Origin of the sequence: Pseudomonas saudiphocaensis, from assembly GCF_000756775.1 — a bacterium.
GTDB lineage: Bacteria > Pseudomonadota > Gammaproteobacteria > Pseudomonadales > Pseudomonadaceae > Stutzerimonas > Stutzerimonas saudiphocaensis.
This window is the reverse complement of sequence record NZ_CCSF01000001.1, coordinates 1077839-1193181: the sequence shown is the minus strand read 5'-3', so window position 1 is coordinate 1193181 and position 115343 is coordinate 1077839. Positions and strand designations below refer to the sequence as shown.

Annotated in this window: 95 protein-coding genes, 1 tRNA gene, 1 other RNA gene and 2 pseudogenes (2 of these 99 running past the window's edge); 56 read left to right on the top strand and 43 right to left on the bottom strand. The window is 61.3% G+C overall.

Annotated features, from left to right (window positions below; translation table 11 throughout):
• Nucleotides 1-2117: the 5' portion of a sensor domain-containing protein gene (locus BN1079_RS05595; RefSeq protein ID WP_081950810.1), read on the bottom strand. The gene continues 772 nt to the left of window position 1, outside the view; 2117 of the gene's 2889 nt are visible here — the first part of the coding sequence; the start codon lies at nt 2115-2117; its stop codon lies off the left edge, out of view.
• Nucleotides 2118-2178: 61 nt separating this feature from the next.
• On the bottom strand, nt 2179-3096 hold the full coding sequence (locus tag BN1079_RS05590; RefSeq protein ID WP_037022937.1) for a LysR family transcriptional regulator: 918 nt from the start codon (nt 3094-3096) through the stop codon (nt 2179-2181).
• A gap of 222 nt (nt 3097-3318) precedes the next feature.
• Here BN1079_RS05590 and leuC point away from each other — a divergent pair, with 222 nt between their 5' ends.
• From leuC to BN1079_RS05525, 13 genes are all read left to right on the top strand, one after another.
• Entirely contained in the window at nt 3319-4746 is a 1428-nt protein-coding gene (gene leuC / locus BN1079_RS05585; protein WP_037022936.1) for a 3-isopropylmalate dehydratase large subunit, read from the top strand.
• Between the two features lie 11 nt (nt 4747-4757).
• On the top strand, nt 4758-5405 hold the full coding sequence (leuD, locus tag BN1079_RS05580; RefSeq protein ID WP_037022935.1) for a 3-isopropylmalate dehydratase small subunit: 648 nt from the start codon (nt 4758-4760) through the stop codon (nt 5403-5405).
• A gap of 95 nt (nt 5406-5500) precedes the next feature.
• Entirely contained in the window at nt 5501-6583 is a 1083-nt protein-coding gene (gene leuB, locus BN1079_RS05575; protein WP_037022934.1) for a 3-isopropylmalate dehydrogenase, read from the top strand.
• A 52-nt stretch (nt 6584-6635) separates the two neighbouring features.
• Nucleotides 6636-7748 carry an aspartate-semialdehyde dehydrogenase gene (asd, locus tag BN1079_RS05570; RefSeq protein WP_037022933.1) on the top strand — a complete coding sequence of 371 codons (1113 nt, stop codon included), beginning with the start codon at nt 6636-6638 and terminating at the stop codon, nt 7746-7748.
• A 369-nt stretch (nt 7749-8117) separates the two neighbouring features.
• Entirely contained in the window at nt 8118-10868 is a 2751-nt protein-coding gene (locus BN1079_RS05565; protein WP_037022932.1) for a motility hub landmark protein FimV, read from the top strand.
• A gap of 2 nt (nt 10869-10870) precedes the next feature.
• The gene (truA, locus tag BN1079_RS05560) at nt 10871-11743 is read left to right on the top strand and encodes a tRNA pseudouridine(38-40) synthase TruA (protein ID WP_037022930.1); all 873 of its coding nucleotides are present in this window, start codon (nt 10871-10873) and stop codon (nt 11741-11743) included.
• Between the two features lie 63 nt (nt 11744-11806).
• A complete protein-coding gene (locus tag BN1079_RS05555) occupies nt 11807-12430 on the top strand; it encodes a phosphoribosylanthranilate isomerase (protein ID WP_037022928.1) in 624 nt (207 codons plus the stop codon).
• A 224-nt stretch (nt 12431-12654) separates the two neighbouring features.
• Nucleotides 12655-13548 (top strand): acetyl-CoA carboxylase, carboxyltransferase subunit beta, encoded by an 894-nt coding sequence (gene accD, locus BN1079_RS05550; protein ID WP_037022927.1) that lies wholly within the window; start codon nt 12655-12657, stop codon nt 13546-13548.
• Nucleotides 13545-14834, top strand: coding sequence for a bifunctional tetrahydrofolate synthase/dihydrofolate synthase (folC, locus tag BN1079_RS05545; protein ID WP_037022926.1), 1290 nt, complete (start codon nt 13545-13547; stop codon nt 14832-14834). Before accD ends, folC begins: the two co-directional genes overlap by 4 nt.
• A gap of 4 nt (nt 14835-14838) precedes the next feature.
• Nucleotides 14839-15465 (top strand): SPOR domain-containing protein, encoded by a 627-nt coding sequence (locus BN1079_RS05540; protein WP_037022925.1) that lies wholly within the window; start codon nt 14839-14841, stop codon nt 15463-15465.
• A 291-nt stretch (nt 15466-15756) separates the two neighbouring features.
• A complete protein-coding gene (locus BN1079_RS05535; RefSeq protein ID WP_037022923.1) occupies nt 15757-16269 on the top strand; it encodes a CvpA family protein in 513 nt (170 codons plus the stop codon).
• Between the two features lie 85 nt (nt 16270-16354).
• Complete coding sequence (purF, locus tag BN1079_RS05530) at nt 16355-17860, top strand: amidophosphoribosyltransferase (RefSeq protein WP_037022922.1); 1506 nt, start codon at nt 16355-16357, stop codon at nt 17858-17860.
• Between the two features lie 46 nt (nt 17861-17906).
• Entirely contained in the window at nt 17907-19118 is a 1212-nt protein-coding gene (locus BN1079_RS05525) for an O-succinylhomoserine sulfhydrylase (protein WP_037026635.1), read from the top strand.
• 150 nt (nt 19119-19268) lie between these two features.
• Here the strand turns inward: BN1079_RS05525 and gspD are convergent, their stop codons facing one another.
• Nucleotides 19269-21524 (bottom strand): type II secretion system secretin GspD, encoded by a 2256-nt coding sequence (gspD, locus tag BN1079_RS05520; RefSeq protein WP_037022920.1) that lies wholly within the window; start codon nt 21522-21524, stop codon nt 19269-19271.
• The gene (locus BN1079_RS05515; RefSeq protein ID WP_037022919.1) at nt 21524-22147 is read right to left on the bottom strand and encodes a type II secretion system protein N; all 624 of its coding nucleotides are present in this window, start codon (nt 22145-22147) and stop codon (nt 21524-21526) included. The genes gspD and BN1079_RS05515 overlap by 1 nt, the downstream gene beginning before the upstream one ends.
• Nucleotides 22148-22474: 327 nt before the next feature.
• On the opposite strand from BN1079_RS05515, the gene BN1079_RS05510 reads away from it, so the two are divergent.
• The 5 genes from BN1079_RS05510 (at nt 22475) to BN1079_RS05490 (ending at nt 26344) form a co-directional block, all read left to right on the top strand.
• Nucleotides 22475-22551 (top strand) — tRNA-Asp (locus tag BN1079_RS05510).
• A 149-nt stretch (nt 22552-22700) separates the two neighbouring features.
• Entirely contained in the window at nt 22701-23441 is a 741-nt protein-coding gene (locus BN1079_RS05505; protein ID WP_037022918.1) for an SIR2 family NAD-dependent protein deacylase, read from the top strand.
• Nucleotides 23442-23721: 280 nt separating this feature from the next.
• Entirely contained in the window at nt 23722-25161 is a 1440-nt protein-coding gene (locus BN1079_RS05500) for a cytochrome ubiquinol oxidase subunit I (protein WP_037022916.1), read from the top strand.
• 2 nt (nt 25162-25163) lie between these two features.
• The gene (cydB, locus tag BN1079_RS05495; protein WP_037022915.1) at nt 25164-26171 is read left to right on the top strand and encodes a cytochrome d ubiquinol oxidase subunit II; all 1008 of its coding nucleotides are present in this window, start codon (nt 25164-25166) and stop codon (nt 26169-26171) included.
• 23 nt (nt 26172-26194) lie between these two features.
• Nucleotides 26195-26344 carry a DUF2474 domain-containing protein gene (locus BN1079_RS05490; RefSeq protein WP_037022914.1) on the top strand — a complete coding sequence of 50 codons (150 nt, stop codon included), beginning with the start codon at nt 26195-26197 and terminating at the stop codon, nt 26342-26344.
• A 301-nt stretch (nt 26345-26645) separates the two neighbouring features.
• On the opposite strand, the gene BN1079_RS05485 is transcribed toward BN1079_RS05490, so the two are convergent.
• Both BN1079_RS05485 and BN1079_RS05480 read right to left on the bottom strand, forming a co-directional pair.
• Nucleotides 26646-27686, bottom strand: coding sequence for an AraC family transcriptional regulator (locus tag BN1079_RS05485; protein ID WP_037022911.1), 1041 nt, complete (start codon nt 27684-27686; stop codon nt 26646-26648).
• Complete coding sequence (locus BN1079_RS05480; protein WP_037022908.1) at nt 27683-28687, bottom strand: carbon-nitrogen hydrolase family protein; 1005 nt, start codon at nt 28685-28687, stop codon at nt 27683-27685. The genes BN1079_RS05485 and BN1079_RS05480 overlap by 4 nt, the downstream gene beginning before the upstream one ends.
• Before the next feature lie 187 nt (nt 28688-28874).
• Between BN1079_RS05480 and BN1079_RS05475 the strand changes: the two genes are divergently transcribed.
• The 4 genes from BN1079_RS05475 (at nt 28875) to BN1079_RS05460 (ending at nt 34622) form a co-directional block, all read left to right on the top strand.
• The gene (locus tag BN1079_RS05475; protein WP_037022906.1) at nt 28875-30905 is read left to right on the top strand and encodes an NADPH-dependent 2,4-dienoyl-CoA reductase; all 2031 of its coding nucleotides are present in this window, start codon (nt 28875-28877) and stop codon (nt 30903-30905) included.
• Between the two features lie 271 nt (nt 30906-31176).
• Nucleotides 31177-32529, top strand: a complete 1353-nt coding sequence (locus tag BN1079_RS05470; RefSeq protein WP_037022905.1) for a chromosome partitioning protein ParA — start codon at nt 31177-31179, stop codon at nt 32527-32529.
• A 12-nt stretch (nt 32530-32541) separates the two neighbouring features.
• Nucleotides 32542-33489 carry a 1-aminocyclopropane-1-carboxylate deaminase/D-cysteine desulfhydrase gene (locus BN1079_RS05465; RefSeq protein ID WP_037026633.1) on the top strand — a complete coding sequence of 316 codons (948 nt, stop codon included), beginning with the start codon at nt 32542-32544 and terminating at the stop codon, nt 33487-33489.
• A 23-nt stretch (nt 33490-33512) separates the two neighbouring features.
• Entirely contained in the window at nt 33513-34622 is a 1110-nt protein-coding gene (locus tag BN1079_RS05460; RefSeq protein ID WP_037022904.1) for a cyclic nucleotide-binding domain-containing protein, read from the top strand.
• A 34-nt stretch (nt 34623-34656) separates the two neighbouring features.
• On the opposite strand, the gene chrA is transcribed toward BN1079_RS05460, so the two are convergent.
• Together chrA and BN1079_RS05450 are read right to left on the bottom strand one after the other, a co-directional pair.
• A complete protein-coding gene (chrA, locus tag BN1079_RS05455; RefSeq protein ID WP_037022903.1) occupies nt 34657-35868 on the bottom strand; it encodes a chromate efflux transporter in 1212 nt (403 codons plus the stop codon).
• Nucleotides 35869-35984: 116 nt separating this feature from the next.
• On the bottom strand, nt 35985-36938 hold the full coding sequence (locus BN1079_RS05450) for a DUF1853 family protein (RefSeq protein ID WP_037022901.1): 954 nt from the start codon (nt 36936-36938) through the stop codon (nt 35985-35987).
• A gap of 245 nt (nt 36939-37183) precedes the next feature.
• On the opposite strand from BN1079_RS05450, the gene BN1079_RS05445 reads away from it, so the two are divergent.
• The 8 genes from BN1079_RS05445 to BN1079_RS05410 all read left to right on the top strand — a co-directional run bounded on the left by BN1079_RS05445 (nt 37184) and on the right by BN1079_RS05410 (nt 47588).
• Nucleotides 37184-38071, top strand: a complete 888-nt coding sequence (locus tag BN1079_RS05445; protein WP_037022900.1) for an NAD(+) kinase — start codon at nt 37184-37186, stop codon at nt 38069-38071.
• A complete protein-coding gene (locus tag BN1079_RS05440) occupies nt 38071-39030 on the top strand; it encodes a metallophosphoesterase (protein WP_037022899.1) in 960 nt (319 codons plus the stop codon). Before BN1079_RS05445 ends, BN1079_RS05440 begins: the two co-directional genes overlap by 1 nt.
• Nucleotides 39031-39888 (top strand): rhomboid family intramembrane serine protease, encoded by an 858-nt coding sequence (locus BN1079_RS05435; protein WP_037022898.1) that lies wholly within the window; start codon nt 39031-39033, stop codon nt 39886-39888.
• A 185-nt stretch (nt 39889-40073) separates the two neighbouring features.
• Nucleotides 40074-40349 carry a YeaC family protein gene (locus BN1079_RS05430; protein ID WP_037022897.1) on the top strand — a complete coding sequence of 92 codons (276 nt, stop codon included), beginning with the start codon at nt 40074-40076 and terminating at the stop codon, nt 40347-40349.
• On the top strand, nt 40349-41182 hold the full coding sequence (locus BN1079_RS05425; protein ID WP_037022895.1) for a DUF2797 domain-containing protein: 834 nt from the start codon (nt 40349-40351) through the stop codon (nt 41180-41182). Before BN1079_RS05430 ends, BN1079_RS05425 begins: the two co-directional genes overlap by 1 nt.
• A 72-nt stretch (nt 41183-41254) precedes the next feature.
• The gene (pepN, locus tag BN1079_RS05420) at nt 41255-43912 is read left to right on the top strand and encodes an aminopeptidase N (protein WP_037022893.1); all 2658 of its coding nucleotides are present in this window, start codon (nt 41255-41257) and stop codon (nt 43910-43912) included.
• A gap of 260 nt (nt 43913-44172) precedes the next feature.
• Nucleotides 44173-45228: a WD40/YVTN/BNR-like repeat-containing protein gene (locus BN1079_RS05415; RefSeq protein WP_074436824.1), complete on the top strand. Its 1056-nt coding sequence runs from the start codon at nt 44173-44175 to the stop codon at nt 45226-45228.
• Complete coding sequence (locus tag BN1079_RS05410) at nt 45225-47588, top strand: efflux RND transporter permease subunit (RefSeq protein ID WP_037022890.1); 2364 nt, start codon at nt 45225-45227, stop codon at nt 47586-47588. The genes BN1079_RS05415 and BN1079_RS05410 overlap by 4 nt, the downstream gene beginning before the upstream one ends.
• 260 nt (nt 47589-47848) lie before the next feature.
• Here BN1079_RS05410 and nuoN read toward each other — a convergent pair whose 3' ends face one another.
• From nuoN to BN1079_RS05345, 14 genes are all read right to left on the bottom strand, one after another.
• Nucleotides 47849-49318 (bottom strand): NADH-quinone oxidoreductase subunit NuoN, encoded by a 1470-nt coding sequence (nuoN, locus tag BN1079_RS05405; RefSeq protein WP_037022889.1) that lies wholly within the window; start codon nt 49316-49318, stop codon nt 47849-47851.
• A 7-nt stretch (nt 49319-49325) separates the two neighbouring features.
• Nucleotides 49326-50855, bottom strand: a complete 1530-nt coding sequence (nuoM, locus tag BN1079_RS05400) for an NADH-quinone oxidoreductase subunit M (RefSeq protein ID WP_037022888.1) — start codon at nt 50853-50855, stop codon at nt 49326-49328.
• Between the two features lie 20 nt (nt 50856-50875).
• On the bottom strand, nt 50876-52720 hold the full coding sequence (gene nuoL / locus BN1079_RS05395; RefSeq protein ID WP_037022887.1) for an NADH-quinone oxidoreductase subunit L: 1845 nt from the start codon (nt 52718-52720) through the stop codon (nt 50876-50878).
• Nucleotides 52717-53025 (bottom strand): NADH-quinone oxidoreductase subunit NuoK, encoded by a 309-nt coding sequence (gene nuoK / locus BN1079_RS05390; protein ID WP_037022885.1) that lies wholly within the window; start codon nt 53023-53025, stop codon nt 52717-52719. Before nuoK ends, nuoL begins: the two co-directional genes overlap by 4 nt.
• A gap of 3 nt (nt 53026-53028) precedes the next feature.
• On the bottom strand, nt 53029-53529 hold the full coding sequence (nuoJ, locus tag BN1079_RS05385; protein WP_037022884.1) for an NADH-quinone oxidoreductase subunit J: 501 nt from the start codon (nt 53527-53529) through the stop codon (nt 53029-53031).
• Nucleotides 53529-53681 (bottom strand): hypothetical protein, encoded by a 153-nt coding sequence (locus tag BN1079_RS17700; protein WP_171819287.1) that lies wholly within the window; start codon nt 53679-53681, stop codon nt 53529-53531. Before BN1079_RS17700 ends, nuoJ begins: the two co-directional genes overlap by 1 nt.
• A complete protein-coding gene (gene nuoI / locus BN1079_RS05380) occupies nt 53678-54226 on the bottom strand; it encodes an NADH-quinone oxidoreductase subunit NuoI (protein WP_037022882.1) in 549 nt (182 codons plus the stop codon). The genes BN1079_RS17700 and nuoI overlap by 4 nt, the downstream gene beginning before the upstream one ends.
• 12 nt (nt 54227-54238) lie before the next feature.
• On the bottom strand, nt 54239-55234 hold the full coding sequence (gene nuoH / locus BN1079_RS05375; RefSeq protein WP_037022881.1) for an NADH-quinone oxidoreductase subunit NuoH: 996 nt from the start codon (nt 55232-55234) through the stop codon (nt 54239-54241).
• Nucleotides 55231-57954: an NADH-quinone oxidoreductase subunit NuoG gene (gene nuoG, locus BN1079_RS05370; protein ID WP_037022880.1), complete on the bottom strand. Its 2724-nt coding sequence runs from the start codon at nt 57952-57954 to the stop codon at nt 55231-55233. Before nuoG ends, nuoH begins: the two co-directional genes overlap by 4 nt.
• 130 nt (nt 57955-58084) lie before the next feature.
• Nucleotides 58085-59422, bottom strand: coding sequence for an NADH-quinone oxidoreductase subunit NuoF (gene nuoF / locus BN1079_RS05365; RefSeq protein ID WP_037026631.1), 1338 nt, complete (start codon nt 59420-59422; stop codon nt 58085-58087).
• A gap of 5 nt (nt 59423-59427) precedes the next feature.
• Nucleotides 59428-59922 (bottom strand): NADH-quinone oxidoreductase subunit NuoE, encoded by a 495-nt coding sequence (gene nuoE / locus BN1079_RS05360; RefSeq protein WP_037022879.1) that lies wholly within the window; start codon nt 59920-59922, stop codon nt 59428-59430.
• Between the two features lies 1 nt (nt 59923).
• On the bottom strand, nt 59924-61705 hold the full coding sequence (nuoC, locus tag BN1079_RS05355; RefSeq protein ID WP_037022878.1) for an NADH-quinone oxidoreductase subunit C/D: 1782 nt from the start codon (nt 61703-61705) through the stop codon (nt 59924-59926).
• Between the two features lie 63 nt (nt 61706-61768).
• Complete coding sequence (locus tag BN1079_RS05350; RefSeq protein WP_037022876.1) at nt 61769-62443, bottom strand: NuoB/complex I 20 kDa subunit family protein; 675 nt, start codon at nt 62441-62443, stop codon at nt 61769-61771.
• A 10-nt stretch (nt 62444-62453) separates the two neighbouring features.
• Nucleotides 62454-62861 carry an NADH-quinone oxidoreductase subunit A gene (locus BN1079_RS05345; RefSeq protein ID WP_037022874.1) on the bottom strand — a complete coding sequence of 136 codons (408 nt, stop codon included), beginning with the start codon at nt 62859-62861 and terminating at the stop codon, nt 62454-62456.
• A 331-nt stretch (nt 62862-63192) separates the two neighbouring features.
• Here BN1079_RS05345 and BN1079_RS05340 point away from each other — a divergent pair, with 331 nt between their 5' ends.
• Entirely contained in the window at nt 63193-63501 is a 309-nt protein-coding gene (locus BN1079_RS05340; protein ID WP_037022873.1) for a hypothetical protein, read from the top strand.
• A gap of 29 nt (nt 63502-63530) precedes the next feature.
• Here BN1079_RS05340 and BN1079_RS05335 read toward each other — a convergent pair whose 3' ends face one another.
• The 6 genes and pseudogenes from BN1079_RS05335 to BN1079_RS05310 all read right to left on the bottom strand — a co-directional run bounded on the left by BN1079_RS05335 (nt 63531) and on the right by BN1079_RS05310 (nt 70342).
• The gene (locus BN1079_RS05335) at nt 63531-65153 is read right to left on the bottom strand and encodes a BatD family protein (protein ID WP_037022872.1); all 1623 of its coding nucleotides are present in this window, start codon (nt 65151-65153) and stop codon (nt 63531-63533) included.
• Nucleotides 65154-65168: 15 nt separating this feature from the next.
• Nucleotides 65169-66878 carry a VWA domain-containing protein gene (locus BN1079_RS05330; protein ID WP_037022871.1) on the bottom strand — a complete coding sequence of 570 codons (1710 nt, stop codon included), beginning with the start codon at nt 66876-66878 and terminating at the stop codon, nt 65169-65171.
• On the bottom strand, nt 66875-67885 hold the full coding sequence (locus BN1079_RS05325; RefSeq protein WP_037022869.1) for a VWA domain-containing protein: 1011 nt from the start codon (nt 67883-67885) through the stop codon (nt 66875-66877). Before BN1079_RS05325 ends, BN1079_RS05330 begins: the two co-directional genes overlap by 4 nt.
• A complete protein-coding gene (locus BN1079_RS05320; protein WP_037022868.1) occupies nt 67878-68369 on the bottom strand; it encodes a DUF4381 domain-containing protein in 492 nt (163 codons plus the stop codon). The genes BN1079_RS05325 and BN1079_RS05320 overlap by 8 nt, the downstream gene beginning before the upstream one ends.
• Nucleotides 68366-69337, bottom strand: coding sequence for a DUF58 domain-containing protein (locus BN1079_RS05315; RefSeq protein ID WP_037022867.1), 972 nt, complete (start codon nt 69335-69337; stop codon nt 68366-68368). Before BN1079_RS05315 ends, BN1079_RS05320 begins: the two co-directional genes overlap by 4 nt.
• A pseudogene (locus BN1079_RS05310) lies at nt 69337-70342 on the bottom strand (AAA family ATPase). The gene BN1079_RS05315 and the pseudogene BN1079_RS05310 overlap by 1 nt, the downstream one beginning before the upstream one ends.
• Before the next feature lie 168 nt (nt 70343-70510).
• Here BN1079_RS05310 and BN1079_RS05305 point away from each other — a divergent pair.
• Nucleotides 70511-75355, top strand: a complete 4845-nt coding sequence (locus BN1079_RS05305; RefSeq protein WP_037022864.1) for an NAD-glutamate dehydrogenase — start codon at nt 70511-70513, stop codon at nt 75353-75355.
• Nucleotides 75356-75469: 114 nt separating this feature from the next.
• Here BN1079_RS05305 and BN1079_RS05300 read toward each other — a convergent pair whose 3' ends face one another.
• Nucleotides 75470-76390, bottom strand: a complete 921-nt coding sequence (locus tag BN1079_RS05300; protein ID WP_037022863.1) for a DUF6685 family protein — start codon at nt 76388-76390, stop codon at nt 75470-75472.
• A gap of 169 nt (nt 76391-76559) precedes the next feature.
• Here BN1079_RS05300 and BN1079_RS17250 point away from each other — a divergent pair, with 169 nt between their 5' ends.
• Both BN1079_RS17250 and BN1079_RS05295 read left to right on the top strand, forming a co-directional pair.
• Nucleotides 76560-76799 (top strand): DUF2835 domain-containing protein, encoded by a 240-nt coding sequence (locus tag BN1079_RS17250; RefSeq protein ID WP_074436823.1) that lies wholly within the window; start codon nt 76560-76562, stop codon nt 76797-76799.
• Nucleotides 76800-76873: 74 nt separating this feature from the next.
• Complete coding sequence (locus BN1079_RS05295) at nt 76874-77914, top strand: quinone-dependent dihydroorotate dehydrogenase (protein WP_037022862.1); 1041 nt, start codon at nt 76874-76876, stop codon at nt 77912-77914.
• Between the two features lie 160 nt (nt 77915-78074).
• On the opposite strand, the gene rmf is transcribed toward BN1079_RS05295, so the two are convergent.
• Nucleotides 78075-78290: a ribosome modulation factor gene (gene rmf, locus BN1079_RS05290; RefSeq protein WP_037022861.1), complete on the bottom strand. Its 216-nt coding sequence runs from the start codon at nt 78288-78290 to the stop codon at nt 78075-78077.
• Nucleotides 78291-78647: 357 nt separating this feature from the next.
• Between rmf and rlmKL the strand changes: the two genes are divergently transcribed.
• Nucleotides 78648-80837, top strand: a complete 2190-nt coding sequence (rlmKL, locus tag BN1079_RS05285) for a bifunctional 23S rRNA (guanine(2069)-N(7))-methyltransferase RlmK/23S rRNA (guanine(2445)-N(2))-methyltransferase RlmL (protein ID WP_037022860.1) — start codon at nt 78648-78650, stop codon at nt 80835-80837.
• 180 nt (nt 80838-81017) lie between these two features.
• Nucleotides 81018-81947, top strand: coding sequence for a ZIP family metal transporter (locus BN1079_RS05280; RefSeq protein WP_037022858.1), 930 nt, complete (start codon nt 81018-81020; stop codon nt 81945-81947).
• Between the two features lie 69 nt (nt 81948-82016).
• On the opposite strand, the gene BN1079_RS05275 is transcribed toward BN1079_RS05280, so the two are convergent.
• Entirely contained in the window at nt 82017-83003 is a 987-nt protein-coding gene (locus tag BN1079_RS05275; RefSeq protein WP_037022857.1) for an NAD(P)/FAD-dependent oxidoreductase, read from the bottom strand.
• On the opposite strand from BN1079_RS05275, the gene BN1079_RS17695 reads away from it, so the two are divergent.
• The 7 genes from BN1079_RS17695 to BN1079_RS05250 all read left to right on the top strand — a co-directional run bounded on the left by BN1079_RS17695 (nt 83002) and on the right by BN1079_RS05250 (nt 87675).
• Nucleotides 83002-83160, top strand: coding sequence for a hypothetical protein (locus BN1079_RS17695; RefSeq protein ID WP_171819286.1), 159 nt, complete (start codon nt 83002-83004; stop codon nt 83158-83160). The genes BN1079_RS05275 and BN1079_RS17695 overlap by 2 nt on opposite strands.
• 235 nt (nt 83161-83395) lie before the next feature.
• Nucleotides 83396-83492, top strand: an RNA gene (gene ffs, locus BN1079_RS17245) — signal recognition particle sRNA small type.
• A 181-nt stretch (nt 83493-83673) separates the two neighbouring features.
• Nucleotides 83674-84825, top strand: a complete 1152-nt coding sequence (earP, locus tag BN1079_RS05270) for an elongation factor P maturation arginine rhamnosyltransferase EarP (RefSeq protein ID WP_037022856.1) — start codon at nt 83674-83676, stop codon at nt 84823-84825.
• Nucleotides 84826-84909: 84 nt separating this feature from the next.
• Nucleotides 84910-85476: an elongation factor P gene (efp, locus tag BN1079_RS05265; protein WP_037022854.1), complete on the top strand. Its 567-nt coding sequence runs from the start codon at nt 84910-84912 to the stop codon at nt 85474-85476.
• A 149-nt stretch (nt 85477-85625) separates the two neighbouring features.
• Complete coding sequence (locus BN1079_RS05260) at nt 85626-86297, top strand: DNA-3-methyladenine glycosylase I (RefSeq protein WP_037026630.1); 672 nt, start codon at nt 85626-85628, stop codon at nt 86295-86297.
• A 117-nt stretch (nt 86298-86414) separates the two neighbouring features.
• Nucleotides 86415-87071: a C40 family peptidase gene (locus tag BN1079_RS05255; RefSeq protein WP_037022853.1), complete on the top strand. Its 657-nt coding sequence runs from the start codon at nt 86415-86417 to the stop codon at nt 87069-87071.
• A 76-nt stretch (nt 87072-87147) separates the two neighbouring features.
• Nucleotides 87148-87675, top strand: a complete 528-nt coding sequence (locus tag BN1079_RS05250) for a C40 family peptidase (protein ID WP_037022852.1) — start codon at nt 87148-87150, stop codon at nt 87673-87675.
• Between the two features lie 15 nt (nt 87676-87690).
• On the opposite strand, the gene BN1079_RS05245 is transcribed toward BN1079_RS05250, so the two are convergent.
• Nucleotides 87691-88494, bottom strand: coding sequence for a metallophosphoesterase family protein (locus BN1079_RS05245; RefSeq protein ID WP_037022850.1), 804 nt, complete (start codon nt 88492-88494; stop codon nt 87691-87693).
• Between the two features lie 288 nt (nt 88495-88782).
• Between BN1079_RS05245 and bluB the strand changes: the two genes are divergently transcribed.
• From bluB to BN1079_RS05230, 3 genes are all read left to right on the top strand, one after another.
• Entirely contained in the window at nt 88783-89433 is a 651-nt protein-coding gene (bluB, locus tag BN1079_RS05240; RefSeq protein ID WP_037022849.1) for a 5,6-dimethylbenzimidazole synthase, read from the top strand.
• Nucleotides 89434-89486: 53 nt separating this feature from the next.
• Nucleotides 89487-90008, top strand: a complete 522-nt coding sequence (gene cobU, locus BN1079_RS05235; RefSeq protein ID WP_037022848.1) for a bifunctional adenosylcobinamide kinase/adenosylcobinamide-phosphate guanylyltransferase — start codon at nt 89487-89489, stop codon at nt 90006-90008.
• 86 nt (nt 90009-90094) lie between these two features.
• Nucleotides 90095-90640, top strand: coding sequence for a glutathione peroxidase (locus BN1079_RS05230; protein WP_037022846.1), 546 nt, complete (start codon nt 90095-90097; stop codon nt 90638-90640).
• A gap of 31 nt (nt 90641-90671) precedes the next feature.
• On the opposite strand, the gene BN1079_RS05225 is transcribed toward BN1079_RS05230, so the two are convergent.
• Nucleotides 90672-91991, bottom strand: coding sequence for an OmpP1/FadL family transporter (locus BN1079_RS05225; RefSeq protein ID WP_037022843.1), 1320 nt, complete (start codon nt 91989-91991; stop codon nt 90672-90674).
• Between the two features lie 250 nt (nt 91992-92241).
• Complete coding sequence (locus BN1079_RS05220) at nt 92242-92709, bottom strand: RNA methyltransferase (protein ID WP_037022841.1); 468 nt, start codon at nt 92707-92709, stop codon at nt 92242-92244.
• 268 nt (nt 92710-92977) lie between these two features.
• Here BN1079_RS05220 and BN1079_RS05215 point away from each other — a divergent pair, with 268 nt between their 5' ends.
• The gene (locus BN1079_RS05215) at nt 92978-93424 is read left to right on the top strand and encodes an SRPBCC family protein (RefSeq protein WP_037022839.1); all 447 of its coding nucleotides are present in this window, start codon (nt 92978-92980) and stop codon (nt 93422-93424) included.
• A gap of 12 nt (nt 93425-93436) precedes the next feature.
• Here the strand turns inward: BN1079_RS05215 and BN1079_RS05210 are convergent, their stop codons facing one another.
• A complete protein-coding gene (locus tag BN1079_RS05210) occupies nt 93437-94330 on the bottom strand; it encodes a LysR family transcriptional regulator (protein WP_037026629.1) in 894 nt (297 codons plus the stop codon).
• Between the two features lie 85 nt (nt 94331-94415).
• Here BN1079_RS05210 and BN1079_RS05205 point away from each other — a divergent pair.
• Together BN1079_RS05205 and BN1079_RS05200 are read left to right on the top strand one after the other, a co-directional pair.
• A pseudogene (locus BN1079_RS05205) lies at nt 94416-95185 on the top strand (NAD(P)H-dependent oxidoreductase).
• A 148-nt stretch (nt 95186-95333) separates the two neighbouring features.
• On the top strand, nt 95334-96077 hold the full coding sequence (locus BN1079_RS05200) for a class I SAM-dependent DNA methyltransferase (protein ID WP_037022836.1): 744 nt from the start codon (nt 95334-95336) through the stop codon (nt 96075-96077).
• Nucleotides 96078-96132: 55 nt separating this feature from the next.
• Here the strand turns inward: BN1079_RS05200 and BN1079_RS05195 are convergent, their stop codons facing one another.
• The gene (locus BN1079_RS05195; RefSeq protein WP_037022835.1) at nt 96133-96825 is read right to left on the bottom strand and encodes a GNAT family N-acetyltransferase; all 693 of its coding nucleotides are present in this window, start codon (nt 96823-96825) and stop codon (nt 96133-96135) included.
• A 170-nt stretch (nt 96826-96995) separates the two neighbouring features.
• Nucleotides 96996-97721 carry an FMN-dependent NADH-azoreductase gene (locus BN1079_RS05190; protein WP_037022833.1) on the bottom strand — a complete coding sequence of 242 codons (726 nt, stop codon included), beginning with the start codon at nt 97719-97721 and terminating at the stop codon, nt 96996-96998.
• 117 nt (nt 97722-97838) lie between these two features.
• Here BN1079_RS05190 and gcvA point away from each other — a divergent pair, with 117 nt between their 5' ends.
• On the top strand, nt 97839-98744 hold the full coding sequence (gene gcvA / locus BN1079_RS05185; protein ID WP_037022831.1) for a transcriptional regulator GcvA: 906 nt from the start codon (nt 97839-97841) through the stop codon (nt 98742-98744).
• 161 nt (nt 98745-98905) lie between these two features.
• Here gcvA and BN1079_RS05180 read toward each other — a convergent pair whose 3' ends face one another.
• Together BN1079_RS05180 and BN1079_RS05175 are read right to left on the bottom strand one after the other, a co-directional pair.
• Nucleotides 98906-100162 (bottom strand): ribonucleotide-diphosphate reductase subunit beta, encoded by a 1257-nt coding sequence (locus BN1079_RS05180; RefSeq protein ID WP_037022830.1) that lies wholly within the window; start codon nt 100160-100162, stop codon nt 98906-98908.
• Nucleotides 100163-100688: 526 nt separating this feature from the next.
• Complete coding sequence (locus BN1079_RS05175; RefSeq protein WP_037022828.1) at nt 100689-103586, bottom strand: ribonucleoside-diphosphate reductase subunit alpha; 2898 nt, start codon at nt 103584-103586, stop codon at nt 100689-100691.
• A 731-nt stretch (nt 103587-104317) separates the two neighbouring features.
• Here BN1079_RS05175 and BN1079_RS05170 point away from each other — a divergent pair.
• Nucleotides 104318-105037 (top strand): response regulator, encoded by a 720-nt coding sequence (locus BN1079_RS05170; RefSeq protein ID WP_037022827.1) that lies wholly within the window; start codon nt 104318-104320, stop codon nt 105035-105037.
• Nucleotides 105034-106647 (top strand): ATP-binding protein, encoded by a 1614-nt coding sequence (locus BN1079_RS05165; protein WP_037022826.1) that lies wholly within the window; start codon nt 105034-105036, stop codon nt 106645-106647. Before BN1079_RS05170 ends, BN1079_RS05165 begins: the two co-directional genes overlap by 4 nt.
• Here the strand turns inward: BN1079_RS05165 and BN1079_RS05160 are convergent.
• The 3 genes from BN1079_RS05160 to BN1079_RS05150 form a co-directional block, all read right to left on the bottom strand.
• Nucleotides 106628-106939, bottom strand: a complete 312-nt coding sequence (locus tag BN1079_RS05160) for a hypothetical protein (protein ID WP_037022824.1) — start codon at nt 106937-106939, stop codon at nt 106628-106630. The genes BN1079_RS05165 and BN1079_RS05160 overlap by 20 nt on opposite strands.
• A gap of 137 nt (nt 106940-107076) precedes the next feature.
• Entirely contained in the window at nt 107077-107799 is a 723-nt protein-coding gene (locus tag BN1079_RS05155; RefSeq protein WP_037022822.1) for a 4'-phosphopantetheinyl transferase family protein, read from the bottom strand.
• Nucleotides 107796-108716 carry an HTH-type transcriptional regulator ArgP gene (locus BN1079_RS05150; protein WP_037022821.1) on the bottom strand — a complete coding sequence of 307 codons (921 nt, stop codon included), beginning with the start codon at nt 108714-108716 and terminating at the stop codon, nt 107796-107798. Before BN1079_RS05150 ends, BN1079_RS05155 begins: the two co-directional genes overlap by 4 nt.
• 122 nt (nt 108717-108838) lie before the next feature.
• Here BN1079_RS05150 and BN1079_RS05145 point away from each other — a divergent pair, with 122 nt between their 5' ends.
• Both BN1079_RS05145 and BN1079_RS05140 read left to right on the top strand, forming a co-directional pair.
• Nucleotides 108839-109465, top strand: a complete 627-nt coding sequence (locus tag BN1079_RS05145; protein ID WP_037022820.1) for a trimeric intracellular cation channel family protein — start codon at nt 108839-108841, stop codon at nt 109463-109465.
• A 103-nt stretch (nt 109466-109568) separates the two neighbouring features.
• Entirely contained in the window at nt 109569-112337 is a 2769-nt protein-coding gene (locus tag BN1079_RS05140; RefSeq protein WP_037022818.1) for an ATP-binding protein, read from the top strand.
• 42 nt (nt 112338-112379) lie between these two features.
• On the opposite strand, the gene BN1079_RS05135 is transcribed toward BN1079_RS05140, so the two are convergent.
• A complete protein-coding gene (locus BN1079_RS05135; protein ID WP_037022816.1) occupies nt 112380-114176 on the bottom strand; it encodes a gamma-glutamyltransferase family protein in 1797 nt (598 codons plus the stop codon).
• A 177-nt stretch (nt 114177-114353) separates the two neighbouring features.
• On the opposite strand from BN1079_RS05135, the gene cysM reads away from it, so the two are divergent.
• Nucleotides 114354-115256, top strand: coding sequence for a cysteine synthase CysM (cysM, locus tag BN1079_RS05130; RefSeq protein ID WP_037022814.1), 903 nt, complete (start codon nt 114354-114356; stop codon nt 115254-115256).
• A 31-nt stretch (nt 115257-115287) separates the two neighbouring features.
• Nucleotides 115288-115343: the 5' end (the start) of a 23S rRNA (uracil(1939)-C(5))-methyltransferase RlmD gene (gene rlmD / locus BN1079_RS05125; RefSeq protein WP_037022813.1), read on the top strand. Its footprint extends 1297 nt past the window's final position; the window shows 56 of its 1353 coding nt (coding positions 1-56); the start codon lies at nt 115288-115290; its stop codon lies beyond the right edge, outside the window.

Below are 115343 nucleotides of genomic sequence, written 5' to 3'. Positions count from 1 at the left end.
GCGCTGGCAGCTTCCTGCATGGTGTTCTGAAATAGCTGGATGGCGTTGCGACCAGCGTCCTTGGCCCGATACAGCGCGATATCGGCTCGTTTCAGCAGATCAGCGGGCGTCTCGCCGTGATCGGGAATCAGGGCGATACCGATGCTGGGTGTTACCTGCAGTCGGTTGCCGTCGCAGACCATGGGCTCGGCCAGCATCTTGCGCAGCTTCTCGGCGACATCACGCACGTGGCGGATGATGTCGGCGCGCTTGCCGCTGAGGCCGGTCAGTAGAATCACGAATTCGTCGCCGCCCAGGCGGGCAACGGTATCTTCCTGGCGGATATTGGTTTGAAGTCGTGTGGTTACCGTTCTCAAAACGGCATCTCCGACCGGATGGCCGAGCGAGTCGTTAATGTGTTTGAAGTGGTCAAGGTCCATGAACAGCAATGCGGCGCGCAGATTATGGCGCTTGTGCAGGGCGATCTGTTGCACCAGGCGGTTCATGAGCAGGGTGCGGTTGGGCAGGTTGGTCAGCGGATCATGGTAGGCCAGGTGCTGGATCTGTGCGTGGGCGGCCTTGAGCTGGCTTATGTCACGCGCGGTCAGCAGGATGCAGTCGGTGCCATTGAGCTTGATGATTTCTACCGACACCTCGGTGTGCTTCAGCTGACCATGACGGTCTTGGGCCAGGATCTCCTGATTGCACACGCGCCCGTCTCGTTCAAGCGCTTCGAGGATCTTTCGACGCTGTTCGCCAGGCCATATGGCCAGTTCCATGGAGGTACGGCCGATGACTTCGTGCGGCCGGTAGCCGGTCAGGCGATGAAAGCCTTCGTTGACTTCGATAAAGCGCCCGCTGCTGAGTTCGGTGATGGTGATGGCATCGGGGCTGGAGTGAAACGCCTTGGCGAACTTCTCCTCGCTGGCCCTCAGCGCGGCCTCGGCCATCTGCCGGGCAGTGATATCGCGGAAGGTAGTGATGATGCAGAGGCGTCGCTCGATTCGGATGAAGCGGCTGGAGACCACGCAGGTCAGGGCTTTGCCGTCACGGGTGAGGAACTTCGCTTCGACGTTGTCCAGCGACTGGTCGCGCGTGAGCTGCTGATAAAGAATTTCACGCTGCTGTTCGTCCTGCCAGAAGCGGATCTGCGTGGCGTCGCGGTCGACGATCTCGCTGGCCTGCCAGCCGAAGGTTTGGGTGAAGCCGGGGTTGATCTCAAGGAACTTGCCGTCGCGGATGTTCGACACGCTGATGGCGTCCGGGCTGCCTTGGAACAGGGTGGCGAACTTGGCTTCGGATGCTTCGGCTTGTTGTTCACGCGAGACGCGTTCACTGATGTCTTTGATGATCCCCGCCATGCGTAGAGGCGCGCCACGCTCGTCACGGTAGAGCTTGGCAGTGCTTTCCAGGTAGCGAATGTTGCCGTCGTGCAGGCGTGTCTGATAAACGGCCTGATAGTCCTGGCGACGCCCGTCGAGAAGGTCGCGGTAGGTTTGCTGCATCACTGCGCGGTCTTCAGGGCGGACATAGGAGAAGAATTCCTGAAATGGCCCCTGGAACGGTCTATAGAAGGTTCCTTGCAGCTCTGCGGCGCGGATCGAGGTGGATAGCGTGTCGCTGGGAATGTGCCAGTCCCAGGTCCCTAGTTCGAGTGAGCTGAGCGCCAGGGCGAGCCGGTCCTGGGCGTCCTGCAGCTCCTGCTTTAGTAGAACTTCGTCGCTGATGTCGCGGATTATGCCGATCAGAATTGGCTGGCCTGTTGCGTTGCTTTGCCACTGTCCGCGCAGCTCCAGCCAGCGTTGGGAAGCGTCGGGCCAGTCGATACGATGGCGGATGGTGAAGAGTGCCTCTTGCTCGCGCAGTATCGTGCGAAAACGCTCACGGACCATCGAGCGATCATTCTCTGCAACCAGGTCCGGGTATTCAGTGCCGGCAGGGATCGACTGCTCGCTGTCGAAGCCGAAGAGCCTTTGGCAGCCTTCGGACCAGAGTACCGAGCCTGTGTTCGGGTCCCATGACCAGACACCGAGATTGGCGCCACTGAGTAAGCCGGTCAGCTGGGCAGCGTCCTGCAAGGCTTCGCTTGATCCGGTTGTGCACAGATAAGCACGGGGCGAGACGTTGTCGAAGGACATGGCACTATTCCGCGATGTGTCACGCCGATGCGTCAGTGGCTACGGCGTGGCCATACGTTAATTATTCTGCTTCGGCGACGTTATCCGTAGCTGATGGCAATATGCAAGCACCCTGTTCGGAGTCGAGCAATGTCATGAATGCTCTGGCGGCGTTGGACAGGGTTCGTTCGGTATGAACTATGTAGCCGAGCTGGCGCTCAAGCGACACGCCCGGTACCGGCAGACGTACCACCTGATCATCGAGCATGGTGCGTGGCAGCACACTCCAGGCGATACCGATGGAAACCATCATCTTGATCGTTTCCAGGTAGTTGGTGCTCATGCTGATATTCGGTTTCAGTTCTTCGCGCTCGAACAGGCGCTGGGCGATATGGTGGGTAAAGGTGTTGTCGCCGGGAAAAACCGCTGGATAGGCGGCTATGTCGGACAGTGTGACTTCTGCCATCTGCGCCAGGGGATGTTCGGGTGCTACGACGAAATCCAGCGGGTCGTCCCAGACCCGGATGGCTCTCACGGGTGGAGCGGTGTGGGGGGCAAGGGTGATGACTGCCAGCTCGGCACGGCCATGGAGCACATCTTCGTAAGCGACCTCCGAGTCGAGAAAGCGGATATCCAGCGTCACTTCAGGATGCGTGCGGGTAAAGGTGCGCAGCAGGGGAGGCAGGCGGTGCAGGCCGATGTGATGGCTGGTGGCCAGGCACAGGCGACCGCTGACGTCGCCGTTGAGGTTGGTCAAGGCGCGCCGGGTATCGTCCAATACGCTGAGAATCTGGTAGGCACGAGGTAGAAGGGCGCGTCCGGCCTCGGTCAGCCCGATTTCGCGGCCCAGGCGATCAAACAGGCGCACGCCCAGCTGTAGTTCCAAGGCCGCGAGGCGCTTGCTAACAGCTGGTTGGGTCAGGTGCAGGCGCTCGCCTGCCAGGGAAAAGCTGCCGGTTTCGGCGATGGCGATAAAAGCGTTGAGGTTGGCCAGGTCCATGCTATTCCTTGGGCTTCTTTGAAAGCCTTTGCGGCACCGCAATCGCGGCAGGCTTCTGTTGGATTGGTCGGCAATTGATCTGATCGACAGCTTATCTGGATTCCTGAAGGGAATGCATTGGATAAAAAATATGAATTTGAGTAATTGGACGCAAAGCCATAGCATCACCCTATAAGCGGAAGGGCTATTTGCCCCGCATAGAAAGCAGATGAGGAAAGTCCGATGGCCGGCAAAACGCTCTACGACAAGCTCTGGGAAATGCACGAAGTGAAGCGGCGCGATGATGGTTCGTCGCTGATTTATATCGACCGACACATTCTCCACGAAGTGACTTCGCCGCAGGCGTTCGAAGGGCTGCGCCTGGCCAATCGCAAGCCGTGGCGCATCGACGCCAACATTGCCACTCCAGATCACAACGTGCCGACCACCAAGGGTGAGCGCCAGGGTGGGGTGGAAGCCATCGCCGATGAAGTCTCGCGCATACAAGTGCAGACGCTGGACGAGAACTGCAACGAATTCGGCATCGTCGAATTCAAGATGAACGATGTCCGTCAGGGCATCGTCCACGTCATCGGCCCGGAGCAGGGCGCAACGCTGCCCGGCATGACCGTGGTCTGTGGTGACTCGCATACCTCCACCCACGGTGCCTTCGGCGCCCTGGCTCACGGTATCGGCACCTCCGAGGTGGAGCATGTGCTCGCCACTCAGTGCCTGGTCGCCAAGAAGATGAAGAACATGCAGGTGCGCGTCGAAGGCAAGCTGCCGTTCGGCGTCACCGCCAAGGACATCGTGCTCGCCGTGATCGGCAAGATCGGCACTGCTGGTGGTAACGGCCACGCCCTGGAGTTCGCCGGCAGCGCCATTCGCGATCTGTCGATGGAAGGCCGCATGACCATCTGCAACATGTCCATCGAGGCCGGTGCCCGTGTGGGTATGGTAGCGGTAGACGAAAAGACCATCGCTTATGTGGAAGGTCGTCCTTATGCGCCCAAGGGGGCGGACTGGGAACGTGCGGTCGAAGCCTGGAAAGATCTGGTTTCCGATGACGATGCGGTATTCGATACCGTGGTTGAGCTGAAGGCCGAGGACATCAAGCCGCAGGTCAGCTGGGGTACTTCGCCTGAAATGGTTCTGGCTGTCGATCAGCTGGTGCCGGATCCGGCTGTCGAGGCCGATCCGGTCAAGCGCGACTCCATTGAGCGTGCGCTGAAGTACATGGGCCTGCGCGCCAGCCAACCGATCACTGATATCCGTCTGGATCGCGTGTTTATCGGTTCCTGCACCAACTCGCGCATCGAGGATTTGCGCGCTGCAGCCGAAGTGGCCAAGGGCCGCAAGGTTGCTGCGACCGTCAAGCAGGCGCTGGTGGTGCCGGGGTCGGGCCTGGTCAAGCAGCAGGCCGAAGCTGAGGGGCTGGACAAGATCTTTATCGAAGCCGGATTCGAGTGGCGTGAGCCGGGCTGCTCCATGTGTCTGGCGATGAACCCGGACAAGCTGGGCAGCGGCGAACATTGTGCGTCCACCTCCAACCGTAACTTCGAAGGCCGGCAGGGTGCCGGTGGGCGTACCCATCTGGTCAGTCCGGCCATGGCTGCGGCTGCAGCAGTGACCGGTCACTTCATTGATGTTCGCGAACTGATCCAGGCCTGAGGAGCAACAGCATGAGAGCATTTACCCAACACACCGGCCTGGTCTGTCCGCTGGATCGCGCCAATGTCGATACCGATCAGATCATTCCAAAGCAGTTTCTGAAGTCCATCAAGCGCACCGGCTTTGGTCCGAACCTGTTCGATGAGTGGCGTTACCTGGATGTCGGTCAGCCGAATCAGGACTGCTCCAATCGCCCGCTTAACAAGGATTTCGTGCTGAACTTCCCGCGTTACCAGGGTGCCAGCGTGCTGCTGGCTCGTGAGAACTTCGGTTGTGGTTCGTCCCGTGAGCATGCGCCATGGGCACTGGATGAATACGGCTTCCGCACGATCATCGCGCCAAGCTTCGCCGACATCTTTTACAACAACAGCTTCAAGAACGGCCTGCTGCCGATCATCCTCACCGAAGCCGAGGTGGATGAGCTGTTTGAGCAGGCAGAAGCGACCGAGGGCTATCAGCTCACCGTTGACCTTGAGGCCCAGACCGTGACCCGTCCGGATGGCAAGCAGTACGCTTTTGAGGTCGATGCCTTCCGCAAGCATTGCCTGCTCAACGGTCTGGACGATATCGGTCTGACCCTGCAGGACGCCGACGAGATTCGAGCGTTTGAAGAAAAGCACCGTCAGAGCCAGCCCTGGCTGTTCGGCGCCATCAAGTGAGATAGGGCGAGGGTGGATGACACGTCATCCATCCCCCAGCAGATTTAGGTGGATGACGGAAATCCTCTTCCACCCCACAGAAATTGAGGAATGCAATGAGCAAGCAGATTCTGGTTCTCCCTGGCGACGGTATCGGCCCGGAAATCGTGGCCGAAGCGGTCAAGGTGCTGCAGCTGGCTAACGAGAAGTACTCGCTGGGCTTCGAGCTGGCCCACGACGAGCTGGGCGGGGCGGCCATCGACAAGTACGGTGTACCGCTGGCCGACGAGACTCTGGAGCGCGCCCGCAATGCCGATGCCATTCTGCTTGGCGCCGTGGGCGGCCCGAAGTGGGACGCCATCGATCCAGCGATCCGCCCCGAGCGCGGCCTGCTGAAGATTCGTTCGCAGCTGGGCCTGTTCGGCAACCTGCGTCCGGCACTGCTGTATCCGCAGCTGGCCGAGGCGTCCAGCCTGAAGCCGGAAATCGTCGCCGGTCTGGATATCCTTATCGTGCGTGAGCTGACCGGCGGCATCTACTTTGGCCAGCCACGCGAGAGCAAGGTATTGGAAAATGGCGAGCGCATGGCTTACGACACGCTGCCGTACAGCGAGAGCGAGATTCGTCGGATCGCCAAGGTCGGCTTCGACATGGCTATGGTGCGCAACAAGAAGCTGTGTTCGGTGGACAAGGCCAACGTGTTGGCGTCCAGTCAATTGTGGCGCGCGGTGGTTGAGGAGGTGGCCAAGGATTACCCGGAAGTCGAGCTTTCTCACATGTACGTGGACAACGCTGCCATGCAGCTGGTCCGCGCGCCCAAGCAGTTCGACGTGATGGTCACCGACAACATGTTTGGCGACATTCTCTCCGACGAAGCTTCTATGCTGACCGGCTCCATTGGCATGCTGCCATCTGCGTCGCTGGATGCTACCAACAAGGGTATGTATGAGCCCTGCCACGGCTCCGCGCCGGATATCGCTGGCCAGGGCATAGCCAACCCGCTGGCGACCATTCTTTCGGTGTCCATGATGTTGCGTTACAGCTTCGGTCAGGCGGCAGCGGCGGATGCCATCGAACAGGCGGTCAGCAATGTCCTGGATCAGGGCTTGCGCACCGGTGATATCTGGTCGGAAGGTTGCACTAAGGTCGGTACACAGGCGATGGGCGATGCAGTAGTCGCGGCGCTCGCGAAGTTGTAATCTCTTGGCCCGCTTTCATACGGGCGGGTCAATTTATATAGGTGTAGTTGCGATGAAACGTGTAGGTCTGATCGGTTGGCGCGGTATGGTCGGTTCCGTGCTCATGCAGCGGATGCTGGAAGAGCGGGACTTCGACTTGATCGAGCCCGTGTTCTTCACCACCTCCAATGTTGGTGGCCAGGGGCCCGCCATTGGCAAGGACATTGCGCCGCTGAAGGACGCCTACAACATCGATGAGCTGAAAGGCCTTGATGTGATTCTGACCTGTCAGGGTGGCGACTACACCAATGAGGTCTTCCCCAAGCTGCGGGAAGCCGGCTGGAAAGGCTACTGGATCGATGCTGCTTCGGCCCTGCGCATGCAGGACGATGCGGTAATCGTGCTTGATCCGGTGAATCGTCGCGTGATTGACCAACAACTCGACGCCGGCACGCTCAACTATGTCGGCGGAAACTGCACTGTCAGTCTGATGCTGATGGGGCTGGGCGGCCTGTTCGAGAACGGTCTGGTCGAGTGGATGAGCGCCATGACCTATCAGGCGGCGTCTGGTGCTGGTGCGCAGAACATGCGTGAGCTGATCAGGCAGATGGGCAGCATCAACGCGGCGGTGGCCGACGAGCTGGCCGATCCGGCCAGCGCTATTCTGGAAATCGATCGCAAGGTTGCCGAATGCCAGCGTTCGGAAGCTTTCCCCGTGGATCACTTCGGTGTGCCGCTGGCCGGCAGCCTGATTCCCTATATCGACAAGGAGCTGCCCAACGGGCAGAGCCGCGAAGAGTGGAAGGCGCAGGCTGAGACCAACAAGATCCTCGGGCGTTTCAAGAACCCGATTCCGGTCGATGGTATCTGCGTGCGCGTTGGCGCCATGCGCTGCCACAGCCAGGCGTTGACCATCAAACTGAACAAGGATGTGCCGATCTCGGATATCGAGGGCATGATCAGTCAGCACAACCCCTGGGTGAAACTGGTTTCCAACCATCGTGATGCGAGCATGCAGGAGCTGAGTCCGACTGCTGTGACCGGTACTCTGAGCGTACCGGTAGGGCGGCTGCGCAAGCTCAACATGGGCTCGCATTATCTGGGGGCGTTCACCGTCGGTGATCAGTTGCTCTGGGGTGCGGCCGAACCGCTGCGCCGCATGCTGCGCATTCTGCTGGAGCGATAAGATCCTGCGGAAAACAAAAAAGCGCCATGGCTTTGCCATGGCGCTTTTTTTATATGTGAAGTCGTTCGACAGTTTCTCGGCGTCTTTGGGCAGAATGCCATCTCGTATAGGGGCGATGCCTTTGGTGTTGGCAACGGTGTTAATCCAATTTGTGGATTGTGTCTGATAACGCGGCAAAAGGCGCAGGGGCAACCCTAAGCAGTCCGGGCAGTTATTGATAAAACACTATCTGTAAAAGATACTTGCTGAAAATTCGAAGAAATTTTCTAGCTGTCGACATTGTTCAGGCTTGTTGCTGTTGGGGACTGTCCTCGCAGTGTTTACAAGACCCTCTCGAAAGTCCGAGAAAGCAAAACAAGGGATTACATAATGGTTCGGGTTCGCAATCTGGTGCTGGCAATCGCGGCTGCTACTGCTCTGACATCCGAAATGGTTTATGCGCTGGGAGTGGGAGAGGTCACGCTGAAGTCGGCGCTGAATCAACCCTTGGTCGCTGAAATCGAACTGCTCGATGCGAAAACCCTGGCTCCAGGGGAAGTGGTTCCGGGGCTGGCATCTGCCGAGGACTTCAACCGGGCGGGTATTGATCGTCCGTACTTTCTGACCGACCTGACTTTTACCCCTGTTTTGCGCCCGGACGGCAAAAACATTATCCGGGTTTCGTCGACCAAGCCGGTTCGCGAGCCCTACCTGAATTTTCTCGTCGAGGTCCTTTGGCCAAGTGGCCGCTTGCTGCGTGAGTACACGCTGCTGCTGGATCCGCCACTCTATTCTCCAGAGACCGCAGCGGCCGTCGCGCCTCAGCTGCCAACTGCCGCTCCTGTTGTTCGGCCGACCGGAGCACCACGCGCAACCTCACAGGCGGCGCCGGCTCGTTCGTCTACTGGCGCTTCCTCAGCAGGTAATGAATACAAGGTCGCTTCGAACGACACACTCTGGGAAATCGCCGAGCGCACACGGCAGGGCGGTACGGTCCATCAGGCAATGCTGGCCATTCAGGACCTGAACCCGGATGCCTTCATCGGCGGCAACATCAATCGGATGAAAAACGGCCAAGTGCTGCGCCTGCCCAGTGCGGAGCAGATCGCCAGTCGCTCCCAGACCGAAGCTATCGAGCAGGTCGCTCAGCAGAATGCCAGCTGGCGCCAGGGGCGTGCTCAGCCTGTCAGTGAGCGCCAGCTCGATGCCCGCCAGCGTAGCGCAGCGGGTGCGGCGCCATCGCGTAGCGAGACGGGTGACAGCCTGCGATTGGTAGCACCGGAAACCGGCAGGTCCACAGCAGGCAGCGACACCGGCACCGCTGCCGACGCCAAAGCGCTGCGCGACCGGCTGGCAACTGCCGAAGAGAGTCTCGACTCCAGTCGTCGTGAGAACCTTGATCTGAATGACCGCTTGAAAGATCTCGAAGGTCAGCTGGAGAAGCTGCAGCGGCTGATGCAGCTCAAGGATGACCAGCTTGCCAAACTGCAGGCCCAACTGGGTGCCGAGCCCGTTGGTGAAACTGCTGCGCCAGAAGAGGCTGTGGTTGCTAGTGGGTCTGCAGAGGCCGAAGCGCCGGGCGCAGATATTGCCACCGAACCTGAAGCCGCTGAACCCGAAACAGAGGTTACTCCAGTCGCGCAAGAGCCCGAGTCTGCTGCAAAGCCTGCGCCTGCCGCTGCGCCAGCACCGGCTACTCCCGCGGCGCCTCCGGCAGAACCAGTAGCCGATAGCTACCTCCAGCAATTGATGGCTAACCCATTGCTGCTCGCCGCGCTGGGCGGAAGTGCTCTGTTGCTGCTGCTGGTCGCGCTGATGGCCGTGTCTCGCCGTAACGCCATGAAGGAAGCCGAGTTGCAGGAAAGCCTGCTGGCCGATAGCGAGCCGGACAACCTCTATGTCGAGAAGCCGGCTCTTGCGGTTGCCGACCTTGAGGTCACCGATAACCAAGTGGTCGCTCCGGCTTCTGACGATGCGCTGGATTCCATTGCTGGCATGGCCAATGACCCGATTGCCGAAGCCGATATCTACATTGCCTATGGCCGCTTCAATCAGGCCGCCGACCTGCTACAGAACGCTCTGAACGACGAGCCCCAGCGAACTGATCTGCGCCTGAAGCTGATGGAAGTCTATGCCGAGCTTGGCGACCGCGATGGATTCGCTCGGCAGGAAGCCGAATTGCGAGACATCGGCGGCTCTTCGGCAAGCATCGATCAACTTAAGTCCCGCTATCCGGCAATGGGCTTCGGGGCTGTGGCCGGCGTTGCCGCTGCGGGTACAGCCGCAAGCGATTTCGACAGCTTCAATCTGGATGATTTTGAGTCAGATCAGCCTGCGCCTGCTGCAGCTCTGGACCCGGACGATGCTTTTGATCTGAGTCTGGATGACCTGCAGCTGGATGATGATTTTTCGGCGACAGCTGCACCAGTCGCTGAACCTGCTAAGCAGCAGCCGGATGCACTGGATGAGCTGAATTTCGATGATCTGAACCTCGAGACCGAAGCAGACACGCAGCCTGCTGACGATTTCTCCTTTGAGCTGGACGAGCTTTCCAGCCCTGTAGCTGACGCCTCCCTGGCAGACGAGTTGGAGAGCTTCTCCCTGGAGCTGGATGAAGAGCTGCCAGCTGCAACGGAGAGTGAATTCAGCCTGGACGAGGTGCTCACTGAGCCTGCTGCTGGTGTGGAGCAGCCTGCGGACTCCTTCGATTTCGATCTGCCTGAGCTTGAGACCGAGCAGTCTGCGAGTATGCCCGACGAATTTGATCTTTCCCTGGATGATGAGCTGAGCGAAAATGCGCAGCCGGAAACCTTTGCCGCGGAACTCGATGAGATAGAAGCCGAGCTAGGCGATATTTCACGGGATCTGGAAGAGCCGCTCGACGTGCCGCAAGTCGGTGACGAACCGGCTCCGACAAATCTGGCGGCCGCGCCTATTGGCGAATCGTCCGATGACATGGGCGATGATGACTTCGACTTCTTCGCTGAAACCGATGAAACCACCACCAAGCTGGATCTGGCTCGCGCTTATATCGACATGGGAGATGCCGAAGGTGCGCGCGATATTCTCGACGAAGTGATGGTAGAAGGCAGCGACACACAGCAACAGGAGGCGCGCGAGATGCTCGCCAAACTCGCCTGAATATGATTGAAGCAGTACCTGAAGCGGCAGCCACATCGGCTGCCGCTGGCATTTCTAGGATCGCCCTTGGCGTCGAATACAAAGGCTCGCGCTATCGTGGCTTTCAACGCCAACGTGATGGCGTGCCCTCCATCCAGCTTTCCTTGGAAAAAGCACTTAGCAGGGTCGCTGGCGGTCACTCCGTCACCTTGAGCTGCGCCGGACGCACCGATGCACTGGTTCATGCCTGCGCTCAGGTGGTGCATTTCGACACTCCGGTTACGCGCTCGATGCACGCATGGGTGATGGGTGCGAACATGAACCTGCCGGGAGATATCAGCGTGACCTGGGCCAAGGAAATGCCCATGCATTTCGATGCGCGATTCAGTGCAATGGCCCGTCGCTATCGCTATGTCATTTACAACGACCAGATCAGGCCGGCACACCTTGCAGAAGAGGTGACCTGGAATCATCGCCCGCTTGATATCGAGCGTATGCGCGAAGCGTCCAGGGTATTCGTCGGTACCCACGATTTCAGTGCATTCCGTGCGCGCCAATGCCAGGCGAAATCGCCGATCAAGACCGTTCATCATCTTGAGTTGCTCCAGTACGGTCGGCTCATCGTTCTCGATATTCGGGCCAATGCGTTTCTGCATCACATGGTGCGCAACTTTGCCGGCGTGCTGATGACCATCGGAGCGGGCGAGCGTCCGGTGGAATGGGCGCGGGAAGTGTTGGAAACACGCGTCAGGCGTACTGGCGGGGTGACCGCGCATCCCTATGGGCTGTATCTGGTCCAGGTGGATTATCCCGAAGAGTTCGAGCTGCCCGAGCGCTATCTCGGGCCGCATTTTCTTTCAGGTTTACCTGATGTGCGGGTTGAACCGGCACGATGATGCTACTTGCAGCAGGCGGCGCTTTTGTTACCATCCGGAGTCTTTTCTCGCGGGTACCTGCCGTTGCCTATCGTCCGTAGCAAGATATGTGGGATCACCAATGTCGCAGACGCGCTTGTGGCTGCTGAGGCCGGAGCGGACGCTATCGGCCTGGTCTTCTACAGCAAAAGCCCGCGTGCTGTGAATGTCGTCCAGGCGCGTGAAATCATCGCTGCGCTGCCTCCCTTTGTGACTACCGTCGGATTGTTCGTCAACGCATCCCGTTGTGAAATCAACGAAACCCTCGATGCGGTCGCTCTGGATATGCTGCAGTTTCACGGAGATGAAACTCCGGCCGATTGCGAAGGCTTTCACCGGCCCTGGTACAAAGCGCTGCGGGTACGGGCTGGCGAAGATATCTGTGCTGAAGTGGCGCGCTATGCCGGGGCAAGCGCGGTTTTGCTTGATACCTTTGTAGAAGGGGTGCCGGGTGGGACGGGCGAGATATTCGACTGGTCGCTGGTGCCGGCCAATTTGCCCAAGCCGTTGATTCTGGCCGGTGGGCTGACACCGCAGAATGTGCAGCAGGCGATTGAGCGCGTGCGCCCGTTCGCGGTGGATGTCAGCGGTGGCGTTGAATTGCGCAAGGGAGTCAAGGATGCCGCCCGTGTGCGTGAATTTGTTAGGCAGGTTCGCGCCAGTATGTGACGAGCGGGGAGTCCCTGCCGTCCAGTTACCATTCGCAGGTTGGCGGATCCTTCTGTTTGATGGATGCCCGTCGACTATGACGAGGCTGAGTTTTAGCGACGGCGCCGTGTGGTGCATCGCCCAGGCGACGCAGTGAACTCCGATTGGAGGCTGGTCGCGATGATGAATCCGCCTGATGCGTGCAGTGCTACGCGCGGGACTGACAAGCTGTGGAGAATAAAAGCATGAGCAACTGGCTGGTAGACAAGCTGATCCCTTCGATCATGCGTTCGGAGTCGAAGAAAAGCACGGTACCTGAAGGGTTGTGGCACAAGTGCCCCTCCTGCGAGGCGGTCCTGTATCGCCCTGAACTGGAGAAAACCCTGGATGTCTGCCCCAAGTGCAATCATCACATGCGTATCGATGCGCGCTCGCGCCTGGATATCTTCCTCGACAAGGAAGGGCGTGAAGAGATCGCCGCTGATCTGGAGCCGGTCGATCGACTGAAGTTCCGCGACAGCAAGAAGTATAAGGATCGCCTGAGCGCAGCCCAGAAGCAGACCGGTGAAAAGGATGCGCTGATCGCCATGCGCGGCACCCTGATGAATAATCCGGTGGTGGCTTGTGCCTTCGAGTTTTCCTTCATGGGTGGCTCCATGGGAGCCATCGTCGGTGAGCGCTTTGTACAAGCGGCCAACGTGGCCCTTGAGCAGCGCTGTCCGCTGGTCTGTTTCTCGGCTTCCGGCGGTGCGCGGATGCAGGAAGCACTGATTTCCCTGATGCAGATGGCCAAGACCTCGGCAGTGCTGGCCCGCATGCGTGAGGAAGGCCTGCCGTTCATTTCGGTTCTCACCGATCCGGTTTACGGTGGTGTGTCGGCCAGCCTGGCAATGCTTGGTGATGTGATCGTAGCCGAACCCAAAGCGCTGATCGGCTTCGCCGGCCCCCGCGTGATCGAGCAGACCGTACGCGAGAAGCTCCCGGAAGGCTTCCAGCGAAGCGAATTCCTGCTCGACCATGGCGCCATTGACCTGATCATTCCGCGTGCCGAGCTGCGCACTCGTCTGGCTCGCCTTCTTGCTCAGCTGCAGCGCCTGCCGTCCGTTGGCGAGCCCGCTCTGGTAACGGCTGGCGCATGACCCCGCGACATCTGCAGGACTGGCTCGAGTATCTTGAGCGACTGCATCCCACGGCCATAGACATGGGCCTTGATCGCTGCCGGGCGGTGGCGACAAGGCTTGGGTTGACGAGGCCGGCTCCGCTGGTCGTGACCGTTACCGGTACCAACGGTAAAGGCTCGACCTGCGCTTTTATCGCGCAGATGCTGGCAGGGCAGGGCAAGAGCGTGGGTGTTTACAGCTCGCCGCACCTGCTGCGCTACAACGAGCGCGTGCGTATTAATGGCGTGGAAGCCTCCGACCAGGCGCTGTGCGACGCCTTCGCCGCGTTGGAGGCAGCGCGCGGCGAAACCTCCCTTACCTATTTTGAGATGGGCACGCTGGCGGCTTTCTGGCTGTTCGAGCGCGCGGCGCTGGATGCCGTGGTCCTGGAAGTAGGGCTCGGTGGTCGTCTCGATGCGGTGAACCTGGTCGATGCAGATGTAGCGGTCGTGACCAACATTGGTCTGGATCATGCCGATTGGCTGGGCGACAGTCGCGAAAGCGTCGGCTTCGAGAAGGCAGGGATCTTGCGCGCCGCGAAGCCTGCCGTATGCGGTGATCTAGAACCGCCTTCGTCGCTGGTCGAGGCTGCAGCCGCGCTGAAAGCGCCCTTGCTGTTACGCGGTTGCGGGTTCGATCTGCAGGTCGAGCAGGACTGCTGGCATTGGCAGGGCCGTGATGGTTCTGGTCAGGCGCTGGAACTATGTGATCTGCCATTGCTAGACCTGCCTCTGGAGAACGCGGCGCTGGCATTGCAGGCTTTCGCTTTGCTCAACCTGCCCTGGCAGCCGGAATCGCTGGTTGCAGCATTGCTGGCCACGCGCGTAGTTGGCAGGCTTGACCGTCGGCTGATCCAGTACAAGGGCCGCGAACTGCCGATCCTGCTGGATGTCGGGCACAACCCTCACGCCGCAAGCTATCTGGCGCGGACGCTGCAACGGTTGCCACTGGCCGGGCGGCGGCTGGCAGTATTCGGTCTGCTGGCGGACAAGGATCTGCCCGGTGTGATCGAGCCTTTGCTGCCTGCGGTTGCCGACTGGGCCGTTGCGCCCCTGGCCATCCCGCGTACACGTTCTGCAGCACAATTGAACGAGGCGTTGAAGGAACGCGGAGCGTCGGTCACTATCTATTCCTCTGTATGCGAGGCGCTCGACGCGCAGTGTGACCAGGCGGTTGCCGGGGACGAAATACTGCTGTTCGGGTCTTTTTATTGCGTGGCCGAGGCGCTGGAATGGCTCGAACGGCGTACGTCAGGTCGAGGATAGGGCATTGGTAGATAAGGGACTGTTGCAACGAGTCGTTGGGGCACTGGTGCTGCTGGCACTGGCAGTGATCTTCGTGCCGATGCTGCTCAATCGGGAAGATGAAGGCCCCCAGGTGAGCATGGACGCACCGGCGATGCCTGAGACTCCCGCAGCGCCGGTTATCGAGCCGCAGCCGGTCGAAGTGCCGACTCCTGAGAGCGAGCCGTTCCCGGAAGACTACGAAATCATCGAAGAGGCGCCGGTAACGCCTGTCGAGACTCCGACAACCCCGATCGAGCCCGCTCCGGCCCTTGCCGAGCCACCGGTTGCACCTGCAGTACCTCAAGCGTCACCGGCCCCTAGCGCCCCGCCAGCTGCCGCAGCTCCGGAACAGCGGCTGGATGCAGCCAATCTGCCGGTCAGTTGGTCGGTGCAACTGGCCAGCTTGTCCAGCCGCGAAAATGCCGAAAGCCTGCAGAAGACCCTGCGCTCCCAGGGCTATAACGCCTACATACGCACCGCGGGCGGAATGAATCGGGTGTTCGTAGGGCCGTTGATCGAACGAGCGGAAGCCAACCGCTTGCGCGACGTGCTGCAGCGTCAGCACAAGCTCGATGGGTTCGTTGTTCGCTTCGAGCCAGAGAAGCGTTAAGCCCGCTAGTTCCAGTGAGCGCTACGTATCTCTTAGCGGCACGATCAGGCTGGATGTGATTCCTTTGTAAGAGTGGACCACGCCCGCGAGCGGAGCCCAGGTTTCGATGCGGTTCGCTTCACGGGCATAGCCCGCTCCCGCGGAAAGTGGCAGATCGTACTGCAAGCCTTATCGGGCCGTACTTCATGCCTCAAGCAGGATGCAATTGCGGTACAGCTTTTTCAACGAGCTGTTACTCCTCGGCAATCGCTCTGCTAAAATGCGCTGCTTTTCCCCCTGACAGGAAACCCCGTGACGTTCACCTGGGTCGATTGGGCGATTGTCGCCGTTGTAGTCATCTCCAGCCTGATCAGTTTGAAGCGCGGTTTCGTCAAGGAAGCGCTTTCGCTGTTCACCTGGATCGTCGCTGGTGTGGTTGCCTGGATGTTTGGTGGTGCGTTGTCCCACCATCTGGCCGAATACATCAGCACGCCTTCGTTTCAGGTCATCGCGGCTTGCGCAATCCTGTTTGTCGTTACGCTGCTGGTGGGTGCTCTGATCAACTTTTTGATTGGCGAGCTGGTTCGAGTGACCGGGCTATCGGGTACCGATCGTTTTCTTGGAATGGTTTTTGGTGCGGCGCGTGGCGGGCTGCTGGTCGTGGTGCTGGTTGGCCTGCTGAGTCTGGCCCCGGTCCATCAGGATCCCTGGTGGCGCGAGTCGGCATTGCTGCCGCATTTTCTGTTGATTGCCGACTGGTCGAAGAACCTGATCATCGGGTTCGGTAGCCAGTGGATGACCGGTTCGCTCGACACCCCCGGTTGAGACGAACTTTTTTACTACGGTCCGCCGTCAGGTTTGCGCCTGGCGTCCTGATTGGATCAGCCTGTAATAACTGAGAGGTTCCTGCATGTGTGGCATTGTCGGCATTGTCGGTAAGTCGAACGTCAACCAGGCGTTGTACGACGCACTCACCGTACTGCAACACCGCGGGCAGGATGCCGCCGGCATCGTGACCAGTGACGGCGACAAGCTGTTTCTGCGTAAGGACAATGGTCTGGTTCGCGATGTCTTCCATCAGCGCCACATGCAGCGCCTGATAGGCAACATGGGCATCGGCCACGTCCGCTATCCCACCGCGGGCAGCTCTACCTCCGCGGAGGCGCAACCTTTCTATGTCAACTCGCCCTACGGCATCACCCTGGCGCACAACGGCAACCTGACCAACGTTGATCAGCTGACCAAGGAAATCTACGAGTCGGATCTGCGTCATGTGAACACCAATTCCGATTCGGAAGTGCTGCTCAACGTCTTTGCCCATGAGCTAGCAGTGCGCGGCAAGCTGCAGCCCACCGAGGAAGACGTCTTCGCTGCGGTGACCAAGGTGCACGACCGTTGCGTTGGTGGTTATGCGGTGGTGGCGATGATTACCGGTTACGGTATTGTCGGCTTCCGCGATCCCAATGCGATCCGCCCGATTGTCTTCGGCCAGCGCCACACCGAGGATGGCGTCGAATACATGATTGCCTCCGAAAGCGTGTCGCTGGATGTGCTGGGCTTTACCCTGATCCGCGATCTGGCTCCCGGCGAGGCCGTTTATATTACCGTCGACGGCCAGCTGCACACGCGCCAGTGCGCACTCAATCCGCAGTACGCCCCATGCATCTTCGAGCACGTCTACCTGGCGCGTCCGGACTCGCTGATGGACGGCGTTTCGGTTTACAAGGCGCGGCTGCGCATGGGCGAGAAACTCGCCGAGAAGATTCTGCGCGAGCGGCCCGAGCACGATATCGATGTGGTGATTCCGATTCCCGACACCAGCCGCACGGCAGCGCTGGAGCTGGCCAACCGCCTGGGCGTCAAGTTCCGCGAAGGCTTCGTCAAGAATCGCTACATCGGTCGGACCTTCATCATGCCCGGCCAGGCTGCACGCAAGAAGTCGGTGCGGCAGAAGCTCAATGCCATCGATCTGGAGTTCCGCGGCAAGAATGTGATGCTGGTGGACGATTCCATTGTGCGCGGCACGACCTGCAAGCAGATCATCCAAATGGCCCGTGAGGCTGGAGCGAAGAACGTTTATTTCTGCTCCGCCGCACCTGCTGTCCGCTATCCGAACGTCTATGGTATCGACATGCCTAGCGCCCACGAGCTGATTGCTCACGAGCGCACCACCGAAGAGGTTGCCGAACTGATCGGTGCCGACTGGCTGGTCTATCAGGATCTGGAAGACCTGGTGGAGGCGGTAGGCGGCGGCAAGGTGAAGATCGAACGCTTCGATTGCGCGGTCTTCGACGGCAAGTACGTCACAGGTGATATCGACGCAGACTATCTGCATCGGATCGAGCAGGCGCGCAACGACCTGAGCAAGAGCCAGGCCGCAGTCAGCAGCGCCATCATCGATCTGTACAACAACTAATGTGAATGAGCGCCAGATGGCGCTCGTTCCCCAGTGGGATGAAATCATGACTGATGAATGGGACGCCGGCCGGCTGAATAGTGATCTTTCCGGCGTTGGCCTGGACACGCTGGCTGTGCGCGCCGGCCAGCACCGCACGCCAGAGGGTGAGCACGGCGAGCCGCTGTTTTTTACCTCCAGCTATGTGTTTCGCAGTGCCGCCGATGCGGCGGCGCGCTTTGCCGGTGAAGTGCCGGGTAATGTCTATTCCCGTTACACCAACCCCACCGTACGTGCCTTTGAAGAGCGCATTGCCGCTCTGGAAGGGGCCGAGCAGGCGGTGGCAACTGCTTCGGGCATGGCCGCAATTCTCGCCACGGTGATGAGCCTGTGTTCGGCCGGCGATCATGTGCTGGTGTCGCGCAGCGTCTTTGGGGCCACCGTGTCGCTGTTCGAGAAGTACCTGAAACGCTTCGGGCTCGAAGTCGATTACGTACCGTTGGTCGATGTCGCTGCCTGGGAGCCTGCCTTCAAGGCCAATACCCGTCTGGTATTCGTCGAATCGCCGTCCAATCCGCTGGCCGAGCTGGTGGATATCGAGGCGCTGTCGCAGCTGTGTCACGCCAAGGGTGCGATGCTGGCGGTGGACAACTGCTTCTGTACGCCGGTCCTGCAGCAGCCGCTGGCTCTGGGTGCCGATATTGTGATTCATTCGGCGACCAAATATATCGACGGCCAGGGTCGCTGCCTGGGTGGTGTGGTCGCCGGGCGTGCCGAACAGATGAAGGAAGTGGTGGGTTTCCTGCGCACTGCAGGCCCAACTCTGAGCCCGTTCAACGCTTGGGTTTTTCTCAAGGGTCTGGAAACCCTGCGTCTGCGCATGCAGGCCCATTGCGCCAACGCTCTGGCACTGGCCGAGTGGTTGGAGCAGCAGCCGGGTATCGAGAAGGTTTACTACGCAGGCCTTGCCAGTCATCCACAGCACGAACTGGCCAAGCGGCAGCAGAAAGGCTTTGGCGCCGTGTTGAGTTTCGATGTGGCGGGGGGCAAGGAAGCTGCCTGGCGATTCATCGATGCGACCCGACTGGTTTCCATCACGGCAAACCTGGGTGACAGCAAGACGACTATTACCCATCCGGGTTCCACTACCCATGGCCGCCTCTCGGCAGAAGAGCGCGCTACGGCGGGAATTCGTGACAGCCTGATCCGCGTCGCCGTGGGGCTGGAAGACCTCGAAGATCTCAAGGCAGACTTGGCCCGGGGGCTGGCCGCGCTCTGACAGAAAGCGGGCCTGTCGGGCCCGCAGCTGTTTTGCGGGATGGGACTTGTCCGAGTTTTTGCCGGCTGGACGTCAGGTAAAGCTCGGGGACAAGTTCGCTACCCTTCGTAACTTTCAGGGCTCAGTATTGCTCCGAGTACCGAGCGCCTTTCAACGCCCTCTCAGTTGTACGACAAAGCCATCCAGCCTCTGCTCTTCGGATAGCTGAGCCCGCAAGCGATTGGCTTCGCTGCGTTCGCTGACCGGGCCGGCGAATACGCGATGCAGGCCGGAGCTGCTCTGCACATATGCATCGAAGCCTTCGGCGATCAGCCGGTCGCGCAGCGCTGCCGCATTTTCGGCATTTCTCATGCTGGCCAGCTGCACTGCCCAGCCCGTTCTCGCAGGCGCAGACTCCGTTGTACGAGGCGCAGCAGGGGTAAAGGCTGGCGCACTCGGCTGGGCGGCAGAGCCGCTACTGCGCCCTGCAGACTCGGGACGCAAGTCGATGGCAGGCGCCGGCTGGCCTTGGCCATCGAACAACCTTTCGGGTGTTGAGGGTAGGATGCTTGGGCTGCCGGATCCGGTCTCGATGACTCTGATGTCGCTGTATTTCTTCCCGGCCAAGGCGGCCTGTCCGGCGCGGTCGCGGACCACCGTGGGACGCAGGAACACCATCAGGTTGCGCTTGATATGGGTTTCCTGGGTCGAGCGAAACAGTGCGCCCAAAAACGGAATATCACCCAACAGCGGCACCTTGGAGTCGGTGCGGGTCACGTCATCCTGAATCAGTCCACCGAGCACGATCACCTGACCATCCTCGGCAAGGATGGTGGTCTTGATCGAGCGCTTGTTGGTGACCAGGTCGACCGCCTGTGCGGTCAGGCTGGCGCTGGGCGCGATGGAGGAGATTTCCTGCTCTATCTGCAGGCGCAGCGTAGCGCCCTCATTGATGTGTGGCGTAACCCTGAGCGTGACACCAATATCTTGCCGCTCGATGGTGGTGAAGGGATTGTTCGCCCCTGAGGCATCGGTGGTATAGCTGCCGGTCTGAAAAGGTACGTTCTGACCGACGAGGATTTCCGCCTCCTGGTTATCCAGTGTCAGCAGGCTGGGCGTCGACAGCAGGTTGCTCTTGCTGTTGGCCGACAGCGCGGTGATCAGCGCGCCGAAGCTGCGCGTGCCTATACCGATGATGGCGCCGTCGGGCAGGTTGCTGGGAATTTCGTTGTCGTTGATCGCGTTCAGCACGCGACCGATGGAGAGCCCGGTATTACCGAAGCTCACACCGCCGGCACCGCCCGCACTGCCGCGGCCATCGATTGCCCACTGTACGCCCAGTGCATCGGTGATATCGCCGGAGACCTCGACGATGGCCGCTTCGACCATAACCTGCGCGCGCGGGATATCGAGTTGGCGAACGATGGATTCGAGCATGCCGAGCAGCTCCGGCTCGGCCAGCATCACCAGTGCGTTGAGGCTTTCATCAGCGCGAATGAGGGTGTTTTGTGTGCGCCCGTTGATCATCTCGCCGTCGGCCGGCATGGCCAATGTTTCCGAGAAGTCGCCAAGGGTTTCGGCCAGGGATTTGGCATCGTTGTGACGCAGACGAATCACCCGGGTGTTGGCTGAGCGGGTGCTCGGGGTGTCCAGGGTTTTCGCCAGGCTGGCGAGCTTGCGCCGGGCCTGCTCTGGCCCGGTAAAGATCAGCCGGTTGGTGCGTGAGTCGGCGATGATCTGAGAGCCAGCGGTATCCTGGGCTTCGCCGCGGGCAAGGGTATTGCGCAGGACTTCCGCGATGTCCGTAGCCCAGCCGTATTGCAGATCGACGATGCTGTGATCACCGGTCTGGGCACGATCCAGCTCGCGGATCAGCTGCTCCAGGCGAGCAATATTGGCGCTGCGGTCGCTGATAATCAGCGCGTTGGCCGAGCTGACAGCTGCCAGATGGCCATATTGCGGAATCAGTGGACGTATTTGCTCGATCAGCTCGCTGACCGGGGTGTGCTGCACCTGGATGAGCCGTGTTTCCAGCAGGGCGCCGCCGCGTGGTCCGCCGCCGGCTTCGGTCTTGGCCTCGTCATTCGGCACGATGCGCGCCACGTTGCCCTGAGTCAGGACGCTGTAGCCGTGGGTGGCCATCACGGAGAGGAAGAGCTGGTAAACCTCGGCCAGCGACAGGGTGGTCGATGAAACTACGCTGACCTGGCCTCGAACACGGGGGTCGACGATGAAGGTCTGTCCGGTGAGCTGGCTGATATGGTCCACGAACGCGCGGATATCGGCGTCCTTGAGGTTGATCGTCCAGCCATCCTGCTGCGCTTCGGCTGGAGCGCTGACAGGTTCGGCGGCTAATGCCGGCAGGGGTGCGCAAAGTAGCCCAGCGGCAACTAGGGCGATGAGCGAGCGAGAGGAATAAGGCGGCATCAGTCATCTTCCGTGGCGGGTTGATCAGCGGGCGCGTCCTCGGTCGGCGCGGTATCGCCCCCCGTCTGCTGATGGAGGGCGTCGAGCTGTTGTTGCAGCATCTCTACTTGCGGGTCGGGCTGCTCCGCTGGTGTGGCTTGTTCACTGTAGTCCGTCTGAGCCGGGGCGGAGCGCGTGCTGGGGAAAAGCAGCGTCTCGATCTGGCCGTCGCGCAGCACATCGACCCTGTCGGGATAAACGCTGTGAAGGCTCAGGCCGGGTTCGAGCTCTTCGCCAATCCGGTAGAGCTGAGGTGGGTGGCCTGCTCGCTGAACGATGGCAGTGGAGCGAATGGGGTCGGCGTGCACGAAGCTGCCATGCAGGGTCAGTTCAGAGCCTGATGAGGTCTGCTGGGTTTGGGCGCGCTCGGGTGGAGCGCCAAACAGGCTTTCCATACGCTGAATGTCCAGCGCCATATCGGCGGACTGGCTGGTGCCGGAGGTCGCAGTGGGCGGAGTGTGCTCAAGCTGCAGCCACTCATTGATACGGCCGGCGAGATAAAGGCCGAACAGCAAAAGGATGACCGCGCTCACGATCAGCGGCGCATGCCGGTTTGCCTTGTGCAGTGCCGTGGGGAAAGCCAAGCGGGTGCTCCGTAACCGGGTTCTAACAACCCGTGCCAGCAGCAGGGCGCTGGCGGGGCGTGCGGGCATCGCTGGCGGTAGCGTGAACAGAATCTAGATCACTGCGTGAACACCAGGGCATGCCAGTGCAACTGACTGTTTTTCCGGAAAAAGGTGCCCGATTGAGGTTGAATTCCGGTTGTGATCGCAAAAGGCCGTTGTTTCCAATAAAAAAGCGTCCGGGCTGTTGACTTGATCCGAGGGGATGCGTAAATTGCGCGCCTCACGGGGTGATAGCCAAATGCAACGCAGGGCAGCCTTGTGATCGGACGCAAGTCCGGCCGACGCGCAGTGGTAGTTCAGTCGGTTAGAATACCGGCCTGTCACGCCGGGGGTCGCGGGTTCGAGTCCCGTCCACTGCGCCATATCAAAAGCCCTTGAGCGAAAGCTCAAGGGCTTTTTCGTTTCTGCTCGGTTGGCAACGCGCTTCAGGCGGTTGCCAATCCAGGCGCCTACCGTATCGAGCCGGCAGTGCGGCATCATCTGCAGTACACCCTGAACTGCGGAGGACACTATGACGACTCTGGCACTAGCCGCTGAGGCGCTGAAGGCGGCGGATCGGATCGTAGTGCTGACTGGCGCCGGTGTTTCAGCGGAAAGCGGCGTCCCGACCTTTCGTGATCCACTGACCGGGCTCTGGCGCCGATTCGACCCCATGGAGCTGGCCAGCGCTCAGGCCTTTAGCCGCAATCCGGCCATGGTGTGGGGGTGGTACGAGTGGCGGCGAATGAAAGTCATGCAGGCCCAGCCGAACCCGGCTCACCGGGCGCTTGCTCGATTGGCCGAGCGTAAGCCGGAAATGATCTTGATCACCCAGAATGTTGACGACTTGCATGAGCGCGCGGGGAGCGACAGGGTCATTCACCTGCATGGCTCGCTGCAGCAGCCGCGCTGCTTTGCCTGTGCCCGGCAGCCCGCAACAGCGCTAGCGACGCCCAATGAACCAGAGGAGGGTCGCGCAGTGGAGCCGCCGCGCTGCCAGCATTGCGGCGGCCTATTGCGTCCGGGTGTTGTCTGGTTTGGCGAATCGCTTCCGCAATCAGCCTTGGCAAGCGCATTCAAAGCAGCGCAGGAGGCTGAGTTGCTGATGGTGGTGGGCACCTCGGGCGTGGTCTATCCGGCGGCTGAATTGCCGGCCATAGCCCGCCGGGCAGGGGCAAAGATTCTGCACATCAATCCACAGCTGGAGCTGGAGGCGGGCGATTGGGGCATCGAAGGCTTGGCTGGTGAGGTACTGCCTCAATTGATCGGCTGAACCTCGGTGGCTTAGCCGATAGCTGTTCATGCTGGCCCGGTCGCAGCAGTCTGTATAAGCGCGCGTCGCCAGGTTCCGGTGTGGGCGGCGGCGTGGTGCCCTTTGCTTGGATTTAGCAAAGATGTTCTGGCCGGTTCTGGCTTTACGTATTCGCTGTTATTCCCGCGCTTGTCTTCCCAGGGCAGCAAAGGGATATCCGGTAGATCCGCATTTGCGCTGCACCCTCGCGGTTTTCCGCTGTCAGTAATGCCTAGACGGTTCACTGACGAGGGAGATGGCAATGTTTGGTTTGGAAGCGCTTGAGCTTGCGCGTATCCAGTTCGCTTTCACCATTTCCTTTCACATTATTTTCCCGGCGATCACCATTGGTCTGGCGAGCTACCTGGCAGTGCTGGAGGGGCTGTGGCTCAAGACCAGGCGCGAGGTGTACCGCGACCTCTATCATTTCTGGCTGAAGATATTTGCCGTCAATTTCGGCATGGGTGTGGTTTCCGGCATCGTCATGGCGTATCAGTTCGGAACCAACTGGAGCGCCTTTTCCGAGTTTGCCGGCAGTGTCACCGGCCCCTTGCTGACCTACGAAGTGCTCACGGCATTCTTTCTGGAGGCCGGCTTCCTCGGCGTGATGCTGTTTGGCTGGAATCGGGTTGGGGCGGGGCTGCACTTCTTCTCCACTGTCATGGTGGCGATCGGCACGCTGATTTCGACCTTCTGGATCCTGGCGTCCAACAGTTGGATGCATACCCCGCAGGGCCACGAAATCATTGACGGCATCGTGGTGCCGGTGGACTGGTTTGCGATCATCTTCAACCCTTCGTTCCCGTACCGCCTGGCGCATATGGCAATCGCGGCGTTTCTGGCGACTGCGTTTATGGTGGGTGCCTCGGCTGCCTGGCACCTGCTGCGCGGCAAAAACAACTCGGCCATCCGCAAGATGCTTTCCATGGCCATGTGGATGGCGCTGATCGTGGCGCCGATCCAGGCGCTGGTGGGTGACTTTCACGGCCTCAATACCTTGGAGCATCAGCCGGCGAAGATCGCCGCCATGGAAGGGCATTGGGACAACTCCGAAGGCGGGCCGACGCCGCTGATATTGTTCGGCTGGCCGGACATGGAGCGCGAGGAGACCCGCTTCAAGGTGGAAATTCCTTATCTGGGCAGCCTGATCCTCCAGCACAGCCTTACCGAGCCGGTGCCGGCGCTAAAAGATTTCCCGCCGGAAGATCGTCCCAACTCGACCATCGTGTTCTGGACCTTCCGCATCATGGTGGCGCTGGGGCTGCTGATGATCGCTACCGGCGTGTGGAGCCTGTTGCTGCGTCGTGGCGGCAGGCTGTTCGAGTCGCGACCGTTCCTGTGGTTGGCGCTGTTTATGGGGCCGTCCGGGCTGATCGCGATTCTGGCCGGTTGGTTCACCACGGAGATCGGTCGGCAGCCGTGGATCATCTACGGGTTGATGCGCACATCCGAGGGTGTTTCCAGCCACAGTGCCGAGCAGTTGGGGCTGACGCTGGCCCTGTTCGTGCTGATCTATTTCGCGGTATTTGGCATCGGCATCATCTATGTGCTGCGGTTGATCGCCAAGGGGCCGGTGCCGCACGAAGGCAAGAGCAAGGGCGTCGGTGGTCCCGGCGAGCAGCGCACGCCGGCGCGGCCTATCTCGGCAGCGGATGAAGCGATTTCGCACGAGCAGGGCGACGATCTGGGGGAGAGGAACTGAATATGGGCATCGACCTTTCGCTGATCTGGGCCGTGATTATCATCTTCGGGATCATGATGTACGTGGTGATGGACGGCTTCGACCTGGGTATTGGCATTCTCTTCCCGTTCCTTGCCGACACCTCCGAGCGCGACGTGGCCATGAATACTGTAGCGCCCGTCTGGGACGGCAACGAAACCTGGCTCGTACTTGGAGGTGCCGGACTGTTTGCCGCTTTTCCGCTGGCCTATTCGGTCGTGTTGTCGGCGCTCTACCTGCCGATCATCTTTATGCTCATGGGGCTGATCTTTCGCGGCGTGGCCTTCGAGTTTCGTTTCAAGGCCAATGCCGATCGACAGCACATCTGGGACAAGGCCTTTATCGGCGGCTCGCTGGTGGCAACCTTTTTTCAAGGTGTGGCACTGGGCGCGTTCATTCACGGTTTTCCGGTGGAAGGCCGCGCCTACGCCGGCGGGGCGCTGGACTGGCTGACGCCGTTTTCGGTGTTCTGCGGTGTCGCGCTTATCGTGGCCTATGCCTTGCTGGGCTGCACCTGGTTGATCATGAAGACCACCGGCGATCTGCAAAGGCGCATGCATGACATCGGCATTCCGTTGGTCTGGGCCCTGCTGGCGGTAACGGGCATCGTCAGCATCTGGACGCCACTGACTCACCCGGACATTGCCGAGCGCTGGTTCAGCATGCCGAACCTGGTGTTCTTTATGCCGGTGCCAATCCTGGTACTCCTGTGCACTTTCGGGCTGCTTCGGGCGATCGCGCGATACGCTCACTATTCGCCGTTCCTGCTGACCCTGGCTCTGATCTTTCTGGGCTATAGCGGGTTGGGCATCAGCCTTTGGCCAAACATCATCCCGCCTTCCGTGACCATCTGGGAGGCTGCCGCGCCGGCCGAGAGCCAAGGTTTCACCTTGGTCGGCGCGTTGCTCATCATTCCGATCATTCTGGTTTACACCGCCTGGAGCTACTACGTGTTTCGCGGCAAGGTCAGCCCTGATGACGGCTATCACTGATTTGCACCGCCATGGAGCAACGCATGCCTGAAAAACACTCTGGTGGTGCAAGGCCGCTTTGGCAGCGGCTGGCCTGGCTGGTGACGCTCTGGTGCGCCAGCGTGCTGGCGTTAGGCGGGCTGGCGTGGGTGCTGCGTCAGTTCATGGCCGCCGCCGGGCTGACCACGCCTTGAGCGAAATCATGGATCTGTCATCAAGACTGGTCACAATGGCACGGACCTTGTAGTACCCAGGGTGAAGAACTAAAACCCCTTATGAGGATTCCGCTATGGATGACTATTTGGACGAGCTACTGGAATTGCGCGCCGCCGAGCAGGACGTGCTGGAGCCGGCCGAGGATGCCTTCGAGCTTTGAAGGGCCCAGCCCGGTTGGAGCGGACTTGTAAGGTAATAGAAGAGCTCGTGGACAAGTCCAGTTTTACAAAGTGAGCTTCCTCAGAAACACAGAGCAATCTGAACCGCACCTGCGTTCATTCAGGTATCGGCACGCCGCTGCCTGCGTCGAAATTCACCGGGCGTCTGCCCGCTCCAGCGTTTGAACGCGCGCTGAAAGGCTTCCGCTGAGGAAAAGCCGAGCAGCCAGGCGATTTCACCGAAGGCCAGCTCGGTGTCGCGGATGTACGACATGGCCAGGTCGCGACGGGTGTCGTTGAGGATGGTTCGATAGCTGCTGCCTTCCTCGGTCAGTCGTCGGCGTAGCGTCCAGGCCGGCAGTTGCAGCCGCTGAGCAATCTGTTGCAGGTCCGGCTCCTGGCCCTTGAGCATCTGCGCCAGCATCTGTGCGACGCGCTCGCTCAGGCTTGTGGTCCGGGTGAGTTGCTCAAGGGCCGTTTCACTCAACTCCAACAATTGCTGCCAGGCGCCCGGGCAGTGTTCAGGGTTGCGCAGTGCGAGGCTGGCCTTATCGAGTCGCAGTTGATTGTGTTCGCAACCGAACGCCACCTGCATTCCAAAAAACGCATCATGCCGGGCAGCGTAATCGGGACGATCGAATTCGATCATTACCGAACTGGCTTGTAACGGCTGCGCGGCGACGGCACACAGCTGCGTGATCCAGCTGGCCAGTACGGTATCCACGACGAAGCGGTTGTACTGGTTGTACGGGCTGATGGAATAGAAGCGCAGCCAGGCGCCCTCGGCATCCTCAAGAAACTCCGATGTGCCGCGGTAGTTGGAAGCGTATAAACGCTCGAAGCGGATCAGTGTCCGTGCGGCTTCACGTACGGTTGGCGCCTGGGTCGCAGCGATGCCCACGAGGCCAAGGTGGCCGGCCTTGCGCAATCGGCCCATATCCAGCCCCAGCGCAGGCTCGCCAGTCAGCTGGATGGCTGCATGGCCAAGGCGCATATAGCGGGGGATGGACAGCCGCGCATGGGGATCGGCCAGTCGCGCGCTATCCAGGCCGTAGGCGTGCAGCAGCGGCTGCGGATCTATATGTCGCTCGCGCAGGGCACTTTCCAGGCTATAGACGAAACCCACGGAAAGATCACCCAGGCGTATGCGCTGCGGCTTCATGGCCGCTCCGTCAGCCATAGGTTGCGTATCTGTACGGGCTCGTTATGAGTTCGGCGTGCAGGCTTTCGTGGCGAGCCGAGAAGGTTCCAGGGCAGGCCAAGGGTGCGTACGGCCATACGCGGAATGTCCGGGTTCTGCACTTGGGCTGCGCAATCGTCGGGGTCTTCAACTGCGCCCGGTACGGCCAGTAGCTCGGTTTGCGGCGGCATGCCGCGGGTGTGGGCATCGCAGCCGAGCAGAACCGTAAGGCGTCCAGCCGGGGTGTCTAGCACGGCACTCTGTTCGCTGACGGGGGCTTCGCTGTAGCGGCGCTCATAGCGGCTTAGGGACGTCTTGTAGTGCAGCGGGCTCATGGATTCGCCTTGAGGGCTGAAAACCAGACTGACCTGGCGCAGCGGCCCAATGTCGGTCGTCAGGCGGCCTGCTTGCAGGCGCGGTTCGGGCAGCACGATTGAGCCAGCCACCAGCGTCACGCCGTAGGTTCTGGCCAGGTCGGCAAAGATGTTCTGGTAGTCGTCGGCCATCTGCGCAGCCTTGATCCGCAGTACCGCTTCGGTGCGGCGATCTTCGCCGGTGTTGTCGAACTGGGCGCGCAGATAGTCCCAGGGATTACTCAGTGCCATCCATTGCATGGCATCACGCAGGGTGCGAGCCTGCTGAACCTCGGGCTTTTCACCCAATGCGAATAGCCCGGTGCCGACATGTTCGGGAAGCACGACGATGGTCCTTGGGCCGATCATTCCGGCGTCGCGTGCTTGATCGAGGTAGGTGGCGAACTTCAGTCGCAGACGGTCGCGGCTCTGGTAGTCGGCTGGTTGCAGGTACACCTCGATGCCGAGCAGGTTGCCCGCTGTCGATGGCTGTCCTTGGCTTTCGATCGGAAGCGTGCGCAAGTCGGACAACAGCGGGCCGCTTCGGCGGTCAGTGGTCCAGTTCAGGTAAACCACCAGAGCCACGAGGCCAAGCAGGGTCAGTAGAAGCGGTTTGATGGGGAGACGCATGCGTGTGGGTTTTGCTGGTTTGATAGGGCGAGACTAGCGGCTAGGGTACTTTATTACCAAGCCTCATGCGCAATAGGGTTAGGCAGTTGTCAGTTTCGATCATTGAGCGTGCCTGGCGCTGTGGTTATTGTCACTGCATACCGACCGCGCCCCAGAGAGCCGCGGCAATTGCCATTGAGGAATGAACATGACCGCCTACCCAAACCTGTTGGCTCCATTGGATCTGGGTTTTATCACGTTGCGCAATCGGGTTCTGATGGGCTCGATGCACACCGGGCTCGAGGAGTTGCCTAACGGCTTCGAGCGCATGGCTGCATTTTTTGCCGAGCGCGCTCGTGGCGGGGTCGGCCTGATGGTTACCGGTGGGGTGGGTCCGAACGAGGAAGGCGCGGTGTATGCCGGCGCTGCCAAGTTGAGCACCCCCGAGGAAGCCGAAAAGCACAAGATCGTTACCCAGGCGGTGCATGAGGCAGGCGGCAGGATCTGCATGCAGATACTCCACGCAGGACGCTATGCGTATAGCCCCAAGCAGGTTGCGCCGAGTGCCATCCAGGCGCCGATCAATCCCTTCAAACCGCACGAGCTGGATGAAGAAGGCATCGAGAAGCAGATCAGCGACTTCGTGAACTGCGCTCGCCTTGCCCAGCAGGCCGAGTACGACGGCGTGGAAATCATGGGTTCGGAAGGCTACTTCATCAACCAGTTCCTGGTCACCCATACCAATCAGCGTACCGATCGTTGGGGCGGCAGCTACGAGAACCGCATGCGTCTGCCGCTGGAGATTGTCCGCCGCGTGCGCGAGGCGGTCGGCCCCAACTTCATCATCATCTATCGTTTGTCGATGCTCGACCTGGTGGAGGGCGGCAGCACCTGGGACGAGATCGTCACCCTGGCCAAGGCCATTGAGGCGGCGGGCGCCAGCATCATCAACACCGGCATCGGCTGGCACGAAGCGCGTATTCCGACCATCGCCACCAAGGTGCCGCGCGCAGCTTTCACCAAGGTCACCGCCAAGCTCAAGGGCGAGGTGACGATTCCGCTGGTCACCACAAATCGCATCAATACTCCGGAAGTCGCCGAGCAGGTGCTGGCTGAGGGCGACGCCGATATGGTGTCCATGGCGCGCCCGTTCCTGGCTGACCCGGAATTCGTCAATAAGGCCGCAGCAGGCCGTGCCGACGAAATCAATACCTGTATCGGCTGCAACCAGGCCTGTCTGGATCACACCTTTAGCGGCAAGCTCACCAGCTGCCTGGTCAACCCGCGGGCCTGTCATGAAACCGAACTGAATTACATCCCCGTGGTGGCGGCGAAGAAAATCGCTGTGGTTGGCGCAGGACCGGCTGGTCTGTCTGCTGCCAGTGTCGCTGCCGAGCGTGGTCATCAGGTGACTCTGTTCGAATCGGCCGGCGAGATCGGCGGGCAGTTCAATGTCGCCAAGCGCGTGCCGGGCAAGGAGGAGTTCCATGAGACCCTGCGGTACTTCGCCGGCAAGCTCGAGCGCAGTGGTGTCGAACTGCGCCTGAATACCCGCGTCAGTGCCAGTGATCTGCTAGCTGCCGATTATGACGAGGTCATCCTTGCTACAGGCATCGTGCCGCGCACGCCGGAGATTCCGGGCATCGAACATACGAAGGTCATCGGTTATCTGGATGCGATCCTGCAGCGCAAGCCGGTGGGTCAGCGGGTGGCGGTTATCGGTGCTGGTGGTATCGGTTTTGATGTCAGTGAATTCATCACCCATGACGGGCAGTCCACCAGCCTGGATCGCGAGGCGTTCTGGAAGGAATGGGGCATCGATCTGGGCCTGCAGGCTCGCGGCGGCGTAGCAGGCGTGGCGCCGGTTCCGCATGCTCCGGCGCGGCAGGTGTACCTGTTGCAACGCAAGAAATCCAAGGTCGGCAGCGGCCTGGGCAAGACCACCGGCTGGATTCATCGTACCGGCTTGAAAAACAAGCAGGTGCAGATGCTGAACTCCGTGGAGTACCTGAAGATCGACGATGACGGCCTGCATATTAGCGTTGCTGGCGGTGAGCCACAGGTGTTGCCGGTGGATACCGTCATCATCTGCGCCGGACAGGACCCGCTTCGCGAACTGCAAGCCGAGCTTGAGCAGGGTGGCCTCAAGGTGCATTTGATTGGTGGGGCGGATGTCGCTACGGAGCTGGACGCCAAGCGCGCCATCGATCAGGGCTCGCGTCTGGCTGCAGCCTTGTAAGTTACGGCGAAGATCGGGCAACGGTAACGCTTGCCGGACACATCCCTGTCAGCCTCTTCGAGGCGCTGTTCGCTCTAGCCAGCGCTTTTTGAGAGTGATGGCTTATTGGCATCTGGACTTGATCACACTTTGCGGGTGACGTTTGGCTGACGCAGGCTGCTACCCGGTGGCCTGCCAACCCAGTCACATTGCCGATCAGGCTTTTTCACCTAAACTCTTGGCTCGTGAAATGGCCGCACCTACAGGCCATCCAGCTTTGAGGACGCCGAGCATGCAGATCAAACCGCAGACGGTTGAAGCCGTTCTGTTTTTCAACGATGCCGGTATCTGCAAGGAAATGCTCTACCCAGAATTTGAAGCCTTGCTTGATGGCATGGTGAGCATGCCGGAATTCGCCGACCAGCAGATGCGGGTCGCCTATGTGCTCGTCAGCTCACGCCTGCAGATACGGGCGGCGGTTTTTTTCTATCTGGATTTCAATGAAGACGGCTCGGCGGACGACGGTTGGAACATCCCGCTGCGCAGTTTGGCCGAACGCACCGGTCGCGGACCGGATCTGGGAGCAGGGCCGATTCGCCTGGCCTGCCGTAGCCAGTGCCCGGTGTCCTGGCACCAGATGCATCTGTGGGATCCGGAGCTGTCCCCTGAGCGAAATCATCTGTTCATGTTGCGTGACCGCATCCGCCGCAACCAGCTGGGCCTGTTGGTCGAGGAGGATCTGCCTCCTGTGGTTTCACCCGAACACCTTCAGGTGGTGGCCGAGGAAACCTGGTATGCCAAGGATGCTGCCAAGGCACGGCGGGACGAAAAACTTGAACAGGAGCAGCGCTTCAAGGCTGCTCAGCTGATCAAGCAACAGCGTCTGCGCATCACCAATCTCGAGCGCCAGCGGGAAATTGAGCTGAGCAAGTTGCGCGAGATTGCTGCCAGGCAACAGGCGAGGTTAGAGGAGGAAAACGCCCAGCTGCGTCGCGAGCTGCTTGAGCAGGAACAGACCATCACACGCCTGCGCGCCGAGCTGGCCGCTCAGGTTGAAGACTTCCAGAGCAAGCGCGAGGAAATGAGCCGGCAGCTACGCGAGTTGGAGCACAACAGTCGTGTGGAGGCTGAAGCCGCGCTGGCGCAATTTGACCGCGAGACGAAGATTCAGGTGGCGGCTGCAGTGGCTGAGTATCAGGAGCAGATCTCCATTCGTGATGTGGAGCTGGCCTACCGCAACGACCTCGACCATCAGTTGCAGGAAGAAATCGAAGAACTGCGTAAACAGTGCCAGACGCTTACTGAAAACAGCGGCGAGCGAGTCCTGCGGCGCCTGGCCGAACTTGGCGTACAGTTCGTGGCTTATCATCCCGGCGCCGGCCACCTGACCGTTGCCCCTCAGGATCTGGCCCGCTACCAGCAGGACCCACAGGGTTATGCCGCTGCCAAATGTGGCGTCTCCGATGAGCAGTATCGCCAGTGGGTACAGCACTATCAGCAGCCGAGCTGTGTGGTTGCCTTACCGAGCGGTGAGCGCTGCGACATGCCGCTGGACAAAGTCGATTCTCCCAACCGCTTTGTCATCGGAGTATCCAACTGCTGCGCAAGGCACCGTTCGCAGGATCGCTTGCGCACCGGTAGCTGAACCTTGCCTCACATCCCCTCGCTAGGGCCGGATTTCCCCGACGCACCGCTGCAGCTCGTGGATTTGCCCTGGCTTCACGAAGCAGGCGTTGAACTGGCCATCCTGCGTCTGGACCTGATCGACCCCGAGCTCTCTGGCAACAAGTGGTTCAAGCTGGCTTGTCACTTGGAAGCCGCGCGAGATGCCGGTGCAAAAGGCCTGATCAGCCTTGGCGGGCCACACTCCAATCATCTGCATGCCCTTGCAGCCGCTGGCAGGCGTCTTGGTATGGCTACCGTGGGCCTGCTACGGGGTGCGGAACAAACGACACCGACCATCGAGGATCTACAGGCCTTCGGCATGCAGCTGCATTGGCTGGGTTATGGCGGCTATCGCGCGCGCCATCGGGCTGACTTTTTCGATGACTGGCTGCAGCGTTATGGCGGATATTACTGCGTACCTGAGGGCGGGGGCGGCTTGCCGGGTGCTCTGGGCTGCGTGCCATTGGTGGATCACGTGCGCAGGCAATTGTCGGCTGTAGGTTGGGACGATTATGACGCTTGGTGGCTGGCGGCCGGTACCGGCACGACTCTGGCCGGGCTGGTGATTGGCGAGCAACGGCAGGGCCGACAGCGGCGTGTCTACGGCTCGCTGGCAGGGCCGCCGTCCCATGGCGTGGCTGAGAACGTTGGCAAATTGCTGAGAGAGGCCGAGCTGGTCGACGAAGGCTATCGGCTGGTCGATGGCAGCCGGGGCGGGTTCGGGCGCTTCGACGCGCCACTTGCGCAGTTTATCTGTGATGTCGAGCACATTACCGGGCTGCCATTGGAGCCGGTTTACACAGCAAAGGCCATGATGGCATTGCGCCTTCTTGTGCGGGATGGTTACTTTGCCAGAGGGGCGCGAATCATCTTCGTGCACACCGGAGGTCTGCAGGGCCGGCGGGCCGCCCAGGCGGCGCTGGACAAACTCCTGCATTAGCCAACGCATTGTGGAATCCATGGATGAACACGCCAGTGCAACCGGATCAGCTAGAGCATCTGATCCCTCTCAATACCCTGTCACCGCGACAACTGCTACAGCTGAGCGGTCAGTCCGAGTCACGTCTGCTACTGCCCGGCGAGGTGCTGTTTGACAGCGCCGCAAGCGAAGCCGACACGACCTGCTTTCTACTTTCCGGCGCACTAGAAATGCAGGGGGCTGGAGGTGATCGTTGGGTGATGAGCGCTGGTTCGCCGGAGAACTGCCGGGGCTTTTCGCCCGGAGTTCGAGTCATCCGTGTCGAAGCGATTCAGCCCAGTACGGTGCTGATTGTCGATAGTGCCGAGCTGGAACGCCTGGTGTCACGTAGTCAGGTTTATGCGGACCTGCTGCTGGAATTGGCATTGGCTGGCGATCTGACCGACTGGCTCGAAGTGCTTCTGGAAAATCCGCTGTTCGTCAGGGTACCGGTGATAAACCTGCGGCATATGCTCGACAGGCTCGAGTCCCTGCAACTGCCCGCCGGCCACGTACTGCTACGCGAAGGGGACGTGGGTGATTGCTGCTACTTTCTCAAGCAGGGCCGTATCGAGGTGGTAGCAGGACTGGGTAGCGACCGTCAGGTGGTGGCGGAACTGGAGGAGGGCGCCTGTTTCGGCGAGGAAGCCCTGCTGACCGAGCGGCCGCGTAATGCCACCTTGACGGTGATCGAGGATGCCTGCGTATTACGGCTGGCTCGTGAAGATTTTGTTGCTCTGCTCAAGGCACCGGTGGTAGCGGAACTGGGCCTGCCGGAAGCACAGCAGCTGATTGAAAAAGGCGGGCAGTGGCTGGATGTGCGATTGCTCGATGACTATCAGCGGGGGCATGCGCCTCAGGCGTTGAACATGCCTTTACACTTGTTGCGGCTCAAGGCGCGCCTGTTGAAAAAGGACAGGGTTTATCTGTGCTATTGCGGCAGCGGCAAGCGCAGTGCCAATGCGGTCTTTGTCCTGACGCAGCTGGGTTTCTGCGTGCATGCCTTACGCGGTGGGCTGGAAGCTCTTACTGCAGCGGAGCATGCAGCCCTACTCTGCGAGCATGGCAGTGGTTATCTGGCCCGTTCCGATGGGCGCATCGAGCGTAGTGGCTAAAGCTTGGAGAAAGGGTCGCCAATGAGCTGCTGAGCTAGTTCAACCCCCAGCCGACGAACCCGCCGGCCAGTACCACCAGCCAGGGTGGCAGTTTCCAGACCATCAACGCTGTCAGGGCAACCAGGGCCAGGGCCAAATCCTTGAGATCGTGGATGGCGCTGGTCCATACCGGATCGTAGAGTGCCGCCAACAGCAGGCCGACTACGGCGGCATTCACCCCGGCCAGTGCCGCCTGCATATGCCGGCTGCTGCGTAATCGACCCCAGAACGGCATGACACCAAAGACCAGCAGGAACGATGGCAGGAATATCGCTATCAGGCAGAGGGCGGCGTTCAACAGCGGACCGTAGCCGCCGCTCATGGATCCTCCGAGAAAGGCTGAGAAAGTGAACAGTGGCCCCGGTACGGCCTGGGCTGCGCCATAACCGGCGAGGAACACATCCTTGTCGACCCAGCCGCTGGGTACTACTTCTGCTTGTAACAGCGGCAATATCACGTGGCCGCCACCGAACACCAATGCCCCGGTGCGGTAGAAGGCATCCAGCACGGCCAGCGCCTGGTTATTGGAGGCGGCAGCCAGTAACGGCAGGCCTGCCAGCAGAGCAAAGAACAGCGCCAGAGTGATGATTCCCGGCAGGGGCCGATGCTTTTCCAGCAGGCTCGTGGCCGATGCGGGAGCGCTTGACCGAAACAGCAGCAGCCCGAGAATACCGGCCAGAAAAATGACTCCCAATTGCGCGAGGCTCCCGGGCAGGATGAGCACCATCAAGGCCGCGCCTAGCGCCAGCACAATACGAGACGCGTCTGTGCACAGGCTGCGTGCCATGCCCCATACCGCCTGGGCTACCACCGCCACTGCAACGATCTTCAGCCCGTGCAGTATTCCCTGCGGAAGGTTGCCGCCCCAGCTGGCAATGCCCAGCGCGAACAACAGCAGAATCAGTGCCGAGGGCAGGGTAAAACCGACCCAGGCGGCGATGGAGCCAAGATGACCGCCACGTTGCAAGCCAATGGCAAGCCCTACCTGGCTGCTGGAAGGACCAGGCAGAAACTGGCAGAGCGCGACCAGGTCGGCATAGTGGCGCTCGTCGAGCCACTGGCGGCGGTGGACGAACTCCTCGCGAAAGTAGCCAAGGTGCGCCACCGGGCCGCCGAAGGAGGTCAGGCCCAGGCGCAGAAAGATCAGGAAGATGCTCCAGGCGCTTGATGACTGGGAGCTTTCAGAGGTGCTTGGGGCTTGAGGCATCTGGGGTCCGTGCAGTGACAGGTGCTTGCCAGACGCTCGGAAACTTGCTTTTCGACCGTCTGCTTCTCGCGCGCAATTATGCAGCAGGTACATGGCAGTCGGATGAACGAATCTGGTCAATCAGTTGCAGCAGGCCACTCATCCGGTACCAGAAACACCCGCTCCCGCTCTGACCAGTACCCTTCGGCATCTGGCTCCAGGCGCACCAGCAGCCATGGCTGGGGGCGGGCAGGAGCGCTGCCGACCCAGTTGTCGAAATCCGAAATTTGCCAGACGGCGGCAGTTGGTAGGCGTGCCGGTGCCAGCCAGGCCGAGCGGGCCAGCGGCTGCCAGCGCGCTGGCGCATGGTTCGGCGATGGCTGGCTGTTGTAGGCAGACCAGTCCTGTCTGCGAAGCCAGTGGCCACGCAGATGTTTGGGGTTGGCTCCCGCCGGCGATGCCCCACCATCGCGCCAGGGCTGGAAAAGGTAACCGCCGAGCCAGAAGGCACTGTAAATTTCAGCGCTGGTGAGTTCGCTGAGGATACTCCGGGCAAAAGGGCTGGAGCTCAGTTGCAATTGATGCCCGCAGGTGCGTTGCAGCTTGATGTCCAGTCGGTCATGGCCGCCGGGGCCGAGCCAGTGATCGTGCCGGCTGCGGTCGCCATGCTCCAGGCCAAGGTAAAACTTCACCGCCAGTTCAAGATGATGGACGCCAGCGGCGTCGCGGAAGATCAAATCGAGTTCGCCAAGGGTCTGGCCGTCCTGGCGGATCGGCAGGTTGGCTTTCAACAGGTCTATATCCGGTGCCTGGCTCAGCGCGAACTGCCAGAGGCGTTCGTAATACAGCCCCAGCCGACGATTGCTGCGTTGTTCCAGCCAGGTATCAAGGACTGCCGGTTTGATGTCCAGCAGGCGCAACCAGTCGGCCAGCTCGTCGGGATTGCTGGCCCAGCGACTCGCCGTCAGCGGGTGCCGTTGCGGCGCAGGCGCATCGCTTAGCAGCGGCTGCGATAGCAATGCCCAGGCGAGATCCCGCACCGGCGGATGCTGGAGCTGGGTCAGCAGTAAGTCGAGGCAGGGCAGGTTCATGCAGCAAGCATAGCCCAGGGGGCTGTTTAGGTTTCAGAGTAAGCCGCGTTGTTGCGATAAAGCCCGTAGACCAGACGGAGGAAAGACGCTAACGGGTTGGGCCCGACGGGTCCTCCGACACCCTGTGCGCACTTTCAGCAGACTCCAAGGTCCGTTTGCCGCCCCCTCGGCCTTTCACCCATAATCATCCGCCTGCAGTGCGGCGCAAGCAGCCCGCCATTACCGTTACGTCTCAGGGAACCTCAATGGACCAGTTCCGCAATATCGGCATCATCGGCCGCCTGGGCAGCTCCCAGGTGCTGGATACCATTCGCCGCCTGAAGAGATTTCTCGTGGAGCGCCACCTGCACGTGATTCTCGAAGAGAACATTGCCGAGGTGCTGCCTGGGCACGGCATGCAGGTCGCCTCACGTCACCGCCTGGGCGAATGCTGCGATCTGGTGATCGTGGTAGGTGGCGATGGCAGCCTGCTCGGTGCAGCACGGGCCATGGCCAAACACCGTGTGCCGGTACTGGGCATCAACCGGGGCAGCCTGGGCTTTCTCACCGATATCCGCCCTGACGAGCTGGAAGAGAAAGTGGCGGAAGTGCTCAGCGGACAGTACACGCTGGAGAATCGCTTTCTGCTCGAGGCCCAGGTACGGCGCTTAGAGGAGTCCATTGGCGAGGGTGACGCGCTCAACGACGTAGTGCTGCATCCGGGCAAGTCCACACGGATGATCGAGTTCGAGCTATACATCGATGGCCAGTTCGTCTGTTCGCAGAAGGCCGACGGCCTGATCGTGGCCACGCCCACTGGCTCCACGGCCTACGCGCTGTCCGCTGGCGGGCCGATCATGCATCCGCGCCTGGACGCCATCGTCATCGTGCCGATGTACCCGCATACGCTGTCCAGCCGGCCCATCGTGGTGGATGGCAACAGCGAACTGAAGATCGTGGTATCGCCGAACATGCAGATCTACCCGCAGGTTTCGTGCGATGGCCAGAATCATTTCACTTGTGCCCCCGGCGACACCGTTACGGTACGCAAGAAGCCGCAGAAGCTGCATCTGATCCATCCGTTGGGTCACAACTACTACGAGGTCTGCCGCACCAAGCTGGGCTGGGGCAGTCGCCTCGGTGGAGGCGAATAGTGATTGTCGATCCGGACCGTAGCTACGACCTTATCGGGGACGTACACGGTTGCGCCCGTACCCTGGCCCGTCTGCTTGATCAGCTGGGCTATCGGCAACAGGGCGGCGTCTGGCGGCACAAGCGCCGGCAGGTAATCTTTCTCGGCGACATCATCGACCGCGGGCCGCGCATCCGCGAGGCGCTGCATATGGTGCATGACATGGTCGATGCAGGGCAGGCCCACTGCATCATGGGCAACCATGAATTCAATGCGCTGGGCTGGTATGCCGAAGCACCGCCGGAAAGCGGCAAAACCTATGTGCGCGAGCACACACCGCGCTACGCCACGCTGTTGCAGGAGACTTTCCGCCAATTTGAGCGCTATCCGGAGGAATGGCGGGCGTTTCGCGAGTGGTTCATGGAGTTGCCGCTGTACCTGCACAATGAGCGCTTTCGCGTAGTGCATGCCTGCTGGGACAGCGCAGTGATCGAGCAACTGAACCAGCGTCTGCCGGACGGTCGCTTGGATGCCCGGTTCCTGCGCGAAGCAGCATTTCCCCAAGGGTTCGCCGCCAAGGCACTGGACCGCCTGCTGCGTGGCACCGACATGCCGCTTCCGGATGGCCTGACGTTGGTCAGCGAAGAGGGCTTTACACGCAATTTCTTCCGTACCAAATTCTGGGAAGAGAACCCCAGGACCTACGGCGATATCGTCTTCCAGCCCGACGCTCTGCCGGAGCAGGCGGCCTGTCTGCCGCTTAGCGAGAGTCAGAAGAGTCGCCTGTTCCTTTATGGCCCCGATGAGCCGCTGTTGTTCGTCGGTCACTATTGGCGCAGCGGACGCCCGGCGCCGATCCGTCATAACCTGGCTTGCCTGGACTACAGCGCGGTGAAGAACGACAAGCTGGTGGCTTATCGGCTCGACCAGGAAACCCTGCTGGATCCGGCGAAATTTTTCTGGGTAGATGTGGAGCGCTAGATGATCGTGGTCGAGGCCTTGCGCCTGCCGTTGTCGGTTGATTTGAGCGGTTTTGTTGCCTTGCTGCAGCGATTGCAGGTGCCTTGCCGGGTCAGTGAAGAAGCGGGCGAGCAGGTCTTGCGGGTACCGGAGCAGGCAGCCGAGCAGGTGCGCGAGCTCTACCAGCGCTATCCCCAGGGCGACCAGTCAGTGGTGCTGGAGCAAGCGCCAAGTTCCCGCACAGGCTTTATGGCGACGCTCAAACGCAGCCCGCTGACCGCCACGATGCTGCTGCTCACGCTGGTGATGGCAGCTGTCACGCTACTGGGTGACAACTTCGCCGCCATCCGCTGGCTCAATTTCAGCGATTTTCACATCGAGGGCGAATACGCCTATTTCGCCACGCTGGAACAGACCCTGGCGAGCAATCAGTGGTGGCGGCTGATCACGCCGATTTTCGTTCACTTCGGCTTTCTGCATCTGGCGATGAACTCCATGTGGTACTGGGAGCTGGGACGGCGCATCGAGGCGCGCCAGGGTGCGCTGATGCTGCTCGGGTTGACACTGGTCTTCGCGCTGGTGTCCAACGCCAGCCAATATGTCTTTGGTGGCCCCGGCATTTTTGGTGGCTTGTCCGGTGTGCTTTACGGGCTGTTGGGGCACTGCTGGTTGTTCCAGAAACTGGCCCCGAATGAGGCCTATCGCCTGCCATCAGGAGTGGTGGTGCTGATGCTAATCTGGCTGGTGGTGTGCCTGACTGGTGCCATCGAAGTGCTTAGCTTCGGTACCCTGGCCATCGCCAATGCGGCCCACGTTGGCGGGCTGGTGGTGGGATGCGTCACTGGTGTGGCGGGTGGATTGCTGGCGCGCAAGCGCTAGCAGGTCGTTGAAAACCACCTGCACTGGCAATGCGTGGTTAACAGTCTCAAAAGTCGCTTGCGGCTAACGCGTTTTTCAGCGCGGCCCGAAGCTTGCCAGGGCGGTGTTGGCATCTCGTGTACGGCGGGCTTCCAGCTTCCATTGCCCAGTTCCGCTAGAATGGGCATTTTTCACGGGAGCAGGCCATGTCGTCCTTTATCGAAGCCATCGAAAACATCACCCCCGAAATCTACGAAAACCTCAAGCAGGCCGTAGAGCTCGGCAAGTGGGGCGATGGTCGCAAGCTGACCGTCGAGCAGAAAGAAACTTGCCTGGCGGCGATGATCGCCTGGGAAATGCAGAACCTCCCCGAGGAGCAGCGTACCGGCTACTTGGGTGGCCAGGAGTGCGGCTCCAAAAGCAAGAACTCGGCGCCCATTGATACCAGCCTGTTCGCTCCCGCTTCCGGGACCCGTCACTGATGCTGGAATTAGGACGCGGTGCGCTGAGCAAGATGTCCGTGCAGCTCGGTGAGCCGGCGCAGTACTCCTTTCGCCTGAATGAGGAGCAGGTCCCGGTCAATCCACTGATCGGCAAGACCCTGCGGCTCGAATATCTGGGCGCGATCAACTGCACCCATTGCGGGCGCAAGACCAACAAGAGCTTCAGCCAGGGTTATTGCTACCCGTGCTTCAAGAAGCTGCCGCAGTGCGACATTTGCATCATGAGCCCGGAGAAGTGCCACCACGATTCCGGCACCTGCCGCGATCCTCAGTGGGGCACTGAGTTCTGCATGACCGACCATGTGGTCTACTTGGCTAACTCCTCCGGCATCAAAGTGGGCATCACCCGCGCTACGCAGTTGCCGACGCGCTGGCTTGATCAGGGCGCCAGTCAGGCCTTGCCTATCATGCGTGTCGCCACGCGCCAGCAGTCAGGCCTGGTGGAAGACCTGCTGCGCAGCCAGGTGACCGACCGTACCAACTGGCGCGCGCTGCTCAAGGGCGATGCCGAGGCGATGGACCTGGTCCAGACCCGCGAACAGATTTTCGATGCCTGCGCCGAAGGCCTGCAGGCCTTGCAGCAGCGCTTCGGTCTGCAGGCAGTACAGCCGATTGCGGATGCCGAAGTGCTGGAGATTCGTTATCCGGTGGAGGCTTATCCGACCAAGATCGTCAGCCTCGATCTGGAAAAGACCCCCGTAGTAGAGGGCACACTGAAGGGCATCAAGGGTCAATATCTGATCCTCGATACGGGGGTGATCAATATTCGCAAGTTCACTGCGTATCAACTCTCCATCAGTTGCATGCCCTAAGCTTCAAGCCGACGTCATTCTTCCCGCAGCTGAAGCCCGTCGCTTGCAGCTGCCACAAAGAGGCCAGTTCCCATGCGTACCGAACAACCGAAAGTCATTCATCTCAAGGATTATCAGGTGCCGGCGTACCTGATCGATGAAACCCACCTGACCTTCGAACTGTACGAAGACCGCACTTTGGTTCACGCCCAGTTGGTGATGCGCCGCAACCCTGAAGCCGGCGCCGGCCTGCCGCCGCTGGAATTGCATGGGCAGGATCTGGAGCTGGTGTCGCTGGCGCTCAATGACCGTCAGCTGGCCGCCGGCGACTACCAGCTCGGCGAAGAGTCCCTGACGCTGCAACCCGACAGCGAGCGCTTCACTCTGGACAGCAGCGTGGTCATCCACCCGGAAACCAACACCGCTCTGGAAGGCCTCTACAAGTCCGGCAAGATGTTCTGCACCCAGTGCGAGGCCGAGGGCTTTCGCAAGATCACCTGGTACCTCGACCGTCCGGATGTGATGAGCACCTTCACCACCACGGTCAGCGCCGAGAAGCAGCGCTATCCGATCCTGTTGTCCAACGGCAACCCGATTGCCAGCGGCAGCGAAGACGATGGGCGGCATTGGGTGACCTGGGAAGACCCGTTCCGCAAGCCTGCCTATCTCTTTGCGCTGGTGGCCGGCGACCTATGGTGCGTCGAGGACAGCTTCACCACCATGAGTGGCCGTGAAGTCGCGCTGCGGATCTACGTCGAGCCGGAAAATCTCGACAAGTGTCAGCACGCCATGGATAGCCTGAAACGGTCGATGAAGTGGGACGAAGAGGCCTATGGCCGCGAGTACGATCTGGATATCTTCATGATCGTCGCAGTCAATGACTTCAACATGGGCGCGATGGAGAACAAAGGTCTCAATATCTTCAACTCCAGCGCCGTATTGGCCCATGCTGAAACCGCCACCGATGCCGCTCATCAGCGCGTTGAGGCCATTGTTGCCCACGAGTATTTCCACAACTGGTCGGGTAACCGCGTGACCTGTCGCGACTGGTTCCAGCTGTCGCTCAAGGAGGGCTTCACCGTCCTGCGCGACGCACAGTTCAGCGCCGATATGAACTCGGCGACCGTCAAGCGCATCGAGGACGTGGCTTATCTGCGCACCCACCAGTTCGCTGAAGATGCCGGCCCCATGGCCCACTCGGTGCGCCCCGAGTCCTACATGGAAATCTCCAACTTCTACACCCTGACCGTCTACGAGAAGGGCGCCGAAGTGGTGCGGATGATTCAGACGCTGTTGGGCAAGGAGGGCTTCCGCAAGGGCAGCGATCTGTACTTCGAACGTCATGATGGCCAGGCCGTCACGGTGGATGACTTCGTCAAGGCCATGGAAGACGCCAACGACGCTGATCTTGGCCAGTTCAAACGTTGGTACAGCCAGGCCGGTACACCACGGCTGGCGGTCAGTGAGCGTTATGACGAGGCCGCGCGCACCTACACCCTGACGTTCCGCCAGAGCTGCCCGCCGACACCCGGCCAGAACAGCAAGGAGCCCTTCGTCATTCCGGTGGAGCTGGGTCTACTGGCTGCGGACGGCCGCGAGCTGCCGCTGCGCCTGCACGGCGAGGCTGCGCCGGTTGGCACCAGCCGCGTGTTGGCAGTGACCGAGGCCGAGCAGAGCTTTACTTTCGTCGAGCTCGACGAGCGTCCGTTGCCTTCGCTGCTGCGCGGCTTCTCCGCACCGGTGAAGCTCGAGTTCCCGTACAGCCGCGATCAGCTGATGTTTCTCATGCAGCATGACTCCGATGGCTTCAATCGCTGGGAGGCCGGCCAACAGCTCTCCGTGCAGGTGTTGCTGGAGCTGATCGGTCAGCAACAGCGTGGCGAGCCGCTGGCAATGGATGAGCGCCTGACCATGGCGCTGCGCAGCCTGCTGCAGGACGAAACCCTCGACCCGGCGATGGTCGCTGAAATGCTCTCGCTGCCCAGTGAGTTGTACCTGACCGAAATCAGCGAAGTAGCCGATGTCGATGCCATTCATGCCGCCCGTGAGTTCGCCCGGCGTGAGCTGGCCAGCCGTCTATTCGAGCCGCTTTACCAGCGCTACATGACCCATCGTGAAGTGTCCCGGCAGACCCCTTATGTGGCATCGGCAGAGCATTTCGCCCGTCGCGCGCTGCAGAACATTGCGCTTGCCTATCTGATGCTCAGCGAGCGTTCGGACATCCTGGCGCTGTGTCTGGATCAGTTCGATACCGCTGACAACATGACCGAACGCCTGTCGGCACTGGCCTCGCTGATCAATTCACCGTTCGAGGACAAGCGTGCACTGGCGCTGCAGTCGTTCGCCGAGCAGTTCAGCGACAATCCGCTGGTGATGGACCAGTGGTTCAGCGTACAGGCGGCCAGCCCGCTGTCCGGCGGCCTGGAGCGAGTGCAGACGCTGATGCAGCATCCGGCCTTCACTCTGAAGAACCCCAACAAGGTACGCGCGCTGATTGGGGCCTTCGCCGGCCAGAATCTGGTCAACTTCCACCGCGCAGACGGCGCCGGCTATCGCTTCCTGGCCGATCAGGTCATCGCACTCAACGCCATGAACCCGCAGATCGCCTCTCGGCTGCTGGGACCGTTGACCCGCTGGCGCAAGTACGACAGCGGCCGCCAGGCGCTGATGAAGGCCGAGCTGGAGCGCATCCTGGCCTCCGGTGAGTTGTCCAGCGATGTTTATGAAGTGGTAAGCAAGAGCCTCGCCTGAGTCTCTAACGGGCGTCCCGGAGCTGCCTGGTCTCCGGGTCCAGGTGTTCGATCCAGTGTGGTAATCAAGGCTGATCACAGGACTGTGATCAGCCTTCTGGAGTTAACAAAACATAACGTCCCTCGGATTGTAAGTGCTTTCCAAAGCTGGCTAGGATGGCCGCGCCCGTCATCATATTCGGGCCCTTGCTAATAAGAACAAAGGGGATAGTTATGAGTGAGCCCGTCCTCCGGCGCGGCCAAACCGGGCCTGTGCCCGTCATGTCCTGGAGACCGAAGCGCAACCGCGTCTCGCCTTTTATCCGTGTGCTGTCCCTGTTTAGTCTGCTCGCCGTGCTACAAGGCGGTGTTGCGCTCCAGGCGCAGGCTAACGATCCCCAGATTCGCTATTCCATCGAGTCCCGCAAAGCGGCTTCCAGTCTGCTTCTCGACATAACTCATGCAGGGTCACGCCTGGTAGCGGCGGGAGATCGAGGCCACATTCTCTACTCCGATGACGAGGGCGCCAGCTGGGTTCAAGCGAAGGTGCCGACCCGGCAGCTGCTGACCGCCGTCTACTTCACTGATTCCAAGCATGGCTGGGCTGTCGGCCACGATGCGCTGATTCTCGCGACCACCGATGGTGGAGAAACCTGGGTGCGCCAGTACGAGGATCGCGAATTGGAAGTGCCTCTGCTGGATGTCTGGTTCGAGAATGCCGAGCATGGGCTTGCGGTTGGTGCTTACGGGTTGCTGCTGGAAACCCATGACGGCGGCCAAAGCTGGGATGACATCGCGGACCGGCTGGACAATGAAGATACCTATCACCTGAACGCAATCACCGCGATCAAAGACTCCGGCCTGTTCATCGTCGGGGAAATGGGAGGCATGTTCCGCTCTGCAGACATGGGGCAGAGCTGGGAGCGAGTCGAGTCGCCTTATCAGGGTTCGCTGTTCGGTGTAATCAGCGGCAATGAGGCGGGGCTTGTCGTTGCCTTCGGACTGCGCGGGCATCTGTTCCGTTCGACCGACTTCGGCGACAGCTGGGAAACGATTGTGCTGGGAAGCAGCGATAACCCGCTGGAAGCCGGACTGGCCGACGGTAATCTGCTCGATGATGGCCGCATGGTGATTGTCGGCCACGGCGGCGTGGTGTTGAGCAGCGAGAATCATGGGCGCTCCTTCCAAATCTACAGCCGCCCTGATCGTCGCTCTCTGTCTGGAGTGGTAGCCAACGCGCACGGCAATCTGCTCCTGGTGGGGCAGAGTGGCGTGGTCACTGCTTCGTCCTCGGGCGCAAATCTGTCCAATGAAAATAATAAGCCGGAGCAGCCATGACCCAGCACCAACAGAAGCCGGCGTCCGTATTGGAGCGTCTGGTATTCAACAATCGGCCGGCGGTGATCCTGATCTGCCTGTTGATCAGCGTATTTCTGTTTTACCAGGCTGCCCAGGTACGGCCTTCGACCAGCTTCGAGAAGATGATTCCGCTGGGGCATTCTTATATTCAGAACATGCTCGCGCACCGCGATGACCTCGCCAACCTCGGGAATACGGTGCGGATATCCGTTGCCGCCAAGGACGGCGATATCTTCTCGCAGGAGTATATGGAAACGCTTCGCCAGATCCATGACGAAGTGTTTTACATCCAGGGTGTCGACCGCTCGAACATGAAGTCACTGTGGAGCCCCAGCGTTCGCTGGACCGAGGTGACAGAACAGGGCTTCGCCGGGGGTGAGGTAATCCCCCAGACCTATGACGGATCGGGCGAGAGCCTCGAGGAGCTGCGTAACAACGTGCTCAAGTCGGGGCAAGTCGGTCGGCTGGTGGCCAACAACTTCAAGTCGAGCATCATTGATGTACCGTTGATGGAGTCCTACTCGGACCCCGAGGATCGCAGCAAGCAGATCACGCTCGACTATCAGAAGTTCTCCCACGAGCTGGAAGAGAAAATCCGCGACAAGTACGAAGCGCAGAATCCCAACGTGGAAATCCACATCATCGGCTTCGCCAAGAAGGTGGGCGATCTGATTGATGGGCTGGTGGGCGTCGCGCTGTTCTTCTTCGTCGCGATCGGCATCACGCTGGTGCTGTTGCTGTGGTTCACCCGTTGCCTGAAGAGTACCGTGGCGGTGGTGGTAACGACGCTGATCGCCGTTGCATGGCAGCTTGGCCTGCTGCATACCCTGGGTTTCGGCCTGGACCCCTATTCGATGCTGGTGCCGTTCCTGGTCTTTGCCATCGGCATTTCCCACGGCGTGCAGAAAATCAACGGTATCGCCATGGCATCGGGCGAAACCGATGACCCCCTGATCGCGGCGCGCCTGGCGTTCCGCCAATTGTTCGTACCCGGCATGGTGGCACTGGCTTCCGATGCCGTGGGTTTCGTGACGTTGCTGCTGATCGATATCGGTGTGATCCGCGAGCTGGCTATCGGCGCCTCTCTGGGCGTGGCAGTGATCATCCTGACCAACCTGATTCTGCTTCCGGTGGCAATTTCCTATCTGGGCATCAGCCAGCGCTCGGTCAAGCACGCGCGCGAGGAAGCTTCCCGCGAGCATCCGTTCTGGCGCCTGCTCTCCCATTTCGCGAACCCGGTGGTCGCGCCGATCTCCATCGTGATCGCATTGATTGCGGTGGGTGGTGGGCTCTGGTACGGCCAGAATCTGAAAATTGGTGACCTCGATCAGGGTGCTCCTGAACTGCGTCCCGATTCGCGCTATAACCAGGACAACGATTTCGTCATCAACAACTATTCGACCAGCTCCGATGTGCTGGTGATCATGGTCAAGACCGCCCCCGAAGGCTGTGCCCATTACGACACTCTCGCAGCCATGGACGAGCTGATGTGGAAGATGGAGAACACCGCAGGTGTGCAGTCGGCGGTATCGATGGTGACTGTCGCCCGCCAGAGCATCAAAGGCATGAACGAAGGCAGCCTGAAATGGGAGACGCTGTCGCGCAACCAGTTCGTGCTCAACAACTCCATCGCGCGTGCCGAAGGCATGTACAACAGCGATTGCTCGCTGGCGCCGGTGCTGGTGTTCCTCAACGACCATAAAGCAGAAACTCTGGAACACGTGGTCGCAGCTGCCAGCGAATTTGCCGAGGCGAATAACCGCGAAGGGCTGGAATTCGTCCTGGCTGCCGGCAACGCCGGTATCGAGGCGGCCACCAACGAGGTCATCGCGTCATCGGAAACCACGATGCTGATTGCCGTTTATGCGGCGGTGAGCTTCATGTGCCTGCTGACCTTCCGGTCGGTTGCGGCCACACTCTGCATCATCCTGCCGTTGGTGCTGACATCCATTCTGGGCAATGCGTTGATGGCCTATATGGGGATTGGGGTGAAGGTGGCGACTTTGCCGGTGATCGCGCTGGGTGTAGGGATTGGCGTGGACTACGGCATCTATATCTACAGCCGCCTCGAAACCTATCTGCGTCAGGGCATGACGTTGCAGGAAGCCTATTACCAGACACTGAAATCGACCGGCAAGGCTGTCATGTTCACGGGCGTGTGCCTGGCGATCGGCGTCTTCACCTGGGTCTTCTCGGCGATCAAGTTCCAGGCTGACATGGGCCTGATGCTGACGTTCATGTTCCTTTGGAACATGGTGGGGGCAATCTGGTTGTTGCCGGCCCTGGCCCGCTTCCTGATCAAGCCGCAGAAGCTGGTAAGCGTGACCGCACCGGCGTAATCGGCTCTTAGCCGTTTGGGTCAAAAAGCCCGCATCGAATGATGCGGGCTTTTTTGTGCCGCAGCGAAGACGACGGATTGTTCGTGGGTTTCGGCGTGGCCGAGACTGTGTTTGACAAGCAGGGAAGAATTGTTCTCTTAGGTCCGTGGCCAGTTGCTTCGCGACACGGCGATCAAGCGTCATCAACCCATGGCTGGGCGTGTGTGATAGCGAAAGCAAAATGCCCCGACATGCGGGGCGTTCTGTTTGCTGGCGTTGGCTCAGCTTGCGGCAAGTCCCGCCTGTAGCACCATCTCCAACAGCGGCTGCGGATAAACGCCGAGCAGAAACACCAGCACAGCGACACCCAGCAGCATGATTCCTCCGGCATGTTGTCCCCAGTTCAACGGCGCATCATGGCGGCGCAGGCCCGGTTCCAGCAGGTACAGGGTGACCATCACCCGCAGGTAGTAGTACAGGCCGATGGCGCTACCAATGATCAGCGCGCCCAATAGCCACCACAGCTGCGACTGCACGCCCGAGGCAATCACATAGAACTTGCCGATAAAGCCTGCCGTCAGCGGAATGCCGGCCAGTGACAGCATCATCACCGTCATCACCGCGGTGAGGTAGGGCCGGCGCCAGAACAGGCCGCGATACTCGTATAGCGCATCGGCATCGCGTTCCTTGTAGGGGCTGGACATCAGGGTGATGACGCCGAAGGCACCCAGGCTGGTCAGCACGTAGGCCACCAGGTAGACCCCAATGGCCTCGACTGCCAGGCCATCGCTGGCGATCAGTGCCACCAGCAGATAGCCAAAGTGGGCGATGGACGAGTAACCCAGCAGGCGCTTGAGGTTGCTCTGGCTCAGCGCCAGCAGGTTGCCGACAAGGATCGAGACAATGGCGATCAGGCTCAGGGCTGCTTCCAGCCAGCCGCCAGCGGTTGCCGGGGAAAGCTGATAAAGCCGCAGCAGCACCACGAACACCGCGACCTTGCTGGCGGTAGCGAGCCAGGCGGCAACGGGAGCAGGCGCGCCTTCATAGACGTCCGGCGTCCACAGGTGAAACGGCACAAGCGACAGTTTGAAGGCCAGGCCGACCAGCATCATGCCGATACCGGCCTGCACCAGCGGTGAGGACCCCTGGCTGGCCAGGCTGGTGCCGATTTCGCTGAACAGCAGGCTGCCGGACTCGGCATAGAGCAGCGCCATGCCGAACAGCAGAAAGGCACTACCGGCGGCAGAGAGCACCAGGTACTTGATGCCGGCTTCCAAAGAGCGCTTGTTGGAGAAGGCATAGGCCACCAGCGCGTAGACCGGCAGCGAGAGCAGTTCCAGACCGATAAACAGACTGGCCAGGTGCTGCGCACTGACCAGCACCAGGCCGCCAGCGGCCGAAAGCAGCATCAACAGGTACAGCTCTTCGCGGTTGCCGGGATAGCCCTTGCCGGATGAGCTTTCGCCGAGATAGGCGTGGGCCAGAGTCACGCAAGCCAGGGTCGCCACCAGAATCAGCGCGCTATAGAGGTAGGCAAAGTCGTCCAGCCGCAGTTGCGAGGTGAACTCCAGCCCCCCCGATTGCTGCGCCACCGGAATCGACAGCAGCGCCAGGGCTACGCCGACGGCACTGAGGATAAAGCTCTGCTCATGGTTGCGCCGCCAGGCCAGCGCCAGCATCACCACGACGATGGTGGTGCTGATGATCAGCAACGGCAGCAGGGCGATGAAATGTTGTTGAGTGAATTCCATGGTGCGACTACCGGACTGAAGCGAAAGAAGAGAGCGCGGCGTCGATCCACTGCTGCACGCCGCTTGTGGTCGCCAGCGAGGCGTCAAAGACCGGCTGCGGATAGACACCAAGCAGGATCAGCAGCACCGCCAGTAACAGGATCATGCCGATCTCACGGGCATCCAGGCCTGCCAGGGTGCCTTCGATACGACTCGGGCCGAAATGCGCGCGGTGGATCATGATCAGCGAGTAGACGGAGGAGAACACCAATCCGAAGGTGGCGATCACCACGATCCATGGCCACTGACCGAAGGCACCGAACAGGACTACGAACTCGCCGACGAAATTGCCGGTGCCAGGCAGGCCCAGCGAGGCGGCGGCGAAGAACAGACTCAATGCCGGCAACCATGGCAGGCATGACCAGAGGCCGCCCATCTCTCGCATATTGCGGGTATGCAGGCGCTCATAGAGCTGGCCGCAGAGGATAAACAGCGCGGCAGCGGAGATACCGTGGGCGAGCATCAGCACCACGGCACCCTGCAAGGCCAGCTCGCTGCCGGAGTAGATGCCGATCAGCACGAAGCCCATGTGCGAGATGCTCGAATAGGCCACCAGGCGTTTGATGTCGGTCTGGGAGAAGGCCAGGAACGCACCATAGAAAATACCGACCAGGCCCAGCGCCATGGCGATCGGGGCGAACTCCACCGAAGCGTTGGGGAACAGTGGCAGGGCAAAGCGAATCATGCCGTAGGCGGCGGTTTTAAGCAGAATGCCGGCCAGGTCCACGGAGCCGGCGGTGGGCGCCTGGGCGTGGGCGTCCGGCAGCCAGGAATGGAACGGAACGATGGGAAACTTCACCGCAAAGGCGATGAAGAAGCCCAGCATCAGCAGCCATTCGATGGCCGGATTCAGCTCGGCGTTGAGCAGCAGCTCGTAGTCGAAGGTCAGCACGCCGGTGTTGTGGTAATTCACCAGTACCAGGCCGAGAATCGCCACCAGCATGATCAGGCCGCTGGCCTGGGTGTAGATGAAGAACTTGGTGGCGGCGTTGATCCGCGAGCGCTTGCCCTCGGCGCTGTGACCCCAGAGCGCGATGAGGAAATACATCGGCACCAGCATCATTTCCCAGAAGAAGAAGAACAGGAACAGGTCCAGTGCCAGGAACACGCCGACCACGCCACCCAGAATCCACATCAGGTTGAGGTGGAAGAAGCCGACGTGGCGCTGGATTTCCTTCCACGAGCAGAGCACCGAGAGGATGCCCAGCAGGCCGGTGAGCAGGATCATCAATAGCGACAGGCCGTCCAGCGCCAGGTGCAGGTTGATGCCGAAGCGCTCGATCCAGACGTGCTTGAACTCCAGCGCCCAGCTCGAAGCCGACTCGGGCGAGGGCGCCAGGCTGTAGTCGCCGGTACTCCACAGCCATAGGCCCAGAGCCAGCAGCAGGCCCATGGTGAACAGGGCGATCCAGCGCGGCAGGGTCTGGTCGAAGTGCTCGACTACCCAGCAGAGCAAGCCGCCGATAAAGGGAATCAGGATTAGCCAGGGCAAAATCACGATATGGAATCCTTGAGCAGTTAGAGCAGAACGATGCCGAGCAGCAGCACGGCTCCGCCAACGATGGAGAGCGCGTACCAGCGCAGCTGGCCGGTCTCGGTGCGGCTCAGCAGGGCATGACTGCCGCGCGCGGTGCGCGGAATCACGCCGATGCCGGCATCGATCGGGTCACGTGAAAGCAGGCGGCAAAGCAATAGGTAGGGCTGCACAAAGAGCTTGTCGTAGAGCCAGTCGAAGCCCCAGGCGGCGAACCACCAGGCACTCAGCAGGCGTCCCGGTGCGCTCTGGGCAATCGCTGTGACCAGGCTGCGCTTGCCGAGGAACAGTAGCGCGGCGAGCAGAATGCCGGCACAGGCAATGGCACCTGAGGAAATCTCCAGTGCCATCCGGCCTTCACCGCCAGCATGGCCGAGGCTTTGCGGCAGCACGCCGGCCAACGGCGGCGTGATCAGCGCGCCGACGAAGGTGGACAGCACGATCAGCACCAGCAGCGGCAGGTTATGCGCCAGCCCCTTGCCAGCGTGGGCTTCGCTCTTAGCCTCGCCATGGAAGGCAACGAAGATCAGGCGGAAGGTGTACAGGGAGGTCAGGAAGGCACCGACCAGCCCCGCGTAGAGCAGGCCGCTGTGGCCGCTGGCGAAGGCTTCCCAGAGGATCTCGTCCTTGGAATAGAAGCCTGCGGTGATCAGCGGCAAGGCGGCCAGTGCGGCACCACCGACGATGAAGCTGGCATAGGCCAGCGGCAGCTTCTTCCACAGGCCACCCATGCGGAAAATGTTCTGCTCGTGATGGCAGGCATGGATCACGCTGCCAGAGGCGAGGAACAGTAGCGCCTTGAAGAACGCGTGGGTCATTAGGTGGAAGATCGCTGCGTCCCATGCACCGACGCCCAGGGCGAGGAACATGTAGCCGATCTGGCTCATGGTCGAGTAGGCCAGGACGCGCTTGATATCGGTCTGTACCAGCGCGGCGAAGCCGGCCAGCACCAGGGTAACGCCGCCGACGATACCCACCAGTTCCAGTACATCCGGGGCCAGCAGGAACAGGCCGTGGGTGCGGGCGATCAGGTAGACGCCAGCGGTGACCATGGTCGCCGCGTGGATCAGCGCCGAGACTGGCGTCGGGCCGGCCATGGCGTCGGCGAGCCAGGTTTGCAGCGGCAGTTGGGCGGATTTACCCACCGCGCCGCCCAGCAATGCCAGGGTCGCCAGGGTAATCCAGAGATCACCTTCAGCGAATTTCTGCGGTGCCAGGGCCAGCAGTTCGGGGATATTCAAGGTGCCGAGCTGGACAAACAGAATGAACAGGCCGAAAGCCATCAGCACGTCGCCAACTCGGGTGACGATAAAGGCCTTGAGCGCCGCATTGCCGTTCTTGCGTTCCTTGAAGTAGAAGCCGATCAGCAGGTACGAGCACAGCCCTACGCCTTCCCAACCGAAGTACAGCAGCAGCAGGTTATCGCCCAGTACCAGCAGCAGCATGCTGAAGATAAACAGGTTGGTGTAGGCGAAGAAGCGCGAATAGCCTTCTTCACCGCGCATGTACCAGCTGGCAAACAGGTGGATAAGGAAGCCCACGCCGGTCACTACACCGAGCATGGTCAGTGACAGGCCGTCCAGGTGCAGGCCGAAATCCGCCTGCAGGCCCGAGACGTTCAACCATTGCCAGAGCACCTGGGTGTAGACGCCGCCCTCTGGTGGCGCGAGGTGAAACTGCCAGATGATCCAGGCACAGGTCAGGGCCGACAGGCCGATCGAACCCACGCCAATGGTGGCGGCGAGGTTTTCCGACAGGCGCCCGCGGGAGAAGGCCAGCAGCAGATAGCCCAGCAGCGGGAAGATGAAGGTGAGCAGTAGTAGATTCATCCGTGCATCTCGCTTGCGGCATCGACGTCAAGGGTGTTGAAGCGGCGGTACAGCTGCAGCAGGATCGCCAGGCCGACGGCCGCCTCGGCGGCAGCCAGAGTGATCACCAGAATGAACATGATCTGCCCATCAGGCTGGCCCCAGCGGCTGCCAGCAACGATGAAGGCCAGACCGGCAGCGTTCATCATGATTTCCAGGCTCATCAGCATGAACAGGATGTTGCGCCGCACCATCAGGCCGACCAGGCCCAGGCAGAACAGCAGGGCGGCGACGGCCAGGCCGTGTTCCAAGGGAATGGCGTGCATGGGTTACTCCTTCGCCTCGTGACGTCCCAGGTGAAATGCCGCGACCAGCGCGCCGAGCAGCAACAGCGCGCACAGCTCGACGATCAGCACATAGGGGCCGAACAGGGCAGTGCCGACTTCCCTCGGATCGACTTCGGTGTGCCCCAGCGTCGCGCCGGTGGGCTCGACGAACAGCGCGTACAGCAGCTGGGCGAGCAGGGCCGCCGCCAGCAGCGACGGGCCGATCCACAGGCGTGGAGCCATCCAGGCGCTTTCCTGGGCAGCCGTGCTTGGGCCAAGGTTGAGCATCATCACCACGAAAACGAACAGCACCATGATGGCGCCGGCGTAGACGATGATTTCCAGCGCTCCGGCGAAGGGCGCGCCTAGAGCAAAGAAGCACATGGCCACCGCCAGCAGGGAGATCACCAGGTAGAGCAGGGCATGCACCGGATTGCTGCCGGTGACCACCCGAAGCGTGGACACTACGGCCACGCCGGACGAGAAGTAAAAAGCGAATTCCATCACAGGCTCCTCAGGCTGTAGGAGCAGGCCATGCCTGCGATCAGGGACAGCACATCGGTGCGGCCATTTATTTCGCGGGCATGGCCCGCTCCCACGGCATATCCGCTGGGCGTGCCGATGGCGCCAGGGCAAAGCGAAGCACACAAGATCATGGCAGCAGCCCCTTGACGTTGATCGGCTCGGCTTCGTTCTGTGCCGCGCCCTTGGGCTTGCCAGCGATGGCCAGGCCCGAGACGCGGTAGAAGTTGTAGTCCGGGTACTTGCCGGGGCCGGAGATCAGCAGGTCTTCCTTTTCGTACACCAGATCCTGGCGCTTGTATTCACCCAGCTCGAAATCCGGTGTGAGCTGGATGGCGTTGGTCGGGCAGGCTTCTTCGCAGAGGCCGCAGAAGATGCAGCGTGAGAAATTGATGCGGAAAAATTCCGGATACCAGCGGCCCTCGTCGGTCTCGGCCTTCTGCAGCGAGATGCAGCCCACCGGACAGGCCACCGCGCAGAGGTTGCACGCTACGCAGCGTTCTTCGCCGTCTGGATCGCGGGTCAGGACGATGCGGCCGCGGTAGCGTGGGGGCAGGTAGACCTGCTCCTCGGGGTATTGCAGGGTGTCGCGCTTGCGAAAACCATGGCTGAAAACCATTACCAGGCTGCGCAGCTGGGTATAGGTACCGTGCAGTACCGAGCCTATATATCTGAACATCGTGTTTTCTCCTTACTGGGCCGCGGCCAGCACGAGCGCGCCGGTCACCAGCAGGTTGATCAGGGTCAGTGGCAGACAGAACTTCCAGCCGAAGGCCATTACCTGGTCGTAGCGCGGCCGGGGCAGCGATGCGCGCAGCAGGATGAAGATCATGATGAAAAAGCCGGTCTTGATCGCGAAATAGAAGAACGACAGCCACGGCAGCGTGTCGAGGAACGGGCCGTGCCAGCCGCCGAAGAACAGCGTGGTCAGCAGCGCCGAGATGGTCACCACACCGATGTACTCGCCGACGAAGAACATGCCCCATTTCATCCCGGCATATTCGACGTGGTAGCCGTCGGCGATCTCCTGCTCGGCTTCCGGCTGGTCGAAGGGATGGCGGTGGGTAACCGCGACACCAGCGATAAAGAAGGTACAGAAGCCCAGGAACTGCGGAATGATGAACCACAGGTTCTGCTGCTGGTACTCGACGATGTCGCGCATGTTGAACGAGCCGACCTGCGCGACGATGCCCATCAGCGACAGCCCGAGGAACACCTCGTAGGAGACCGTCTGCGCCGAGGCGCGCAGGGCGCCGATCAGGGCGAATTTGTTGTTGCTGGCCCAGCCGGCGAACAGCACCGCGTAAACCGTCAGCCCCGCCATGGCGAAGAAGAACAGCAGGCCGATGTTCAGATCGGCTACGCCCCAGGTCGGGGTAATCGGCACGATGGCGAAGGCGATCAGCAGCGAACTCATTGCCACCACCGGCGCCAGGGTGAAGATCAGACGATCGGCGAAAGGCGGGTTCCAGTCCTCCTTGAAGAACATCTTCAGCATGTCGGCAGCCAGCTGGAACATGCCGAACGGCCCGACCCGGTTGGGTCCGTGGCGATCCTGCCACCAGCCCAGCAGGCGGCGCTCGACGAAGCTCAGCAGCGCGCCGGCGACCACCACTGCAACCATGATGACGAGGGATTTGATCACCTGGATGATCACGTCGAGGATTTCAGGCGTCAGCCAGCTCATGCCGTGATCTCCTTCAGTTCGGTGACCGCAACCCCGGCGACCAGCGCGGGAATTCCGGTTAGCCCGACCGGCAGGCCAACCAGGCCGTCAGCCAGTTCCGGCAGGATGCGCAACGGCAGGCGCAGCGAGTAACCGTTGAGTTCAAAGCCAAGCGAAGCACCCTCGGCAAGACCAAGACGTTGTGCCTCGTCTTCGCCCAGTGCGACGTAGGGCTCGGGAATTCGCTCCTGGACCGGTGCGGCGCGTGCGCTGGTTTCGTCACTGCCGAACAGGTGATACAGCGGCACTGCCTGCCATTGACCCTGCACGGATGCTGCTGTGCGGTTCGGCGCAAACCAGGTTTGCGCGGCGTTACCGGCCTCGATCAGGCGAATGCCGGGGTCACCGGCACGAAGGTGGCCGCCTACCTCGTCCTGAAGCTTGTTCCAGGCCTGGGGCGAGTTCCAGCCGGGTGACCAGGCAAAGGGTATCTGCTGACGATCCTCGGCCGTGCCGCCATAGCCTTCCATGGAGAAGGCGAAGGGTGAATCCTTGTCCTGCGGCTGGCGCGGCTCATGCACGCTGATATTGGCACGCATGGCGGTACGACCGCTGTAGCGCAGCGGCTGACGTGCGAGCTTGAGGCCCTTGATGCGGAACGAGGACAGCGGCGCCGCATCGACAATGGCCGCCAGTGACGGGTTGGCAGCGGCGCAGGCGGCGCTGGCCTGATCCAGTTCGATCCAATCCACCGGCTTGTTCTGCAGGGTGCGTTGCAGCGCATGCAGCCAGCGCCAGCCTTCGCGCACGAGAATCTTGCTGTCGTAGTAGCTGGGCTCGAACACCTGGAAGAAGCGTTGTGCCCGACCTTCCTGACTGACCAGGGTGCCGTCGGCTTCGGCGAAGCTGGCCACCGGCAATACCAAATGGGCTCTGGCGCTGGTATCCGTGTGCTGGTGATCAGCGACGATGACCAACTGGGCAGCAGTCAACGCCGCGTCCACACGGCTGCGCTCGGCACGGCGGTAGAGGTCGTTTTCCAGTACCAGCACGGCATTGGCGCTTCCTGCTTCGAGCGCTTGCAGGGCGGCGTCCGCTGAGTGATCGCGGGTCTCGCCGTCGAGCATCAGCGCCAGGCCCATGCTGTTGGCTTCCGGCACGATCAGGCTGATGGATGCGTTTTTCTCGCGGTTTTTCAGCGCTTGAGCGATGTTCGCCGCCGCTTCGATCAATGCCCGCGAACCGAGCGACGTGCCTGCGACGATGAGCGGGCGCTTGCCGGCCAGCAGAGCGGCGGCGATGCGCTGTGTCAGTTGCGTAGCTTCGGCGTCCAGATCGGCTACAGCCGGTGCGCTGGGATCAATGGCGTGGGCCACGGCAAAGCCGAGGCGGGCCAGATCTTCTGGAGCGGCATGTACGCACTCTTCGGCGACATCATCGAGACGGGTGGCGGTCAGGCTGGCGATAAACAGCGGATGACGCGCACCCTGGGAAATATTCTGTACCGCTGCCTGATGCCAGCCAGGAATCTTCGCCTCGGCAGCGATCTCGGTGGCACGACCCTTGACCGACTGGCGCAGGGCCAGCGCCATGCGGGCGGCGGTCTGGGTAAGGTCTTCGCCAAGGACGAAGACTGCATCATGTTCTTCGACTTCGCGCAGCGTCGGCGTCGGCAGTGGGCCGTCGCGCAGGATGTCGCGAATCAGCAGGATGTTCTCCAGCTCGCCGGCGGCGATGCCACTGTAGAAGTTGTCCTTGCCGACCAGCTCGCGCAGCGCGTGGTTGCTCTCCAGGCTGGCACGTGGCGAGCCAATGCCGATCAGGCGCTTGCCCTCGAGCAGTTCGGCGGCAGCGTCGAGTGCTGCGTCGATGCCGAGCGTTTCACCGGCCAGCAGGGGCTGACGTGGGCGGTCTTTGCGATTGACGAAGCCGTAGCCGAAACGGCCGCGGTCGCAGAGGAAATAGTGATTCACCTCGCCATTGAAGCGATTTTCGATGCGCCGAATCTCGCCGTAGCGTTCACCGGGGCTGATGTTGCAGCCCAGCGAGCAGCTGTGGCAGATGCTGGGGGCAAACTGCATGTCCCACTTGCGGTTGTAGCGCTCGGAGTGGGTCTTGTCGGTGAATACACCAGTGGGGCAGACCTCGGTGAGGTTGCCGGAGAACTCGCTTTCCAGCACGCCATCTTCGACACGCCCGAAATACACGTTGTCATGGGCACCAAACACGCCCAGATCGGTGCCGCCAGCGTAGTCCTTGTAGTAACGGGTACATCGATAGCAGGCGATGCAGCGGTTCATCTCGTGGGCGATGAACGGGCCGAGTTCCTGATTCTGGTGGGTGCGCTTGGTAAAACGGTAGCGGCGCTTATTGTGGCCGGTCATTACCGTCATGTCCTGCAGGTGGCAATGGCCGCCTTCCTCGCACACCGGACAGTCGTGTGGGTGATTGAGCATCAGCCATTCGACGACGCTGGCACGGAAGGCCTTGGCCTCCTCGTCATCGATGGAGATCCAGCTGTTGTCGGTGGCCGGCGTCATGCAGGACATGACCAGGCGCCCACGGGTGTCGTTCTCGTCGCTGTACTGCTTGACCGCGCACTGGCGGCAGGCACCGACGCTACCGAGCGCTGGGTGCCAGCAGAAATAGGGGACATCAAGGCCGAGTGACAGACAGGCCTGCAGCAGGTTGTCCGCCCCATCGACTTCGTAGTCTTTGCCGTCTACGTGGATAGTGGCCATTTCAAGGTCTTCTCATCCGCTTGCGCGGGTCTGGCTAATAGGAAACTTTTCGCTAAGAAGCTGAAGGCCTGAGGTGAACGGTGCTCGAGTTGCTTTCGTCCAGCTTGCAGCTTTCAGCGTCTTTCAATTCTTATGCCGGCAGCGGCGGGGTGTTTGCCGTCTTGGCGACGCCCGCTTCGAACTCATGCCGGAAATATTTGAGTGCAGCTCCCAATGGCTCTACCGCGCCGGGTGCATGGGCGCAGAAGGTCTTGCCTGGGCCAAGGAAATCCACCAGCTGCAGCAGAATGTCCAGATCCTGGGATGTGCCTTGGCCGCGCTCCAGCGCGCGCAGGGTCTTCACGCTCCAGGGCAGGCCGTCACGGCATGGTGTGCACCAGCCACAGGATTCGCGGGCGAAGAACTCTTCCATGTTGCGCAGCAGCGAGACCATGCTCACTGTGTTGTCGACGGCCAGTGCCAGGCCAGTGCCCATGCGTGTACCGAATTTGGCGACGCCACCGGCATACATTTGCGCCTCCAGGTGCTCGGGCAGCAGGAAACCGGTCCCGGCGCCGCCGGGCTGCCAGCACTTGAGGCTGTAGCCATCCTTCATGCCACCGGCGTAGTCCTCGAAAAGTTCGCGCGCGGTGATGCCGAAGGGCAGCTCCCAGATACCGGGGTTCTTCACCTTGCCGGAAAAACCCATCAGCTTGCTGCCGTGGTCTTCACTGCCGGCGCGTGCCAGGGATTTGTACCAGGGCACGCCGTTGCCGATGATTGCCGGCACATTGCACAGGGTTTCGACGTTGTTGACGCAGGTCGGCTTGCCCCATACGCCGACGGCGGCGGGGAACGGCGGCTTGGCGCGCGGGTTGGCGCGGCGGCCTTCCAGCGAATTGATCAGGGCGGTTTCTTCCCCGCAGATATAGCGGCCGGCGCCGGTGTGTACGAACAGCTCGAAATCGAAGCCGCTGCCGAGGATGTTCTTGCCCAAGAGGCCGGCGGCCTTGGCTTCATCGATGGCGCGGTTGAGGTTGATCGCTGCGTCGACATATTCGCCGCGCAGGAAGATATAGCCGCGGTAGGCCTTGAGCGCGCGGGCACTGATGATCATGCCTTCGACCAGCAGGTGCGGCAGCTGCTCCATCAGCAGGCGGTCCTTCCAGGTATTGGGCTCCATCTCGTCTGCGTTGCACAGCAGGTAACGGATGTTCAGCGACTCGTCGGTGGGCATCAGTCCCCATTTGACGCCAGTCGGAAAGCCCGCGCCGCCGCGGCCCTTGAGGCCCGAGTCCTTGACCTGCTGGACGATGTCGGCCTGGCTCAGCTCTGTCAGCGCCTTGCGCAGCGCGGCATAGCCGTTCTTCTGCCGGTACTCTTCTAGCCACACCGGCTGGCCGTCGTCACGCAGGCGCCAGGTCATGGGATGGGTTTCTTCGCTGCGGGCAATGCGGTTGGCCGGGCCGAAAGATGCCAATTGCTTCATGACGCTCATTGATAGGCCTCCAGCAACTGGGCGATGCCGCCGGGCTGAACATCGCCAAAGGTGTCGTCGTCGATCATCAGCGCCGGGGCCTTGTCGCAGTTGCCCAGGCAGCACACAGGAATCAGCGTGAAGCGGTTGTCGGCCGTGGTCTGGCCCGGCTCGATCCCTATTTCATTCTTGATGCTGTCCAGCACGCTCTCATGCCCGCCGATGTAGCAGGTCATGCTGTCGCAGACGCGGATGATGTGACGGCCCACCGGCACACGGAAAATCTGACTATAGAAGGTGGCGACGCCTTCGACGTCGCTGGCGGGGATGCCGAGGATCTCGCCGATGGCGTCGCAAGCGCCGTCCGGCACCCAACCGCGGGCTTTCTGGACGATCTTCAGCGCCTCGATGGATGCCGCGCGCGGGTCTTCGTAGTGGTGCATTTCGTGCTCGATGGCCGAGCGCTCGGCTTCGCTGAGGGCGAAACGGTCAGTCTTGATAACAGTGCTCATATCAGCGGTCCACGTCGGCCATAACGAAATCGATACTGCCCAGATAGGCGATCAGGTCCGGAATCATGCTGCCGCGGATGACCGCGGGGATTTGCTGCAGATGCGGGAAACTGGGCGTCCGAATGCGCGTGCGGTAGCTCATGGTGCTGCCGTCGCTGGTCAGGTAGTAGCTGTTGATGCCCTTGGTCGCTTCGATCATCTGCAGGCTTTCGTTGGCCGGCATCACCGGCCCCCAGGACACTTGCAGGAAGTGCGTGATCAGGGTTTCGATATGCTGCAGCGTGCGCTCTTTCGGTGGCGGCGTGGTCAGCGGGTGGTCGGCCTTGTACGGACCTTCGGGCATGTGCTTGAGGCACTGCTCGATGATCTTCAGGCTCTCGCGCATCTCGCCCATCTTCACCATGCAGCGGTCGTAGGCATCGCCGTTGACCGCCAGCGGCACTTCGAAATCGAAATGCTGGTAGCCGGAGTAGGGGCGCGCCTTGCGCAGGTCGAAATCGCAACCGGTCGCGCGCAGGCCGGCACCGGTGGTGCCCCATTCCAGGGCTTCCTTGGTGTTGTAGGCAGCCACGCCCTTGGTTCGGCCGATCAGGATGCTGTTCTTCAGCGCGGCCTTTTCATACTCGTTGAGACGCTTGGGCATCCAGTCGAGGAATTCGCGCACCAGCTTGTCCCAGCCGCGCGGCAGGTCGTGGGCGACGCCGCCGATGCGGTACCAGGCCGGATGCATGCGGAAGCCGGTGATGGCTTCGATCACCTTGTAGGCGCGCTGGCGGTCGGTGAAGGTGAAGAACACCGGCGTCATGGCGCCAACGTCCTGGATGTAAGTGCCGAGGTAGAGCAGGTGGTTCTGGATGCGGAAGAACTCGGCCATCATCACGCGGATGAAGTCGACGCGGTCCGGCACGGTGATGCCGGCCAGTTTCTCCACGGCCAGCACATAGGGCAGGTTGTTCATCACCCCGCCGAGATAGTCGATGCGGTCGGTATAGGGAATGAAGCTGTGCCAGCTCTGACGCTCGGCCATCTTCTCCGCACCGCGATGGTGGTAGCCAATTTCCGGCACGCAATCGAGAATTTCCTCGCCATCGAGCTGCAGGATGATGCGGAAGGCGCCGTGGGCCGAAGGGTGGTTCGGGCCAAGGTTGAGGAACATGTAGTCCTCATGCTCGCCGGCGCGTTTCATACCCCAGTCTTCCGGCTTGAAGCGCAGGGCTTCCTGCTCCAGATCCTGCTTGGCGGCGTTCAGGCTATAGGGGTCGAACTCGGTGGCGCGCGCCGGGTAGTCCTTGCGCAGCGGGTGGCCTTCCCAGGTCGGTGGCATCAGCATGCGGGTCAAAAAGGGGTGGCCGTCGAAGGTGATGCCGAACATGTCCCAGACTTCGCGCTCGTACCAGTTGGCATTGGGCCAGACGCTGGTGGCGGTGGGCAGATTCAGGTCCCCTTCGCGCAGTGCAACCTTGATCATCACGTCGCTGTTACGCTCCAGCGACATCAGATGGTAGAAAACGCTGAAATCGGCCGCGGGCAGGCCCTGACGCTGAGTGCGCAGGCGCTCGTCGGTGGCGCTCAGGTCATAGAGCATCACGTAGGGCTTGCTCACCTGGCGCAGGAAGCGCAGGACTTCGATGAGCTTGTCGCGCGCTACCCAGAGCACCGGCATACCGGTCAGGCTGGGTTGCAGCGTAAAGGTCTCGGCGCCAAAGCGCGCGTTCAGTTCGACGACGATATCCTGGTCGTCAGCCTTGTAGGGCGGAATGTACAGCGCATTGCCTGCAGTCATGGTCTCGGTCGCTTTCGGTCAACGTTTGGGTGTGCGGGGGCCTTCCGGTCAGGAAAGCCGATATCACACGTCGTCGGGGCTGCGCAGGTTGGTGACCTGGATACGCTGTTCGCGTCGCTCTTCTCTCTGCGACGGCATCTCGGGGCGATAGATGCCCTGATCACCGACGACCCAGGAAAGCGGGCGGCGCTCCTTGCCGATGGATTCCTGCAGCAGTTGCAAACCTTGCAGGAACGCCTCGGGGCGGGGCGGGCAGCCGGGTATGTACACGTCCACGGGGAGGAACTTGTCGACCCCTTGAACGACCGAGTAGATGTCGTACATACCACCGGAATTGGCGCAGGCGCCCATCGAAATGACCCACTTGGGCTCGAGCATCTGCTCATAGAGCCGCTGGATGATGGGGGCCATCTTGATGAAGGGCGTCCCGGCAATGACCATGAAGTCGGCCTGGCGCGGCGAGGCGCGAATTACCTCGGCGCCGAAACGGGCGATGTCATGAGGCGCGGTGAAGGCCGTGGTCATCTCCACATAGCAGCACGACAGGCCGAAGTTGTACGGCCAGAGGGAATTCTTGCGCCCCCAGTTGACCGCGTCGTTCAACACGTCTTCCAGCTTGCCCATGTAGATGTTGCGATGAACCTGGTCTTCTAATGGATCGGCAACAGTCTCCTGTTGGCCGATCGGATAGCGGTCTGTGACCGCATCCGGATCGATCCGGGTAAGTTTGTATTGCATGCGAAGAGCCTCATTGCTTCAGCTTCGCCTGTCGTTTGCGGCGCCCTGCAGGTGACCAGTCAAGTGCACCTGTCGAGGCCTCATAGACAAGACCCGCGAACAGAATTGTTATGAAAACGGTAGCGCCGACCAGGCCGATCCAGGCGCTTTCGCGCACCGAGACGGCCCAGGCGAAGAGAAACAGGGCTTCAATGTCGAAGATCACGAAAAGAATCGCGACTAGATAAAACTTTGCAGAGAAACGCAGGCGTGCATTGCCGGTGGGCAGAATGCCGGATTCGAATGGCTCGTTCTTGGCGCGGCCCCAGGCCTTGCTGCCAAGGAGGCTGGATACACCCAGCATGAAAGCGCACAGGGCAGCGACGCCCAACAAAAAAACAGCAAAGCCCCAGTTATGGGCCAGTGAGGCATCAGGCATGCCGAACTCCTTGTGAGGGCGGCGTATTATTGGCTCCGACTGTGACGAAGTGTCGCAAACCCTTGACGGAGAGCCATTCTAGGAGCAAAAAAGCGGCAAGTACATGTTTCGCTAGTAACTTCCCGAAATATTTTTTCTCAGGCGGATAAACCCGAAGCTGTGAGCAGCTTAGTTGACAGTGGGTGATATGTCTGTGTAGGTTTTCGCCCATGCGCCGATTTAGTCAGCTACTTGCGGGGCGCCGGACCGAGGTCCGAAATACTGCTAAAGCGCTGGTTCCGGTGATGCCTCCCACCGCTGCCCAGCAGAACAGGTGAGGCGGAATCCATGAATGAACGCATCCTACGCACGCTTGCCTTTAGGCCCCATCATCGGCGGGCTGACTCGCTCCACTCCACGAATCCTTCTCTCTGGCAATCATCAGCCGTCGTTGCTGCGCCATCTCGAAGGTTGGCCACGCCGCAACGGCAAGTCCCGCGCTTTGCTTATCCGGTTTGCTGATACAGATGAATCCTTGGCCGGTTTCGCCGACGATAGCTTTGATCTTGCAGTAATTCAGGCACCGCCGAGCGAATGCCTGGAAAGCTGTGTTCATGAGCTGACGCGGGTCGCTCGGCAGGGGCTGATTACCCGCCGCTGAGCGATCTGATAGACACGACAGGTGCAGCCTCAGCGCGGATACAGCGGCGGCAGGGAGCCTGCTTCCTGTTCGGTGCTGGAGGTTTGAGCCGGCGGCAGATTCTGGATCGCCTGCCACAGCGCATCGCCTTGCCAACGTTGCCCGGCCTCGCTGTAGAGCGCTCCGTTGAGGCCATCCAGAGCATCCGACAGCGGTACGAAACGCGCGGCCATCTCGGCTAGGGTTTCCGGCTGCTGCCGTGCCCAGGCGTCGATGGCGTGGCGTGTGGCCAGGGGGGCGTTGGCCTGGCAGGCGCGTTTGAGGTCGTCGAGCAGGCTGCGAGGCGTAGGCCCGACCTGAACGGTACGGATAATGGCCGGCTGGCTGCGTGCATGCAGCCAGAGGCCAAAGCCGAGCAGGGTGGTCAGGGCCAGCAACAAGGTACTCAGCTGCCAGGGCCAGAGCCGCTCGGTTTCGGTTTGCATGGGGTAGGCCGGGGCTTCGATGGTTGGCTGTTGCAGATCGGGATTTTCCGCCACTTGTAATGAGCGAGCGGGTAGTGAGCTGCGCTCCAGGCGATCTTCGGCGGTGTTCCACCAAACCAGTTCAATGGCCGGCAACTGGAAATCACCCGGCTTGGTTGCCACCAGGGCCTCACGCTGCTCGCGGCTGCCGCTGACGCCGTGGGCAGCGACTTCGTTACGCAGGCTGGGTTGATCAGGATAACCGCGCAGGCCGGGCACCTGAGTCGACTGAAGCGGCGGCAGCTGGGCGCTGGTCAAACCTTCGGCCTTGAGCAGTACGCTGCGAGTCAGGGCTTCGCCGATTCTGGCCTCTTGGGGTTCCGGGCTCCAGGCCTCTACCAGGGTCAGATTGGTAGCCGGCAGCCAGGGCGTGTTCGCCGGATATTCGGCCGGCTTGGGTTTAACCTGGAGTGGGATGGACGGTGATTTGACCTGGGTTGAACGGCCAAAACGTGAACCGAAGCGGTCGCCCGTAGCGGGAGCGACTGCGGTGGCGCTGAACAGCTGCGAAGGGATGGTCAGCGCACCGCTTTTCTGCGGGAACAGAGCGTAGCGAATTTCAATTACGCCGTGGCGGATGCCGTTGATGTCCTTTTCATAGGTGCGTGGCTCATCGAGACGCTCCACCAGCGCGTCGCTCATCTGCAGCGGCGAGAGAGTGCTGTCGTCATAGAGCGACACAGAGTGATAGATGCGTAGCGTAAGCACCACCTGGGCCTGAACATAGACACTGTCCCTGTCGAGGCTGGCATCGATGAAGATGGGTGAAAGGCGATTACCCTCGTCGGCGCTGGTTTCGCGCACGTGCAGGGTGATGGGCTTGCTGCTCAGTCCGCCAATCTGCAGGGGCGGGATCACCACATAGCCGGTCTGTTGGGGCTGTAGGGTGATCAGCCACTGGGTGATCGAGCGGGCCTGGCCATTGACACTCGACAACTGGTTGAGCTGGCGGCTGCCGAACACCTTGAACAGACCGTCGAGTGGCTGCAGATTCGGCTTGCCGAAAATGGTCGCATCGTCGGTTTCGAGGGTGAGCTCCAGCGTTTCATTGAGGCTCAGCTGGGTACGGTCGACGCTCGCCGTCAGGCTTGCCGCGTTCGCCTGCATGCCCAAGAGCATGAGAAATACCAGGGTCAGCAGACGCATGATGGATTCATTCCCGTTTCATTCCTGATGCTTGCGATATTCAAGGAGGAACTTGCGTCGCAACAGCTCGCCGGGGTTATCCGGTACCTTGCGCAACCACTGTTCCAGTGCCTGGTTCTGTTCCGGATCGGCAAGCGCATCCTCGTTCCGGACAGGCTGTACGTTGGCTCCAGCCTCTGTAGTGTCGTCGAGTGACTGATCTGCTGGCTGCGTGGGTTCATTCTGCTCGTCGCCGGCCTGTGTTTCAGTATCTGTGGCGGCTTCCACCTGTGTGCCGGCGGCGCCTCCGGTGGCGGGCGACTGCTCTGGGGAGGCCTCATCTTCTGCGCCTTCCTGCGGTGACTCGCTCTCTTGCGCTTGCTGCTCGCGCTGGCGCAGTAGTTCTTCGACAAGGGCCTTGTTGTGCTGCGCAGCTTGCAGGCCCGGAGCGAGCTCCAGTGCCTGATCGTAGGCCTCGATGGCAGATTCGTATTGCTCGTTGCGCGCCAGGGCATTGCCGCGATTGTAATGATCGCTGGCGGTGTCGCCCTGGGCAAAACGCTCTGCCGCGCCGGCATAGTCGCCAGCCTGATAGCGAGCAAAACCCTGCCAGCGATAATCCTCGAAGTGTTCGGCGGCCTCGCCCGGACGGTTCTGCTCAAGCAGGCGCATGCCCTGTTGATCCGGGCGCGCCCAAAGGTCATCCAAACTGACCGCGCTGGCTGGCTGCGGCAGGGCAATCAGTAGTGGCAGACAGAGCAACCAGCCACGGCGCCCACCACAGGCGGCCAGCAGCAGAAGCGGCAGGAGCAGCCAATAGCCTTGATCCAGCCAGAGATCGAGTTGCGTTGTTTCGTTGTCCCTGGCCCGCAGAGAACCGCCGCGCTCCAGCAGCCCCAGACTGCGCAGGTCCTGAGCATCAAGGCGGGACTGCTGATAGCGGCCGCCGGTGTCGTTGGCGAAACGGCGCAGGGTTGAGTCGTCCAGCCGGGGAATAAGGATCGCGCCCTGATCATCCTTTAGAAAGCTGCCGTCTTCACTGGCGATTGGGGCGCCCTGGCGGGTACCGATGCCGAGAATCAGCAGGCGCAGCCCTGCATCCTTCAACTGGGCCTGAATGCTGTCGCGCTCGCTTTCGTTCAGGTCGCTGCCGATCAGCAGAAGACGGCCGCGGCCGCGGGCGCCATGCTCCAGCAGCGCGATGCCTTGGGCGACCGCCAGATCCGCACGCTGCCCGGCTGCGGGCATCAGGCTGGGGTGAAGGGCGTCGAGCAAGTTCTGTGTCGTCGCCAGGTCTTTGGTCAGCGGCACCAGGGTATGGGCACTGCCGGCAAACACAACCACTGCCGTCTGGGCATCCTGGCGCGCTTGCAACAGGTCGAGAATCTTGCGCTTGGCGTGTTCCAGACGGGTGGGTTGCAGGTCGGCGGCGAGCATGGCCGGGGTCAGATCAAGCAGGATTACCAGTGGGTCGTCGCGCGATAAGCCGGGCTGTTCGACCTGCTGCCAGCTCGGTCCCAACAGGGCCAGGCAAGCCAGCAGCCATGCGCAGCCGAGCAGTAGCCAGGGCAGCCGGCTGCTGCGCGACTTGCCTTTGGTTAGCAATACCTGGTGAAAGGCTTCAGGCAACAGGCGTTGCCAGTTCCCGGTCCGGCGCCGCAGGTGCCAGAGACGCCACAGCAGCCAGATTGGCAGCGGCACGAGCAGCAGCCAGTAAGGCCTGAGCACATGTGGCCAGAGGTCGATCATGGTTGCTTACCGGGTAGAAGCCGCCGCAGCGGTGTCGGCCAGAGACGGTTCGCCACCATCAGCAGACTGAGCAGTAGAGCCGCGGCCAATGGCCAGGCGTACAAGGCATCCGCAACGTGTGCTTGTGCAGGTGCTTGCGCGGCCGGTTCGAGCTGGTCGAGGGCGGCACCGATAGCCTTGAGTTCGTCGCTTGAGCGCGCACGAAAATACTCGCCGCCGGTTTGCTCGGCGATGGCGCGCAAAGTCGGCTCGTCGAGGTCGGTAGCGTTGAAACCGAAGTGACCGAGTGCGCCATCTGACGACTGGGGGGCGCCGATGCCTATGGTGTGCACCTTTACCTGCTGGGCAGCAGCCAGGCGTGCCGCAAGCAGTGGTTCTATCTCGCCGCCGTTATTGGCGCCGTCGGTGATCAGCACCAGCACGCGACTTTCTGCCGGACGCTCGCGCAAGCGTTTGACCGCCAGCCCGATCGCGTCGCCGATGGCCGTATTGTTGCCGGCGATGCCAGGGCTGGCGTCATCGAGCCAGGTGCGTACAGTTTGTCGGTCGAAGGTCAGCGGCGCCTGCAGGTAGGCCTTGCTGCCGAACAGGATCAGCCCGACGCGGTCACCATGCCGTTCGATGATGAAATCGCCGAACAGCTGCTGGACCAGCTCCAGACGGCTGACCTCATGCCCCTGCCATTGCATGTCGGGGTAGTCCATTGAGCCCGATACGTCCACGGCCAGCAGCAGGTCGCGGCCGCTGCTGGGCAGGGGTAGCGGCTCGCCGAGCCACTGCGGACGGGCCGCAGCAAATAGCAGCAGCAGCCAGACCAGCGCATAGGGTATCTGCTGGCGCCAACCGGGCAGGGTGATGCTGGCACGCCGGCCGGACAGGCTCTGAAGCTCCTGGAGAAAGCTGACCTTCAGCGCGGCATCGCCGCTGTCGGCGGGGGGAAGTGCCCAGCGAAGTAGCCAGGGCAGGGGTAGCAAGAGGAAAATCCAGGGCCAGGCCAGCTCAAACATGCTTGCGAATCCAGATCTGCACGGCTTGCTCCAGGCCGGCGATGGACTTGTCGTCCAGCCGGCACTCGGCGCGATAGCCGCCTTCGACCAGCACCATCCAGCGCGTCAACCCGGCTGCCGGGCAGCGATTGTCAAGAAACGCCAGCCAGGCGCGCCCGCTGAGCGTGTGTGAATTTTCGTTTGGATAGCGGATACGGCACAGGCGTTTGAGCAGGGCGTTGAGTTGTTGCAGCCACTGGTTGGCGGGCTGGCCGCCGTAGGGTTTGCTCAGTTGGGCCAGTTCGTCCAAGGCGATCTGCCGATGTGGCTCGATCTCGGTTTCGGCTCGCTTGACCTTGTTCGTCCATCGACGCCAGGGGCGCAGGCGCACCACAAGGAAAACACCGAGCGCCAGGGCAGCAAGAAACCACCAGCCTGGAGCGGGCGGCCACCAGGCAACCGGCGGTGGCGCGATCAACGGCTGCAAGTCCTCAAGGCTGCTCATCGCCGTGCCCCCGGTTGTTGTACCCCGAGGTGTTCGCGCAACTGCTCCACCAATTCACGCTGGGTACCCAGCGGCATCAGCGGTGAGCGCAGGCGGATGGCCAGGCGTTGCCAGCGATCGATGCGCGCTTGCCCTTGCTCGCGCCAGGCCTGTCGGAGTCCGGCGTCATGGGTATCGATTTCAAGACGGGCGTTGCCCTGTGCGAAACGCAGGTGCCCGGCGGCAGGCAGGGCATGATCCAGCGGATCGGAAAGCGGCATCAGCAGCAGGTCGACGTGACGAGCGAGCAGGGTCAGTTGTTGTTCAGCAGTCTCGCTCAGCGTGCGTTCGTCGCAGATGATGACCGCCAGGCTGCCAGGGCGCAGTACTTCGCGGGCTCGTCTCAGCGCCATGCCGAATGCTTCGGGGCTGCTGAACTGGCCGGCAGCCAGCTTCGCGTTGGCCCGCGCCAGGCGGTCAAGCAGCAGCAACAAGCTCTGCTTGCTGCGCCGTGGCTTGATCTCGTGCTGCTCGTCCTGGCCGAAGACCAGCCCGCCAACACGATCGTTGTGGCTCAACGCAGCCCAGCCGATCAGGCTTGCAGCCTGTGCCGCAAGTACCGACTTGAGCATCAGGCCGCTGCCGAAGAACAGCCGTGGGCTCTGTTCAACGAGGATATAAATCGGGCGTTCGCGTTCTTCGTGAAACAGCTTGGTGTGCGGCTCCTGGGTGCGTGCCGTAACCCGCCAGTCGATGGTGCGCACATCGTCGCCAGCCTGATAGATGCGCACCTGATCGAAATCCACGCCGCGACCGCGCAGCTTGGAGTGGTGCAGACCGACCAGGGGGGCGCGTTGCTGCGGGCTGGCAAACAACGGGACTTCGCGGACCCGGTGGCGCATGTCGATCAGCTCGGAAAGGCTAATGCGAACGCCCGCGGCAGCCGGGCGAGCCGCCTGGGGAGAAGTGGCGGACGCCGGGGCGTGCATCAGGCCACCGCCACCACGTCGAGGATGCGCTGAAGGACACGGTCCTGGTCGATGCCGGAGGCCTCTGCCTCGAAGGATAGGATCAGCCGATGGCGCAGCACGTCGAAGAGCATTGCCTGAATATCCTCGGGGCTGACGAAGTCGCGGCCTGCTAGCCAGGCATGGGCGCGTGCGCAGCGGTCCAGCGCGATCGAGCCGCGCGGGCTGGCACCGTAGGCGATCCAGCCGGCCAGCTCGGCATCGAACTTGGCCGGTGCGCGGGTCGCCATTACCAGCTGCACCAGGTACTCCTCCACTGCATCGGCCATGTACAGGTCGAGGATTTCCTTGCGCGCGGCAAAGATCGCGTGCTGCGAAACCCGGTGCTCCGGTGTGGTTTCGCCATTGATGGCTTCCCCTCGGGCCTGCTGCAGGATGCGCCGCTCCACCGAGGCATCCGGAAAGCCGAGGCGTACATGCAGCAGAAAACGGTCCAGCTGGGCCTCGGGAAGCGGGTAGGTGCCTTCGTGTTCGATGGGGTTCTGCGTGGCCATTACCAGAAACAGCGGCGACAGGTCGTAAGTGCTGCGCCCGACGCTGACCTGGCGCTCGGCCATGGCTTCCAGCAGCGCTGACTGGACCTTGGCCGGTGCGCGGTTGATCTCATCGGCCAGCACCAGGTTGTGAAAGATCGGTCCCTGCTGGAAGACGAAGCTGCCGGTTTCCGGGCGGTAGATTTCGGTGCCGGTGATATCCGCTGGCAGCAGATCGGGGGTGAACTGGATACGGTGAAATTCCGCTTCCAGGCCACCGGCAAGCTCCTTGATGGCACGGGTCTTGGCCAGGCCAGGCGCGCCCTCAACCAGTAGATGACCGTCGGCCAGCAGCGCAATCAGCAGTCGGTCGATTAGGCGATCCTGGCCAAGAATTTGAGTGGAAAGAAACTGTCGCAAGGCGACTATTGCTTCACGGTGGTCCATCTTCGGGCTCTTCTGAGGGCTGCTCGGGCGGCGCGCGCGGGGCCAGACTTTAATTCATTGCCGAGATCCAGGCTATGCGCGGCTCGGCAACTTGTTCATGCGCAGACCGCGACGAAATGGATGCAGACCCCGTCCCGGCGTTGAACTAAGGTGATTTGTACATCAGTCATGTCCGCACGGGCGTGTCGAATTGTCCCAGCAATGGAGCTTAACAATGGCGTTTTTTACCGCGGCCAGCAAAGCCGACTTTCAGCAGCAACTGCAAGCGGCGCTGGCGCAGCATGTTGACGAGAAGCGCTTGCCGCAAGTAGGGCTTTTCGCTGAGCAGTTCTTCGGAATCGTCGCTCTGAGCGAGCTTGCCGAGCGGCGTATGAGTGACCTTGTCGGGGCGACGCTTGCCAGCTGGCGGCTGTTGGAGCACTTTGATCCGGCACAGCCGCGAGTGCAGGTATTCAATCCCGATTACGAAAAGCACGGCTGGCAGTCGACCCATAGCCTGGTCGAGGTGCTGCATCCCGATATGCCCTTTCTGGTCGATTCGGTGCGCATGGAACTGATGCGACGCGGCTTTGCCATCCATACCCTGCAAAACAGCGTGCTGCAGGTACGTCGTGGCGCTGGCGGGGAGTTTCTGGAGTTGCTGCCCAGCGGGATCAGCACGGCTGACAGCAGTGCCGAGTCGCTGATCTTCATCGAAGTGGACCGGTGCGCCAGCGCTACCGCCCTGCGTGAGCTGGAGCAGTCTCTGCATGCCGTGCTGGCCGACGTTCGCCTTGCGGTGAGTGACTTTGCGCCAATGCGGGCCAAGGCCGAAGAGCACCATCAGCGCCTAGGCAGGCTGCAGGGGCAAGCCGGTAACGGCCAGCTGGGCGAAATCATGGACTTCGTGCGCTGGCTGGCCGATGACCATTTCACCTTTCTCGGCTATGAGGAGTTCACCCTCGAAGAGCAGGGTGAAAGTGCACGTCTGGTCTATGACCAGTCTTCGTTATTGGGCCTGTCGCGGCATCTGCGTACCGGCCACGACGAAGACCAGCTGACGACACCTGCCGCGCTGGCCTATTTGCGCGAACCGCTGCTGCTGTCCTTTGCCAAGGCGGCGACACCGAGCCGGGTGCACCGACCGGCGTACCCGGATTATGTGTCCCTGCGCGAGCTCGACGAGCAGGGCCGGGTAGTCAGGGAGTGCCGCTTCCTCGGGCTGTTCACCTCATCCGTCTACACCCAGAGCGTGCGGCGCATTCCGTATATCCGCAGCAAGGTCGCCCAGGTGGTGGAGCGCTCGCCTTTCGAGAGTTCGGCACACCTGGGCAAGGAGTTGGTGCAGGTGCTCGAAGTGCTGCCGCGCGACGAGCTGTTTCAGATGACCCTCGATCAGCTCTTCGACACCGCCATCGCCATTGTGCAGATTCAGGAACGCAACAGGTTGCGGCTATTCCTGCGTACCGATCCCTATGGCCGCTTCTGTTACTGCCTGGCCTATGTGCCGCGCGATGTCTATTCCACTGAAACGCGCTTGCGCATTCAGCGCGTGCTGATCGATCGCCTGAATGCCAGTGGTTGCGAATTCTCGACCTATTTCTCCGAATCGGTGCTGATCCGGGTGCAGTTCCTGCTGCGCCTGGACCCGGAACGGCCGCCACAGATCGATCCACTGCAACTGGAGAGAGAAGTCGTGCAGGCCTGTCGCACCTGGCAGGACGAATATCGCAGCCTGATCATCGAGCGCTTCGGCGAGGCCCGTGGCACGGCGGTTATGGCGGACTTCGTGCAGGGGTTTCCGGCCGGTTATCGCGAGCGTTTCGACCCGCTTTCGGCGGCGGTGGATATGCAGCATGTGTTGGAGCTGAGCGAAGAACATCCGTTGGCCATGAGCTTCTACCAGCCCATCTCCGTCCAGGAGAACCGCCTGCACTGCAAGCTCTACCATCTGGATACGCCGCTGGCGCTGTCGGACATGTTGCCGATCCTGGAGAATCTGGGGTTGCGGGTGCTGGGCGAGTTTCCTTTCCATGTGCGTGACCGGGAAGGGCGTCAGTACTGGATTCACGACTTTATTCTGAGCTACGCCGAAGGTCTGGAAATCGACCTGATGGAGATCAACGAGCCGCTGCAGCAAGCCTTCATCAACATTCATCTGGGGCTGGCGGAGAACGATAGCTTCAACCGGCTGGTGCTCACTGCCGGGCTGACCTGGCGCGAGGTCGCGCTGCTGCGCGCCTACGGCCGCTACCTCAAGCAGATTCGCGTGGGCTTCGACCTGGGCTATATCGCCAGCGCGCTGCTCAATCATGCCGATATCGCCCGGGAGCTGGTGCGGCTGTTCAAGATGCGCTTCTACCTGGCGCGCAAGCTTGGCGAAGAGGACCTGGCCGACAAGCAGGATCGCTTGCAGCAAGCGATCCTGAGCGCACTCGATGGCGTGGCGGTGCTCAATGAAGATCGCATCCTGCGTCGATATCTGGCGCTGATCCAGGCCACTTTGCGGACCAACTTCTATCAGGCTGATGCCAGCGGCAAGCCGAAGCCCTATTTCAGCTTCAAATTCGATCCGCAGGCGATCCCGGAAATGCCGCGACCAGTGCCGGAATTCGAGATTTTCGTCTATTCGCCGCGGGTCGAGGGCGTGCATCTGCGCGGCGGCAAAGTGGCGCGCGGCGGGTTGCGCTGGTCCGACCGCGAAGAGGACTACCGCACCGAGGTGCTGGGCCTGGTCAAGGCCCAGCAGGTGAAGAACGCCATTATCGTCCCTGGCGGCGCCAAGGGTGGCTTCGTGCCGCGCCGTCTGCCCAGCGGTTCGCGTGACGAGATATTCGCCGAAGGGCTGGCCTGCTACCGGATCTTCATCAGCGGCCTGCTGGATATCACCGACAACCTCAAAGAAGGTCAGGTGGTGCCGCCGGCCAACGTCCTGCGCTACGACGAGGATGATCCCTATCTGGTGGTTGCCGCCGACAAGGGCACGGCGACTTTTTCCGATACCGCCAATGGCATCGCTGCCGAATACGACTTCTGGCTCGGCGATGCTTTCGCGTCCGGTGGCTCGGCCGGTTATGACCACAAGAAAATGGGCATCACTGCCCGGGCCGCCTGGGTTTCGGTGCAGCGGCACTTCCGCGAACGTGGCATCGACGTTCAGCGAGACAACATCAGCGTGATCGGCATCGGAGACATGGCCGGTGACGTCTTCGGCAACGGCATGCTCAGGTCCGAGTCCCTGCAGCTGGTGGCTGCCTTCAACCATCTGCACATATTCATCGACCCACAGCCGGATGCTGCCCGCAGCTTTGTTGAACGCCAACGCCTGTTCGAGCTGCCACGCTCATCCTGGGCCGACTACGACAGCACGCTGATTTCCGAGGGGGGCGGGGTCTTCCCGCGTTCGGCCAAGCGTATCGATATCAGCCCGCAGATGAAGGCGCGCTTCGATATCGCGGCGGACTGGCTGACTCCCGCCGAGCTTATCCAGGCACTGCTCAAGGCGCCTGTGGACCTGCTCTGGAATGGCGGCATCGGCACCTATATCAAGAGCTCGACGGAAAGCCATGCGGAGGTCGGTGACAAGTCCAATGACGGGGTGCGGGTCAACGCCTGCGACGTACGCGCCAAGGTTATCGGCGAAGGCGGCAACCTGGGTGTCACTCAGTTGGGGCGCGTGGAATACGGTCTGCATGGTGGCGCCTCGAACACTGACTTCATCGACAACGCTGGCGGCGTCAACTGCTCCGACCACGAGGTCAATATCAAGATCCTGCTCAATGAAGTGGTCAGCGCTGGAGACATGACCGAGAAACAGCGCAACCAATTGTTGTTCCAGATGACCGATGCGGTGGCCGCGCTGGTCCTGCATGACAATTACAAGCAGACCCAGGCACTTTCTCTGGCCGAGCGGCGTGCACGGGTGGGTGGCGGCGAGTACCGGCGCCTGATCAGCGCGCTCGAGGCTGAAGGCCTACTGGACCGCGCCCTGGAGTTCCTGCCAAGCGATGAGGCGCTTGATGAGCGTGCGCAGCAGGGCCAGGGGTTGACGCGTGCCGAGCTGGCAGTGCTGATTTCCTACAGCAAGATCTCCCTGCAGGAGGCGCTGCTGCAGTCCCGGGTGCCGGATGACGCCTATCTGGAGCGGGAAATGGACAGCGCCTTCCCGAAAGTGTTGGCGGACGAGTTCCATGATGCGATGCGGCAGCACCGGCTGAAGCGGGAAATCATCAGCACCCAGATCGCCAATGATCTGGTCAATCACATGGGCATCACATTCGTGCAGCGCCTGCATGAGGCTACTGGTTTGAGTGCGGCCAATATCGCCGGGCTCTATGTGGTTGTGCGCGACATTTTCCATTTGCCGCACTGGTTCCGTCAGATCGAGGCGCTGGATCACCGGGTGTCGGCTGAGCTGCAGATGCATCTGATGGAAGAATTGATGCGTCTCGGCCGCCGCGCGACGCGCTGGTTCCTGCGCAACCGCCGCAACGAGCTGGATGCGGCGCGTGACGTAGGCCATTTCGGCCCCAGGGTGGCAGCGCTCGGACTCAAGCTCGATACGCTTCTGCAGGGCGGCACGCGGGAGCTGTGGCAGGCGCGCTACCAGCGTTATACCGAAGCCGGCGTGCCTGAGCTGCTGGCGCGGATGGTGGCCGGTACCCATCACCTGTACACGCTGTTGCCGATTCTGGAAGCCACTGACGAAACCGGACGGCAACCAGTCGAGGTGGCCGCTGCCTACTTCGCCGTCGGCGGTGCGCTGGAGTTGCCCTGGTACCTGCAGCAACTGACCGCCTTACCGGTGGAGAACAACTGGCAGGCTCTGGCGCGTGAGGACTTCCGCGATGACCTGGACAGCCAGCAGCGTGCGATCACCGTATCGGTACTGCAGATGGAGGGGGCGCCGGACGACTACGATGCGCGTGTGCAGTTGTGGCTGGAGCAGCGACCCTATCAGGTCGAGCGCTGGCAGCAGATGCTGGCCGAGCTGCGCAGTGCCAGCAGTGTCGATTACGCGATGTATGCCGTGGCGGGACGTGAACTGCAGGATCTGGCGCTGGAAAAGCCTCAGCGGTAGAGCAGTACTGGCGCAGGGAGTGCAAGGCTCAAGCCTGTACCCTTGTATATGATCCGCATAGTTTGACGAGTGCCTGTCTGAGCCTCGTCAACTTCTCATCAGCCGGTGGCCAACTCAAGCATCCAGGGTCTGATGGCCGAGGCGGAAGCGGGTGATCTGTGGCAGATCGCGCAGGTAACGGACCATGTCCGGTGCGCCGGCGAGCTTGAGTCCTTTGCCGAGGGCATCGGCGGTGCTTGCGCGCTTGTCCAGCAGGAGCAGTTCGGAGTTGTTGGCATCGTTCAACAGCCGCAGGCGCGCATAAGGCACCTTTGTATCGAGCAGCAGCCTCATGAAGTCACGATCGCTCCACGCCTGGGCGGGCATGGCGAGGGCGTGGTATTCGTCATCCAGGGCCTGCAAGCCGGCACTGTCGAGCCGGTAATCGGTGAGTTCGCAAGGCAGCAGGACTTCCAATCCTCTGAGTCGCGCATAGGCGATGGCACAGGCGAAAGCCTCGGCGTGATGTTCACCGGCCCAGTAAATTCGCTCCCCAAGCCAGCTGGCCTGGCGCACTTCTATAGGTGCCTGATGCTTGAAGCCGGGTAAGGCGGTGCCGAGGGTGCGCAAAAAATCCCTGTAGCTGATTACACGCAGCTGTCGGCAGGCCGGAGTCGCAGCGAAGGCTTCAAAGGTCGGGTAGATGTTGCCGTTTGCGCTTTGGCCACTGATGCCGTCGATCTGCCGCAGATCCAGGGACGGATAACTGCTGACTTCCTTGCGCACCAGGCGCGTCAGAGCGGCATGGGCCTTGGCCTTGTCTTCCTGAACGGGACCGGAAAGGGCACCGCGGGGCAAGTTTACGACCCTCTGCAGGCAGGGGCCGTCTTGCCAGAAGATGCTCGGAGCCGGTTCGGCCAGAGGGGCGAAGGGCAGGCGAATCTGGCTGGCATGCTCCAGGGTCTGACGCGGCGGTTTTCCGGTCAGCCCAAGGTTTTGGGCAAATCTCGCAAGTCGGGAAATCACTGACGGCATCGGCTCGGATTGGCTCATCATCACGGATGGGCTCGTTCTAATAAGAGGGGAGTGTGCCAGAGCCGGGAGAATTCTGTAATGGTTTTACCGCCTCTGCGATAGCAGGCGAGCGCTGCAGGCACTGTTGGCAAGCCTCTGTGAGCACCGTCGTGTGGCACTATTGTCGGCGTACTGATCATTGAGGTGCTCCATGCCAAGCCTCGTGCTGGATATCGCATTGCCTGCCGAGCGGCTGCTTGCGGTTTACCAAGGGCAAGCCAATCGGGTTCTCGTCAGAAGCAGAGATGGGACGCGTGTCAGCTTGCCGGCCCATCATTTGCGCCCGTTTACGACAACAGCAGGCGTTTTTGGTTCATTTGAGTTGGAATTCTCTGCCGAAGGCAAACTCATCCGTTTGCGTCGGCTCGATGGAGCGGCCCGTTTATCGTGACTTGTACACAGACGCTGGCGGCATCCTGCCTGCTATACTTTCGCGCCACACTTTCTCCCAGGATCTAGCTGCGTATGTACAACCTGGCTCGCCGGCTGCTGTTCAAATTAACTCCGGAAAACTCCCATGAGTTGTCGCTGGACCTTATCGGGGCGGGTGGTCGGCTTGGGCTGAACGCCATGCTCAACAAGGCCCCGGCGAGCCTGCCGGTACGTGTCATGGGGCTGGACTTTCCCAACCCGGTCGGCCTGGCAGCTGGCCTGGACAAAAATGGCGAGGCCATCTGCGGCCTTTCCCAGCTGGGTTTCGGCTTCGTCGAAGTGGGTACAGTGACGCCTCGGCCGCAGCCTGGAAACCCCAAGCCACGCATCTTCCGCCTGCCGGAGGCGGAGGCGATCATCAATCGCATGGGGTTCAACAACCATGGCGTTGATGCCTTGCTGGAGCGAGTCGATGCGGCGCGCTTCAAGGGCATTCTGGGCATCAATATCGGCAAGAACTTTGATACCCCTGTCGAGCGCGCCCAGGATGACTATCTGTTGTGCCTGGACAAGGTCTACCACCAGGCCAGTTACGTCACGGTGAACGTCAGCTCGCCGAACACACCCGGCCTGCGCAGCCTGCAGTTCGGTGACTCGCTCAAGCAGCTACTCGACGCCTTGCGTCTACGCCGTGAGGATCTGGAGGTATTGCATGGCAAGCGCGTGCCGCTGGCCATCAAGATCGCTCCCGACATGACCGACGAAGAAATCGTCCTGGTGGCCGATACGGTATTCCAGGCCGGCATGGACGCCATCATCGCGACCAACACCACTCTGGGCCGGGACGGCGTTGCCGGGCTGGCTCACGCTGACGAGGCCGGTGGGCTTTCCGGTGCTCCGGTGCGCGAGAAGAGCACCCATACCGTCAAGGTGCTGGCCGAGACCCTGGGTGGTCGCCTGCCGATCATCGCGGTTGGCGGGATCACTGAAGGCCGTCACGCGGCTGAGAAGATCGAGGCGGGAGCGAGCTTGGTACAGCTGTACACAGGCTTTATCTACAAGGGCCCGGCACTGATACGCGAATCCGTGGACGCCATAGCTGCGATACGTTCGCGCAAGGATGTGAATTTCTGATTGCCGTAACAGGCCGTTGAAACCGGGGCAAGGCCGGCAGGCCATGGAGAGAATTGCCGAGACAATGGTTTTTGCGGTGTAGTGGGGGCTCCTTTAGGAGCCCCTGGGCTTCAGCCCGCCGCCCGGGTGGGGCGTGCTTGTTGAAGTCGGTGTGATCGTGTCAGCCGACCGCGTTGAGTTCGTTCAGTCGATGAAGACCGGCGGTGCCGGTCAGACCATCCCAGTTGTCGCCGCGACCCTCCCGCCAGCCGTTAATCCAGGCTTGGCGCACTTCGGGATGGTAAAAGGGGCACAGATCGCGAGATTTGCCGTGTATGCCATGCTGATAACCGCGTAGAAATGCTCGTTCCATCGGATCACGCTTGAGTCTTCTCATTGGGTATTGCCCTCAGTGGTTGACTGGTGTTCCTGTTGACCTCATGGCGAGGTCGGGTGGCAGCCAGGCTGCCAGCGACCCCCGCTGCCGGCGTGGCGGGGTTCTTCCGGCAGCATTGCGCTGGCCGGACTGAGTCGAGTTCTAACCCAATGAGTCACAAGCTGGAATGATCATTTTGTCATAAGGAAGTAACCGAACCCTGTCCTGGCCCATAAGGCGCTTGGCGAGTGGATTACACGAGACCCAATTTCTGCGCGATACCTGCACCGCCGATAAAGGCGCAGGCCGATTACTCTTTTTGCTCAGGGCCGCAAGCAACCGAAGCGCCGCCCAGCCGAACACTTTTCTGGAAATGCCATGACCGACCGCCACGAACTTATCCTCACTTGCCCCAAGGGTCTCGAAGGCCTGCTGCTCGAAGAGGCCATCAACCTCGGGCTTGAAGAGGCACGCGAGCAGACCGCCGCCATTCGTGGTCAGGGCTCGCTGGAGGTGGCGTATCGGCTGTGCCTCTGGTCGCGACTCGCCAACCGCGTGCTGTTGGTACTCGACCGTTTCACCACGACAAACGCCGAAACGCTCTATGACGGCGTCTATCGGATTGATTGGGCCGAGCACTTGGAACCGGGCGGTACGCTGGCAGTGGAGTTTAGCGGCCATGGCTCTGGAATCGACAACACTCATTTCGGTGCGCTAAAGGTCAAGGACGCCATCGTCGACCGGCTCCGCACGCCTGCCGGGGAGCGACCCAGCGTCGACAAGCTCAACCCGGATCTGCGCGTGCACTTGCGCCTGGATCGCGGCCAGGCGGTGCTGTCGCTGGACATGTCCGGGCACAGCCTGCATCAGCGCGGTTACCGTCTGCAGCAGGGTGCGGCGCCGCTCAAGGAAAACCTTGCCGCCGCAGTACTGATTCGCGCCGGCTGGCCGCGTATCGCCGCCGAGGGCGGTGCGCTGACCGACCCCATGTGCGGTGTGGGCACCTTCCTGGTCGAAGGCGCCATGATGGCCGCCGATATCGCGCCGAACCTGCGTCGTGAACGCTGGGGCTTCAGTGCCTGGCTGGGGCACGTGCCGGCGCTGTGGAACCGTCTGCATGACGAGGCCCGCGCGCGCGCCGAAGCAGGCATGGCACGGCAGCCTCTGTGGATCCGTGGTTATGAAGCCGATCCGCGGCTGATTCAGCCGGCCAAGAACAATATCGAGCGTGCCGGCCTGTCGAGCTGGATCCGCGTTTATCAGGGCGATGTTGCGACCTTCGAGCCACGCCCGGATCAGAATCAGAAAGGCCTGGTGATATGTAACCCGCCTTACGGCGAGCGCCTGGGGGACGAGGCGAGTCTGGTCTATCTCTACCAGAACCTTGGTGAGCGCTTGCGCCAGGCCTGTCTCGGCTGGGAAGCGGCGGTGCTGACGTCAGCGCCCGACCTGGGTAAGCGCATGGGCATTCGCAGTCACAAGCAGTACGCCTTCTGGAACGGCGCCTTGCCCTGCAAGCTGTTGCTGATCAAGGTCGAGTTGGACCAGTTCGTCACCGGTCAGCGCTCGGCAGCGGCAGTGGAGAAGGCAGGCAAGCCTGATCGGCAGCCCGAGGCCGAGTTGGCACGTCTCAGCGAAGGCGGACAGATGTTCGCCAATCGTCTGCAGAAGAACCTGCGTCAGCTTGGCAAATGGGCGCGCCGGGAAGGCATTCAGTGTTACCGCCTGTATGACGCCGACATGCCTGAATATGCCCTGGCCATCGACCTGTACGGAGACTGGGTGCACGTACAGGAATACGCGCCACCTCGCTCCGTTGACCCGCAGAAGGCCCAGGAACGCCTGTTCGATGCGCTGGGGGCGATTCCCCAGGCGCTGGGCATCTCCCGCGACCGGGTAGTGGTCAAGCGCCGCGAGCGCCAGAGCGGCACGCGTCAGTATGAGCGTCAGGCCAGCCAGGGAGAGTTTCTCGAAGTGAGCGAGGGTGGCGTCAAGCTCCTGGTGAACCTCACCGATTATCTGGACACGGGGTTGTTCCTCGATCATCGGCCGTTGCGCCTGCGTATTCAGCGTGAAGCGGCTGGCAAGCGTTTTCTCAATCTCTTCTGCTATACCGCGACGGCCACCGTACATGCTGCCAAGGGCGGCGCGCGCAGCACGACCAGTGTCGATCTGTCGAAAACTTATCTGGACTGGGCACGGCGCAACCTGGCGCTCAACGGCCTGTCCGATCGGCAGCGCTTGGAGCAGGGGGACGTGATGGCTTGGCTGGAAGAAGACCGGGGCGAATATGATCTGATCTTCATCGACCCGCCGACCTTCTCCAACTCCAAGCGCATGGAGGGTGTATTCGATATCCAGCGTGATCACGTTGCCTTGCTGGATCTGGCCATGGCACGTCTGGCGGCGGGCGGCACCCTGTACTTCTCCAACAACTTCCGCAAGTTCGTGCTCGATCCGGGCCTGGCCGAACGCTATGCCGTAGAGGAAATCAGCAGCGCCACGCTCGATGAAGATTTCCGACGCAACAGCAAAATCCACCGTGCGTGGAAATTGCAGGCGCGTTAAGGAACTAGGGGCGTATTCAGGCTTGTTCCGGGCATTTGCGGCACAGGTTCCAGGGGGAATCCACACTGGCTGCAGAGCCATTTTGGCAAGCCTGGCCAAAACTCAGCGAGCCGGTTAGGGTCGTAGCGTTAGTCGGTTGTCGCAGCGATGAGCGACAGAACTCCGTTACAAGGGCCCAAGATGGCAAGTACTGACAATGCAGCAACATCGCTGCGTGCGGCATGGATTGCCCATGCGCAGGCGAACCCGTTGGTCGCGTGGGGGCTTCTCGGCACTCTTCTGATCGTCTTGTTCCTGTTGGGCGCAAGCGGATATAGCGCTTTCGAGAACAACGAACAGAGCAATATTCGTTATGCCCTGTTGGGCGGTACTGCAGGTTTTGCCACCACAGCGCTCGGTGCGCTGATGGCCATCGTGCTGCGCAATATCTCCGTACGTACCCAAGACAGCATGTTGGGTTTCGCTGCAGGGATGATGCTTGCGGCCAGTTCCTTTTCGCTGATTCTTCCGGGGCTGGAAGCGGCCCGCGAGCTGTGGGGCAGTGGGCCCGCTGCAGCGGCGACCGTGGTGGTGGGTCTGGGTTTTGGCGTATTGCTGATGCTGGGGCTGGATTATTTCACCCCGCACGAACATGAGAGTGCCGGTGCTTTTGGGCCTGAGCATCGGCGCATAAGCCGGGTCTGGCTGTTCGTCTTCGCGATCATCCTGCACAACATTCCAGAAGGTATGGCAATTGGCGTGGGCTTTGCCGAAGGCGATATGCATGTCGGCCTGCCGCTCGCTACGGCGATCGCCATTCAGGATATTCCCGAAGGGCTGGCCGTGGCGTTGGCGTTGCGCTCCATTGGAGTTTCCGCCTGGCGAGCGGTCTTGATAGCCGCCGCATCTGGTTTGATGGAGCCACTAGGCGCCTTGGTCGGCCTGGGGATTTCCAGCGGGCTCGCCATTGCTTATCCGGTGAGCTTGGGGCTGGCAGCGGGTGCAATGATCTTCGTGGTATCGCACGAGGTCATCCCGGAAACCCACCGTAATGGCCACCAGACTCCAGCTACCGTTGGGCTGATGGCAGGGTTTGCCGTGATGATGTTTCTGGATACGGCACTGGGCTAGGTGGAGGCGGAGCCTTTGCCTGAGATGATCAGGAATACTCAGCCTCCGCCAGTCAGCCGTTCTCTAATCTCAAAGATTTTCCAGCAGCCTCCGAGCGGCCTCCTGACCGCTCAACCAGGCACCTTCGACCCGCCCTGAAAGGCACCAGTCGCCACATGCATACAGACCCAGATGCGCATCGGCCAGCGCACCCCATTCGTGGGGTTGGCTAGGGCGGGCATAAAGCCAGCGATGGGCGAGAGTGAATTCCGGTGCAGGTACGGTGCAATCGATCAACTCGGCGAACGACCCTAGTAATTGCTCGATTACCTGCTCTTTGGGCAGGTCCAGATGCTGCTTGCTCCATGCGCTGGTAGCGTGCAGTACCCAGGTATCCAGGCGGTCATCGCGCCCTGGCTTGCTGTTGTGGCGAGCCAGCCAGTCGAGGGCGTCGTCCTGTACAAAGCATGCATCCAGCGACGTTTGCAGTGGCGTGGCAAAGCCCAGAGCAACTGCCCAGGTCGGTTCCATTGCAACGCTGGCAGCGACAGCAGCAAGTTTCGGCGCAGAGGCTAGCAGGGCGCTGGCCTGGGGCGCTGGAATGGCGATGATCACCTGACTGAAGGGGCCATGGCTGGTGCCGGTGGCGTCGACCAGCGTCCAGAATTCCTCGCCACGGAAGACTTCGGTAATACGGCAGGAAAAGGTGACTGGAATATCGCCCAGCAGGCCATTTGCGATCGCACTCATGCGTGGCACGCCGACCCAGCGTAGCTGCTCATCGGCGGAAGGCGACAGCTGCCCGCCACGCGCCTGATACAGATTGGGCGACCACTCGTCGACCCAGCCTTGCGCCTGCCATTGACGCACCGCTTCGGTAAAACGCCGGTCACGGCTGGTGAAGTACTGTGCCCCCAGGTCCAGATGACCTGCGTCGCTACGCTTGCTGGAAATACGTCCGCCAAGGCCGCGGCTCTTATCGAAAAGCTGTACTGGGTGCCCCGCGGCATGCAGGGTCTGTGCGGCACAAAGGCCTGCGATACCGGTCCCGACAATGGCGATTGGAGCTGTGCTCATGATTACCTCTTTCAGTGGCGCCGTGGCTCTAGGTTTCACGACAACTGCGCCGTTTGGTTCGACTCTGCTGGCCTTCTTGCAGCAGATTCCAGCAGCAGCAAAATGGCTGCTGCCCGATGACTGTTCCGTTCATCAACAGACTGCCGCTGCTGCCTAGCGGTTCGGAATGATTGGGCCTTGGATCGGATATTTTCAATAGCCTGATAGGCGGGCCAGGAGCCTTCGGTGCTTTTTGAACAACGCTGTTAGGGCATCGCGCTCCGCTCCGCCCCAGGGCTGCAAATGGCCATTGCTGCGATTGAGTGAATCAGACGATGAAGCAGTTGTAAGTTGGGAGCAAGCCGGTACAATGGCGCCGCTCGTCGCCAGACGGGCTTTGTTATGGTGGGCCCTGTCGGTCCCCTCGCAACGATCAGCCGTGAACCCGGTCAGGCCCGGAAGGGAGCAGCCGCAGCGGTGACATTGTGTGCCGGGGTGTGGCTGGCAGGGTTCACCTCCATAACGAAGCGACACATTCCTCCCCGTATATTCGGACCTGTTCCGATCCAGCCAGCGTGGCATCCAGTCAATCTCATCGTTTCGCGATCATCTGCAGTGGATGAAGCTGTATCCTTCGTGCTTTTCAGCCTGCAGGGCGTGAGTCGTCCTGTTTTCTGCAGGAGTAGTCGATTTGTCGGTCAAGGTGAGCTGGGACATTTTCTGCGTCGTGGTGGACAACTATGGCGATATCGGTGTGACCTGGCGCCTGGCGCGGCAGCTGGTGGCCGAGCATGGGCAGAGCGTACGCCTGTGGATCGATGACCTGGACACCTTCGCTCGTCTGCAGCCCGGCGCCAGTACCTCAGCCAGCCAGCAGTGGCATGAGGGCGTCGAGGTACGTCATTGGGTGCCCGAATGGCCTGGGGCCGAGCCGGCTGATGTTGTGATTGAAGCCTTTGCCTGCAACCTGCCGCAGGACTACATCACCGCCATGGCTCGCAGCCAGCGGCGGATCCTCTGGTTGAATCTCGAGTATCTGAGCGCCGAAGACTGGGTGGTCGGTTGTCATGCGCTGCCTTCGATGCGCTCCGACGGCCTGCAGAAGTATTTCTTCTTTCCCGGCTTCGAGGAAGGCACTGGTGGGCTGATCCGTGAGGGCGACCTGATCGCCAGGCGTGAAGCCTTCCAGAATGATTCGTTGCTTCGTGAAGCCTTCCTGCAGAGCTTCGATATCAGCGTGGCGCCCGACACCAAGCTGGTGTCGCTGTTCGCCTACGAGAATTCGGCCATTGCTGGCTGGCTCGAGGTCCTGTCTCTGCAAACGCAACCCACGCAGTTGCTGGTACCAGAAGGGCGAGTGCTGGGCGACGTGGCGCGCTGGCTTGGCGTCGAACACGTGCGCACCGGCGATCGCTATCAGCGCGGCGCATTGAGCATAGCGATCCTGCCCTTTATGACTCAGCACCAGTACGATCTGCTGCTTTGGAGCTGCGATTTCAACGCGGTTCGTGGTGAAGAGTCATTCATTCGTGCCCAGTGGGCCGGGCGACCACTGGTCTGGCACATCTACCCGCAGGAAGAGGATGCCCATTGGGACAAACTCAATGCGTTTCTTGAGCTCTATCTACGCGACCTGACCCCGGCTGCCTCTGCTGCCCTGCGGGGTTTCTGGAGCGCCTGGAACAGTGGCCAAGGCAGTGGCGAAGCCTGGGCGGCACTGCTGGCGCATGAAACCGAGCTGCTGGCTCATGCCGAGCACTGGACTCACAAACAGGTCGCCAACGGCGATTTGGCGGGTAAATTGGTTCTATTTCACCGGGATTGGTTGCCTGTTCCGGCGTAGTGCACAGCGCCTGGCTTGCGACAAAGTGGGGTCAGCCCCTATGATACGCGGCCTGATTTTTCTCTCATCCATTCGGACATTCGTATGAAAACCGCACAAGAGTTCCGTGCCGGCCAAGTGGCCATGATCAACGGCGAGCCCTGGGTTATCCAGAAAGCCGAATTCAACAAGTCCGGCCGCAACGCTGCCGTGGTCAAGATGAAGTTGAAGAACCTGCTCAACGGCCAGGCCACCGAGACCGTCTACAAGGCCGACGACAAGTTCGAGCCAGTGATCCTCGAGCGCAAGGAAGTGACCTACTCCTACTTCGCCGATCCGATGTACGTGTTCATGGACACCGAGTACAACCAGTACGAGATCGAGAAGGAAGACCTGGGCGACACCATTAACTACATCGAAGACGGCATGCAGGACGTCTGCGAAGCCGTGTTCTACAACGATCGCGTGATTTCCATCGAGCTGCCGACCACCATCGTGCGTCAGATCGCTTACACCGAGCCGTCCGCCCGTGGCGACACCAGCGGCAAGGTAATGAAGACTGCCAAGCTGAACAGTGGCTTCGAGCTTAAGGTTGCCGACTTCATCAGCATCGGTGAGCACATCGAGATCGACACCCGCACTGGCGAGTACAAATCCCGCGCCAAGGTCTGATGACCGCTGCGTTGACGTGGCTGGATTGGCCGAAGGCCTGATCCAGCACGTGGCTTGCAAGCAATGCCCGTATCCGGCGATACGGGCATTGTCGTTTTTGGCCCTCTCAACCCGCCCGTACCGCTCAAATATTTCGGATCGACATGACCATGCATGACTACAAATGGCTGCATGAATATTGCCTCAACCGCTTCGGCTCTGCGGCGGCCCTGGAGCGCTTGCTGCCGCAACCTCGCAGCGCCGATGAGTTGCGCGCAGTTTCCGATGATCGCTATCTGTCGCTGATCGCCCTGCGAATTTTTCGTGCCGGCCTCAAGCACAGCCTGGTGGATGCCAAGTGGCCGGCTTTCGAACGGGCGTTCTTTGGCTTCGATCCGGAAAAAGTGGTGCTGATGGGCGGCGAGCATATCGAGCGGATGATGCAGAACACCGATCTGATCCGGCACTTGGGCAAGCTCAAGAGCGTGCCGCGCAATGCCCAGTTCGTGCTGGATGTGGCGAAAGAGAAGGGCGGCTTCGGTCAACTGCTGGCGGACTGGCCGGAAGAGGACATCGTCGGACTCTGGCGCTATATCGCCCGGCATGGCAGCCAGCTGGGTGGTCTGTCTGCCCCGCGCTTTCTGCGTATGGCCGGCAAGGACACCTTTGTCCCCAGCAATGACGTCGTTGCCGCGCTCAAGGCGCAGAAGGTAATCGACAAAGTGCCCAGCAGTCAGCGGGATCAGGCGGCGGTGCAGGCGGTATTCAACCGCTGGCGAGAGGAGAGTGGGCGGCCTCTATGTCAGCTGTCAGCGATGCTGGCCTTCACCACCAATCACTAATCGGCGCCAGACGTTTTGCCACAGCCAATCCGTCACACTTTCAGCGATTGAATTTGCTCATCGGCTTCATAAAAGGCATAGTTGCGCCCACTTTTTTTCGATTGCCCCGTCCGCCTTATGCGCCAACGCCTCGTACCCTTGCTGCCTTTATCGCTCGCTTTGCTGCTGTCGGCTTGTGCCACTCAGCCGCAACAGCAGGAAAGCGCCCGGGTGACCGAGGAAATCCAGCTGAACTTCGAACAGCTGGTTGCTGGCATGAACGACGCGGCAGAAGAAGTGCAGGCGCAGTCGGACGAGCCCAGCGAGCAGCAACTGCGTGAACTGGCTGACGAACAGAGCTACGAATTGCCGCCGCTGGCCGACAGCATCCTCGAGCGCGGCTTCACCCTGGTCGGTACGCCGTACCGTTATGGCGGCAAGTCCATCAAGACCGGTTTCGATTGCAGCGGCTTTGTCGGTTACCTGTTCCGAAAGGAAGCCGGTATCGAGCTGCCGCGTTCGACTCGCGAAATGATCAGCCTCGACGCGCCGAAGATCAAACGCAGCGAGCTGGAACCTGGCGATCTGGTGTTCTTCAACAACCGCGGCCGTGGTCGCGTCAGCCACGCCGGCATCTACATCGGTGACGACCAGTTCATCCATTCCTCCAGTAGCCGCAGCGGCGGAGTGCGGGTGGACAGCCTGGATGATGCCTACTGGCGCGCCAGCTTTATGCAAGCCAAGCGAGTTCTTGCCCTGGCATCGGTTGCTAGCGACGCCACTTCTCGTAACTAATCGGGCGCTTTCTCGGGGTTGCATCCCCGAGCGCATGCCGGCAGAGTGATGGCTCTTTAGCTCGGACTGCTCTGCCATGCCCTTTCTGGCCCGATTCTCAATTCTTTTGCTGACAGGCTTGCTGTTGAGTGCCTGTGCCGGAAGGCAAAGTGTCGAGCCGGTGGTCGAGGCGCCTGTGGCGCATCCCGCTCCAGGAGCGGCCGAGGATGTGCTGTTTACCGCCCTGGGGCTGGTCGGAACGCCGTATCGCTACGGTGGCAACACGCCCGACGGCGGCTTCGATTGCAGCGGCTTGATCGGTTATGTCTACAGCGGCGCAGCCGGCATCGCCCTGCCACGTACCACCCGTGAAATGAGTGTCATGCGTGGCGCCAGCCCGGTCAGTCGAGACGCTCTGCAAGCGGGGGACCTGCTGTTCTTCGCCACCAGTGGTGGGCAGCGTGTCAGCCATGCAGCCATCTATGTAGGCCAGGGGCGTTTCGTCCACGCGCCTTCCACGGGCGGGACGGTGCGATTGGACAGCCTCTCCAACAGCTATTGGCAGAAGAGCTATCTCAACGCTCGCCGTGTGCTCAACGACGAGCAGCTCGCACTCAACCCCTGATAGCCAGCGGTAGCGCTACCAGTGCAGGTTGAAATGTGAGGCCGGCGCAAAGTGGTCTTCCAGCAGATCCCAGCGTTCAACACAGACCTTCTTTTCAGCTCCCGGCTGCACCTTCAACCGATTGAACGAGTTGGGCGAAGTACCGCGCACCCGTGATGACAATGCCGTGCCCGCCTGAACCATCCAGATCTCCCGGCTAAGTCCGCCGTACTGCTTGGAGAGCGGCAGCACGTAAGGCAGGTGGATATGCCCACCCATCACCAGGTCCAGTCCATCATCGGCCCAGCAGTTAAGAGCGGCTTCGGCACCGTGCTGCAGATTGCTCAGATCACTCTGTACCATCGCGCCGAACGGCTGATGCGCAACCAGAATGCGAACCTTGCCCGGCGCGCAACTTTTCAGCCGACGGCTCACCGCCTCGACCTGCGCGGCAGTAACGACGCCGTCCTTGTGGCGACGAGGGTGCGTTGTGTTCAGGCCGATGACCAGCATGTCATCGCTCTCGAAAGTCGGCTCCAAATCCTCTCCAAAATGGCGTCGGTAGTTGCGGTAGGGCGTAAACGCCCTGGCAAAGAGGTTGTACAGCGGAATGTCGTGATTGCCAGGAATAACCAGCGTCTGGGGAATGCCAAGTGCCTGAAGACGCTCGACGAATTCCTGTGCAGCCGCGAACTGTCCGGCCCTGGCTCGCTGCGTGATATCACCGGAGACGATCAGCAGATCGGCGCCATGGGCACGCACATGCTCTTCCAGGGCATACACCACGTGGGGCTGTTCGGTGCCGAAGTGGGTGTCGGATATCTGCACGATAGTCGTCATGAGCGGGCGTCTTTCCTCAGATGGCCGGATAGCGAATGAGCGGGACTCTGGCATTCGAAGCGCATGGAACGTCAGGGGTTCCGCTTTTCAGGCGCAAGATACCCATATTCCTTGCCGCTGCGCTAAGCAGAAGAGTCCGGCTCCGCATTAGAACCGTCCATGCATTGCTGACAATGCCGGCACTTATGGCACCATGCTCGGCTTGCAGTGCCGGGCATACGCCTGCTGGGCTTTTATTGATTTTTACCTGCCGTCCAAGCCGACGGCAGTTGTGGAGTTGTCACGAACATGAGCGAGCATGCATTCAGCCCGGAAGAGCGCGCCGGCATCTATCGGGCCATTGCCGAGCGCCGCGACATGCGCCATTTCAGCGGCGGAGAGGTTGCGCCCGAGTTGCTTGTGCGTTTGCTGGAAGCAGCGCACCAGGCACCCAGCGTCGGCCTGATGCAGCCTTGGCGATTTATCCGCATCACGCGTCCCGAATTGCGGACAGCCATCGCTGAACTGGTCGAGCAGGAGCGACAGCTAACCGCCGAAGCACTGGGCGAGCGCGGCAGCGAGTTTATGCAGCTGAAAGTAGAGGGCGTCCAGGATTGTGCCGAGCTGCTGGTGGTCGCGCTAATGGAAGGCCGCGAAGCCCATGTCTTTGGTCGGCGTACCCTGCCTGAGATGGACCTGGCGTCAGCGGCCTGTGCGATCCAGAACCTGTGGCTGGCGGCACGTGGCGAAGGGCTGGGGATGGGTTGGGTGTCGCTGTTCGATCCTCAGGCGTTGGCCGAACTGCTGCGGATGCCGGCCGGCGCGATGCCGGTAGCGGTTATCTGCCTTGGGCCGGTTGATGAATTCTATCCGGCGCCAATGCTCGCACTGGAAGGCTGGACCCAGCCGCGCCCGCTACAGGAACTGCTATTCAGTGACAGTTGGGGAAATGATGAGTGACTCCATTTTTCTCCTGTCTGCTGCACCGTCCTTGAAGGGCTTCGGAGAACACTGTGCTTGATTTGATCCTGGGCGGCGCTCGCTCCGGCAAAAGCCGCCTGGCCGAGCGTCTGGCGCTGGAAAGCGGCTTGCCTGTGACCTATATCGCTACAAGTCAGCCGCTGGACAAGGAGATGGCCGAGCGCATCAGCCATCACCGTGCGCGCAGGCCGGCCGAGTGGGCACTGGTGGAAGAGCCCCTTGCATTAGCAAATGTGCTGCGCGAAAACGCCCATCAGGATCGCTGCATTCTGGTCGATTGCCTGACGCTGTGGCTGACCAACCTGCTGATGCTGGACGATCCGCTACGGCTGGCCGAAGAACGCGAGGCCTTGCTTGATTGCCTGGCGACCCTGCCGGGGCGGGTAGTGTTGGTGAGCAACGAAACCGGACTGGGCGTCGTGCCGCTGGGGGAGCTCAGTCGGCGCTATGTGGATGAGGCCGGCTGGCTGCACCAGGCCCTGGCCGAGCGTTGCCAGCGCGTAACCTTTGTCATGGCAGGCTTGCCGATGGTGCTCAAGGGCGAGTCCATCTGAGAGGCGTTGCCACCCTGGCGCAGCGGGAGTAGCGTCACTGCAGATCAACTATTAGAGCCCGATACTTTGACGCCTGAGGAATTGCGATGAAACACCATTTGCTTGCTGCGCTGGTCTTGCTGCTGCTCTCCGGCCCGGTGCTGGCAGAGTCCTGCCCGGCGCTGTTGCAGCATGAGCTGCCCAAGCTTCGCTCAAAGGAAACCATTGATCTGTGCCAGGACTTTCAGGGCAAGGCGCTGGTGGTGGTCAATACCGCGAGCTTCTGTGGTTTCGCGCCCCAGTTCGAAGGGCTGGAAGCGCTGTATCAGCGTTACAAGGATGAAGGGCTGGTGGTGATTGGCGTGCCGTCCGATGACTTCTTTCAGGAGTCCGATGACGCTGCCGAAACGGCGGAGGTTTGCTACGTGAACTACGGCGTGACCTTCCCCATGGCGCAGACGCAACCGGTCAGGGGCAGCGATGCAATACCGCTGTTCAAGGAACTGGCCAAGCAGGCCGGAGGAGCGCCGCGCTGGAATTTCTATAAGTACGTAGTCGATCGCAACGGGCAGGTGGTCGATTACTTTTCCAGCAAGGTCAAACCGGATGATCCGAAGCTGATCGCGGCAGTAGAAAAGGCCTTGGCCCGATAAGGAACGCCCCGGTACAACCGGGGCGTTTTGCTTAGAAGCGGTAGCTCAAAGCTGCGCCGAAGCCGTGGGCGCTGTTTTCAAACGTTGCGTCATATTCGGCGTTGAGCGCGCCGTCTCGGTAAGACCGGCTTCTGCTGACATCGACTTCCTCCTCTTGCAGGTAGGTGTAGGCAAAGTCAACGGTGACGTCATCGGTCGGGTTCCATGCCAGGCCGAAGCTGATCGCTGTGCGGTCACCGGACGGGATGCGCGGTGAACGATGCACATTGTTGGTCGGGCTCTGATCGAACGCCAGGCCTGTCCTTAGCGTCCATTCACGGTTCAGCTTGTAGGCCGCGCCGATGGCGTAGGACCAAGTGTCATGCCAGTCCTGCTCTTCGATGATCGGAGCGAGGTTGCCTTGCAGGTCGGCGGGGATGCCATCGTTGTCGATAATGATGGCCTCGAAGCGGCTCCAGCGGGTCCACATGGCGCCGGCGTACAGCGTCCACTGATCATTGAGCTCATGAGTCACGGAGACGTCAATGGACTCGGGGGTATCGAGGTCAAGGGAGGCGTCATATTTGCCCGATGCACCGACTACATCGAAGCCGGCGCCGGACAGCTTGGTATCGCCCTTGAGCTTGTACGCGACCTTGGAGTGATAGGTCAGGCCTGCACGGGTTTGTGGCGAAAATTCGTAGAGGATGCCGGCGTTGAAGCCAAGAGCTGTATCGTCGCCTGTGACCTTGATCCGGCCATCGTTACTACCAAGGCTGGCCGCATTGGGCGATGCACTCTGCAATTCGCCTTCGATGCGGTTGATGGTTGGGCCGAAACCTACAGACAGCTTCTCGTTGAAGCGATAGCTGACAGTGGGCTGCACGGTAATGACGGACACTTCGCTGTAGTCGCCGAAATAACGGCCCTGATATCCGCTTTCATAATCCGTCGCCAGACCAAAGGGCACATAGATGCCAACACCGACTGCCCATTTCTCGTCAATGGGCTTGACGTAATAGCCCATCGGGATGGCGGTGAATGGGACCATGTCGCCGTCATTGCTTCCGCCGTACTGCAGGCTTGCACCGCCGAGGGCAGTTCCGGAAAAAGATGCTGAGTTGTTCTTGATATCCGTCTTCGCATGAATCGCCGCCACACCAAAACTGACTTCCTCACGCTTGAGGCGCGCCATACCGGCAGGGTTGCCGAACAGCGTGGTGGCGTCGTCGGCAGCAGAGGAGCGGCCGGCAAAAGAGGTGCCCATGCCGCTGATGCTCTGTTCGTTGAGGGCGAAACCTGCAGCCAGGGCCTGGGTGGAAAGGGCGCCTGCCGCAACTGCGATCACGGTCTTCAACCATGTTGTTTTCATTGTTGACTCCTGGGTAAAAAGCGCTCGGACCCTAACAAGCTTTTCTGATACCCAGCAAACGAAAGAGTGCAGTTTTTCGTAAATAACACGACGATTGGTAGGGATATGCCAGTGATAATCCAGAAAGCTGTCTGGGCGCTTTATGGAGGGGCCAGCCATGGTCTCCGGCTAAGGGCCGGTTAATTCACAAGCCGTGCCTGCCAGAAGAAAGGCAGTCTTATGCGGGTATTTCGGCTTTCCATCGTAGTGTTCAAAACAGCGGACCGGAGCGCGTGTTGTTGCCCTTCGCCAGGCGGTCGTAAAGCACCACATTAACCGTCGCCGCAAGGTTCATGCAGCCATCGGTAGGGATATAGACGACATCCTCGCACCAGTCACGGATCTCCTTGCTGAGCGAGCCATCTTCGGCACCGAAGATATACAGCGCCCGGTCCGGGTGGGTGTATTCGGGCAGGGCCCGCGCGCCCTCGACCAGCTCAACCGCCACCGGCACGCAGCCGAGCGGCAGAATTTTGCGCAGGTCGTCGATGTTGATCAGCGGAATGCCCTGATGGACCTTCTTGGTATCGGTGATGAAATCCTTGGCGCGGTCATAGCGGGTGCCGGTGTAGAACACCGAAGCGGCGCCGTAGCAGCCTGCTGCACGCATGATGGCGCCTACGTTGGCGGGGGATTTAGGGTTGCTCAGGCCGATGCAGGCGTATCGTTTTTTGCTCACAGGGAAGGGGACTCGCACGGGAAACGGCGATTATACGGGCAAGGTGGGTTCGCGGTTGGCCGAAATAGCCCGGCTTACGCTTTCTTCCGAGGGCTCGCTCGTCCCCTCTGGAATACCGCCTCTCTCGCGCCGGCGCCGAAGGGTTTCGCTACCAGATCGATATTTCCTGAGTTCGCAGGCATACCTGTCAGCCAGATGTCGAAAGCGGCGTTCTCCGCTCGACTACCCAGGGTCATTAACCAATGCCCCGACCGTAGAGGAGAACGCCATGCCCAGCACCATCCGCCTGCACCGCGTACTGCGCACCACGCCCGACCGCCTGTACCGCGCGTTTCTTGACGCCGACGCCATGGCCAAGTGGCTGCCGCCGCATGGCTTTACCTGCCGTGTGCATGAACTCGACGCGCATGTCGGTGGCCGCCACCGGATGTCCTTCACCAACTTCTCCACCGGCTCGAGCCACAGCTTTGGCGGCCAGTACCTGGAACTGGTGGAGAACCAGCGCATCCGTTACGACGACAGCTTCGATGACCCGGGCCTGCCCGGCGCCATGGAGGTCACGGTAGTGCTGACCGAGGTGTCCTGCGGCACCGAGTTGAACATCACCCAGCAGGGCGTCCCGGACGTGATCCCCGCCGAAGCCTGCTACCCCGGCTGGCAGGAATCGCTGACGCTCCTGGCCATGCTGGTCGAGACGGCGGTGCCGGATGAATGAGCCAGTGTCGGTTCACATGGCGTTGACGATCTGTTCACGCAGCCATTGATGGGCGGGGTCGCGGTGGCAGCGCTCGTGCCAAAGCATGGCCATCGCGTAGCCTGGTATTTCCAGCGGGGCGTCTACCACCTGCAGTGCAGCGCTGCCTTGCACCAGCCGCTCGGGCAGCATGGCAACCAGGTCAGTGCTTTCCAGCACCGAACGCAGAAACAGGAAGTGGGGCACTGACAGCACCACCCGGCGCTCCAGGCCATGCCGCGCGAGCGCCTGATCGGTGGCGCCCTGGAACCCGCCGCCGCCCGGCGAGACGATGACCTGGTCGAGCGCGCAGAACTGTTCGAGGGTTGGCCGCCGCTTGAGGCTCGGGTGCCCGGCGCGGCCTGCCAGCACATAGCGCTCATTGAACAGCGTGCGGCGGCGCAGGTTGGGCGGCGAGCCTTCAACCGTGTGCAAGGCCAGGTCGATATCGCCCTGTTCAGCTTGCCGGGCGATGCGCGAGGGCACCATCTCGACAACGGCGATGCGCGTGCCCGGGGCTGCCCTGCGCAGGCCAGCCAGTGTGGGTAGCAGGATGGCCGACTCGCCATAGTCCGACGCCGCGATGCGCCAGATATCAGTGGCGGCGCCCGGGTCGAAAGGGCTGGCAGGCGCGACGGCCTGCTCCAACGCCTCTAATGCCAGGCGCAGTGGCTCACGCAGCCCCTCGGCTCGCGCGGTAGGGCGCATACCCCGTGGGCCGGGCAATAGCAGCGGGTCACCGAATATTTCCCGCAGCTTGGCCAGATGCACGCTCACCGAGGGCTGCGAGAGATTCAGGCGTTCGGCGGCGCGGGTGACGTTATGCTCGGTCAGCAGCACGTCCAGCGTTACCAGCAAGTTCAGGTCCAGACGTCTGAGATTATTCATGCGCATACCTGGAATATTGGCTATTCATTTTCAATATAGCTGGGTGAAACCTCATCCTGAGCTCGTCACGCCACGGAGGTTTCCCATGAATGTCCTGATTGTCTATGCCCATCCCGAACCCCGCTCGCTGAACGGTGCACTCAAGGACTTCACCGTCCAACGACTGCAGGCCGCCGGTCACGCGGTGCAGGTGTCCGACCTGTATGCCATGGCCTGGAAGGCGCCCATCGATGCCAGCGACAGCCTGGATCACGATCCTGCAACACGCCTGGATGTCTCCGAGGCGTCCAGGCGCGCCTTCGCCAGTGGCTCGCAGCGCCCCGACATTGCCGCCGAGCAGGAGAAGCTGCGCTGGGCGGACGGAGTGATCCTGCAGTTCCCGCTCTGGTGGTTTTCCATGCCGGCGATCCTCAAAGGCTGGGTCGATCGGGTCTACGCCTATGGTTTCGCCTACGGCGTCGGCGAGCACTCGGATGCGCGCTGGGGCGACCGCTACGGTGAGGGTTCGATGGTGGGTAAACGGGCCATGCTGGTGGTGACCACTACGGCCCGCGCGGCATCAACGGCCCGATGGATGATCTGCTGTTTCCCATCCACCACGGCATCCTGCATTACCCCGGTTTCGATGTGCTGCCGCCGTTCGTGGTGCACCGCACGAGCCGTATCGACGAGGTCCGTTTCGCTGGGCTCTGCGAAGCCCTCGGTGAGCGCCTCGACAACCTGTGGCGCACCGAGCCCATCGCCTATCGCAAGCAGAACGCCGGCGACTACGAGATACCGGCCCTTACCCTCAAGGCCGATGTGGCGCCGGGGCAGAAGGGATTCGCCGCACACGTGCTGCAACCGCAGGCGTAGGTCAACGCCGAGGAGTGGCGGTCGAGGACGGATGGCGGCGGTAGGCTCGCCGGTGGCGACTTCACTTTTCGTTGGGCGCGACGCCGGGCTTTGCGGGCTATATGATGCGCGCCCGCCAACGGCCCTACGTAAAAAGAGTCAGGTCGCCATGTCCGTCAATGCCCTCTATACCGACCTGTCCGGTTATTACGACCTGATGTGCGCCGATATCGACTACCAGGCGCAGAGCCGTTGTGTTCATCGGCTGCAGCAGATCTTTGGCAACGGCGGTGTCAGGCACCTCGACCTGGCCTGCGGGACGGGGCCGCACGTCCGTCATTTCATCGACTTCGGCTACCAGAGCGGCGGGCTCGACATCAATCAGCCCATGCTGAACCGGGCCGCCATCCGCTGCCCCGAAGCGCATTTTTCGCTGCAGGACATGTGTACGTTCAGCTTGAGCGAGCCGGTGGATCTGATTACCTGCTTTCTCTACTCCATCCACTACAGCGCCGGCATCGATCGGCTGAAAGCCTGTATCGCCAGCGTGCATGGCGCACTCGCGGCCGGAGGCCTGTTCTGCTTCAACGCGGTGGACAAGGACAAGATCGACAACGCGCTGTCCGTCTCCCATGCCGCCGAGCATGAAGGCAGCCGCTTCACCTTCCGCTCCGGCTGGCATTACTGCGGGGTTGGCGAAAAGCAGTCGCTGAGGCTCAGTATCGAAAAGGCCTGCGCCGCTCAAACCCAGGTGTGGCACGACGAGCACCCGATGGTGGCGGTGAGTTTTGGCGAACTGATCGGTGTGCTGGCCCCGTACTTCGAGGTCCAGGTGCTCGAACACGACTACGGCAAGGTCGTGGCGTGGAACGAAACGTCCGGGAACGCGATATTTGCCTGCGTGAAGCGATGAAACCTGCCGGCGCTTCCAGAAGTGAAGCGCGGGCCGTAACGCTTTGATAGCCCGATCAATGCAGGCGCTTGGCTGAAGCCGTCTCGACCAGGTGAAGTGCCTGTTGCGCCAGTTGGTCGAGCAGGCGGTCGCGCTCTTTTTCCGCGTCGCTCATGGCCTGCGCGCCGTGTTGCTTCACCAGATAGCTATGTATCTGCCGCACTTCCTGGGACTGGAAGATCGGCTGCAGATCCTGCACGGCCACCAGCCCGTCGGATGCCTGATGGCGCGTATTCATCACCATTTGCGGGCCCCGAGCAGTCAGCGGCAGAAAGCCCAGGGTCTCGAAGTAGGGCGCCTTGCCGGCCACGCAGGCGACCTCGGCGTGGGGATAACGCGTCACCATCGCTTCGACCATGGCGCGGCCGATGCCCTGTCGGCGATGGTCTGCCTGCACTGCCAGATACAGCAGCGAGCAGGCCTCGGCGTCATCCACATAGGGCAGGTAGAGCGCAAACCCCAGCAGCTGCGCCGGGTCCTCGGCGTCCAGCGCCATGATCAGCTCGGGCTTTCCGGGCTGAGCGCCGTCCATGCTGTCCAGATAGCGGTGCACCTCGAACCCCACCACGTATTGATACAGCTGATACAGCGGGTTGCTGGGCGGGAGCGAAACCGGGCTGATATCGCTGAGGTAGTCCACCACCATCTGCAGCACCTGGCTTTTCAGCGATTCCGGCGGCGGGGTGTCCAGGTGGGTGAGGGTGAACATGGCGGGCTCCGGTGGCGTGTTGAGGACGGGCATTGTACTGGGCAACGCTGTCCGAGCCAGACGGCAGTAGGGTGGAAAACGGCGAAGCCTTTTCCACGCGCTTATCAAATACCTCTTGTTATCACCAAAGGACGCTCTCCAGCCGGAATGCATTCCCTGGCATCAGTCGACTAAACCGTCTCAGCCTGCGTTTCAGGAATCGCTTTGGCGGCGGCACCCGGTATTTTGGACTGAAGCTCCGCGACCAGGGCATCGACCTGTTGCAGCGCCTGGGCCACCGAGGCGGCCAACACCTCGCCGCCGGTTTCCTGGCCCTCGATGGCGATCTGATGAATGCGGGTGATGCCGATGAAGTTCAGCGCGGTCACCAGGTTCGGCTCCAGGTGGTTCATGTGCGCCATCTCCCCGCCAGGACCGAAGCCGATCCCGCCTCGCGCGGTGAGGATTACTGCGTGCCGTGGCCGGTCCCCCAACAACGGCAGGTATGGGTCGTTGGGCAGCAGCGTTTCATCGATACCCACCGTGCGGTTCAGGCGTACCACCTGATCCACCCAGGCCTTGAGCTGCGCCGGCATGCCGAAGTTGTAGAGCGGAGTGCCGATGACCAGCACATCGGCGGCGAGCAGTTCATCCACCAGCAGGTCGCTTTCGGCCAGCGCGTCATGCATCCAGGGTTCACGGCGTTCCTCCGGCGTAAAGGCCGAGGCGATCCAGTCGTGGGTGACGTAGGAGGGCGGATTCTGGCCGATATCCCCATAGGTCAGGCTGTCCTGCGGGCGGCGGGCCAGCCACTGGCTGACGAAGCGATGGCTGAGATTACGGCTGTGAGAGCCGTGGGCGTCCTGGCCAGCAAGGCCGGGACGGGCGCTGGCGTCGAGCTGCAGAAGGTGAGTCATGGTGGGTCTCCTCTGTAAACGAATTCATCTGTCATTAGCGGCAGACCCAGGCTAGGGCTAGGCTTTATGTGCGACAAACGATGAAAATTTCCGGTTACGGATGAGGAAAATTCAGCCATGGCAAACCGGCGCCTACCCTCGCTTTCCGCCTTGCGCGCCTTCGAAGCGGCTGCCCGCCACGAGAGCGCCAAGCAGGCCGCGGAAGAGCTGTCCGTCACCGCCACGGCCATCAGCCACCAGATTCGCTTGCTGGAGGAATCCCTCGGCGTGGCGCTGTTTCTGCGCAAGCCGCGCAAGCTGGAACTGACCGACCAGGGCCGCGAGCTGCAGCAGACGCTGGAAACCGCGTTCGACAGCATCGGCGCAACGGTCGAGCGCCTGCGCTCTGGGCCCTGCCGCCAGGCGATCACGCTCAGCACCACCCCGGCGATAGCGGTGCGCTGGCTGGTGCCCTGGGTGTGCATGCTGCGCGACACCCACCCCGACATCGACCTGCGCTTTCACACCTCCCACGAGCCGGTGGCGCTGGATGGCGTCACGGCCGATGTCGCCATCCGCTACGGCGACGGCCGTTGGCCGGGGCTGGTGGCCGAGAAGCTGTTCGACAACACCTTCGTCCCGACCTGCAGCCCGGAGCTGGGCCTGCACGACGCGGCGGATTTGCCCCGGCATTCACTTATCCACTTCCGCGCCCAAGGCGCGGTCTCCGCGCCGATTCATTGGGCGGCCTGGCAGAAGCTGGCCCAGGTGCCGGGGCTGGACGTCAACGCAGGGCTGGTCTTCTCCGACGAGACCCACGCGATTTCAGCCGCCATCGGCGCGCAGGGCGTGGCCTTGATGAGTCGGCAACTGATCGAGGATGAGTTGCGGGAGGGGCGGTTGGTGCAGCCATTCGGGCCGGTGATGGAGGGCAAGCCGTTTCATCTGGTTTATCCAGAGGGGCGGCGGGATGATCCGACGATTAAGGCGGTGCGGGATTGGGTGATGGGGGTGCCGGGTGGGTTGTGCGAGGTGAAGGGCTGAGGCGCTACCATAGACAGGCTTCGGGCAGGGGTTCCAGCCATGAGGGCGAAACTGACGGCGCTGATCTTCAGGTTCGCTCGCCCCTCTACCTTCCGTTGGCGCGGACGGTAGAGGGGCTTTTTCTTCTTAGGTACGGTTCTGTACCTGCTGTGCTTTAAGCATCAATCCCAGCTCAAAGCCCCACCAGTCTGATACTCAATCACTCGCGTCTCAAAGAAGTTCTTCTCTTTCTTCAGATCCATGATTTCACTCATCCACGGGAACGGGTTGGTGGTGCCCGGGTACTCTTCCTTCAATCCAATCTGCGTCAACCGGCGGTTGGCGATGAATTTGAGGTAGTCCTCCATCATCGCCGCGTTCATGCCCAGTACGCCGCGGGGCATGGTGTCGCGGGCGTATTCGATTTCCAGTTGGGTGCCCTGGAGAATCATCTGGGTCGCTTCGTCCTTCATCTGGGCGTCCCACAGGTGCGGGTTTTCGATCTTGATCTGGTTGATCACGTCGATGCCGAAGTTCAGGTGCATGGACTCGTCGCGCAGGATGTACTGGAACTGCTCGGCGGTGCCGGTCATCTTGTTGCGGCGGCCCATGGAGAGGATCTGGGTGAAGCCGCAGTAGAAGAAGATGCCTTCCAGTACGCAGTAGTAGGCGATGAGGTTGCGCAGGAATTCCTTGTCGGTCTCGACGGTGCCGGTCTGGAAGGTCGGGTCGGAGATCGAGCGGGTGTACTTGAGGCCCCAGGAGGCCTTCTTCGCGACGCTCGGGATCTCGTGGTACATGTTGAAGATCTCGCCTTCATCCATGCCCAGCGATTCGATGCAGTACTGGTAGGCGTGGGTGTGGATCGCCTCTTCGAAGGCCTGGCGCAGGATGTACTGGCGGCACTCGGGGTTGGTGATCAGGCGGTACACGGCCAGCACCAGGTTGTTGGCCACCAGGCTGTCGGCGGTGGAGAAGAAGCCGAGGTTGCGCTTGACGATGCGGCGCTCGTCCTCGGAGAGGCCGTCCACGCTCTTCCACAGGGCGATGTCGGCGGTCATGTTGACCTCTTGCGGCATCCAGTGGTTGGCGCAGCCATCCAGATACTTCTGCCAGGCCCAGTCGTACTTGAAGGGGACGAGCTGGTTGAGGTCGGCGCGGGCGTTGATCATCTGCTTGTCGCCGACCTGAACGCGGGCGGATTCGCCTTCCAGCTCAGCAAGGCCTTCGCGGATGTCGAGCTCGTTGAGCGCCTGCTTGGCGCGGGCAACGGCGGAGGAATCGTCAGCGGCAACGGCGCGGGCTTCTTCGACGGAGCCGGCGGCCTGGTTGTCCAGTTTTGTGGCGGTCTGTGGCGCAGGTTGCGCAACAGCGGCCGGCGTGGCGGCGCTTGGCGCGGTGGTGGTTTCTTCTTCGTCGAATTCGTCCCAGCTCAGCATGGCGGTTTCTCCTGATTGGGGACCGGCGCGGCCGGTCGGAAGTATTTGGTGGCTTTTGGTTTGCACGCAAAAGCGGATGTTTTGTTGGGGCAGGGCTGTGGTGTCCTGCGTCCCGGTGTTCTTTAACAGGTCGGGGTTGGGCCGGCCTTGGTGTTGTCTGGTGGTGCTGCCCCTCACCCTAGCCCTCTCCCCGGAGGGGTGAGGGGACTGATTTTTGGTGGCCTCGGGCTTGGTTGACGAACCCGGCCCTGCGTTGGCAGGAGGCTGATTCGCGAGCAAGCTCGCTCCTACAGGGTAATTTCGCTTCGTAAGCGAAGGGTGGCGTTCGCTTCGCTCCCCTAAGTTCGGTTTTCTCTCGCGCCTCGGAGCAGTGCTTTCAGCATCCCCTCGGTGCAAGCGGTTTCCAGAGCGAGGCAGCGCTAGGCGCCTGGCGGGTCGGAGCCCCTGAGCGTACGTATGTACGTGATGGGGGCCGGCCTGACGGGCAACAACGCGCGGCCCGCTCTGGGGATCGCGACTTAACTACTTATTGGCAGGCTTCGCAGTCCGGCTCATCGATGGCACAGGCCTTCGGTACCGGGGCTGGGCCGGCGGACATTTCCGGTGCCGGAGCGGCTTTCGCCGGGGCGCCGCTGAAGCCGTCGCCGCTGCCGTTGGACACGGCGTTGAGCTTGCCGGTGTTAACGGTGGACTTCTCGGTGCTGGTCGCGGCCAGGGCACGGAGGTAGTAGGTGGTTTTCAGGCCACGGTACCAGGCCATGCGGTAGGTCACGTCGAGCTTCTTGCCGCTGGCGCCAGCGATATAGAGGTTCAGCGACTGGGCCTGGTCGATCCACTTCTGGCGGCGGCTGGCGGCGTCAACGATCCAGCGGGTTTCCACTTCGAAGGCGGTCGCGTAGAGGTCTTTCAACTCCTGCGGGATCCGCTCGATCTGCTGCACCGAACCGTCGTAGTACTTGAGGTCGTTGATCATTACCGAGTCCCACAGGCCGCGTGCCTTGAGGTCGCGCACCAGGTAGGGGTTGATCACGGTGAATTCGCCGGACAGGTTCGATTTCACGTACAGGTTCTGGTAGGTCGGCTCGATGGACTGCGATACGCCGGTGATGTTGGCGATGGTCGCGGTCGGCGCGATGGCCATGATGTTCGAGTTGCGGATGCCGTTCTTCACGCGCTCGCGCACCGGGGCCCAGTCCAGGGACTCGGTCAGGTCGACGTCGATGTACTTCCGGCCACGGGCCTCGATGAGGATCTGCTGGGAATCCAGCGGCAGGATGCCCTGGTTCCACAGCGAGCCCTGGAAGGTCTCGTAGGCGCCGCGCTCGTCGGCCAGGTCACAGGAAGCCTGGATGGCGTAGTAGCTGACAGCTTCCATCGACTTGTCGGCAAACTCGATGGCCGCTTCGGAGCCGTAGGGGATGTGCTGCAGGTACAGCGCGTCCTGGAAGCCCATGATGCCCAGGCCCACCGGGCGGTGCTTGAGGTTGGAATTGCGTGCCTGGGGCACCGAGTAGTAGTTGATGTCGATGACGTTATCGAGCATGCGTACGGCGGTGCGGATGGTGCGCTCCAGCTTGGCGGTATCGAGCTTGCCGTCAACGATGTGCTTGGGCAGGTTCACCGAGCCCAGGTTGCAGACGGCGATCTCGTCGGCACTGGTGTTCAGGGTGATCTCGGTGCAGAGGTTGGAGCTGTGCACCACGCCCACGTGCTGCTGCGGGCTGCGCAGGTTGCACGGGTCCTTGAAGGTCAGCCACGGGTGGCCGGTTTCGAATAGCATCGAAAGCATCTTGCGCCACAGGTCTTTGGCCTGCAGGGTCTTGAAGTTCCTGATCTTGCCGTACTCGGTCAGGGCCTCGTAGTACTCGTAGCGCTCCTCGAAGGCCTTGCCGGTGAGGTCGTGCAGGTCGGGTACTTCGTTGGGTGAGAACAGGGTCCACTTGCCGTCGTCGAAGACGCGCTTCATGAACAGGTCCGGAATCCAGTTGGCGGTGTTCATGTCGTGGGTACGGCGACGGTCGTCACCGGTGTTCTTGCGCAGCTCGAGGAATTCCTCGATATCCAGGTGCCAGGTTTCCAGGTAGGCGCAGACCGCGCCCTTGCGCTTGCCGCCCTGGTTTACCGCCACGGCGGTGTCGTTGACCACCTTCAGGAAGGGCACAACGCCCTGGGACTTGCCGTTGGTGCCCTTGATGTAGGCGCCCAGGGCACGGACGTTGGTCCAGTCGTTGCCCAGGCCGCCGGCGAACTTGGAGAGCAGGGCGTTATCGCGGATGGAGTCGTAGATGCCGCCCAGATCGTCCGGCACGGTGGTCAGGTAGCAGGAGGACAGCTGCGGACGCAGGGTGCCGGCGTTGAACAGGGTCGGCGTGGAGGCCATGTAGTCGAACGACGACAGCAGGTTGTAGAACTCGATGGCGCGGACTTCGCGCTGCTCTTCCTCAATGGCCAGGCCCATGGCCACGCGCATAAAGAAGATCTGCGGCAGCTCGAAGCGGACGTTGTCCTTGTGGATGAAGTAGCGGTCGTAGAGCGTCTGCAGGCCGAGGTAGGTGAACTGCTGGTCCTGCTCGTGGTTGATCGCAGCGCCCAGCTTGGCCAGGTCGAACTCCTTCAGACGCGGGTCGAGCAGCTCGAACTCCACACCCTTTTCCACATAGACCGGCAGCGCCTTGGCGTAGAGGTCGGCCATTTCGTGGTGGGTGGCGGATTCGGCGACTTCGAGGAAGCCCAGCGCTTCGGCGCGCAGGGTGTCCATCAGCAGGCGGGCGGTTACGTAGCTGTAGTTCGGCTCGCGCTCGACCAGGGTACGGGCGGTCATCACCAGGGCGGTGTTGACGTCCTTTTCGGCCACGCCGTCGTAGAGGTTCTTCAGAGTTTCGCGCTCGATCAGCGCGCCGTCGACTTCAGCCAGGCCTTCGCAGGCTTCACGGAGGATGGTCTGCAGGCGACCCAGATCCAGCGGGCGCTGGCTGCCGTCGGCCTGGACGATGCGAATGCTGGGGTGCGGCTGGGCGATCTGGCCGCCGACGCTGGCGTTCTTGCGCTCCTGGGCGCGGGCTTCGCGGTAGATCACGTAGTCGCGGGCGACCTTCTGCTCGCCGGCACGCATCAGGGCCAGCTCGACCTGGTCCTGGATTTCCTCGATGTGGATGGTGCCGCCCGACGGCATGCGGCGCTTGAAGGTGGCGGTGACCTGCTCGGTCAGACGCGCGACGGTGTCGTGGATGCGCGACGAGGCGGCGGCGTTGTCGCCTTCCACTGCGAGAAAGGCCTTGGTGATGGCAATGGTGATCTTGTCATCTGTGTAAGGCACAACGGTGCCGTTGCGTTTGATCACGCGAAGCTGGCCCGGCGCGGTAGCAGCCAGATCCAGGGTGGTATCGGCTGCCTGCGGATTCTCGCGAATGGACTCGTTCTGCATGGGGTCTCCGGATTCTCTTCTTCTCGGTGGCACGTGAGGTTCTTGGTCGCAATACCCCCGCGCAGGCTCGCCTGCGCGGGTACAACAAAAATGGTTTTTTCTGCCGCCTGGGCGGGAAATAGGTGTCCCGAAGGATAGTCATCGGCTGTGAGGTTCACAACCTCAAAACACTAGATATAGTGTTTGGCAGTTATCGGTTACACCTTTTATGGGATGAAGCAAAGCAAAGCCGAAATCCTCAGAAGCACGGCAGCAGAGCCTTTGCCGGAAGCAGAAGATCTCGCTGTATACAAAACTTGAGGGGGAAAATTATTTTGCTTGCTTTTATCGGTAGTTGTGTTCTATGGCTTGTTGCGCCCCAATATCTGGGGTTTTATGCTCGGGGCGGGCACCTTAATCCCGAGCTTTGCGGGTTGCAAGGCCGTAAAAACTTAACAAGCTGTGGATAACATGTGCGCGCTTTGTGGGTGAAACCTTGCCAAGCGGCGCTATTCGCCGGCCAGAGCGAATCAGACGAAACACACCTTGATAAGGCATCCTAGGCGCCAGTCGGTGATTTCGGCTGAACACTATATATAGTGGTTTGTCAAAGTCGCCTGCGAGACGCTAAGGCATCTAAGAAGAAGAGCAGTGATTGGCAGCAAGTCCGTCTAGCGTGAAGGTTGCGATGCTGCCCTCCGGTATCGGCGTAACGCTACAATGCCGCCGTCGCAACAAGGGGAGGGAGAGATGTGGATCAAGAGACATGGAGCATTCTGATTGTCGAAGACGATCAGCGGCTGGCCGAGCTGACCCGGGAGTATCTTGAAGGCAACGGCCTGCAAGTATCGATCGAAGCCGATGGCGCCAAGGCGGCCGAGCGCATCATCAGCGAGCGACCTGATTTGGTGGTGCTTGATCTGATGCTGCCAGGCGAAGACGGCCTGAGCATTTGCCGCCAGGTGCGTGATCGTTACGATGGCCCGATCCTGATGCTCACCGCTCGAGCCGATGACCTCGACCAGGTGCTGGGTCTGGAGACCGGCGCTGACGACTATGTGTGCAAGCCGGTCCGCCCAAGGCTGCTGCTGGCACGCATCCGTGCCTTACTGCGCCGGCGTGAATATCTCGAGGCGCCGAGCAGCAACAGCAAGCGCCTGCAGTATGGTCCGCTGGTAGTTGATAGCGCTCTGCGTGAAGCCTGGTTGCGCGGCGAGCTGATCGAGCTGACCGGGGCTGAATTCGATCTGCTCTGGCTGCTGGCTTCCAATCCGGGTCGCACCCTGTCGCGCGAGGAAATCTTTGCCGAGCTGCGCGGCATCGAATACGACGGTCAGGATCGCTCCATCGATGTGCGCATTTCGCGTATCCGCCCCCGTATCGGTGACGATCCCGAGCATCCCCGGCTGATCAAAACGGTACGCGGCAAGGGTTATCTTTTCGTTTCCGAAGCGGCGCAAGCGCTGCAGTGAATTCCATATTCCTGCGCATCTACGGCGGCATGCTCGCCGTGTTGGTGCTGGTTGCGCTGCTGGGCGCCGGCGGCCTGCAAATGCTCAATGAAGTGCGCGCGGATCATCATCGCGAAGCGCTGGCCAGCGGCACCTTTCGCCTGATGGCGCACAACATGAGCAGCATGACGCCCATCGAGCGGCGCCAGGCGGCCAACCTCTGGGGCCGCTTGCTGGGTGTGCCCCTGCGGGTGCGTACCCTGGATGACGTCAGCCTGGAAAGCCGCCTGGAAACACGCCTGTTGCGTGGGCAGGTGCTGGTAGAAAAGCTGCGACCAAACAGCACAACGGTATTTGCCCTGGTCAGCGGGCGCGACCGGCTGGTGCTGACCGCCGAGGTTGAGCAGCTCAGCGAGCAGCTGGCGCGCGCAACCATCTATCTGTTGATCGATGAGCTGATTCGCTTTCCCGAAGACGAGCAGCCGCAGCGGCTGGCCGAGCTCAAGCAGAACCACGGCTTTGGCTATGCGCTCGAGCTGCTGACCCGGGACAGTGCCAGCCTGGACGATGATCAGCGCCGACGCCTCGATGAAGGCGATACGGTGATGGCGCTGGATCATGGCGGAGAGGCGGTGCGTGTATTTGCTGCAGTCTCCGGCACTGCCTGGATCATGGCGTTGGGGCCGTTGTACCAGTTCAATCCTTATCCCCCACACCTGTTGCTGTTTATTGGCGCACTCGGGCTGACGCTGATCGGGCTGACGGTCTATTTATTGGTGCGACAGCTGGAGCGGCGCCTGCGTGAGGTGGAAAGCGCCGCGACGCGTATCGCCAAAGGCGATCTCGCTACACGTGTGCCGGATGCCGGCAGTGATTCTGTGGGGCAGCTGGCCAGGGCCTTCAACGGCATGGCCGTGCATCTGCAGCGCTTGCTGGCAGTGCAGCGCGAGATGGTCAGCGCCGTAGCGCACGAGTTGCGCACCCCGGTGGCACGCTTGCGTTTCGGCCTGGAAATGACCGCCGAAGCGCAGAACGACCAGGTTCGGCAAAAGTATCTGCAGGGCATGGACACCGATATCGACGACCTCGATCGCCTGGTGGATGAAATGCTGGTCTATACCCGGCTTGAACGCGGTTCGCCGCAGCTGAACTTCCAGCTTGTCGATCTGCAGGCGCTGGTGGATCAGGTGATTGTCGAGCTGGCGCCACTGCGCGCGGATATCCGCATCGAGCGTGGCGACTGTGAAATGTATGAGGCAGGTGCGCAGGTTGAGGCTGAGCCGCACTATTTGCGTCGTGCCCTGATCAACCTGGTCAGCAACGCCATGCGCCATGCCGAAACCCAGGTGCGGGTGAGCTTTGTGCTGGACGCCGAGCGCGCGCGGCTGAGCGTCGACGATGACGGCCCAGGGGTGCCGGAGGCGGACTGGGAGAAGGTATTCACACCCTTTCTGCGCCTGGACGACAGCCGCACACGGGCATCCGGCGGGCATGGGTTGGGGCTATCCATCGTCAGACGGATCGCCTATTGGCACGGTGGCCGCGCGCAGATCAGCCGCAGCGACATGGGCGGTGCCTGCTTCAGCATGGCCTGGCCGCGTAGGCAGCCGGTCAGCAGCAGCGCACCGTAGGAGGGGGCCAGCCCACGAACACGGCTTGCACGCTGGTGTGGTTGCATTTCACGGGCATGGCCCGTTCCCACAGGATGGTGCCAGCCAGGACGGACAGCTTCTCGCCTTGGTAGGAGTGGGCCATGCCCACGAACACGGCTTGCACGTTGGTGTGGTTGCATTTCTCGGGCATGGCCCGTTCCCACAGGATAGTGCCAGCCAGGGCGGACAGCTTCTCGCCTTGGCTTGGTAGGAGTGGGCCCATGCCCACGAACAGGGCTTGCACGCTGGAGTGGTTGCATTTCACGGGCATGGCCCGTTCCCACAGGGTGGTGCCAGCCAGGGCGGACAGCTTCTGCCTTGGTAGGAGTGGGCCATGCCCACGAACACGGCTTGCACGCTGGAGTGGTTGCACTTCACGGGCATGGCCCGTTCCACAGGGGAGGCGATCTATCGGGCGATGCTGACCAGGCTCAGCAGATAACCGTCGAATTGTACGAACTGCCCCTCCAGCTCGGCGCCGCTTTTCCACTCTTGCGACAGATCATTCAGCAGCCGCAGGCGTGCCTGACCGTTGTCGTCATGGTGGATCAACTCGGCTTCCTGAAAATAGAAGCGCTTGTTCACCAGCGGGTAGAGCGCCTTGAACAGGCTTTCCTTGATCGAAAAGGTCAGGGTGACCAGCGTTGCCCGTTGACTGTCATCCAGATCGCCATAGTTCTCCAGCTCCCGTGGTGTAAGGATTTCACCAGCCAGGCGGTCAGCCCTGGTGCTTACCAATATCCGTTCCACGTCCAGCCCCAGCCCTCGCCATTGCTCGGCGCGCGCCGCAACCGCCGCCGCCCAGCCGGCGCCGTGGGTGATGGAACCGACCACGCCATTGGGCCAACAAGGCGCACGGTCCTCGCCGACGGCTGGAATGCTCGCCACGCCAGTGGCTCGGCGCAGAGCTTCATGGGCGCAGAGGCGACCCGCGAGAAATTCGGTCTGGCGCTTGCTCACGGCTTCCGGTGCGGGAATGCCCCAGCGCTGAAAGTCCTCGATATCGAGCAGGCTGGGGTCAAACCGGGTGCTAAGCATCTGCACGCCGGGCAGGGCGCGTGGCAGTGGCCAGTGATCAAGCAGCGGCGAGCAGCAAACGGGATGCGGCGGTAGGGCAACAGTGATGCTCATGTTTGTACAGGCTCGGCGCTATCGTCAGGGCGGGCAAGAATCCTTGGTGCCGCTTCCAGGATTCGCTGCGAAAGGTTTTCCATCCGCGGCGATTGCACTTTCCAGGTGTGCCAGTAGAGCGAGATATCCAGCGGCGAATCCTCGGCCAGATCGACCAAAGTGCCTTGGCTCAGAACCTCATGCAGCAGCAGTTCGGGCACCATGCCGTAGCCCAGGCCATAGCGGATGGCATTGACGCGCGGCTCGGTACCGGGGACGTAATGGCAGGGGTAGGCGCCTTCCGGCAGGCCCAATTGGCGCAGCAGGAAGGATGAGGTGAGACGGTCCTTGCGGGTGTAGGCAATTATCGGTGCCTTGCGTGCGGCATTGCGGTTCAGACCGTTGGGAAAATGCCGCTGGCGAAAATCGCGGGAGGCCACCAGTCGATAGCGCATGCTGCCCAGCGGGCTGGCGGTGCAACCACGCATGGGTTTGGGTTCGGTGCTGATACAGCCGATGGCCAGGCCGGTTTCCAGCAGGCTGTAGGTGTGGTCCTGATCCTCGACGTTCAGATCCAGCAGCACTCGCTCACGCAGCAACACTTCGGCCAGTGCTGGGAAGAACCAGGTGCCGAGGCTGTCGGCATTCAGCGCCGCTACGACTACCAGCGGCGCATCGCTGCGCTCGGCCAGGTCGGCGAGCAGATCGGCTTCGAGCAGGGCGGCGCGTTTGAGATATTGCAGCAGGCGCTGACCGATTTCGGTTGGCCGGCAGGGGCGGCTGCGTACGATCAGGGCGTTGCCCAGGGTGCTTTCCAGAGCGCGTACACGCTGCGAAATCGCCGGAGGCGTCAGGTGCAGGAGCTGGGCGGCCTGCTCGAAACTGCCGGTCCTGACGACAGCGCGGAAGGCCTCGGTCTGCCTGGGGTCGAGATTCACGCGGCGGTGCTCCGGTTAAGGAAAAATTTGCATAGCCTAAATTTGCTTAGCCACAACAATTGAGGCGCAGTGTGCCTCATAATCGCGCCGCCTTTCACCCCCTTGCCTGTTCTGGAGCCGCCGTGACCCTGTTGCATACCATCTATCTGATCGCGATTACGGCGGAAGCCATGTCCGGAGCCATCATGGGCATGCGGCGCGGCATGGATCTGTTCGGCATCTGCATGCTGGGAACCGTGACTGCGCTGGGTGGTGGAACGGCGCGTGACATTCTGCTCGGCCATTATCCTGTGGGCTGGATCGCCAACCCCGAATATCTCAGTTTCACCATCGGTGCGGCCATTGTTACGGCGATGATTGCGCGGCACATGCATCATCTTCGTCAGATCTTCCTGCTGGTCGACGGCCTGGGCCTGGTGGCCTTTACCGTCATCGGCTGCGGTGTGGGGCTGGAGATGGAAGCCCATCCGTCCATCGTGGTGCTGGCCGGGGTGATCACAGGCATCTTCGGTGGCCTGCTGCGGGACATCCTCTGCAACCAGGTGCCGCTGGTTATGCAGCGCGAACTCTATGCCACGGTGGCGCTGTTCACCGGCGTCTTTTATGTGGGCATGCTCTGGCTGGAGGTCAACAGCTCCCTGGCCACTCTGTTGGCGCTGGGCAGCGGCTTCCTGTTCCGGGTGCTGGCGATGACTTTTGGCTGGAAACTGCCGGACTTCCAGGGCAAGGAGATTCGCGGTCTGGATTGACCCCCTTCGCCGCAATTGACGCTCTGCTCACGGATGAGAGGGCAGATTCCCCGTCATTGAGCCGCTACACTGCCGTCTGGCAATCATGGGAATGGAAGGATTCATGCTCAAGGACTTGGGAATCAAAAGTCGTGTAGTGCTGCTGACATTGCTGCCGGGGACCGCGCTGGCCCTTGTGCTCGGCGCCTACTTCTCCTGGATGCAGCTGACCGAGATGCGTCACCAGCTCAATGAGCGGGGGAAGCTGATTGCCACGCAGCTGGCTCCCCTGGCCGCGCCAGCCATGGCGCAGGGATATGGCCAACGATTGCAGCGCATTCTCAATCAGGTGCTCGACCAGCCAGACGTGCGAGCGGTGACGGTGCTGGATATCGAGCGCAACCTGCTGGCCCACGCCGGGCCCAACATGATTACGCCACCGCCGCCGGCTGATCCGGAAGCGCTGACCCAAGTCAGTAACCTCGATACCAGCCGCATCCTATTGCCGATCCTCGGCAGGCACCTGCACCTGGCCAGTATCGGCCCGAACAGCAACCAGCAGCAGATCGGCTGGTTGGAACTGGAGCTGTCCCACGAGGGCACACTGCTGCGTGGCTACCGCAGCATGTTTACCAGCCTGATGCTGATCGGCGCCGGTTTGCTGATCACCGCGATGCTGGCGTTGCGCATGAGTGGCGCCATCAGCAAGCCGCTGCACCAGATCAAGGCTGCGGTGGCGCAGTTGCGTGATGGTCACCTCGAAACCCGACTGCCGGCACTTGGCAGTCATGAGATGGACGAACTGGCGGCGGGGATCAACCGCATGGCCGAGTCCCTGCTCAGCGCCCGGGAAGAGCTGCAGCAGAGCATCGACCAGGCCACCGAAGATGTGCGGCAGAACCTGGAAACCATCGAGATCCAGAACATCGAGCTGGATCTGGCGCGTAAGGAAGCATTGGAAGCGAGCCGGATCAAATCCGAATTCCTGGCCAACATGAGCCATGAAATCCGTACGCCACTCAATGGCATTCTCGGCTTTACCCACCTGCTGCAGAAAAGCGACCTGACCCCGCGCCAGCAGGATTACCTGTCGACCATCGAGCGTTCTGCCGACAGTCTGCTGGGCATCATCAACGAGATTCTCGACTTCTCCAAAATCGAGGCTGGCAAGCTGATTCTGGAGAGCGTGCCGTTCAATCTGCGCGATCTGATCGAGGAAACCCTGACCATCCTCGGCCCGGCAGCGCATGCCAAGCAGCTGGAACTGGTCAGCCTGGTCTATCGCGACACACCGTTGTCGCTGGTGGGCGACCCGCAGCGCCTCAAGCAGATACTGACCAACCTGGTGAGCAATGCCATCAAGTTCACCAATGAAGGCACCATCGTCGTTCGCGCCATGGTCGAGGACGAGCGCAGCGATCGCGCGCAACTGCGCATCAGTGTGCAAGACACCGGTATCGGCCTGACCGAGCACGACTTGCGGGCGCTGTTCCAGGCCTTCAGCCAGGCGGACAACTCGCTGTCGCGCCAGCCGGGCGGCACCGGCCTGGGCCTGGTGATTTCCAAGCGCCTTGTGGAACAAATGGGCGGTGAAATCGGCGTCGACAGCATTCCGGATGAAGGCTCCGAGTTCTGGCTTAGCCTGAGCCTGCCCAGGGCTGCAGATGATGTGGAGGATCTACCCCGTCCGGCGCTGATCGGGCGCCGAGTGGCGATGCTTGAGCTGCATCCGCTGACGCGCGAGGCATTGCGTCATCAGCTGGAAAGCTGCGGCTTGCAGGTTTTGCCCTTCGACAGCCTGGACCAGTTGCAGGAAGCGGTCTCCGCGCAGCGGAGCATCGAGCCTATCGAAGCGGCGGTACTGGGCGTGACCGAGCGCGAAATCGCTCCGGAACAACTGCGTCCGCGTTTGTGGGAGCTAGAGGGGCTTGGCTGCAAATCCATTGTGCTCTGTCCGACCAGCGAGCAGACGCAGTTTCACGAGGCACTGCCCGAATCCCACACCTATTCCCAGCTACAGGGCAAGCCGGCCTGTACACGCAAGCTACAGCGGGTCCTGCTCGATCTGCTGCACCCGCAGCAGGCGCTGGTCGAGCCAGTCGTGGTGTCCGCTACTCGCGCGCCGCGTGTGCTTTGTGTCGATGACAACCCGGCCAACCTGCTGCTGCTGGAAACCCTGCTGATTCACATGGGTGGCGAGGCCGTGGCAGTGAGTAGCGGCCAGGAGGCGCTTGAGGCGGTCAAGCGCACGGACTTCGACATGGTGTTCATGGACATGCAAATGCCAGGCATGGACGGCCGGCAGACCACCGAGGCCATCCGCCAATGGGAGTTCGACTGTGATCGGCCGCCGTTGCCAATCGTTGCGCTCACTGCCCATGCGCTGTCCAGCGAAAAGCGCTCGCTGCTGCAAAGCGGTCTGGACGACTACCTGACCAAGCCGATCAGTGAACGGCAGCTGGCGCAGGTGGTTTTGAAGTGGACCGGCCTGCCGTTGCCGCGCAGCACCGCTGTGTTTGCGCCTGTGGAACCGATGCCGCCGGAGAACAACCTCAAGGTGTTTGATCCTGAAGAGGGCCTGCGGCTGGCAGCGGGCAAGGCCGACCTGGCAGCAGAAATGATCGGCATGTTGCTGGGTTCCCTGGAAGAGGATCGCCAGGGCATTCGTGAGGCGCGGCTAGCCAATGATCGGCAAACGTTGATTGAGCGTGTGCACCGGTTGCACGGCGCAACACGCTATTGCGGGGTGCCGCAGCTGCGCGCGGCCTGTGAACGCGGTGAAATTCTGCTGAAGAAAAATCACCCAAACGCTATCCAGGCGCTGGACGAGCTGGATCTGGCCATCGACCGCCTGCTGAGCGAGGCGTCGGTTGATGTGGGTGGCGGCATCTAACGGCTGACTGCTAGCACCCATGCTCTTGCATGAGTGCGGCCCTTACTCTCCCATCACTACGCCTTCACGGCGCGGGTCGGCGCCGCCGAACCAGCCGCTCTCGGTGCGCTGAATCGCCTGCAGGCCGCTGGTCAGCGCCGACTCCCTTACCTCGTGACCGCGGGCTTCGAGCGCTTTGCGGGTGCCCGCCGGGAAGCGTCCGGCTTCCAGCACTGTTGGCCCGTTGAAGCTGCCGAAGTTCGGCAGGTCGATGGCCCGTTGCGCATCCAGTTCCCAGTCGTAAAGGCCGAGCAGGGTCTTGGCGGTGAAGTGAATGATCGCCGAGCCGCCGGGTGAGCCGATGCTGGCCAGCAGGCGGTTATCCTCGGCATCGAAAACCAGTGTCGGGTTCATGCTCGAACGTGGGCGCTTGTTCGCCTCGACGCGATTTGCCACCGGGCGCCCTTCGGCATCTTTGGGGGTAAAGGAGAAATCGGTGAGCTCGTTGTTCAACAGGTAGCCGCCGGGCAGACCGGTGCCTCCATCGTTGAGCATTCGCGAGCCGAATGCCTGTTCGATGCTGGAGGTCATCGCCAGTGCATTGCCTTCAGCATCGACGATGCTGATATGGCTGGTGCCGTACTCGGGCTGTGCGGGTTGCGCCGCGAAGGCGACGGACATGGAACCAGGATTGCCCGCTTCGGCCGTGCCCATGCTGCGTTCGCCGATCATCGCGGCACGCTGTTTCAGGTAAGCCGGGGCGAGCAGGCTGTTCCAGGTGCCGCCGGGCGCCGGTACGAAATCCGGGTCGGCCAGGTACTGCGCACGATCGGCATAGGCCAGGCGCGCCGCCTCGGTGTAGCGATGCAGGAAATCAGCGGAAGGGACGCCCTGTTCCAGCGCCGGTACGGGTGGCAAGTTCTCCAGCATTCCCAGGATCTGCATCTGGGTAATATGCCCCGAGGAAGGCGGTGGGAAGCCGCAGACGCGGTAGCGTTGCTGCCAGAGGGTGCACATGGCTTCGAGTTGGCGGGGTTGGTAGCCATCAAGGTCGGCGAGAGTCAGGTAGCCGGGATTGCTTGAGTGCCCTCTGACCTGCTTGATCATGGTTTCGGCGTTACGCCCTCCATAAAAGGCCTTGCTGCCGTGCTCAGCCACTTCGCGCAGTAGCGCGCCGAGGGCCGGATTGCGCAGGCGGTGGCCGACCGGTAGGGGAGAACCGTCCTCCTGGTAATAGAAGGCGGCTGCCTGCTGATTGTCCCGCAGGGCCGGGTCACGCGCGAGCAGGGCATGCAGGCGTGGGCTGACCTCGAAGCCATCTTCGGCAAGGGCAATGGCGCTCTGGAACAAGTCTTTCCAGGGCAGTTTGCCGTATTCCTGATGGGCCTGTTCGAGCATTTTCAGCACGCCGGGCACACCCACTGAGCGGCCACCGACCACGGCCTGAAGGAAGTCCATCGGTGCGCCATCGGCGTTGAGGAACAGATTTTCATCCACGCCGGCCGGCGCCGTTTCACGGCCATCAAACGCGGCGACTCGCTCGCCATCCCAGTGCAGCAGGTAGGCGCCACCGCCAATCCCGCTTGATTGCGGCTCGACCAGGGTCAGCACCATCTGCACGGCGATGGCAGCATCCAGTGCACTGCCGCCGGCCTTGAGAATCTGATAGCCGGCTTCAGTGGCCAGCGGGTTGGCGGCCGCTACAGCAAAACGCTCAACGGCCCAGCCGGGCTTGGTGGTCAGGCCGCTGGCAGCTTCGGGGGCAATCTGCGCATATTCAGCCTGGTGCTCTGGCGCGTGGCAGGCGCTTAGGCCCATCAGCAGCAGGCTTGAAAGAAGGGCAATGCGTGCGTTGAACATGGAATTCACTCGTTGACCATAAGCTTTGCCGACAGCTTACAGAAAAGCCTGCTTAACGAACGTTCCGGACCAAATAGACGATAGGCCGAAGCGCGTACCAGCAGATTGCGCTCTGCACGTGGTCGAGCGTTGCCGGTATCATGTGCGCCTTTTCACGCCGTGCGGTTCTACCACACCATGACTATTCAGTACCCGACCATTGCCGATTGCGTCGGCAACACTCCGCTGGTTCGCCTGCAACGTCTGCCGGGTGAAACCAGCAACACGCTGCTGGTCAAGCTCGAAGGCAACAACCCCGCCGGCTCGGTCAAGGACCGTCCGGCGCTGTCGATGATTGCCCGCGCCGAGGCCCGTGGCGACATCAAGCCTGGCGATACGCTGATCGAAGCGACTTCGGGCAATACCGGCATCGCCCTGGCCATGGCCGCGGCGATCAAGGGCTACAAGTTCATCCTGATCATGCCGGATAACTCCAGCGCCGAGCGCAAGGCGGCAATGACCGCCTATGGTGCCGAGCTGATTCTGGTGAGCAAGGAAGAGGGCATGGAAGGTGCCCGTGACCTGGCGCTGAAGATGCAGGCCGAAGGCCGTGGCAGGGTACTCGACCAGTTCGCCAATGGTGACAACCCCGAGGCCCACTACAGCAGCACCGGCCCGGAAATCTGGCAGCAGACCGGCGGCGGCATCACCCATTTCGTCAGCTCCATGGGTACCACCGGCACCATCATGGGCGTGTCGCGCTACCTCAAGGAGCAGAACCCCCAGGTGCAGATCGTTGGCTTGCAACCCATGGAAGGCTCGGCCATCCCGGGTATTCGCCGCTGGCCGCAGGAATACCTGCCGAAGATCTATCAGGCCGAGCGGGTGGACCGGGTGGTGGATATGTCCCAGGCCGAGGCCGAGCATGTGATGCGCCGCCTGGCTCGCGAAGAAGGCATCTTCTGCGGCGTGTCCTCGGGCGGGGCGGTGGCTGCGGCGTTGCGTCTGTCGCAGGAAGTCGAAAATGCGGTGATCGTTGCCATCATTTGCGACCGGGGCGATCGTTATCTGTCCACCGGCGTTTACGACGAACCCAAATGAGCGATCCGATTTTGATCGGTTGGAGCCACTGATGGCCCGAAACGGTGGTGGCCTGCGCTTTCAGCCCAGCGGGGGCGAGAAGAAAGC

Bases quoted from the DNA above. Each gene is read 5' to 3' on its own strand.
- BN1079_RS05345 (WP_037022874.1), bottom strand. From the start codon at position 62,861: ATGCCTGATGCCTCACTGGCCCATAACTGGGGCTTTGCTGTTTTTTTG.
- BN1079_RS05470 (WP_037022905.1), top strand. From the start codon at position 31,177: ATGCAGATCAAACCGCAGACGGTTGAAGCCGTTCTGTTTTTCAACGAT.
- BN1079_RS17250 (WP_074436823.1), top strand. From the start codon at position 76,560: ATGCCAAGCCTCGTGCTGGATATCGCATTGCCTGCCGAGCGGCTGCTT.
- BN1079_RS05300 (WP_037022863.1), bottom strand. From the start codon at position 76,390: ATGATGAGCCAATCCGAGCCGATGCCGTCAGTGATTTCCCGACTTGCG.
- nuoI (WP_037022882.1), bottom strand. From the start codon at position 54,226: ATGTTCAGATATATAGGCTCGGTACTGCACGGTACCTATACCCAGCTG.
- leuB (WP_037022934.1), top strand. From the start codon at position 5,501: ATGAGCAAGCAGATTCTGGTTCTCCCTGGCGACGGTATCGGCCCGGAA.
- BN1079_RS05590 (WP_037022937.1), bottom strand. From the start codon at position 3,096: ATGGACCTGGCCAACCTCAACGCTTTTATCGCCATCGCCGAAACCGGC.
- BN1079_RS05505 (WP_037022918.1), top strand. From the start codon at position 22,701: ATGACGACTCTGGCACTAGCCGCTGAGGCGCTGAAGGCGGCGGATCGG.
- chrA (WP_037022903.1), bottom strand. From the start codon at position 35,868: ATGCCTCAAGCCCCAAGCACCTCTGAAAGCTCCCAGTCATCAAGCGCC.
- BN1079_RS05245 (WP_037022850.1), bottom strand. From the start codon at position 88,494: ATGACGACTATCGTGCAGATATCCGACACCCACTTCGGCACCGAACAG.
- nuoF (WP_037026631.1), bottom strand. From the start codon at position 59,422: ATGAAGCAATTGGCATCTTTCGGCCCGGCCAACCGCATTGCCCGCAGC.
- BN1079_RS05315 (WP_037022867.1), bottom strand. From the start codon at position 69,337: ATGCACGCCCCGGCGTCCGCCACTTCTCCCCAGGCGGCTCGCCCGGCT.
- rmf (WP_037022861.1), bottom strand. From the start codon at position 78,290: ATGAGAAGACTCAAGCGTGATCCGATGGAACGAGCATTTCTACGCGGT.
- BN1079_RS05415 (WP_074436824.1), top strand. From the start codon at position 44,173: ATGTCCTGGAGACCGAAGCGCAACCGCGTCTCGCCTTTTATCCGTGTG.
- asd (WP_037022933.1), top strand. From the start codon at position 6,636: ATGAAACGTGTAGGTCTGATCGGTTGGCGCGGTATGGTCGGTTCCGTG.
- BN1079_RS05430 (WP_037022897.1), top strand. From the start codon at position 40,074: ATGTCGTCCTTTATCGAAGCCATCGAAAACATCACCCCCGAAATCTAC.
- nuoG (WP_037022880.1), bottom strand. From the start codon at position 57,954: ATGGCCACTATCCACGTAGACGGCAAAGACTACGAAGTCGATGGGGCG.
- BN1079_RS05325 (WP_037022869.1), bottom strand. From the start codon at position 67,885: ATGTTTGAGCTGGCCTGGCCCTGGATTTTCCTCTTGCTACCCCTGCCC.
- BN1079_RS05450 (WP_037022901.1), bottom strand. From the start codon at position 36,938: ATGAACCTGCCCTGCCTCGACTTACTGCTGACCCAGCTCCAGCATCCG.
- BN1079_RS05475 (WP_037022906.1), top strand. From the start codon at position 28,875: ATGACCGCCTACCCAAACCTGTTGGCTCCATTGGATCTGGGTTTTATC.
- BN1079_RS05275 (WP_037022857.1), bottom strand. From the start codon at position 83,003: ATGAGCACAGCTCCAATCGCCATTGTCGGGACCGGTATCGCAGGCCTT.
- BN1079_RS05330 (WP_037022871.1), bottom strand. From the start codon at position 66,878: ATGATCGACCTCTGGCCACATGTGCTCAGGCCTTACTGGCTGCTGCTC.
- BN1079_RS05200 (WP_037022836.1), top strand. From the start codon at position 95,334: ATGTCCGTCAATGCCCTCTATACCGACCTGTCCGGTTATTACGACCTG.
- gcvA (WP_037022831.1), top strand. From the start codon at position 97,839: ATGGCAAACCGGCGCCTACCCTCGCTTTCCGCCTTGCGCGCCTTCGAA.
- folC (WP_037022926.1), top strand. From the start codon at position 13,545: ATGACCCCGCGACATCTGCAGGACTGGCTCGAGTATCTTGAGCGACTG.
- nuoC (WP_037022878.1), bottom strand. From the start codon at position 61,705: ATGACTGCAGGCAATGCGCTGTACATTCCGCCCTACAAGGCTGACGAC.
- BN1079_RS05460 (WP_037022904.1), top strand. From the start codon at position 33,513: ATGAACACGCCAGTGCAACCGGATCAGCTAGAGCATCTGATCCCTCTC.
- BN1079_RS05295 (WP_037022862.1), top strand. From the start codon at position 76,874: ATGTACAACCTGGCTCGCCGGCTGCTGTTCAAATTAACTCCGGAAAAC.
- BN1079_RS05485 (WP_037022911.1), bottom strand. From the start codon at position 27,686: ATGAAGCCGCAGCGCATACGCCTGGGTGATCTTTCCGTGGGTTTCGTC.
- BN1079_RS05140 (WP_037022818.1), top strand. From the start codon at position 109,569: ATGCTCAAGGACTTGGGAATCAAAAGTCGTGTAGTGCTGCTGACATTG.
- nuoE (WP_037022879.1), bottom strand. From the start codon at position 59,922: ATGAGCACTGTTATCAAGACTGACCGTTTCGCCCTCAGCGAAGCCGAG.
- nuoN (WP_037022889.1), bottom strand. From the start codon at position 49,318: ATGGAATTCACTCAACAACATTTCATCGCCCTGCTGCCGTTGCTGATC.
- truA (WP_037022930.1), top strand. From the start codon at position 10,871: ATGATTGAAGCAGTACCTGAAGCGGCAGCCACATCGGCTGCCGCTGGC.
- BN1079_RS05230 (WP_037022846.1), top strand. From the start codon at position 90,095: ATGAAACACCATTTGCTTGCTGCGCTGGTCTTGCTGCTGCTCTCCGGC.
- BN1079_RS05350 (WP_037022876.1), bottom strand. From the start codon at position 62,443: ATGCAATACAAACTTACCCGGATCGATCCGGATGCGGTCACAGACCGC.
- leuD (WP_037022935.1), top strand. From the start codon at position 4,758: ATGAGAGCATTTACCCAACACACCGGCCTGGTCTGTCCGCTGGATCGC.
- BN1079_RS17700 (WP_171819287.1), bottom strand. From the start codon at position 53,681: ATGATCTTGTGTGCTTCGCTTTGCCCTGGCGCCATCGGCACGCCCAGC.
- BN1079_RS17695 (WP_171819286.1), top strand. From the start codon at position 83,002: ATGATTACCTCTTTCAGTGGCGCCGTGGCTCTAGGTTTCACGACAACT.
- bluB (WP_037022849.1), top strand. From the start codon at position 88,783: ATGAGCGAGCATGCATTCAGCCCGGAAGAGCGCGCCGGCATCTATCGG.
- BN1079_RS05305 (WP_037022864.1), top strand. From the start codon at position 70,511: ATGGCGTTTTTTACCGCGGCCAGCAAAGCCGACTTTCAGCAGCAACTG.
- BN1079_RS05525 (WP_037026635.1), top strand. From the start codon at position 17,907: ATGACTGATGAATGGGACGCCGGCCGGCTGAATAGTGATCTTTCCGGC.
- BN1079_RS05490 (WP_037022914.1), top strand. From the start codon at position 26,195: ATGCCTGAAAAACACTCTGGTGGTGCAAGGCCGCTTTGGCAGCGGCTG.
- BN1079_RS05215 (WP_037022839.1), top strand. From the start codon at position 92,978: ATGCCCAGCACCATCCGCCTGCACCGCGTACTGCGCACCACGCCCGAC.
- BN1079_RS05255 (WP_037022853.1), top strand. From the start codon at position 86,415: ATGCGCCAACGCCTCGTACCCTTGCTGCCTTTATCGCTCGCTTTGCTG.
- BN1079_RS05210 (WP_037026629.1), bottom strand. From the start codon at position 94,330: ATGAATAATCTCAGACGTCTGGACCTGAACTTGCTGGTAACGCTGGAC.
- BN1079_RS05190 (WP_037022833.1), bottom strand. From the start codon at position 97,721: ATGACTCACCTTCTGCAGCTCGACGCCAGCGCCCGTCCCGGCCTTGCT.
- BN1079_RS05260 (WP_037026630.1), top strand. From the start codon at position 85,626: ATGCATGACTACAAATGGCTGCATGAATATTGCCTCAACCGCTTCGGC.
- accD (WP_037022927.1), top strand. From the start codon at position 12,655: ATGAGCAACTGGCTGGTAGACAAGCTGATCCCTTCGATCATGCGTTCG.
- purF (WP_037022922.1), top strand. From the start codon at position 16,355: ATGTGTGGCATTGTCGGCATTGTCGGTAAGTCGAACGTCAACCAGGCG.
- nuoH (WP_037022881.1), bottom strand. From the start codon at position 55,234: ATGAGCTGGCTGACGCCTGAAATCCTCGACGTGATCATCCAGGTGATC.
- BN1079_RS05500 (WP_037022916.1), top strand. From the start codon at position 23,722: ATGTTTGGTTTGGAAGCGCTTGAGCTTGCGCGTATCCAGTTCGCTTTC.
- BN1079_RS05225 (WP_037022843.1), bottom strand. From the start codon at position 91,991: ATGAAAACAACATGGTTGAAGACCGTGATCGCAGTTGCGGCAGGCGCC.
- cysM (WP_037022814.1), top strand. From the start codon at position 114,354: ATGACTATTCAGTACCCGACCATTGCCGATTGCGTCGGCAACACTCCG.
- cydB (WP_037022915.1), top strand. From the start codon at position 25,164: ATGGGCATCGACCTTTCGCTGATCTGGGCCGTGATTATCATCTTCGGG.
- BN1079_RS05135 (WP_037022816.1), bottom strand. From the start codon at position 114,176: ATGTTCAACGCACGCATTGCCCTTCTTTCAAGCCTGCTGCTGATGGGC.
- nuoL (WP_037022887.1), bottom strand. From the start codon at position 52,720: ATGAATCTACTACTGCTCACCTTCATCTTCCCGCTGCTGGGCTATCTG.
- BN1079_RS05445 (WP_037022900.1), top strand. From the start codon at position 37,184: ATGGACCAGTTCCGCAATATCGGCATCATCGGCCGCCTGGGCAGCTCC.
- BN1079_RS05565 (WP_037022932.1), top strand. From the start codon at position 8,118: ATGGTTCGGGTTCGCAATCTGGTGCTGGCAATCGCGGCTGCTACTGCT.
- BN1079_RS05180 (WP_037022830.1), bottom strand. From the start codon at position 100,162: ATGCTGAGCTGGGACGAATTCGACGAAGAAGAAACCACCACCGCGCCA.
- BN1079_RS05195 (WP_037022835.1), bottom strand. From the start codon at position 96,825: ATGTTCACCCTCACCCACCTGGACACCCCGCCGCCGGAATCGCTGAAA.
- BN1079_RS05410 (WP_037022890.1), top strand. From the start codon at position 45,225: ATGACCCAGCACCAACAGAAGCCGGCGTCCGTATTGGAGCGTCTGGTA.
- BN1079_RS05175 (WP_037022828.1), bottom strand. From the start codon at position 103,586: ATGCAGAACGAGTCCATTCGCGAGAATCCGCAGGCAGCCGATACCACC.
- BN1079_RS05250 (WP_037022852.1), top strand. From the start codon at position 87,148: ATGCCCTTTCTGGCCCGATTCTCAATTCTTTTGCTGACAGGCTTGCTG.
- BN1079_RS05160 (WP_037022824.1), bottom strand. From the start codon at position 106,939: ATGCCCGTGAAATGCAACCACTCCAGCGTGCAAGCCCTGTTCGTGGGC.
- gspD (WP_037022920.1), bottom strand. From the start codon at position 21,524: ATGCCGCCTTATTCCTCTCGCTCGCTCATCGCCCTAGTTGCCGCTGGG.
- BN1079_RS05320 (WP_037022868.1), bottom strand. From the start codon at position 68,369: ATGAGCAGCCTTGAGGACTTGCAGCCGTTGATCGCGCCACCGCCGGTT.
- BN1079_RS05155 (WP_037022822.1), bottom strand. From the start codon at position 107,799: ATGAGCATCACTGTTGCCCTACCGCCGCATCCCGTTTGCTGCTCGCCG.
- efp (WP_037022854.1), top strand. From the start codon at position 84,910: ATGAAAACCGCACAAGAGTTCCGTGCCGGCCAAGTGGCCATGATCAAC.
- BN1079_RS05435 (WP_037022898.1), top strand. From the start codon at position 39,031: ATGATCGTGGTCGAGGCCTTGCGCCTGCCGTTGTCGGTTGATTTGAGC.
- BN1079_RS05425 (WP_037022895.1), top strand. From the start codon at position 40,349: ATGCTGGAATTAGGACGCGGTGCGCTGAGCAAGATGTCCGTGCAGCTC.
- nuoK (WP_037022885.1), bottom strand. From the start codon at position 53,025: ATGCACGCCATTCCCTTGGAACACGGCCTGGCCGTCGCCGCCCTGCTG.
- BN1079_RS05340 (WP_037022873.1), top strand. From the start codon at position 63,193: ATGAACGCATCCTACGCACGCTTGCCTTTAGGCCCCATCATCGGCGGG.
- leuC (WP_037022936.1), top strand. From the start codon at position 3,319: ATGGCCGGCAAAACGCTCTACGACAAGCTCTGGGAAATGCACGAAGTG.
- rlmKL (WP_037022860.1), top strand. From the start codon at position 78,648: ATGACCGACCGCCACGAACTTATCCTCACTTGCCCCAAGGGTCTCGAA.
- BN1079_RS05480 (WP_037022908.1), bottom strand. From the start codon at position 28,687: ATGCGTCTCCCCATCAAACCGCTTCTACTGACCCTGCTTGGCCTCGTG.
- pepN (WP_037022893.1), top strand. From the start codon at position 41,255: ATGCGTACCGAACAACCGAAAGTCATTCATCTCAAGGATTATCAGGTG.
- BN1079_RS05280 (WP_037022858.1), top strand. From the start codon at position 81,018: ATGGCAAGTACTGACAATGCAGCAACATCGCTGCGTGCGGCATGGATT.
- nuoJ (WP_037022884.1), bottom strand. From the start codon at position 53,529: ATGGAATTCGCTTTTTACTTCTCGTCCGGCGTGGCCGTAGTGTCCACG.